Below are 115343 nucleotides of genomic sequence, written 5' to 3' on the forward strand. Positions count from 1 at the left end.
ACCGAGCGGCTCTCCGGAGCTGCATTTCGAAGTACGCAAGTCGGGCGCGGCGGTTGACCCGTTGCCCCTGCTTGGCGCAGGTGGTTGAAGAATGAAGGTTGAAAAATGAAGGTCGAAGGAGAGTGATGGTGAAGAAAGTCATGGGCGCGGCATGTGTCGCGCTGTCATTGCTTGCTGGCTGCGATCAGCAGCAAAGCGAGGATGGGTTGAACAAGCTCAAGGCAATTTTTAATGCCGTGAAGCCCGACAATCTGCTGCTGAAGGATTTGCAGCCTGGCGTCACGACCGAGGCGCAGATTCGCAGTCAGATGGGCGACCCGGAAATCGAACGGACTTTCACCGACGGTTCCAAGCGGCTCGAATATCCGCGCGGCCCGGCGGGAACGAACACCTATTTCGTCGATCTCGACGCCGACGGACTCTTCGTGTCGGTGACGCAGGTTCTGACCGCGGCGAATATCGCGAAGGTAAGGCCCGGCATGACGCAGGATGAAGTGCGCCGGTTGCTTGGCAAGCCGACCACCGTCGCGGAGTATCGACTGAAGCAGGAACGCGTGTGGAGTTGGCACTGGCTCGAAGATGGCGTGAATCGCGACGCCATGTTCAACGCGCATTTCGACCCGAACGGCATCGTGGTGACGACTTCGCGCTCGGAGGCGGAGGGCGGCGGACGTCATTGAGAGGTTGCAGAGGCAATGAACAATCAGAATAACGACAAGAGACGAAACGCCTTGATGAATGACGCCGCGCGCTATCGCGACCGTTATCTGCAAGACGCGAACGATGCGACGCTCACGCTCTGGGCTTGCGACCGTGGTCATCACTGGGACGACGCGGTAGATGCGGCTCAGAACATTCGTTGCATGAACTGCGCGTCGCACCGGCGCGAGGTCGAGATGCAGCGCTTGCATGGCATCGCGCAGATGCGCGGCGGTGCGCTGTTATCGCCGGGCCGTGCCGACATCAAGGCGCCGCCTTCCTGGCGATGCGCGTGGGGACACGTATGGGATGCGGATATCGAATCCGCGCAGCGTTCATGGTGTGCGGAGTGCGGCCGGACGGTGTTCTCGAAGTACCGCTGAGTCGCGCAAAAAAGAAAAGCCGGCGAGTGCCGGCTTTTGAGCTTCTTTGTCGGAGCGATGGCGTGGTTCGCCTGCTACTCGCCGGGCTGTTGGCAAAACCGTGCGCTCGTTATTCGTTACCTGCCTGGCGCGCCTGTGCCTTTACCCACAACTCGGTCGAATGCCGCCCATCTTCTTTGTGGTCCGTTTGCGCTTGAATCGACTTCCCCCGTGCGCAGACACAGTATCGAGGCAACGGTTTTGTATGAGTGTTCGTTCTCGAACACACGCAAGCAAGATGCGTGGCGGATAAACCCTTAACCGTCCGATCGGCTTTTCGACTAAGCCAGTTCTTCGTGTTTGGCCTCGTGACGCAAGTTTGCCGCGACGAGCGATTGCGTGACCATGCGTGCTTCGGCTTGCGCGATGTGTTCGAGCGTCGCGTCTTCGAGCTGGTCGGCATAGATGGCGAGTGCATCGCACAGGTTGGCGTGCGCCGCGTCGTCGAGCGTCCACTCGCCCGTGCCGGTGTGCCGCTCGTCCAGTTCGACGAGCGCTTCGTAGGCTGCGGTGATGTCGTCGGCGTGATCCGTCACGTGACCGAGCTGGCCGAGTTCTTCCGCGATCAGCAGATGCCGGCACAGCGCCATGAAGAGCGGCTTCGAGCCGTGTCCGCGCCGGAAGGCGTCGAGTGCGGCATAGGCTTGAAGCAGCATGGCGTTGGTCATCGGTTCGCGGGCGGCGCGGCTATAGGTCAGCGCGCGCAACAGCGGCGACATGGCAGGACGGCCGGACTTCGTATTCGTCGATTTTTTCTTCACGGAATTCTCCGGAACAGGTTCTTGCTCGCGCACCCGAACCGGCGGGCCGGGACGCTTCGTGCGATGAGCATGGAAACATCATCGCACTCGATAATTAGTGTTGTCTTAAGACGCGTCAGGCTTTGCAAAGGCGCGCCGTTCTCAAGCCGGGCTCAGCGATTCACCCGCCACGCGCACTCGCTCGCCGACCGCGACGCCGGGCGCGCTGTCGTAATTGAAGCTGCGCACGCTGCCATCGTTCATGCGGACTTGCACCTGATACGTCGTCGTCTTGTGGACGACATGTTCGATCTGATTGCCCGCGAGCCCGCCGCCAAGTGCGCCGATGATCGTCGCCGCCGTGCGTCCGCGACCGTTACCGATCTGCGTCCCCGCCAAACCGCCGACGACCGCGCCGCCTATTGCACCGAGACCCGTGGTGGGTTGCGCGGTCTGCACCGCGTTCACCGCCATGACCTGGCCGGCATACGGATCGTACGCCGGTTGGGCTTCGACCGCTGCGGGCGCCGCGACCGCCACGCTATGTGCCGTCGTCGACGCCGGTTTCAAGTGATGCCCGCGAACCGCACGCGGCAATCGATCCGCGTCGCTCCCAGTCAGAGCCGGCGCGCTTGCGGGCGACGCCTTGGCGACTTGCCCATCTACCAGCGGCGAAGCCGTCACGGCCGTCGCGGTGGCTTTCGATGACGGCAGAAGGCCGGTCATCGCGGCCACGCCTGTACCGCAAGCGAGGATCACCGAGACGGCCGCCGCCGCCATGAGCGGATGAATACGCGAGGGCTTTTGATCGAACTGGGGTACGGCGTTCATGGCAGCGTCTCCGTTGAGTGCTTGCAAGGCATTGATGCCTGCTTGCTATAACGCCGCGTTTGCTGCCCGGTGGACGCGTTCGGTGTGACATTTGTAAGCAAACATCTCCGCTTGATTCGAACGAGGAGGCGTTTGAGAAGCGTCGCGTCACTTCGCGGCGGGCAAGTCACGCGTGTCGAGTGTCATGGCGACGAGCGCGTAACCAACGAGATGCGGAAAGGCGCCGGTCATGCATGAAGACAAAAAAACGCTGGCATGCCGGGAAGCGCGCCGAAAGCAAAAAGCCGCTGATCCTTGCGGAACAGCGGCTTCTTTTGATGCTGGTGGCGAATCAGGGATTCGAACCCCGGACCTGCGGATTATGATTCCGTCGCTCTAACCGACTGAGCTAATTCGCCGAAAGAAGCGAGATTATGGCGATAGGTGAAACCGCTGTCAACCCCTGCCGCTCGGTTTATTCAAGCGGCAGGAAAGCGGCAGCAAAGCACCATCGTCATCAATCTTCGTCATAGACATTCGTCTTGCGCGTGTCCTTGACGAACAACATGCCGATCACGAACGTCGCCAGCGCAATCACAATCGGATACCACAAGCCCGAATAAATATCGCCTCTCGCGGCGACGATAGCGAAGGCCGTCGCAGGAAGAAATCCACCGAACCAGCCATTGCCGATGTGATACGGCAGCGACATCGACGTGTAGCGAATCCGCGCCGGGAACATCTCAACCAGCATTGCCGCGATCGGGCCGTAGACCATCGTCACGAAGATCACGAGGATGGTCAAAACGACGATCGCCATTGGCCAGTTGATGAGCGCCGGATCGGCCTTCGCCGGATAGCCCGCGCTCTTCAACGTGCCGGCGAGCGTCTTGTCGAAGGCCGCGCCTTGCGCCTTCGCGTCGGCCGCCTTGCCGTCGTAGGTGTTCACCACCGTTTCGCCCACCTTGATCTGCGCGAGCGTGCCCGCCGGTGCCGCGACGTTCTCGTAGTTGAGACCGGCCTTGGACAGCGCGCTCTTCGCGATATCGCACGACGACGTGAACTTCGACGTGCCCACCGGATTGAACTGGAACGAGCACTCGTCCGGATTGGAGATCACGACAATCGGCGACTTCTGCGTCGCGGCTTCGAGCGTCGGGTTGGTGTAGTGCGCGAGCGCCTTGAAGAGCGGGAAGAAGCTCAACGCGGCGATCAGGCAGCCCGCCATGATGATCGGCTTGCGGCCGATCCGGTCCGACAGCGACCCGAAGAACACGAAGAACGGCGTGCCGATCAAAAGCGCCACCGCGACCATGATATTCGCGCTGGTGCCATCGACCTTGAGGGTTTGCGTGAGAAAGAAGAGCGAGTAGAACTGCCCGGTGTACCACACGACCGCCTGACCCGCCGTCAAACCGAACAGCGCCAGCAACACGATCTTCAGGTTCTTCCATTCGCCGAACGCTTCGGTCAGCGGCGCCTTCGAAGTCTTGCCTTCGGACTTGATGCGCTCGAACACCGGCGATTCATGCAGCTTCATGCGAATCCACACCGACACCGCGAGCAGCAGGATCGACACGAGGAACGGAATGCGCCAGCCCCAGGCACCGAACTGTTCTTCGCCAACCATCGTGCGTACCGCCAAAATCACGATCAGCGAAATGAAAAGGCCAAGCGTCGCCGTGGTCTGGATCCACGCGGTCCATGCGCCGCGCTTGTTGGCCGGTGCGTGCTCCGCGACGTAGGTCGCCGCGCCGCCGTACTCGCCGCCGAGCGCGAGGCCCTGCAGCAAGCGCATCGCGATAAAGATGACCGGCGCCGCAATGCCTATGGTCGCGTAGCCGGGCAGGAAGCCGATCAGAAACGTCGACAAACCCATGATGACGATGGTCACGAGAAACGTGTATTTGCGCCCGACCATATCGCCGAGCCGCCCGAACACGATCGCGCCGAACGGACGCACCGCGAAACCCGCCGCGAAGCCGAGCAGCGTGAAGATGAAGCCAGCGGTCGGATTGACGCCCGAGAAGAACGTCTTGCTGATGTAGATGGCAAGCGAGCCCGCCAGATAAAAGTCGTACCACTCGAACACCGTGCCGAGCGACGAAGCGAAGATGACCTTCCTTTCCTCGCTCGTCATCGGTGCGTGGGAAATGCGCCCCTCAACCGTAGCCATGAATCGTCTCCTGATTTGAATTCGCGTACGTGTCGGAAACGCCCGAGGCGCTCCGGTGCAACGATTATTGGAACGAAAACTTACGGCGTTCTGACTCGCTCGGATGCGTGTTGAATCGGCGCATAAAGTACATCTTCGGCGAACCATCTGCTATTTTCTTTTTATCTCGTTCATTCTTGCGTCAATGCGCGTTTTATGTTGTTTGTCGAGGTGTTGGGCGCTGGGCGGGCTCAGGGTTTGTCCCGCATAGGAAAAACCCGCTGTAAGCTCACGCGAACCAGCGTTCCAGCCAGTCGCGGCGCTTCCTGATACACATGATCTTCGATGACGAGCGTGCCGCCGTGCATCGCCGTGATCTCCTTGACGATGGCGAGACCGAGGCCGCTGCCGTCGCCCTCGCGTCCGAGAATGCGATAGAAACGCTCGAGCACGCGCTCGCGTTCGGCGCTCGGAATGCCAAGTCCGGTGTCTTCCACTTCGAGATGAACGTGACCGAGATCGTGCTCGCCGGTCCGCACACGCACGGTCACGCGTCCGCTCGGAGGCGTGTAGCGGATGGCGTTATCGATCAGATTCGACAGCAATTCACGCAGCATCACCGCGTTGCCCTCTACTTCGACGGGATACGCGGGCTCCTCGTAACCGATATCGATACCCTTCGCGAGCGCCGCCTGCACCCAGTCGCGCACGGCGAGCCGCGCGAGATCGGTCAGTTCGACGTGCGAGAAAATCTGCCCCGTCGCGCGATTTTCCGCGCGCGCCAACGCGAGCAATTGCGTGACGAGCCGCGCCGCGTGCTCGGAACTCGTGGCGATCTGTTCGAGCGAGCGCTGCACTTCCGTCGATACCTCTTGGCGCAACGCAAACTCCGCCTGCATGCGCAGGCCGGCGAGCGGCGTTTTCATCTGATGCGCCGCATCGGCGATAAAGCGCTTCTGAAACTCCATGTTCTGTTCGAGCCGCACGAGCAAATCGTTGAACGACGCCACGAGCGGCGCGATCTCGGGCGGCGCGCGGGCCGCTTCGAGCGGCGAGAGGTCGTCCGGACGCCGCGCGCGAATGTTCGACTGCAGCGCGTGCAGCGGCGCGAGCCCGCGCGAGAGGCCGAACCACACGAGCACGATGGCGAGCGGCAGGATCACGAACTGCGGCAGGATCACGCCTTTGATGATGTCGTTGGCGAGCTGGCTGCGTTTGTCCAGCGTCTCGGCGACCTGCACGAGCACCGGCTGCGTCTCGGCGGGATCGCGTCCCGGTGCGAGACCGGGCACATCGACCGTCGTGTAGGCGACGCGAATGTCGTTGCCGCGCAGGGCGTCGTCGCGAAATTCGACGATGCCCGGCTGCGGACGATCGTCGTCATGCGGCAAGGGCATGTCACGGTCGCCGCCGACCAGTTCGCCGCGCGTGCCGAGCACTTGAAAGAACACGCTGTCGACGTTGTCGGCGCGCAGGAAATCGCGCGTGACATCGGGTAGACGCAGTTCGGCGACGCCGTTCACCGGCTGGATTTGGCGCGCGAGCATGTAGACGTCGGCTTCGAGCGCGCGGTCGAACGGACCGTTGGCAATCGACTTCGCGACCAGATACGTCACCGCGATGCTCATCGGCCAGAGCAGCAGAAGCGGCGCAAGCATCCAGTCGAGAATCTCGCCGAAGAGCGAGCGCGGATGCGTTTCGTTGTCGGGTTCGAGTTCGTCGGGAGGCGCGAACGGGTTGGCGTAGCGCGCGTCGCGCTTGGCGTCGGTGTCGCTTTCGGTGGCGGCGTGGTCGTGTCCGTGCCGGGCTTCGCTTGGTTCGGTGGAAACGGGCGACGCCATGCGCGGCTACTTGTATTGAGGGCTGGCGGGCAGGGAATCGCTCGCCGCGGGTTGGGCAACGGCGCCGTTGTCGACGGTGGCGACGGCTTTTTCCAGCGTGTAGCCGAGCCCGCGCACCGTGATGATGCGCGCGCCGCTCGCTTCGATTTTTTTGCGCAAGCGGTGCACGTACACCTCGATTGCGTTGTTGCTTACTTCTTCACCCCACTCGCACAGATGATTCACGAGCTGTTCCTTCGACACGAGCCGCCCGATGCGCTGGAGCAGCACTTCGAGCACGCCGAGTTCGCGCGCGGACAGGTCTACGACTTGCTCGCCGATATGCGCGACGCGTCCGACCTGGTCGAACGCCAGCGAACCATGCTTCACGACAGTCGGACCGCCACCCGCGCCGCGTCGCGTCAACGCTCGAACGCGCGCTTCGAGCTCGTTGAGCGCGAAGGGTTTGGCCATATAGTCATCGGCGCCGAGGTCGAGTCCCTTCACGCGTTCGTCGACACTGTCGGCCGCCGTCAGGATCAAAACCGGCATCTGCGAATTGCGTGCGCGCAGGCGGCGCAGCACCTCCAGACCGGGCATGAGCGGCAGGCCGAGATCGAGAATCAGGAGGTCGAAAGTTTGCAGCGAAAGGGCGGTATCTGCCTCGACGCCATGCTTCACATGGTCGACGGCGTATCCCGATTGGCGGAGTGATCGAATGAGACCGTCCGCGAGTATGCTGTCGTCTTCGGCAATGAGGATTCGCATCGTGTTGTGCGCCTTCGTGCGCGGCAAAGCGCAGTCATTGCCGACACCGCATTTCGCCCGGCGCGGCGGTCTCCAGGTGTTTTGCGGTTTTTGCGCGGTGCGCGCGGCGTGGAAAAAAGACTGCGTCGCGCGATCGGGCTTGCAAAAACTACTGTTTTTTTATACAGTGTCTGCGGGAGTGCTACAGACGGGCTCGAGTTCGTTTCGAGCTTGCCGGCACCCGCCTCAGACGCCGTTCATCATAGCAAAGGACGATTCATGGAAGAAAGCAAGAAAGGCCCGGCTGGCATGACTGCGGAGAAGGGCAAGGCATTGGCCGCCGCGCTCGCGCAGATCGAAAAGCAATTCGGCAAAGGGTCGATCATGCGGCTCGGCGCAGGCGAGGTGGTGGAAGACATTCAGGTGGTCTCGACAGGGTCGCTCGGTCTGGATATCGCGCTCGGCGTCGGCGGCTTGCCGCGCGGCCGTGTCGTGGAAATCTACGGGCCTGAGTCGTCGGGCAAGACCACACTCACGCTGCAGGTGATCGCCGAGATGCAAAAGGTCGGCGGCACGGCGGCGTTTATCGACGCGGAACACGCGCTCGACGTGCAATACGCGCAGAAGCTCGGCGTGAATGCGCAGGAACTGCTGATCTCGCAGCCGGACACGGGCGAGCAGGCACTGGAAATCGCGGATGCGCTGGTGCGCTCCGGCTCCATCGACATGATCGTCATCGACTCCGTCGCGGCGCTCGTGCCGAAGGCGGAAATCGAAGGCGAAATGGGCGACTCGCTGCCTGGTTTGCAAGCGCGCCTGATGTCGCAAGCGCTGCGCAAGCTAACTGGCACCATCAAGCGTACGAACTGCCTCGTGATCTTCATCAACCAGATCCGCATGAAGATCGGCGTGATGTTCGGCAACCCGGAAACCACCACGGGCGGCAACGCGCTGAAGTTCTATTCGTCGGTGCGCCTGGACATTCGCCGTATTGGTTCCATCAAGAAGAACGACGAAGTCATCGGCAACGAAACGCGCGTGAAGGTCGTGAAGAACAAGGTCTCGCCGCCGTTCCGCGAAGCCATTTTCGACATTCTTTATGGCGAAGGCATTTCGCGTCAGGGCGAGATCATCGACCTGGGCGTGCAGGCCAAGTTGGTCGACAAGGCGGGCGCCTGGTACAGCTATAACGGCGAGCGTATTGGTCAGGGCAAGGACAACGCGCGCGAATTCCTGCGCGAGAACCCGGACATCGCCCGCGAGATCGAGAACAAGATCCGCGAGTCGCTCGGCGTGGCGGCAATGGCTGACGCCGTGGCGCCGGGCGCCACGGTGGCGGACGAGTGAGTTGTCGCTTTATCGTCACATAGTCGTCGTCTCGTTGTTTAGATACTCACTTGGTCACTGACGATGTTGAAGCGCCGGTTCGGATCGAAGGCTGGCAGAACGGACGGAAGGTTCGGGCGGTCTGCTGGTTCTGATGATCCGAACGGCGCGAGTGATCCTCAGTCGCGTGACACTCAGTCGCGCGATTCGGCGAAGGCGTTGCGTGGTGGCTGGCGGCGAGAGTTGCCGGTGAATGCGCGTGATGCTGCTGAGTTGGACGCAAGGGCGGCCGATGTTGATGCTGCTGCTGTCCGGGAAAGTCAGACACCGTCGTCCGAAGATCGCCGGGCGCGTCTGGAGCAAGCCCGCGCGTTGCTGATGCAGGCAGCGTCCATTCGTGAGGGCAACGCACCGTCGAGAAACGCAACCTCCAAGCCGGCAGTGGAAAGGCCGACTCTGGCGACCAACCGTGCGCAGAACGCGTCACCCTTGGCAAGCCGGATTGCCAATCCAAACCAATCATCTGCAATCGACGCCTTCGAAGACGCCGATCCTTTCGAGCCCTTCGAGCAGTGCACGCCGGATGCAGGCGTCAACACAGCATCCGAATCGGTCTACAGCCGTTCAAGTCAACGCGCTCGCAAAACTTCCGCTGCCGAAGTCAAAGATTCCAAGCGTCCGCAACGTTCGCTTAAAGGACGCGCGCTCGCTTACCTGTCTCGTCGGGAATATAGCCGCGCGGAGTTATCGCGCAAGTTGCGTCCCTACGTCGAAGAAGCCGATTCGCTCGAAACACTGCTCGATAGCCTCGAACGCGACGGCTGGCTCTCGAACGAGCGCTTTGTCGAAAGCGTCGTGCATCGAAGAGCGGCGCGCATGGGCGGCAGCCGGATCATCCACGAATTGAAGCGTCATGCAGTGGGAGAGACGCTCATCGGCGAAACTGCCGACAAACTCGCGCAGACCGAAACCGCGCGAGCGCAGTCCGTATGGGAGAGGAAGTACGGCGTCGTACCGGAAACGCCCGCGGAGCGTGCGAAGCAAGCGCGCTTTCTCGCGGCGCGCGGCTTTTCCATGAGCACGATCAGCAAGGTGTTGAAGGGAAGCGACGAAGACTGGACCGACGAAGTCATCGACGATTGATGGCGAACGCCGTCTAGTTCAGTACGGGCGCATTCGAGCGCCATGTGATTGCCCGAGCGCCGCGTGCATACATTTCATGCTTACACGTGCTGGACTCATGGCGAAGCCGCATTCCATCACGACTCGGTTCAAAACCATTCACACGCGAAGCATTAGGTTAATTATTCCATGCTCCACGCGCTTGCCTCGTCGTGCTGGCGGATTTCGACCGCTGAGTAATTTCAGGTTTCGCGCGCATGCAAAGAGTTCGGGCTCATGTTTCCACATCCGCGCGTTGGGCTTCTAGTCCACCAAAGTAAGAAGTGATTTCAAACGACCGCGTGCATGCAAGCTCCGAGGCGGGAAGAAAATCCCGCACCGCGCCGAAGCGTTAATAAGCACAGGCTTCTCAAGCTTTCCCCGCGCACGTTTCTGGTGCCTGAGTCATCCCCGGCTTGAAATACCCAATATGCTAAAATTCCACGGTTTTCCCGTTCCGGCTTTGGTCCAGCATGCCTCTTTCCCCGCCCGTTTCCCGACAATTGCGCCATCGTCGCGCGATTCGGATTGAAGCGTTCGAGCGAGATGACGGCCTTTGGGACATCGAAGCCGTTCTAACCGACGAGAAGACGCGCGACTTTCAACTCGTGACGGGCGTACGGCCATACGGTCAGCCAATCCATGAACTCTGGCTACGCATCACCATCGACCGCGAACTCACTATCGTCGGCGCAGAAGCGTCCTCGGAGTGGGCGCCTTATGCTGGTCTCTGCGCCGAGTCCAATCCCGCTTATCGCTCGCTCATCGGGCTCAATCTCCTCAAGAATTTTCGCCGCGAAGTCAATCAGCGTATTGGCGGCGCGGCTGCTTGCACGCATCTCACCGAGTTGTGCGCCGTCCTGCCGACCGTCGCCATCCAGGGATTCGCGGGTCAGGTCTGGAATACCGAATCGGGTAATCCGTTCGATTCGAAGGACGCAAAGGCAGCATCGGACACACCGCCGTTTCAACTCGGGCGCTGTCACGCATTGCGCTTCGACGGCCCCGCGGTCGAGGAGTACTATCCGCGCTGGTTCGAGCGCGCAGGCACAAGCGACACCAAGCCGCGCGACACCTAGCGCGCACGCGGCGATCAGCATTCAAACAAGAATCGATGAAATCAGCGGTTCAGCAAATCGAAGTTCACTCCAACTCTCAGACTGAAGGAATCACGCATGAAGATTCACGAGTACCAGGGTAAGGAAATCCTGCGGAAATTCGGCGTCGCGGTCCCGCGCGGCAAACCCGTGTTCTCGGTGGATGATGCGGTCAAGGCCGCGGAAGAGCTGGGCGGCCCGGTATGGGTCGTCAAGGCGCAGATTCACGCTGGCGGCCGTGGTAAGGGCGGCGGCGTGAAGGTCGCGAAGTCAATCGATCAGGTCCGCGAATACGCGAACCAGATCCTCGGCATGCAGCTCGTCACGCACCAGACCGGTTCCGAGGGCCAGAAGGTGAACCGTCTTCTGATCGAAGAAGGCGCGGACATCAAGAAGGAACTTTACGTCGGCCTCGTGCTCGACCGCGTTTCGCAAAAGGTCGTCGTGATGGCGTCGAGCGAAGGCGGCATGGACATCGAGGAAGTCGCGGAAAAGACGCCCGAGTTGCTGCACAAGCTGCCGGTCGATCCCGCCACGGGCTTGAAGGACGCCGAAGCGGACGACCTCGCGCGCAAGATCGGCATTCCAGACGCATCGTTGCCGCAAGCACGCACCATTCTGCAGGGTCTCTACAAGGCGTTCTACGAGACGGATGCATCGCTCGCGGAAATCAACCCGCTGATCCTGACCGGCGACGGCAAGGTCATCGCGCTCGACGCCAAATTCAACTTCGACGCGAACGCGCTCTTCCGTCACCCGGAAATCGTCGCGTATCGCGATCTCGACGAAGAAGATCCGGCTGAAGTCGAAGCGTCGAAGTTCGACCTCGCGTACATCTCGCTCGACGGCAACATCGGCTGTCTCGTGAACGGCGCGGGTCTGGCCATGGCCACGATGGACACCATCAAGCTGTTCGGCGGCGAGCCGGCCAACTTCCTGGACGTCGGCGGCGGCGCCACGACCGAGAAGGTAACCGAAGCCTTCAAGCTGATGCTCAAGAATCCGAACCTGAAGGCGATCCTCGTCAACATCTTCGGCGGCATCATGCGCTGCGACGTGATCGCGGAAGGCGTGATGGTCGCGTCGAAGGCCGTGGACCTGAAGGTGCCGCTCGTCGTGCGCATGAAGGGCACGAACGAAGACCTCGGCAAGAAGATGCTCGCGGACTCCGGTCTGCCGATCATCTCCGCCGACAGCATGGAAGAAGCCGCGCAGAAGGTCGTCGCGGCGGCCGAAGGCAAGTAAGCGCGCCCGCTTCCTAGTCTGACAAGAGCGTTCCACCAGACACGAATGGCGGCGCGGGCTTTCCATATGAGAAAGCGTCGCGACGCCAAACGAACAGAGGTCACTACATGTCGATTCTGATCAACAAAGACACGAAGGTCATCACGCAGGGCATCACCGGCAAGACCGGTCAGTTCCATACGCGCGCCTGCCGCGAATACGCGAACGGCCGCGAAGCGTACGTTGCGGGCGTGAACCCGAAGAAGGCCGGCGAAGATTTCGAAGGCATCCCCATTTACGCGAGCGTGAAGGAAGCGAAGGCCGAAACGGGCGCAACCGTATCGGTGATCTACGTTCCGCCCGCGGGCGCCGCCGCCGCGATCTGGGAAGCCGTCGAGGCCGATCTCGATCTCGCCATCTGCATCACGGAAGGCATTCCGGTTCGCGACATGCTGGAAATCAAGGACCGCATGCGCCGCGAAAATCGCAAGACGCTGCTGCTCGGACCGAACTGCCCCGGCACGATCACGCCGGACGAACTGAAGATCGGCATCATGCCGGGTCACATCCACCGCAAGGGTCGCATCGGCGTGGTATCGCGCTCGGGCACGCTGACGTATGAAGCAGTGGGTCAGTTGACGGCGCTGGGTCTTGGCCAGTCGTCGGCAGTCGGTATTGGCGGCGATCCGATCAACGGTCTCAAGCACATCGACGTGATGAAGATGTTCAACGACGATCCGGAAACGGACGCCGTCATCATGATCGGCGAGATCGGCGGTCCGGACGAAGCGAACGCCGCTTACTGGATCAAGGACAACATGAAGAAGCCGGTGGTTGGCTTCATCGCGGGCGTCACGGCGCCTCCGGGCAAGCGCATGGGTCACGCAGGCGCGCTGATCTCGGGCGGCGCGGACACGGCCGATGCCAAGCTCGAAATCATGGACGCGTGCGGCATCAAGGTCACGAAGAACCCGTCGGAAATGGGTCGTCTGTTGAAGTCGGTGATCTAAGCGGGTTTATCGGCAGAACGGCCTGGGGTTTGGTACTCTTACCGAATCCTTTCGTAACCGCCGAATAGAAAGCGAGGGAGCGTTGGCTTCCTCGCTTTTTTTATTACTACATGCTCGATTTTTTTGCGACGCTCCATTGGGGCGCGGTGCTTCAGATCATTGTCATCGACATTCTGCTCGGTGGCGACAACGCGGTCGTGATCGCGCTCGCCTGTCGCGGTTTGCCCGACGGCCAGCGCACGCGTGGCATCTTGCTTGGCACGCTCGGCGCCATCGTGCTGCGCGTCGTGCTGATCGCGTTCGCGGTGTTTCTGCTCGATATCCCGTTCCTCAAGTTCGTCGGCGGCATCCTGCTGCTGTGGATCGGCGTGAAGCTGATGCAGCCCGACCACGACGCGCACGAGATCAACGCATCGGACAAGCTCTGGACAGCGGTCAAGACCATCGTCATCGCGGACGCCGTGATGAGCCTCGACAACGTCATCGCCATTGCGGGCGCGGCGGAGGCGGCGGACCCGCGGCATCGCTTCACGCTCGTCGTCTTCGGGCTGGTAGTGAGCATTCCGCTCATCGTGTGGGGCAGCACGCTGGTGCTGAAGCTGCTCGATCGCTTCCCAGTCATCGTGCTTTTTGGCGCGGCGTTGCTCGGGTGGATCGCGGGCGGCTTGATCATCGACGATCCCTTCATCGACCGATGGCCCGAGCTGAACACGGAGCTCGTCGGGTATACCGCGCGAGCGGTGGGCGCGATTTTCGTGGTCGCGGCGGGCGTGCTGATCAAGCGGCGCGCGCTCGCCAGTGCTAAACGGGCGCCGGGGTGAGGCTGTTCTATGCAGTGCGGTGACTGAGGCGCACTCCGCCCAATCGCGTTGACCGGGAACGCGCTCACGCTAAGGCCTTTACCGAAAGACGCTCACCCCAGGCCCCCACGTTAGCCATTCGGCCGACTGTCACCGCTAAAGCTCCCTGAATAAGATCGAAGCGTCTGGATTGCATCATGCATCCGGGCGCTTTTTGTCCTTTTGGGAGTACCGATGACAACGATCACCTGCAACACGAATTCGCCGCGTGCCTGGCGCGCGATGCACGGCTGGCTGCGCTCTGCCGGCGACGCGGCGACGCGAGGTTTCACCCTGATCGAACTGATGATCGTGTTGGCGATCGTCGGCGTGGTGGCCGCGTATGCGATTCCCGCGTATCAGGATTATCTGGCGCGCAGCCGGGTGGGCGAGGGCTTGTCGCTCGCGGCATCGGCGCGGCTTGCCGTGGCCGAGAACGCGGCGAGCGCGGCCGATCTCGCAAGCGGATATGCCTCGCCGCCGGGCACGCGCAACGTCGACTCGATCCACATCGACAGCGACAACGGCCAGATCACGATTGCCTATTCGACGCGCGTCGCACCAGCAGGATCGAACACGCTCGTGCTCGTGCCATCCACGCCCGACAACGCCGAGACTCCGACGGCCCGCGTGTCGCTCGCGCGCGGATCGGTGCAGGCAGGCACCTTGACGTGGGAATGCTTCGCGGGCGGCAAGGCGGCGTCGTCGTTGCCGGCGCCGGGCGCGGGACCGTCGCCCGCGGAGGCACCGAGCTTGCCCGCCAATCTCGCGCCGGCGGAATGCCGTGGCTGACGTGCATCGCTGACGACGGGCAGACGAGCGGTGCGTCGGCATCGCTCGTCTGCCATCGGCAAGAAGCGGTCAGGTGCGGGGATTTTTTGTTGGAAACGCGGGGATTTCGTCGCAAATCGGGCTGTGTACCGGACATGGGCAGCAAAGTTTTGTATAGTGCGCCGGTTGCCGACGTTCACAGCCCCTCATGCCTTCTCAATACGCGCGCTACCTTTGTTTTGCCGTTCTGTGCCTTGCGTTGACCTTGCCGTTTGGCGTCGTCAACCACACGTATCCGATTCCGACCTTCTACGCCGAATACAGCGCGCTGGCGCTTTACTTGGCGCTCGGGGCGACGGTCGCGCTGCTCGTGCGCGTGTCGGAGCCGCGCGTGTCGTTCGCCTCGCCGGTCGTTGCGCTCATGCCGCTTGCGTTCGGCGTGCTGCTCATCGCTCAGACGGTGTTGCTGCCGGTATCGCAGCCTTCGATGAACTGGCTCGGCGGCGCGTATCTGCTCGCCTCGTTCATCGCGGTGCATACCGGCTACGGGCTCGTGCGCGCGGGTTTGTCGGAGAAGGCGTTGCGCATCGGCGCGGCCGCGTTCATGGCGGGCGGTCTGTTCGCGGTCTTTTGCCAGATCGTGCAGTTGCTGCATCTGGAGGTGAAGTTCACGCCGTTTGTCGTCGCTTATAACGTGATGGCTGAGCGGCGGCCGTTCGGCAACATGGCGCAGGCGAATCACCTCGCAACGGTGATCGCCTTCGCGATGGCGGGCGCGCTGTACTTCGTGCAGACGCGGCGTTTGCCCGTTATCGTGTGGCTCGCGCTGACGGCGGTGTTTTCGCTAGGACATGCGCTGACCGTTTCGCGCGGACCCTGGTTGCAGATGGCGGTGATCGTCGTCGCCGGATTCTGGATGGCGTTCGTGCAGGGGCGGCCGGCAGTGGCGGAAGGTTTCGACGGACCCGGCCGCCGCGATCTTCGCGCGTGGCTCATGCCGGTGGTGCTCGCGCTCGTGTTCTTCGCGGTGAACGCGGCGGTGCGCTGGGCCAACGTGCGCTTCCACTTCGACCTCGCGCAATCGGCCGCCGAGCGCATGCAGGACGCCAATCAGATCGCGCCGCGCCTTGCGTTGTGGAAATACGGCTGGACGATGTTCCATACGCATCCCATCCTCGGCGTCGGCTGGGGCGAGTTTCCGCGCTATCAGTTCGACATGGTGCGCGAGCTGGGCGGCGTCGAGATCGCGAACAATGCGCATGACATCTTCATCGATTTGCTCGCGAAGACGGGCGCGCTGGGCCTCGGCATTCTGGTGCTGGGGTTCGTCTTCTGGCTGATTCGCGTGCTGCGCGCGCCGCAGACGCCCGCGCGCATTTTCGGGCTTTCGCTGCTTGGCGTTCTGCTGATGCATGCGTTGGTTGAGTATCCGCAGCAATACATGTTCTTTTTAATGCCGGCGATGCTCGTGATCGGCTTGCTGGAGACGCGGCCGTTGCGGCTGGTGGCGAAGCCGTTGTCGTTCGGCGTGTACGTGGTGCTCGTGGTGGGCGGGCTGGCGGCGTTGTATCCGGTGATGCTCGACTATCATCGGGCCGAGGTGCTTTACTACGGATCGCGGCCGGCGGAGCAGTATCGGGACGATCCTTCGTTTCTCTTCACCGCGTGGGGCGAATACGGCGCCGCCACGCTCGTGCCGATCAACGCGCAGAACCTCGAAGAGAAGCTCGCGATGCATCGCAAGGCGATTGCGTTACTGCCGGGCGAGACGGTGTTGCGGCGATATGCGGTGCTGCAGGCGCTTGCTGGTCAGCGCGACGAAGCGCTGGACACGATGGCGAAGCTCAAGATTTTCGCGACCCAACTGCATGACTGGCCGAAGCAACTGGCGTCGGTTTATCAGCTCATCGATGAGACGGGGAAGCCGCTGGCTTCGTTCAAGGCGGATCTGGTGAAGTTGTATGGAGAGCCGGGGGTGGGGGACGCCGCTGCCGATGATGACGACGATGATGAGTGAGGTCGGCGTCGGCTCCGGGCGCGAGGACTACGTCGCCACCCAATCCCCCGACTTCCCGCCATGCTTCTCCAGCACCTTCACATTGTTGATCGTCATGCCGCGATCCACCGCCTTGCACATGTCGTAGATCGTCAGCAAGCCGATCTGCACGGCGGTGAGCGCTTCCATTTCCACGCCGGTGCGCCCGACCGTTTCCACACGCACTTCGCAGTGCACGCCAGGTAGCGTTTCGTCGATGCTGAAATCCACCGCCACGCGCGTCAGCGCAAGCGGATGACACAGCGGAATCAGGTCGGCCGTGCGCTTCGCGCCCTGAATAGCGGCGATGCGCGCCACGCCCAGCACGTCGCCTTTTTTCGCGCGGCCTTCGCGGATCAGGGCCAGCGTGCCATCGAGCATGGCGATGGAACCGCGCGCGACGGCGATGCGGCGTGTCTCGCCCTTGTCGCCGACATCGACCATGTGCGCCTCGCCGGCGGCATCGAAATGTGTGAGTCCGGACATAGCCTCTCCTTCGAACGGGCGCTCATCATACCAGCGCGATACGGCGTCTTCGGTCCGATTCAATCCACCGCCGAGCGCCGAACACTTGATACGATAAGCCCGTTTTCGTCATCAAGCTGACCGGCTCGCCGACGCCGGTTTCGCGCCATGAATCTGACACGTTCGAGCCGTGCGCTCATTTTCGTGCTGTGCCTGAGTCTCGCCGTGCCGCCCGTTGCGATGGCGCAGGTTGGCGCGTCCGTGGCTCGCGCGGATGATTCGGCGAAGGCGGGCGCGAGGGGCGCTGCAAACGCGACCGCCGCGAACGTGACCGCGACCGCCGCAAACGCGACCGCCGCAAATGCGATTACCGCAAATGCGATTACCGCAAATGCGACCAACGCAAATGCGACCACCGCAAATGCGGCCACCGCAACCGCGCCCACCGCAACCGCAACCGCAGCAACCGCGACCACCACCACCGTCCCCGCCTCACCCCCCGCCAACCTGGCCGACGGCGTCTTCGGCGTCTACGGCGGCGCCGAAAGCCGCTTCGCCAATCGGCCTGGCGAAATGAGCGGCCTGCGTGCGCCCTTGTCCTCGGTGCAGCTTCCCGATCTCGGCGATGGCTCCGACGGCACGCTTTCACCGCAAGCCGAACGCACGCTCGGCGAACGGATGATGCGCGAAGTCCGCGCCGACCCCGACTATCTCGACGACTGGCTGATGCGCGATTACCTCGATTCCATCGCCACCAAGCTCTCCGCCGCCGCCGCGACGCAGTACCTCGGTGGCTATCGGCCGGACTTCGACCTGTTCGCCGTGCGCGATCCGCAAATCAACGCGTTCTCGATGCCCGGCGGTTTCATCGGCGTGAACACGGGGCTGATTTCCGCGACGCAGACCGAGTCGGAACTGGCGTCGGTCATCGGTCATGAGATGGGGCACGTGCTGCAGCGGCACATCGCGCGCATGATCGGCGCGCAGAAAAAGAGCGGCTATGCCGCGCTCGCTGCCATGCTCGCCGGCTTGCTCGCTGGCGTGATGGCGCGCAGCGGCGATCTCGGCATGGGTATCGCGATGGGCGGGCAGGCGTTCGCCGTCGACAATCAGCTCAAATTTTCGCGCGCGGCGGAACACGAGGCGGACCGCGTCGGCTTTCAGATGCTCGCCGCCGCCGGCTACGATCCCTACGCGATGACCGCGTTTTTCGCGCGTCTGGACCGCCTGACGATGTCCGATAACGGCGTGCCGCCTTATGCGCGCACGCATCCGCTGACCGTCGAGCGCATCGCCGATATGGAGGATCGTGCGCGGCGCGTGCCGTATCGGCAGCCGCGTCAGTCGCCCGAATACGCGTTCGTGCGGGCGCGCGCGCGGGTGTTGCAGGTCAATTATGCGAGTGATTATCGCGAGGTCGCGAGCCGGCTGAAGACCGAGATCAGCGATCAGACCGCGCTCAATCCGGCGGCGAACTGGTATGGCGTCGCGCTCGCGCAGTCGCTGCTCGGCGATTACGACGCCGCCAACGATGCGCTCGCGAAGTCGCGTCGTCTGTTCGAAGGCGAGGAGGCGAATGCGGCGGTGGCATCGGCGCAGGCGCGGCAGGAGTTGAAGAGTATCGGCGGCGCGGATGCGGCTAGCGGCGCACGGGGTTCGAAAGCGCAGCGTGGGGCGGCATCGTCGGCGAAGGCGGCTGCTTCCGTCGATGCCGGGTTGAATCTCGCTACCGACGGCGCGAGATCCGCACAGACGAGGCATGCGCCTGCCGTCACCGATGCAAGGACGAATGGCGTCGCGTTATCGGAAGGTATGTCTTCGCTGCTCGGCAGTAGTGCGCACGATGTGCTGAGCTTTTCGGGGAGCGGCAATCGCGCGAGTAATCCGAACAATCCGCTCAACGTCAAGAGCGCGGCCAACACAGGCGGCGCAACGCTGGCGAACGGCACTAACCGCGCAAACAACCCAAACAACCCAAACGCAAAAAGCCCGAAAACCGCAAACGTCTCAACCGCAGAGAAAGATTCGTCGAGCCACCAAAACAATCCATCCGAGACGAATCGCGCGGGCGCTGCGACAACCACCGATGCGAACAGCAACTCCCGCCACACGACCGCATCCAACACCCCAACCTCGAAGAACACGATCCCGCTTCCGCCAGTTCACGTCACGAGCACCTCGATCCCGCGCCAGAGCCCACAACCCGCCGCGCCACCGCAGCCGCCAGCGCCCGCAACGCCCCGCAGCACGCCTAGCCTCGACGTGCTAGCCGCCGATATCGCCCGCCGCGCCGGCCGTAACGACGACGCCATCCGCCTCGCGGAAATAGCGCAGAAGCGCTGGCCGGACTCGCACGCGGCGATCGATATCCATCTGCAAGCCTTGCTGTCGGCGCACCGCTACGCCGATGCCCAATCGCTCGCGCGCCAGGAAACGCGCGCCGACCCGTTACGCCCCGACTGGTGGCTCTATCTCGCGCAGGCGAGCGCGGGCCTCAACGACCCGCTGAGCCAGCATCAGGCGATGGCCGAGAAATTCGCGCTCGACGGCGCATGGCCATCCGCGATTCGGCAGCTAAAGGAAGCGCGCGACCTGAAAACCGCGAGTTTCTACGATCTCTCGACGATCTCCGCCCGTCTGCGCGATTTCGAAACGCGCTACAAGGAGGAGCGCGAGGAGGAGAAAAACAGCTGAACGGCGGCGGGCTACGGGTAGCTCTAAGCGAGCGCCCGACCTTGGCCACGACCGTACACGATCCGTGCGCCGATAACCTCTAACCCTGCACGCCAATAGCCCGCGCAGCCGGACTCGCGACAAAGCCAAAACGCGCCGCGACATCCGTCCGTCTGATCGTCTGCAAGGGAAGATCAATGCCGTCGCGCCAATGAAACACGCCACCGTGCTCGGGCGAAGCAGCCTCATCCAGCGAAGCATGATCCGCCAGCACCTCCAGATCATGATCGTGCAAAGCGGCCACGCGAGCCGGCGAGGAAGCATCGGCGAACAACACACCGCCTTCATCGTCGATCCACGCCTGTTCCGGCTCGAACGCCGCGCCCGTCTGATCGGTCAGCTGCAACGAACCATCCGCCGATACATCGAGCCGCACGATCCACGGCGTATAAGCCAACTCCACATACACGCGCTGCGGACCGTTCTGGAAGAACCACTGACCCTCGTCGTCGCGCTCGTAGTTGCGGTTGATGAAGCCGATCAGCGCCTCATGCCGGATGGGACTGCCGAGTTCGCCCGCGGCTTGCGCGGCATCGTCGCGCATGCGCCACTGGCCGCGTCGGTCGAGCAGAAGCCAGCCCGTGCAATGCGGCACGTTCGGCCATTTGGCAAGCGCCTGCCTGACGATGTCATCCATGAGCGACGAAGTTCTCCAGATAGCCGAACACACGCTGCGACAACCAGTCGATCCGCCCTGGAAACGGCCCCGTCATGAAGCCGACATGTCCGCCGTGGTTCGGCTGATCGAGCGTGACGCGCGACGACACTTCCGCCTGCGACGGCAACGCGAACTCGGGCAAGAACGGATCGTTACGCGCGTTGAGGATAAGCGCTGGCGCCGCGATGCGGTTCAGATGCGCGCGCGTGGTCGCGGTCGACCAATAGTGGTTGGTGTCGCGAAAGCCGTGCAGCGGCGCGGTCACGACGTTGTCGAACTCGTACAGCGTGCGCGCGGCGAGTACGGCGTCGCGGTCGTAAAGGCCGGGAAACTGTCCGAGCTTCGCAAGCGCCTTGCGCTTGAGCGACTTCAAAAAGCTGCGTGTGTAGATCATGCCGAAGCCTTGCGAGATCGCTGCGCCGCCCGCGTGAACATCGAGCGGAGCGGAGATGGCGGCCGCCGCGCTGATGATCGACGAAGCCTCGGTGCCGCGGTCGCACAGCCAGTGCAGCAGCACATTGCCGCCCAGCGAGACGCCCGCCGCCACGATCGGCCCCGCGTGATTGGCGCGCAGGCGTCGCAGAATCCAGTCGACTTCGGCGCTGTCGGCGAGATGGTAAAAGCGCGGCAGCAGATTGAGCGCTCCACTACACGTGCGAAAGTGCGGCACGACGCCGTGCCAGCCGCGCGCTTGAGCGGCGGCCATCATCGTGCGGGCGTAGTGGGAGTCCGAACTGCCTTCGAGGCCGTGAAACAGCACGAAGAGCGGGGCGTCGGCGGGTGCTTCGTCGGCTACCCAGTCGAGATCGATGAAGTCGCCATCCGGCGTGGTCCAGCGTTCGCGCCGGTATTGCACCGCCGGCTTGCGCCCGAAGAGCGCCGGCACGATGGTCTGCGCGTGGCTCGTCGGCAGCCAGCGCGGCGCGTTGTAGAGCCAGTCCGCAACCGGCGCGCCGAGCGTTCGCCCGGCTGCCTGCACGCTTTCCTTAAGCGCCGCTGCGGGCCCCGTATCCACGAATGACGAATCGTGTTTCAACAAAGGATCGCGCTTCATGGCCACTCCCCGACATACGTCTTCTTAGTGCTGCTCTGCAACCGGGCCGCGTTTTTTAGTGCAGCGGCCCCTGACCGTGGCGCATCTTGACCGCGAACTGGCCGGCTGTTTCCATCGGCATCTCGCTCGCGTGAATGTGCGCGATTTTCCATTCGCCGCGTTCGTGGACCATCACATAAGTCGTGAACACCATGCGCGGCGCCACCGTTCCGGCTGGCTGATGCGCCTCCGCGATCGCATACACGACGGTGCCGAGACTGTCGTACACGCGGATATCGAGCGGCTCGATGGTCACCGCCTGCGCTTCGAACTGCTTGCCGATCCCGGCGCGGATGCTCGGCAGACCATGCAGATGCGTGCCGTCCGCGCAGATGCACGTGGCGAATTCCTCGTCGATCCACAACGACATCACGCTGTCGATGCTGGCGTCCGCGACAGCCTGGTAATAAGCGTTGAGGGTGTCGGCTGCGGCTTCGAAGAGGCGGGCGAAACGTGGCATGGCTCGTGGGTCTCAGGCTTTCGTTACGGCGCGCGCCCGTAGTGCCGGACTAGCGCCGCATCGGTCATTGGTCAAAGCATGCCCCCGTTCGGAGGCATTCGCGTGTGAGCGCCCGCACACTTGGGTCGATGCCGTCGGAGAACCGCTAGCGGATGTCGCAGCGGATCAATCTTCGAGATATCAACGATGCGCGAGCAGCATGCCGCGCAAGTCGCCGAAAACCTGTTCGGCGGAAAGTTCGCGAAGGCAGTTCAGATGGCCGAGCGGACACTCGCGGGCAAAGCACGGACTGCATTCAAGATGCAGCCATTGTACCTTTGCGAGATCGGACAAGGGCGGCGTGTGGCGCGGGTCGGTCGAGCCGTACACCGCGACGAGCGGCCGTCGCATGGCCGCCGCGACGTGCATGAGGCCGGAATCGTTGGTGACCACCGCGCTCGCTCGCGCGATCAACGCGCATGCTTCGCCGAGCGATGTCTGGCCGCACAGGTTGCGCACATTCGGTGCGCGGGCGGCGATGGCATCGGCGACGGCGGAATCTTTATTCGATCCCAGCGCGATGATCCGCGCATACGGAAACGACTGCGCGACGAACTGCGCCAGCGACGCAAAATGCTCCGGCGGCCAGCGCTTGGCGGGACCATACTCCGCGCCGGGGCAAAACACGACGAGCGGCGTGCGCGTATCGAGATTGAAGCGCGCCGACACGCGCGCGGACTCGTTGGGATCGTTTTCCAGGCGCGGCACGGGCAGCGTTGGCGCGGGATTTTCGATGCCTTCGGGCTGCGGTTGCGCGAACTTGTCGACGAACGGCAGCTTCGCGCCCGGCGCATAAGCGAGCGCGGCGTAGTGCACGGTCATCGGCGGACGCTCGGTCTTCGGCGGATTGGCATGCCGCACGTTGAGCAGACCGTAACGGCTTTCGCCCTTGTAACCGATGCGCAGCCGGATGCCCGCCATCCAGGGCAGCAGCGCGGATTTCGCGGAATTGGGCAGCACGTAGGCGGCGTCGTAGCCGACATCGCGCAGGTCGCTCGCCAGTTGCCAGCGGCGCAGCAGTTGCAGCTTGCCGTGAGCGAGGTCGGTAGCGTAGACGTCGTGAATTTCCGGCATGCGTTCGAGCACGGGCGCGACCCACGAGGGCGCGACGGCATCGATCACGATGCGCGGATGCAGCTTTCTCAACAGCGTGAAAAGCGGCTGCGCCATGAGTGCGTCACCGATCCAGTTCGGTGCTATTACCAGCGCGCGGCGCATCAGTCGTTTTCCGATCTCAAAATATACGCGGCTCGCGGCTTATGGCGAGTCGTCGGTTGATGTGGGTGAGTGGCTTGAGCGCGCAATGTGTGATTGCGATTTCGCGCATTGGACGAAGGCCGAAGCGGGCACGAGGCGTGGCTTCGGCCTTCCGTAAGAGGGCGGCTGCTCAATGCCCCTTGATGACTTCGCCGTCTTTCAGCTTGTAGCGCGTGCCGCAATACGGGCAACGCGCTTCGCCGTGCGTGATGTCGATAAACACGCGCGGATGCGTGCTCCAGCGCTGCATCTTCGGATTCGGACAGAACGCGGGCAGGTCCTTGGCCGACAGTTCAACCAGCGGCATTTCCTTCAGGTCGCTCATTGCAATCTCTTTTGAATGACTTGTGTTGCGTGCGGGGACACGGCGGGACGCTTGAAACCTCGCCCGCCGCAGCTTGCATTAAACCTTGGCGAGCCAGCTTGCGTACTTCTCGTTCTTGCCGCCGACCACGTCGAAGAATGCGCTTTGCAGCTTCTCCGTGACGGGACCGCGCGCGCCCGAGCCAATGGTGCGGTTGTCGAGTTCGCGAATGGGCGTGACTTCGGCGGCCGTGCCGGTGAAGAACGCTTCGTCGCAGGTGTAAACCTCGTCGCGCGTGATGCGCTTTTCGATCACCGGAATGCCGAAGTCGCGCGCCAGCGTGATGACCGTGTCGCGCGTGATGCCGTCGAGGCACGAAGCCAGGTCCGGCGTGTACAGCTTGCCGTTGTTGACGAGGAAAAAGTTCTCGCCGGAGCCTTCGGAGACATAGCCGTCCACGTCGAGCAGAAGGGCTTCGTCGTAGCCGTCGGTGATGGCTTCCTGATTCGCGAGGATGGAGTTCACGTACCAGCCGGAGGCCTTGGCGCGCACCATCGACACGTTGACGTGATGGCGCGTGAACGACGAAGTCTTGACGCGAATACCCTTCGCGATGCCGTCTTCGCCCAAATACGCGCCCCACGGCCACGCAGCAATGGCCACGTGAATGGTGTTGCCCTTGGCCGACACGCCGAGCTTTTCCGAGCCGACCCAGATGATCGGGCGGATATAGCAGGATTCCAGCTTGTTCTCGCGCACGACTTCGAGCTGCGCGGCTTCGATGGTGGCCTGGTCGAACGGCACTTCCATCTGGAATATCTTGGCCGAATTGAAGAGACGCTTGGTGTGTTCCTTCAGGCGGAAAATGGCCGTGCCTTGTGACGTCTTGTATGCGCGCACGCCTTCGAACACGCCCATGCCGTAGTGCAAGGTATGGGTCAGAACGTGGATATTGGCGTCACGCCAGTCGACCAGCTTGCCATCCATCCAGATCTTGCCGTCGCGGTCGGCCATTGACATACGGTTCTCCTAGCTGTCTCGTTCAGTGAATGCGGGGCTTGGCGCCATAGTTCGGCATGAGTGCGGCGCTGGCCGAAAGGCGGCGAAAGACCGTTATTTTAGCGTGATTTCGCGACGGAACCGATCTCGAAGCGGCTTTCACGACGCTATAATTTCCCTTTCGCCGCCAAGTTGCCGGCAAAGTTTCCTTTCGTCGCGGTATTACGCGCCGGATTACGCGCGGGATCGGAACCAGCGTGGAGCCAGCGCCCGGCGCATCGGTTGGAAGCGGCCAAATACGCGTCATCATGGATTGGCCGCTAAAAGCATCCGGTGCTATCGGTTAAAATGCTGGTCTTTCCTGTTGCATCAAGCGAGGTCGAGAGTGTGTCCGGCAGTCACCGCGCAACGGTTCCCAAGCTCACCGCCTCAACGGAGCGCGCCCGGCATGTGCTTTTACTTGAGCGCCGCCGCCTGTCTGTTCCTTCGATCTCCTGCTTTCCCGGTTCCTCGCATTGCCTGTTTTGCCCGCGCGTTCGGCCCGCTCGCGCGGCCTTCGCCTCCGGCATGATCCGCGTGTCGTTGCCACGGCTAAAAGAAGTCCTCGAAGTCACGCGGCCACCCCACGAACCGGCCGGCACAAGCCGGTCTTCCTCGCCCGAACCGCTTTTCTACCTACGTTGACTCCCATGACGAAAGTATTGCGTTTCACCGACCTCATCTCCGAAGGCAAAGTCTCCGGCAAGCGTGTGTTCATCCGCGCGGATCTGAACGTGCCGCAAGACGATGCCGGCAACATCACCGAAGACACGCGCGTGCGCGCCTCGGTGCCGGCCATCGAGGCCGCGCTCGATGCAGGCGCTGCCGTAATGGTCACGTCCCATCTGGGCCGCCCGACCGAAGGCCAGTTCAAGCCGGAAGACTCGCTCGCGCCCGTCGCGAAGCGTCTGTCCGAATTGCTCGGCCGCGACGTGCCGCTCGTCGCGAACTGGGTCGATGGCGTCGAGGTTCAGCCGGGCAACGTCGTGCTGCTCGAAAATTGCCGCTGCAACAAGGGCGAGAAGAAGAACGACGACGGCCTCGCACAAAAGCTCGCGAAACTCTGCGACATCTATGTGAACGACGCCTTCGGCACCGCGCATCGCGCGGAAGCAACCACGCACGGCATCGCGAAGTACGCGCCGGTCGCGTGCGCGGGCCCGCTGCTCGCCGCCGAACTCGATGCGCTCGGCAAGGCGCTCGGCAACCCGAAGCGTCCGCTCGTCGCCATCGTCGCCGGGTCGAAGGTTTCGACCAAGCTGACCATTCTGAAGTCGCTGGCGGAGAAGGTGGATCAACTGATCGTCGGCGGCGGTATCGCCAACACGTTCATGCTGGCCTCGGGCCTGAAAATCGGCAAGTCGCTCGCCGAAGCCGATCTCGTCGACGAAGCGAAGGAAATCATCGATCAGGCGCGCACGCGCGGCGCATCGGTGCCTATTCCGAGCGATGTCGTCACCGCGAAGGAATTCGCCGCGACCGCGAAAGCCGAAACCAAGCCCGTCGCGGATGTGTCCGACGACGACCTGATCCTCGATATTGGTCCGGACACCGCGAAGGCGCTCGCCGCGCAACTGGAAACGGCGGGCACGATCGTATGGAACGGCCCCGTCGGCGTGTTCGAGTTCGACCAGTTCGGCAACGGCACGAAGACGCTCGCGCAGGCCATTGCCAGTTCGTCGGCATTCTCAATCGCGGGCGGCGGCGACACGCTCGCGGCCATCGCGAAGTACAACATTCACGACAAGGTGAGCTACATCTCGACCGGCGGCGGCGCGTTCCTCGAATTCCTGGAAGGCAAGACGCTGCCCGCGGTCGAAGTGCTCGAGTCGCGGGCTTAAGGTCTTGACGACCCGAGGAAATCCGGCGAAGGCAGGCAAGAAGGGCGCGCAGGAAGCCGGCGGCGCGCAAAAAGACGGAATCAGAAATGTAGTGGCGGGCGGGGCATCGGGCGACGAGCTCGACGCCGCCGCGCTCGCGGCGCGGGCCATTGCCGAAGCGGCTCAGAACACCGAGCCGTCGTCCGGCGAAGCCCGCGCGCAGAATCAGCAACCGAGGCAGAACGAAGACGCGGCATCGCCGGCACCAACGGCGGCGCCCGTCATCATCGGCGGCTTGCCCGCTCATGCAATCAAGCAAATCGATAAAGCGACGCCGGCACGATCCGGCGCGCGCGCGCAACCGGTGAGCAACACCTCACCGTCGGCGCAACGTGCTCGCAGCGTCACGGGCGGTCCTACAGAGACGAGGAATTCCATGCATCGCGCTACCAAAATTGTTGCCACCATCGGTCCGGCATCGAGCAGTCCCGAGATCCTGCTGCAGATGATGCAAGCGGGGCTCGACGTCGTTCGCTTCAACTTTTCGCACGGCACCGCCGACGATCATCGCCAGCGCGCCGAATGGGTGCGCGAGGCCGCGCGCCAGACGGGCCGCGAAGTCGCCATCATGGCCGACCTGCAAGGCCCGAAAATTCGCGTCGGCAAGTTCGAGAACAACAAGACGATGCTCGTCGCGGGCAACAGTTTCGTGCTCGACGCCAATTGCGAACTCGGCAACAACGAGCGCTGCGGACTCGACTACAAAGACCTGCCGCGCGATTTGCGCGCCGGCGACGTGCTCCTGCTGAACGACGGCCTGATTGTCCTCGACGTCACGCGCGTGATCGGCGAAGAGATTCACACGGTCGTGAAGGTCGGCGGCGAGTTGTCGAACAACAAGGGCATCAACCGGCAGGGCGGCGGACTCACGGCGCCGGCGCTGACCGAGAAGGACATGGAGGACATCAAGACGGCGATGTCGCTCGGCGCGGATTTCGTCGCGGTGTCGTTCCCGAAAAACGCGACGGACATGGAAATGGCGCGTCAACTCGCGAACATCGCGGGCGCGCCTTACGGCATCAAGCCGAAGATGATCGCGAAGATCGAGCGCGCCGAAGCCATTCCGGCGCTGCAAGGCATTCTGGATGCGTCGGACGGCATCATGGTCGCGCGCGGCGATCTCGCGGTGGAGGTGGGCAACGCGGCCGTGCCCGCGCTGCAAAAGCGCATGATCCGCATGGGGCGCGAGTCGAACAAGCTCGTCATCACCGCCACGCAGATGATGGAATCCATGATCCACGCGCCCGTGCCGACCCGCGCGGAAGTGTCGGACGTGGCCAACGCCGTGCTCGACGGCACCGACGCCGTGATGCTTTCGGCCGAAACCGCGGCGGGCAAGTATCCGGTGACGACCATCGAGACGATGGCCGCCATCTGCGTCGAAGCCGAGAAGTCGGAAGAGTCGCAACTGGACCGCGATTTCCTCGACCGCACGTTCACGCGCATCGACCAGTCCATCGCCATGGGCGCGCTGTTCACGGCATTCCATCTCGGCGCGAAGGCGGTCGTGGCGCTGACCGAATCCGGTTCGACCGCGCTGTGGATGTCGCGTCACTGGACGCATGTGCCGATCTTCGCGCTCACGCCGCGCGTGGCGAGCGAGCGCACGATGTCGCTGTATCGAAACGTCACGCCGTTGCATCTCGATACCAACATGGACCGCGACGACGCGCTCAATCAGGCGCTGGAAGTGGTCGTGTCGAAGGGATACGCGGCGCGCGGCGACATGGTCGTGCTCACCGTCGGTGAGCCGATGGGCGCGGCGGGCGGCACCAACACGCTGAAGATCGTGCGCGTCGGCGATCATTTCTGAGCGCGCGTAGAGCGAAAAAACGCTTTCGGATGAGCGCGAATTCAGCCTGATCCGAGCCAGGCGTTATTTGTACAGTAAAATCAACGGGTTCCGGCGACGGGACCCGTTCCCATTTCTTTTCGCTGCTCATGGCAACCTGAGCGGCGGTCAACATTTCTCCGTACCTCTTCGGACCATGACGATGTCCACGCTATACGAATCCACGATCAAATCGCTGCCGCTGCTCGGCCGCGGCAAGGTTCGCGACAACTATGCCGTCGGTCAGGACAAGCTCCTGATCGTTACGACCGACCGCCTCTCCGCATTCGACGTCGTCATGGGCGAGCCGATTCCGAACAAGGGCCGAGTGCTCAATCAGATGGCCGACTTCTGGTTCGAGAAGCTCGGTCATATCGTGCCGAATCACAATACGGGTATCGATCCGGCGAGCGTCGTCGCGCCGGACGAGGTGGCGCAGGTGACGGGCCGCGCGGTCGTGGTGAAGCGTCTCGAACCGATTTTGGTGGAAGCGGTCGTGCGCGGCTATCTCGCGGGCAGCGGCTGGAAGGACTATCAAGCGACGGGCGCGGTCTGCGGCGTGGAATTGCCGCCCGGCCTGCAAAACGCGCAGAAGTTGCCCGAGCCCATTTTCACGCCCGCCGCGAAGGCCGAAATGGGCCATCACGACGAGAACATCACGTACGACGACATGGAACGGCGCATCGGCACCGAACTGTCGGCCACCATCCGCCGCATTTCCATTCAGTTGTACAAGGAAGCGGCCGAGTATGCGGCGACGCGCGGCATCATCATCGCGGATACCAAGTTCGAGTTCGGCCTCGACAACAAGGGCGAGCTGTTTCTGATGGACGAAGTGCTCACCGCCGACTCCTCGCGCTTCTGGCCGGCCGACGGCTATCAGGTCGGCACGAACCCGCCGTCGTTCGACAAGCAGTTCGTGCGCGACTGGCTCGAAACGCAGCCGTGGAAGAAGGAACCGCCCGCGCCGAAGCTGCCCGACGAAGTCGTCGCCAAGACCGCCGAGAAGTATCAGGAAGCGTTGCAGCGCCTGACCGGGCAGACGCTCGCGTAACACCCGTATCGCGCGCGGTCATTTGGAAGAGATGACGGCGCGCCCAAACCAACGCCCAAGGAAAGCAGCTAAATGAGCGAAGTACAGACCGGAGCGCATTCGCACGATGCGCCGCTCGTCGGCGTGTTGATGGGTTCCAGCTCCGACTGGGACGTCATGAAGCACGCCGTCGCGATCTTGCAGGAATTCGGCGTGCCTTATGAAGCGAAGGTGGTGTCCGCGCATCGCATGCCGGACGAGATGTTCGGTTATGCCGAAAGCGCGCGCGCGCGCGGCGTGCAGGCGATCATCGCGGGCGCGGGCGGCGCGGCGCATCTGCCGGGCATGCTGGCCGCCAAGACCACGGTGCCGGTGCTCGGCGTGCCGGTGGCGAGCAAGTATCTGAAGGGCGTGGATTCGCTGCATTCCATCGTGCAGATGCCCAAGGGCGTGCCGGTTGCGACCTTCGCCATCGGCGAGGCGGGCGCGGCGAACGCGGCGCTCTTCGCGGTGTCCATTCTGAGCGTGACCAATGCGCGTTACGCCGAAGCGCTGGCCGCGTTCCGTGTGAAGCAAAACCAGGCCGCGCGCGATATGGCGCTGCCTCCGCTCTGAAGCGTTGAAACGTCGAAGCATTGAAGTGCGATGCCGCGCGCCCCTTTGCGCGGCGTCTGGAAATCAAACCAGCAAATCAGTCCCGGCAAGCCCCAGCCCACGATGAACCCAAACAAATCCCCGAACTCACCCATCCTGCCCGGCGCGTGGCTCGGCATGGTCGGCGGCGGCCAGCTCGGCCGCATGTTCTGCTTTGCCGCGCAGTCGATGGGCTATCGCGTCGCCGTGCTCGATCCCGACCAGACGAGTCCGGCGGGCGCGGTCGCTGATCGTCACATCCACGCCGGTTACGAAGACAAAGCCGCGCTCACCGAACTCGGCCGCTTGTGCGCGGCGGTTTCCACGGAGTTCGAGAACGTGCCGTCGGCAAGTCTCGAATTTCTCGCTTCGTGCACGTTCGTGAGCCCGGCGGCGAGTTGCGTGGCAATTGCGCAGGATCGCGTCGCGGAGAAGCGGTTCATCGCCGAGTCGGGCGTGCCGGTCGCGCCGCACGTGGTGATTGAATCGCCGGAAGCGCTCGCGGCGTTGTCGGACGAGAAGATCGCGGCGGTGCTGCCCGGCATTCTCAAGACCGCGCGCCTTGGCTATGACGGCAAGGGACAGGTGAGCGTGCGCAACGTGCAGGAAGTGCGGAACGCGTATGGCTCGCTTTCGGGCGTGCCGTGCGTGCTCGAAAAACGCATGCCGTTGAAGTACGAAGTGTCCGTGCTGATCGCGCGTGGCGGCGACGGCAAGTCGGCCGTGTTCCCGCTCGCGCAGAATTCGCATGTCGGCGGCATTCTGGCAAAGACCGTGGTGCCCGCGCCCGATGCGCCCGCCGCGCTCGTCGCGCAGGCGCAGGATTCGGCGTTGACCATCGCGGCGAAGCTGGGCTATGTCGGCGTGTTGTGCGTCGAATTCTTCGTGCTGGAAGACGGAACGCTCATCGCCAATGAAATGGCGCCGCGTCCGCACAATTCTGGCCATTACACGGTCGATGCCTGCGCCACGAGCCAGTTCGAACAGCAAGTCCGCGCGATGACCGGCATGCCGCTCGGCGATACGCGCCAGCATTCGCCCGCCGCAATGCTGAATCTGCTTGGCGATATCTGGTTCAACGGCGACAAGCAACGCGCTCCCGCCTGGACCGACGTCGTGGCAATGCCGGCTGCGCGCCTGCATCTGTACGGCAAGGAAGAAGCGCGCCATGGCCGCAAGATGGGCCACATCAACTTCACGGCGGCGACGCTGGAAGAGGCGCGCACGGCGGCGCGCGACTGTGCGCGCATGCTGCATATCGCGCTCGATTGAAAGACTTGAAGCAGTAAGGCAATGACCATCATCCATCCGAGCGCCGCGCAGATCGACGAAGCAGCGGCCCTGCTCGACGCAGGCGAACTTGTCGCGTTTCCGACTGAAACGGTCTACGGCCTCGGCGGCGATGCCGAGAATCCCGAAGCCATCGCGCGCATCTATGCCGCGAAGGGCAGGCCGGCGAATCATCCGGTGATCGTGCATCTTGCGCCCGAAGCCGATCCAGGCTATTGGGTAAGCGCGTTGCCGGCGGACGCACAAAAGCTCATCGACGCCTTCTGGCCCGGACCCTTGACGCTCATCCTCAAGCGCGCGGAGCGTATTCCGGCGGCGGTGAGCGGCGGGCAGGATTCGGTGGGCATTCGTTGCCCGTCGCATCCGGTGGCGCAGCGGCTGTTGTCGGCCTTTCACGTTTTACGCAGCGGAACGGGCAAGCAAGGCGGCGTGGCGGGGCCTTCGGCGAATCGCTTCGGACACGTAAGTCCGACGAGCGCACAACATGTTCGCGATGAATTCGGCGCGAGCGTTCATGTGCTCGATGGCGGGACGGCGCAAGTGGGAATCGAATCGACGATTCTGGATTTATCGCGCGGCTTTCCCGCTTTGTTGCGGCCGGGACACGTGAGTCCGCTGCAGATCGCGGATGTGATCGGCGTCGCGCCGAGATTGCCGGATGGAACGGATGCCACCGCGCCGCGCGCCTCGGGCACGCTGAAGGCGCATTACGCGCCGAGGACGCCGCTCGCGTTGCTGCCTTTCGCGGCGATCGAACCGATCCTCGTTGCGGCCCGTGCCAATGCGCGCGACAAGAAGATCGCGCTGGTGGCGCGTGCGTCGAGCGCAGGCGATTGGGCGCGCGATTCCGGCGTGCACTTCGTGGCTGCACCTGAAGACCCGCAGAGTTACGCGCGGGAGTTGTATGGCTTGCTGCGGGCGCTGGATCGGGCGAATGTCGAACGCATTCTCATCGAGAAGCTGCCGGAATCGGTCGAGTGGATCGCGGTGAATGACCGGCTGGGAAGAGCGGCGGCGGCATTCGAAGGGGAAGGCGCTTAGCTCGCTCATGTTCGCTTCGACAGCGACGCGAAGGATTGTCCACGGCAAAAAGAAACCGCCCGGAAGACCATCTCCGGGCGGCTCGCCGACTTCCAATAAACCGGACTACTTACCCAACCCCGCCGCCGCGACCTTTTGCTCCGCCGTCTGCGCATACAGCGCATGCAGATGCGTCGTCGGGTGCACGGTGTCCGCGTACATATAAAGTTGATCCGCGTTGGCCACCGTGTAGTTCTGCGGCGAGCAGAAAAGCGAAGTGGCGAACGCTTGCGGATTCGGCTCGCCGAAAGCCGCTGCTGCCGCGGCCATCGCCTGCAGATTGCACGCCGTGCCGGTATTCGACACCGTGAATCCGTACTGCCCGAAGTTGGCCGTGATATTGGCGAGCGCCGGCACGATATCCAGATAAATCACCTTCGACATCAGGCCCGATTGCGTCAACGCGGCGGCAAGCGCCTGATTGAAGCCAAGCGATGCCTGCGTCAGCAGCGCCTTGACGGCCGCGTTGCTCATCATGCCCTGCGGCGTGGTGCCGATATCCGGCACGTTCGACACCAGCACATGCGTTGCGCCATGCTGCAGCACCGAGCCGATGACGCCCGCCAGATCGATCGCCGATTGCACGATGGCGGTGGTCGCCTGCGCTGGCGTCATCTGTCCTGCCTGCACGGCCGTGAGGTTGTACAGAATATCGTTCGCGCCGCCATTGACGATGACGAGCTGATTCGAATTGAAGCTACCGTGCGACGCCAGATAGTTCGTCACCTGTTGCGCCACCGGCACCGTCAGCGCGCCCGTGTAATTGGCCGGATCGGTCGTCGCATGACTCACGCCAATAGGATTGGTCACGCGCGATCCGCCCTGCGCGTAGCCGAGCCCCGATTGCGCCTGGGGCGGCGTGCCGAAGCCACCGGTCATCGCGGGCGTGAGCGTGTCGCCGTAGTATTGCGCGACATCCTGAACCCACACCTGACCGGGATTCGTCGTGAAGCGGCCGCCGCCGAAGTTGGCCGCCGCCACCGGCGCGTAGGTGCCGACGTCGGAGAGGCTATCGCCGAAAGAGACGACTTGCAGTTTGACACCGCCCGGCGGCAACGAATTGTTGTTGTCGTCGCCACCGCCGCCGCACGCGGCAATCAGGGCGAAAGCGGCGCTCGCCGTGGCGATTCGGGCGTAGCGCACCAGGGCGGCGCGCGTCGAGAGTTGCTTCTTCATGGACCTCGTCTCCAATTTTCGGTGTTATCTGTTTGAATCCGCAGCGCGTGTGCCTTGTGCTGGCCCGCGTGTCTGTCTGCGTTTCGGCGTGCGCCTCGATACGCGCGTGCGCTCGAACGAATTGTGCATCACGAAGGTGGTCGAGTCATCCTTCCGTCATGCGTGCCCGACAGCGTACACGGCGCGCGTGCAGGCGCGGGCGGTCTTCGTAGAAGAAATCTTCGGTCCGCCTTGCCGGGCGCGGGTTTGGCTCAATTGCGTCGCGCCTGCCTCCTATGCTTGGCGCAACGCGCGTTCAGTCTTCGATGCCCGGCTTGCGCGCGCCTTCGTACACCCATTCGAGGAGCGCGTCGTGCGCGGCGCGTGCTGCCTCGGCGCGCGGATCGTTGATGAAGCTCACCACGACATAACTCTCTCCATTGGCCGCGCCGACGTAGCCCGCGATCGCCCGGACATCGCGCAAGGTGCCGGTCTTGATGTGCGCATTGCCGAACGCGCCCGCGTTGGTCAGGCGGTTGCGCATGGTGCCGTCCACGCCGGCAATGGGCAGCGATTCGACGAACACTTGCGCGACCGGACTGGCGTTGGCCGCTTGCAGAAGGTCGGCGAGCGAGAGCGCGGAGATGGTTTCGTCGCGCGAGAGTCCGGAGCCGTTGTCGAGCACGAGACCGGCCATTGGCAGGGCGCTTTTCTTGAGAAACGTCTGGATGGCCTGCGAGGATTTGGCGGTCGTCGCGGGCGGTTTCAGTTGCGCCGCGCCGATGGTCAGAAACAGATTTCGCGCCATCACGTTGTTACTGAACTTGTTGATGTCGCGCACGATATCCGACAGCACCGGGCTGCGATGCGTGCCGACGAGCCGCGCCGACGAAGGCGTCGGGCCTTCGCGCGTGGCGCCCTGAAACGTGCCGCCCGCCTGCTTCCACAGCGCGAGGAAGCCGCCTGCGAAGAACGTCGAATGGTCGAGCGCGGCGACGTTGATGGTGCGCGAGCCGCAGCGCAACGGATAGTCGCCGATGAAGGACGCCTGCACGAAGCCGCCCTGCGTCTGCGCCACGCTCGGCGATGCGGACGGCAACGTGCCCGCGCACGCGCCGCGCGTCACGCGCAATTCGTTGTCGATCTGCAGTTGCGCCAGTTGCGGCAATACGTCGATGGATACCTGCCCGTCCGGATTCGGCGTGAGCGTGAAGGTAAGCGACTTGAACGCGTAGAGCAGCGGATCGGGACCGACGTTGTAGGGCGCGGCATCGTCGTTATCGAACGCGGGCAGATCGCGCGTGGAGGCGTCGAAATAGCGCTTGTCGAGCACGAGCGCGCCATCGATTCCCGTGATGCCGTTCTTGCGTATCTGATCGACGAGATCGATCAATTCTTCCGGCACGAGCTTCGGGTCACCCGTGCCCTGAATGTAGAGATTGCCGTGCAGCACGCCTTGTGCGTCAACATCGCCATCGGCGTAGGCGGTGGTTTTCCAGCGATAGTCGGGGCCGAGCAGCGAGAGGCCCGAGTAAGTCGTGACGAGCTTCATCGTCGATGCGGGGAGCATTGGCCGGTCCGCGTTGATCGTGACGAGCGGCACGGGCGCGCCGATACGTTGCACGACTACGCTCATCGACGAAAGCGGGATGTGCGCGTGAGCGAGCGCCGCCATGACCGGCGCGGGCAGTGGCCCGGCGGGCACGCGTTCTCGTGCGGCGACGGCTTTCTCGGCTCTGGACGCCTTGCCTGCGTGTTTTGCCTTCGCGCCGCCATGCGCCGCGCGCTCGGGCACCTGCGCTTGCGATTCGGACTTCGAGCCGCCACGCGCTTGTGCTTCGGGCATGTGAGCGATGACGGCAAAGCCGATTGCGGCGGCGAGTGCAAACGACGAACAGCGAGAAACGAGCGAGACAAGCGGCATGGGCGTGCTTTTGGTGTTGTTAGGCGAAGCCCACACGGGCGAAAGGCTCATTGTAGACAAGCTGGCTTGCGAAAATCGTACGAATAGGGGTTTGTGGGCTGGCCAAGGGCGGCGAGCAAGCGCGCCCCTCGTCACATCGCGTGATCAAGCGTCATAGATTCCAGCACCCTGCAAGTTCCATCACATCCACCCATTAAGCCTTGCTTAAGCCTGCCCGCGCGCGGCGAAGCTAGAATGGCTAGGACTTTCAAAGCCGGTCTCCCCAACCACGAAGACGAGATGCCATGCGAATCCTGCTAGTCGAAGATGACCGGATGATCGCCGAAGGTGTGCGCAAGGCGCTGCGCGCGGACGGCTTCGCGGTCGACTGGGTGCAGGACGGCGAGGCCGCGCTGACGGCCGTCGGCGGCGAGCCCTACGACCTGATGCTGCTAGACCTCGGCTTGCCCAAGCGCGATGGCATCGACGTCCTCAGGACGCTGCGCGCACGTGCGAACGCATTGCCGGTGCTGATCGTGACGGCGCGCGACGCCATTGCCGATCGCGTGAAAGGACTCGATGCCGGCGCCGACGATTACCTCGTCAAGCCCTTCGATCTCGACGAACTCGGCGCACGCATGCGGGCGCTCATCCGTCGTCACGCTGGACGCGGCGAATCGCTCGTGCGCCATGGTCAACTCACGCTCGACCCGGTCGGTCATCAGGTGACGCTCGCGGGCGCGCCCGTCGCGCTCTCGGCGCGCGAATTCGCGTTGCTCGAAGCGTTGATGGCGCGTCCGGGCGCCGTGCTCTCGAAGAGTCAGCTCGAAGAGAAAATCTACGGCTGGGGTGAGGAAATCGGCAGCAATACGGTCGAGGTCTACATCCACTCGCTGCGCAAGAAGCTCGGCGCGGACCTCATTCGCAACGTGCGCGGCTTGGGCTACATGGTCGCGAAGGACGCCTGATGCGGTCCATCCGCCGGCAATTGCTCATCTGGCTGCTCGCGCTCGTGATTGTTGGCGTGGGCTTTGCCGGATGGCTCATCTACCGGCAGGCGCTCGCCGAAGCCAACGAACTCTTCGATTATCAATTGCAGCAGATCGCCGCGGCGCTGCCTTCGGAGCCGTTTTCGTCGGTGCTCACGTCGCGCAGCGAAAGCGACGAGGGCGTCGTCATCCAGATCTGGAATCGTAACGGCGTGCTGATGTACTACTCGCATCCGCGCGTGCCGCTCGCGCCGCACGCCGAACTCGGCTTCTCGACGGAAATGACGGCGCGCGGCGAGTGGCGCGTGTATAGCGCGATCGTCGGCGACAACGTCGTGCAACTTGCGCAGCCGCTTTCGATACGCAACCGCGTCGCGGCGGGCGTCGCGTGGCGCACGTTGTGGCCGCTGGTCCTGTTGCTGCCGCTGCTCGGGCTTGCGATCTGGGTGATCGTCGGACGCGGGCTTGCGCCCTTGCAGCGTGTGACGAGCGCGCTCGATACACGGCATCCCGAAGCACTCGATCCGCTTCCCAATCAACCCTTGCCGCAGGAAGTGCAGCCGGTCGTGCGGGCGCTGAATGCGCTGCTGGCGCGTTTGTCGACGGCGCTCGATACGCAAAAAGCCTTCGTCGCCGATGCCGCGCACGAGTTGCGCACGCCGCTTGCCGCCTTGCAGATTCAGGCGCAGCTCGTGGCGCGCGCGCAGGACGACGCGTCGCGGCGCGAGGCGTTGCTCGATTTGCACGAAGGCATCGCGCGCGCCACGCGGCTCGCGGAGCAGTTGCTTGCGCTCGCGCGCTCGGAGCCGGACGGCAAGGGCGTGGCGACGAAGGTCGATCTGGCCGCGTTGCTCGAAACGTGCGTGCGCGGTTACGTGCTCGTGGCACAGGAGCGCGGCGTGGACCTTGGCATCGAGGCAAGCGAGCCCGCCACCGTGACGGGCGACGCGGATTCATTGCGCGTGATGTTCAACAATCTCATCGATAACGCGACGAAATACACGCCGCGCGGCGGCCGCGTGGATGTCGGCCTAAAAATAAAAAATGGACATCCAGTAGTCGAAATCGCGGATTCCGGGCCGGGCATTCCAGAGAACGAACGAGAAAGAGTATTCGACCGGTTTTATCGCGTGGGCGAAAGCGTGGACCGCGTGCGTACGGATGTGGCGGGCAGCGGGCTTGGGCTTGCCATCGTGCGGCGGATTGCGGATCAGCATGGGGCGGCTGTTCACCTTGGAGCGTCCGTCGCAGGCGGACTTCGAGTCGTGGTCACGTTTTGAGTTTCACGCGCTGGTCCCTATCGGATCGTCATGCGCTGATGGGCGCATAGGGCGTTGGGCTGCGCTGGCAGGCCAAACAGCGTCCGCCTTTAGGCGCCGTCGTTGTTTAAAAAGAATTCCAAATTCCGATTCTTCTCCGGTTTGTTCAAACGCGATCGCCGGAATGAAGAACAACCAAGTTAGCGATTTGAAGGAAAGCTGTAATGCGGTAACACAGGATCTTTTCAAATCCACACAATTAATTACTCGTTTCAGACCTGATTTTCTATCGGTTAGACGTAAGTCTATTGACATCGGCAGACATTAGGAGCGCGCTTATGTCTCCTGACAACAAATTGCCGTAAATTTCGTCTCACTGCAGGCGAGCTAGTTTCGATTGATCGACGTGCTTCAAGGCAGTTAAATCAACGAGACCCCTAATGCTTGCAACTGTCAACGTCGGCTGCGCCTATTCGGTGACATTGCTCTCTTTGATTCGTTTTTAACTCGCGATCCTTTTTTGCTTTGAACGGATTCTCGTGCGAAGCAGTGTTTTATCGCATTCGATTTTTACTCTTAGGTTTATTCATGAACAAAGTTCTTCGTCCCTCGAAACTGCAATCGCGCCTGATCAAAAAAGTAATGCCCGCCGCTCTCGCTGCAGGCGCTGTTGCAATTGCATTGCCGATGACGGCGTCAGCTGTTACTGCACCATTGATCGTCAATGACATGGATTTTGGTACGCCTGATCCGGGCCAGTGTCAATTTCTGTCGGGTCAAGCCGTAACAACCGTTGGCATGGAAAATTGCGGCACGTCTGCCACTGCCGGTTACAACACGGTTACCCAAACGGGCTCAGTTTCGATCGCGAATGCTTCGATCTCTGTCGGGGGTTATCAGTTTATCAATGGCGCCGATTCTAATAACAACGCGCTGACCGTTTCGAAAACGGGCGCCAATATTCAACTCAACAATGGCAAGGTAACCAATCTTGCAGCTGGCACGGCGAATACGGATTCGGTGAATTTCGGGCAGTTGAAGAACACCGCACAAAGCACGGCAAAGGCGATTGGCGGCGGTTCTGCCCTGAATAGCGACGGCACGATTTCGGCTCCCAGCTTCGCGCTGACGAACGCAAACTCGATCAATGGTACGTCTGGCGCCGCTACCGACGTCGGCACGGCTTTCGGTACGGTCGATGCAGCGTTGGGCAAGCTCAACTCGAACGTGACGCAAAACACAGCCGACATCGCGAACCTCAACACCGGACTCACAAACGGCACACTCGGCTTGGTTCAGCAAGACCCGACGACACGCACTATCACCGTGGCAAAGTCCACGGACGGTACCGTTGTCGATATGACGGGCTCGCAGGGCGCTCGCACGGTCACGGGCGTTGCTCCTGGCGTCATTTCCGCATCGAGTCTAGATGCAATCAACGGCTCGCAGCTCTACGCTACGAACCAGAACGTGGCACAAAACACGTCCAACATTGCGCAGAACACGTCCGACATCGCGGCGCTGAACACGAACGTTGCTCAAAACACGTCTGATATCTCGTCGCTGAAAACCAACGTTGCGCAGAACTCGTCGGATATCGCGCAGAATACGAGCGACATCAGCAACATCAATCAACAGATCGCCAGCGGCAACGTCGGTCTGGTGCGTCAAGACGCAACGACGCAAAACATCACCGTTGCGAAGGACACGGGCGGCACGGTCGTCGACATGACGGGCACCGATGGCACGCGTACGGTGACCGGCGTATCCGCTGGCGCCTTGAGCGCCGACAGTACCGACGCAGTCAACGGCTCGCAGCTTTATCAAACGAACCAGAACGTTTCGAGTCTGGCGCAGCAATTGAGCAACGTCGAAGGCGCTGCTTCAACGGTCGCTTCGCAAAAGACCGACACCCCCGCTGTTGCGTCCGGCACCGACTCGACCGCCCTCGGAAATGGCTCGAAGGCAACGGGTAACAACTCCGTCGCGCTGGGTAGCGGTTCTGTCGCGGACGAAGACAACACCGTCTCGATCGGCTCGAAGGGCAACGAACGTCGCCTGACGAACGTCGCGCCGGGCATCAACGGTACCGACGGTGTCAACATGAACCAGTTGAACGCAGTTCAAAGCAACGTCGATACGGTAGCTCGTCAGGCATTTTCCGGCGTCGCCGCCGCGATGGCCATGCCGAACCTGACGCCGAGTCAGCCGGGCAAGACCGTGGTCGCAGCCGGTGTCGCGAACTACAAGGGCTACACGGCCATGGGCATTGGCGGCACCTACCGTTCGCGTGACAGCCGCTGGCTCGTCAACGCTGCAGCCTCGATCACGCCGCACGGCGACGCAGGCGTGCGCGGTCAAGTCGGCTACGAGTTCTAAGCACGCGGTTCGCGAGCGAGACCAAACCAGAAGCACGAAGCATCGATAAGGCAGTAAGCAGGGCGGCTATCCGAAAGGGTAGCCGCCTTTTTTGCATTTTTACGCACCTTAAGAAAGCTTTAAGCGACACCCCGTAATCTTCGTTCATCCAATGGCGCCTTCTCAAGCGCAACCCGTCAGGAGCACACACGATGAAAGCGAAGATTCTCACACGCAGCGCCGTCGCAGCAGCGGTCGCCGTTGCCTTGTCGGCGGGCTACGTGGCCGGACATAACAACGTGCCTGCGCCGCAGGTCATCGCGCCCGCGCAAGCCGCGCTGATGCCTGCCGAAGCCGCGGCGAAGACCGGCGTTCCCGATTTCTCCGGCCTCGTCGAAACGTATGGTCCGGCCGTGGTGAATATCAGCGCGAAGCATGTCGTGAAGCAAACGTCCGCCCGACGCGGCAACGCGAATCAAGTGCCGATGGACCCCGACGATCCGTTCTATCAGTTCTTCAAGCGCTTTTATGGCGGCGTGCCTGGCATGGGCGGCGGCGATGGCGCGGGTCCCGGCGCGGACCGTCCGAGCGAAGGGCTGGGTTCGGGTTTCATTGTCAGCAACGACGGCTACATTCTCACCAACGCGCACGTGGTCGATGGCGCGAATGTCGTCACCGTCAAGCTCACGGACAAGCGCGAATATCGGGCGAAGGTGGTTGGCGCGGACAAGCAATCGGACGTCGCGGTGCTGAAGATCGACGCGAAAGATTTGCCCACGGTGAAAATCGGCGACCCCAACGGCAGCAAGGTCGGTCAGTGGGTGGTTGCCATCGGTTCGCCGTATGGCTTCGACAACACGGTGACCTCCGGCATCATCAGCGCGAAGTCGCGCGCGCTGCCCAACGAGAATTACACGCCGTTCATCCAGACCGATGTACCGGTGAATCCGGGCAATTCGGGCGGGCCGCTCTTCAATCTGCAAGGCGAAGTCATCGGCATCAACTCGATGATCTATTCGCAGACGGGCGGTTTCCAGGGGCTTTCGTTCGCCATCCCGATCAACGAGGCGATCAAGGTAAAGGACGCGCTCATCAAAACGGGTCACGTCGATCGCGGCCGGCTCGGCGTAACGGTGCAAGGGCTGAATCAGACGCTCGCCAATTCGTTCGGCATGAAGTCGCCGCAAGGTGCGCTCGTGAGTTCGGTCGAGCCGGGCGGACCGGCAGCGAAGGCTGGCTTGCAACCTGGCGACGTGATTCTTTCGCTGAACGGCACGCAGGTGACGGATTCGACCTCGTTGCCGTCGCAAGTCGCGGGTCTTTCGCCGGGCACATCGGCGAAGGTGCAGGTGTGGCGCGACAAGAGCGCGAAGGATCTGACCGTGACGATCGGCGCGCTCAAGGACGCCAAGACCGCGAGCGCTGACGTGAAGGGCGACGACGATGGCGGCGCCGCCGCACAGGACGCGCGCCTTGGCGTCGCGGTGCGCCCGCTCACGCCGGAAGAGAAGCAGGAAAGCTCGGTGTCGCGCGGTTTGCTCGTGCAGCAATCGAACGGTGCGGCGGCGAATGCGGGTATTCAGGCAGGCGACGTGATTCTCGCGGTCAATGGCCAGCCCGTCACGACGGCGCAGCAGTTGAAGACAATGATCTCGCACGCGGGCGACAGCATCGCGCTGCTGATTCAGCGGGACAATGCGCAGATTTTTGTGCCGGTCGATCTTGGCTGATGGTGTACGTCGATGCGCGTCGTGCGGTTCGGAGTGGCGTGTTCGCGTCGCCCCGAACCGCGCTTGCGCATGCGGCATGAATGGCGCTTAGCGTCGCTGAGTCGTCCGGCGTGCTTTTCCGAACACGCAATGGATAGCACGTTCTGCAATGGCTTTCGGATCACTCCACCAAGCGCGTCCCACCGCACGATCAACAACCCCCCGCCCGAACGCGCAGGCACAAAGCATGCTCTACACCCCACTCGGTGCCCCATCGCGTGGAAAAGACGCATCGGGCGTGGCGTCGTCGGTGTGTTCGCATGCCGCGGCATCGAATAAAGGAGCCAACATAATGATGAGCAAGACCACGGGAAAACTGGCAACCGCGTTGCTGGTGACGGCGCTTTCGGCTGGAATGGCAGGCGGCGCATGGGCGCAGGCATCGAGCGCCGGCACGAGCGATACGTCGAGCGCGGGCAACGAAAACGGCGGCGGACTGCCGCAAATCGAACAGCAAGGCGACGTGTCCTACACGTCGGGCGGCGTCGGCCTCGACGAATCGCACGCCTTGCAGCGCGAACAAGCGCATTGGCCGCTATCGCTGCGCTTTACGGGTCCGACCGCGGATTACTTGTCGGGCGTGCACGTGCGGATCGTCGGCGGCAAAGGCGGCGAAGTGCTGAGCACCGATTCCATGGGACCTTACATGCTTGTCAAGCTGCCGGCGGGCAGCTACACGGTCTACGCCAAATACAAGGATCAGGAGAAGAAGCAGTCGGTCAATGTCTCCGGACCGGGCAAGGCAAAGGCGGCGTTTCACTGGAGCATCCAGTAACGATAATTCCCGCCGGTCCGGGCGAAATCCCGTCCACCCGGCGACTAGAGTTTGTCTCATAATGAAGCCACGGGCAGCACGCTCGTGGCTTTTTTTTAAGACGAGGCGTCCAACGCGCCTCGCAAATTCGGCAGAGGCCGGAGGGCCCACGATGAGCACGGATCTGAACGACGGGCATGAAGCGGCGCATCGGATCGAGATCGCGCCGAACGGACGGCGCTGCCGCGTGATTCACCAGGGCGTCACTTACGCCGACACGCACGAAGCCGTGACGCTTTCCGAAACGGGCGCCGACGACGTGCACTATTTCCCGCGCGCCGACGTCAACATGGCGCGCCTGCAACGCTCCATCCATACATCGGACTGTCCGTTCAAGGGGCAGGCCACGCACTACCATCTGATGACCGAGGAAGGTCCGGTCGAAAACGCCGCCTGGAGTTACGAGGCGCCGCTCGAAAGCGCGCGGCAGATCGGCGGATACCTCGCGTTTTATCCATCGCGCGTCGATCGTATCGACGTGACTTCCTAGGCAGGGCGTCGAATAAAAGCGCCGAACTCGAGGCGCGCGAGCCGAAACGCAATAGCCAGAACGCGGTCCTTGCCCGGAGAAGCGGATGGAAGTCACCGAAGCGTTGCGCGTTCCGCTCGATCCGGCGCATGTGAAGGCGGCGTTGAGCGATCTCACGCTGTTGCGCGCGAGTCTCGATAATTGCGAGTCCTTTACGCTCACGCCGAGCGGCGAGTACGTGTTGACGCTCGTCATGCCGATCGGCGCCTTGCGCGCGCGTTACGAAATTCGCGCGCACATTGCTCGTCGCAGGCGTCTGACGCAGGCCGACGAAAGCCAAGAAATCGACGACGACACCAGCACGCTCAGTTTCAAGGCGCGCGGCGAAGGCGTGGGTTCGTTGCGCGGTCAGATAGCCGTCGCGGTGAACGCGGAGGACGGTGGCGCGGACACGTGGATCGAATATACGGTCTGGGCGACGGTTTCGGGGCCGCTCGCCGCGTTGCCGCCACGGCAGATCGAAAACGCGCTGCACGAAGCAGCCGACGACTTTTTCGCCGAATTCTGCGAAGTCGTGCGGGCGAAATACGGTTTGCCATCGGCGCGTGCGGAACAGGAAGCCGTGCCGCGCCGGCATCTCTTCTTGCGACCGGGTTCGATGTCGGCGGCGTTCTCGCGTCGCGGCGGCGCGACCGCTCGCGCGATGGGCGGAACCTCCAGCGATGGCGCCGCGACCAATGTGCTGCGTCATCGTCTGGCCGCGCATGGCCTCGTGCGCCGTAGTCGCGATGGCGCGGGCGCACCGCGCGTGTTCGGTCTGCCCGCCTGGGCGTGGCTCGCGATGCTAGTTTGCGTCGGACTCTTTGTGTTCTTCGCAGAGTACGTTGGCCTGCAATGAGGCGGGCATCGAACGCTCGGGGTATCCGGCGTTCTTGAGCAAGGCCGGACTGCACCGCAAGGCGTCGAAGCAGGCATCGATAACGGCTTCGGAGTCGTGTTCCGGATCGACGCTTCCAGGCAGCATCAGCGAATCGTGCAGGATGCCGGTGAAAAGCCCGTGCAACAGCGTGGTGGCGCGTCGCGTGTCGAGCGCCGCCGGCAGTTGCTTCTTTTCGATGGCATTACGCAGCGCACGCTCGATGCGCTCCATGCCGTCGCGCATGTTGTTCTGATGGCGCTCGCGCACCGGTCCCATTTCCTCGACGAACTCGCACTTCAAAAACAGAATGTCGAAGACGCGGCGGCGCTGTTCATCGGCCGTGATGCTGCGCATGCACCAGATGAAGATTTCGCGGATGCGCGCAAGCGGGTCGGGCTCCTTGCCGTCGAGCGTTGCTTCCACGAGTTCGTCGAGCGGAAGAAGACTTCGGTCGAACATGGCGTTGAAGAGGTCGCCCTTGTTGGCGAAATGCCAGTAAATCGCGCCGCGCGTGACGCCCGCGGCGTGCGCGATATCCGCGAGCGTCGTTCGCGACACACCTTTCTCGTAAAAGACGCGCTCCGCCGCGTCGAGGATGCGGTTGCGTGTTTCCTGTGCTTCTTCCTTGGTTCGTCTGACCATATTCTGCGGCCGTTGGCCGTCTGCTCCTGCCTTGCTGTTCGACCGGGCGAAGGCCGGTTGTCGAAGGTTCGTCGAACGTAATCGATTCCGTCGAGGCGATTTCGCTACGCCTTGCCGACGGATCGCTGTCTCAGTTTTTTACATTCATTCGTGAATGTATATACAATACCACCCGTCGACCGATAGCCCAAGCTGGAGAGGGCGAGTACTATCCGACCAAGCTTTCATTTCGATTGCCCGTTCTGGCCGTCCTCTTGGCCATCGGCGGCGCTTGCATAGCGCCGCGCACGGGCAGGAATACAGGCAAGCGAGCCGGCCACTGGCCGGTCGTTGCGCTCACTGGTCTCACTGCTTGGTTATTGGTCAGCGTCTTGCGACGCTTGTGCGCGGCATCGCCCGGGGAAGGCCGTCGCGCACCCAACTTCACTCTCAGTCTTAGACAGAGGTCGCTCTATGCGCGTCGAACGGGTTCCATTCCGCTTAATCACCGCCGCGACGGCTGCCGTTTTCCTGGCTGCCTGCGGACAAAAACAGTCAGCACCTCCGCCGCAAACGCCCGAAGTGGGCATCGTCACCGTGCAGCCGACCAGCGTGCCGGTCATCGCCGAATTGCCGGGCCGCACGAACGCGTTCCTGGTCGCGCAAGTGCGCGCGCGGGTGGATGGAATCGTCCTGCGCCGTGAGTTCGTCGAAGGCGCGGAAGTCAAGCAAGGTCAGCGTCTGTACAAGATCGACCCGGCGCCGTATATCGCCGCACTGAACAACGCCAAGGCGACGCTCGCCAAGGCGCAGGCGAACGTCGCGTCGCAGAACGCCTTGACCGGGCGCTACAAGGTGCTGGTCGCGGCCAATGCGGTGAGCAAGCAGGACTACGACAACGCCGTGGCCGCGCAAGGCCAGGCCGTCGCCGATGTCGCCGCGGGCAAGGCCGCCGTCGATACCGCGCAGATCAACCTCGGCTACACCGACGTGGTCTCGCCGATCACCGGCCGCACGGGTCTGTCGCAAGTCACGCCGGGCGCGTATGTACAGGCGAGCGCGGCGACGCTGCTCACCACCGTGCAGCAGCTCGACCCGATCTACGTCGATCTGACGCAATCGAGCGTCGACGGCCTCAAGCTGCGTCGTCAGATTCAGGACGGGCGTTTGCAGACTCAGGGCATCCACGCGGCGAAGGTGTCGCTGGTGCTGGAAGACGGCCGCGTCTATCCGGAGCAGGGCAAGCTGCAATTCTCCGATGTGAGCGTCGACCAAAGCACGGGTTCGGTCACCGTGCGCGCGATCTTCGACAACAAGGATCGCGTGCTGCTGCCGGGCATGTTCGTGCGGGCGCGTATCGAGGAAGGCACGAACGACAAGGCGCTCGTCGTGCCGCAAATCGGCATCACGCATGACCAGAAGGGCCAGCCGACTGCGCTCGTCGTCAACAAGGACGACAAGGTCGAACTGCGTCAGCTCGTCACCGGTGGCACGTTCGGCAACAACTGGGTGGTCGACAGTGGCTTGAATCCGGGCGACCGCGTGATCGTGAACGGCGTGGAAAAGGCGAAGCCCGGTATGCAAGTGAAGCCGGTCGCGGCGCAACTGCCCGCACAGCCGGCCTCGGGCGCGGCGGCCGGTCAGGCGCCGGCGGCATCCGGCGCGGGCGCGACACCCGACAACGCCAACAGCGCGAGCGGCGCCACGGGCCCGAGCGCAGCCGCGCCGGGCGCAGCTTCGGGCAACGCATCCGGCGCGCAAGCGGCGCCGGCATCGGCCGCATCGGGCGCGTAATAACAGGGAGCCTGTTTCATGGCAAAGTTTTTTATCGATCGCCCGATTTTTGCGTGGGTGATCGCGATTATCTTGATGCTGGCGGGCATGGCGTCGATCTTCACGCTGCCTATCGCGCAGTATCCGACGATCGCGCCGCCTGCCATCCAGATCAGCGCGACGTATCCGGGCGCATCCGCGAGCACGGTCGAAAACACGGTGACGCAGGTGATCGAGCAGCAGATGAGCGGCCTCGATCACTTGTTGTATCTGTCCTCGACCAGTGACGACTCGGGTACGGCCACCATCACGCTGACGTTCGCGGCGGGCACGAATCCGGACATCGCGCAGGTGCAGGTGCAGAACAAGCTGCAGCTTGCGACGCCATTGCTGCCGCAGGTCGTGCAGCAGCTCGGTACGAAGGTCACGAAGTCGAGCAGCAGCTTCTTGCTGGTGCTTGCGTTCGTGTCGCAGGACGGAAGCATGAACAAGTACGACCTCGCGAATTACGTGGCGTCGAAAATTCAGGACCCGCTTTCGCGTATCGATGGTGTGGGTACGGTCACGCTGTTCGGCTCGCAGTACGCCATGCGTATCTGGCTCGATGCGACCAAGCTCACCAACTACAGTCTGACGCCGGTCGACGTGCAGACCGCCATCACCGCGCAGAACGTGCAGGTGGCGGCGGGCTCGCTCGGCGGCACTCCGGCTGTTCCGGGGCAGATGTTGCAGGCGACCATCACGCAAGCGACGCTTCTGCAAACACCCGAGCAGTTCGGCAACATTCTGCTGAAGGTGAATCAGGATGGCTCGCAGGTGCGCCTGAAGGACGTGGCGCGTATCGATCTGGGTGGCGAAAACTATAACTTCGACACCAAGTACAACGGTGCGCCGACGGCCGGTTTCGGTATCCAGCTCGCAACGGGCGCGAACGCGCTCAACACCGCGAAGCTCGTGCGCCAGAAGGTCGACGAACTGTCGAAGTACTTCCCGAACGGGCTGGTCGTGAAGTATCCGTACGACACCACGCCGTTCGTGCGGCTTTCGATCGAGGAAGTGGTCAAGACCCTGATCGAAGGTATCGTGCTGGTGTTCCTCGTGATGTATCTGTTCCTGCAGAACTTGCGGGCAACGCTCATCCCGACGATCGCCGTGCCGGTCGTGTTGCTCGGCACGTTCGCGATCATGTCGGCGGTCGGGTTCTCCATCAACGTGCTGTCGATGTTCGGCCTCGTGCTTGCCATCGGCTTGCTGGTGGACGATGCCATCGTGGTGGTGGAAAACGTCGAGCGGGTGATGTCCGAGGAGCACTTGTCTCCACGGGACGCAACCCGCAAGGCGATGGACCAGATCACGGGCGCGCTGGTGGGCGTGGCGCTCGTGCTGTCGGCGGTGTTCGTGCCGGTGGCGTTTTCGGGCGGTTCGGTCGGCGCCATTTACCGGCAGTTCTCGCTCACCATCGTGGCGGCCATGGTGCTGTCCGTGATGGTCGCGTTGGTGCTCACGCCGGCGCTGTGCGCGACGATTCTGAAGCCGCATCCGGAAGGGCATCAGCCCGAGAAGAAGGGTTTCTTCGGCTGGTTCAATCGCAACTTCAACAAGAGCCAGGACAAGTATCACAAGGGCGTGCAGCACGTGATCCGGCGCTCGGGGCGCTGGCTCATCATCTATCTGGTCGTGATCGTGGCAGTGGGCATGCTGTTCCTGCGCCTGCCAAAGTCGTTCCTTCCCGATGAAGACCAGGGCACGATGTTCGTGCTCGTGCAGGCGCCGTCCGGCTCGACGCAGGAATACACGGCCGGTGTGCTCGCCGACGTGCAGAACTATCTGCTGAACGACGAGAAGGCGATCGTCGAATCCGTCTTCACGGTGAACGGCTTTTCGTTCGCGGGTCGCGGCCAGAACTCCGGTCTCGTGTTCGTGCGGATGAAGGACTACGCGCAGCGTCAGGCGAGCAACGACAAGGTGCAGGCGCTGGTCGGCCGGATGTTCATGCACTTCGCGCCCTACAAGAACGCGATGATTTTCCCGGTCAATCCACCGTCGATTCCGGAACTCGGCACCGCGTCGGGCTTCGACTTCGAGCTGGAGGATCGCGCCGGCGTGGGGCACGCGAAGCTGATGGAAGCGCGCAACATGCTGCTCGGCATGGCGTCGAAAGACCCGGTGCTCGCGCAGGTGCGTCCGAACGGCCTGAACGACACGCCGCAGTTCAAGGTGAACATCGACCGCGAGAAGGCGAATGCGCTCGGCGTCTCCATCTCCGATATCGACCAGACTTTCTCGATCGCGTGGGCGTCGCAGTACGTGAACAACTTCCTCGACGTGGATAACCGGATCAAGAAGGTGTACGTGCAGTCCGAGCCGCGCTTCCGTATGTCGCCGGAAGACATCGGCAAGTGGTACGTGCGTAACACCTCGGGCACGATGGTGCCGTTCTCGGCCTTTGCGACCACCGACTGGATCTACGGTTCGCCGAAGCTCGAGCGCTACAACGGTATCTCGGCGGTGGAAATCCAGGGTGCGGCCGCGCCTGGCAAGTCGACCGGTCAGGCCATGACGGCCATCGAAGCCATCGCGGCGAAGTTGCCGGCGGGTATTGGCTACGAATGGACGGGGCTGTCGTATCAGGAACGTCAGTCGGGTTCGCAGGCGCCTATTCTGTACGGCATCTCGATTCTCGTCGTGTTCCTGTGTCTCGCGGCGCTGTACGAAAGCTGGTCGATTCCGTTCTCGGTCATCATGGTCGTGCCGCTCGGCGTGCTCGGCGCGCTGCTCGCGGCGACGCTGCGCGGTCTGGAAAACGACGTGTTCTTCCAGGTCGGCCTGTTGACTACGGTGGGTTTGTCCGCGAAGAACGCCATTCTGATCGTCGAGTTTGCGCGCGAGTTGCGCATGCAGGGCATGTCGACGGTGGAAGCCGCGATGGAAGCGGCGCGTCTGCGGCTGCGTCCGATTCTGATGACGTCGCTCGCGTTCATTCTCGGCGTGATGCCGCTTGCCATCAGTAACGGCGCGGGTTCGGCGAGCCAGCACGCAATCGGCACCGGCGTGATCGGCGGGATGCTGACCGCGACCTTCCTTGCGATCTTCATGATCCCGATGTTCTTCGTCGTGATCAGCAAGTTCAGCAAGAGCAAGGACATGCCGGCACCGGGTTCGTCCGGCGGCGATATCGAAGGTCCGCATGGCGGCGCGCCCGCGGGCTCTGGCAAGGAAGGACATTGAAATGCTAAAACTTTCGTTGATCGCAGCCGCCGTGGCTTTCGTGGCCACGGGCTGCACCTTCGAGCCGAAGTACGACCGGCCGGCCGCGCCCGTCACGCAGACGTTCCCGGAAGGCGGCGTGTACGCCACGCAGCCGACTGCCGAAGGCGCGGCAGACAAGAGCCGCAGCGCGAGCGGGCAGACCGCGCCGGATATCGGCTGGCGCGATTTCTTCGCCGATGCGCGTCTGCAGCGTATTGTCGAACTCGCGCTCAAGAACAATCGCGATCTGCGCGTGTCGATGCTCAACGTCGATGCGGCGCGCGCGCAGTATCAGATCACGCGCGCGGGCCTCTTCCCGACGCTCGATGCGGTTGGCTCGCAAAGCAAGCAGCGCACGCCGCGCAACCTGTCGTTCTTCGATCAGACCATCTCGAACACGTATTCGGTGGGCGTGAATGCGTCGTGGGAAATCGACTTCTTCGGGCGGATTCGCAGCCTGAAGGATCAGGCGCTCGCGCAGTATTTCTCGCTCGCGGAAACGCGCAAGGCGGCGGAAATCTCGCTGGTGTCTTCGGTGGCGGACCAGTATCTGACCATGCTTGCCTACGACGATCTGCTTACCGTCACGCAGAACACGCTGAAGACGGCGCAGGAGTCGTATCGCATCACCAAGCTGCAGTTCGACAACGGTACGGGTTCGGAACTCGATCTGCGTCAGTCCGAGGGCGTGGTGCAACAGGCGCAGGCGAATCTGCAGTCGCAGGCGCGTCTGCGTGCGCAAGCGGAAAACGGTCTCGTGCTTCTCGTGGGCGAACCGTTGCCGGACGATCTGCCGGGCGGCATGCCGCTGGATGCGCAGGACTTGCTCGCCGACATTCCGGCAGGTCTGCCTTCCGACCTTCTCACGCGCCGTCCCGATATCGCGGCGGCCGAGCAGAGCTTGCTTGCGGCCAATGCGAACATCGGCGCGGCGCGGGCCGCGTTCTTTCCGCGCATTTCGTTGACGGGCAGTTTCGGTACGCTCTCGCCCACGCTTGGCGGATTGTTCAAGCCGGGTTCGGCGGCGTGGTCGTTCGCACCGCAGATCAGCGTGCCGATCTTCGAGGGCGGCACGAACGTCGCCAATCTGGATCTGGCGAACGTGCAGAAGCGCATCGAGATTGCCAACTACGAGAAGGCCATTCAGACGGCGTTCCGCGAAGTGGCCGACGGTCTCGCCGCGCGCGGCACGTACGACGAGCAGATTCGCTCCCTGCAACGCTTCGTGAGTTCGCAGAGCCGGCGGCTGGAGTTGTCGGACCTGCGCTATCGCAATGGCGTGGACAGCTATCTCGCTGTTCTGACCGCGCAGACCTCGTTGTATGACGCGCAGCAGACGCTCATCAGCGCGCGTTTGAACCGCCTGACCAACCTCGTCGATCTGTATCAGTATCTCGGCGGCGGATGGATCGAGCATTCCGGCGATGCCCCGCGTCCGGCCGACACTCCCACGGATTTCGGCTCGGCTACTCCGCCGAAGGCGGCATCCGACGCGGCGAGTTGAGGTTCGCAAGTTGCGCTCGGTAGTCACTTTCGCAAGCTGTCCGTGATGGTTGATAGTGGGATGATGCAGTGAAGAGCCCGACCTCGTGTCGGGCTTTTTTTCGTCCATGGTCCACGTCGCGGCGTGACACTGAATGTACCGGGAAAACGCGTCGCGCGATGACAGGTCGTGCCAAATTTCAGCAAATTATTACCTTTGTTTAGCGTTACTGATCGACGCGCTAACTATAATCGGCATCCTCCAACGTGCCTGCGTGCTGAAGGCATGTCAGCTTTCCTGTGCAACTGCGTGCGTATCGGCATTAATCGACACGCAAATCAGTTGCGATTGCATGTGAATCGGCTGAGATTGGACTGCAAATGGGCTGCAATCGACGAAGCGCTTCCTGGCCACAGGCTTCATTCAATGGGGAAGATTAGGTATCCCGAAAAGACGATTGGCAACGACGTTCTTTCCGTCCGTTCTCGACCGAGGACGCGCGTATCTATTCATCTATTTATCCCGGTAACCACAGAGGTCGTCGCTCCATGCGTTTCGAACGGATTCCATACCGCCTCATCTGCGCTTTGTCGGTCGTCACGCTAGCGGCCGCATGCGGTGAAAAACATCCGGACATGCCGGCGCATGCGCCCGAAGTCGGCGTCGTCATGCTTGCGCCGGTCGCGGTGCCCGTCACGAGCGAACTGCCGGGCCGCACCAGCGCTTTCATCGATGCACAAGTGCGTGCGCGCGTCGATGGCATCGTGCTGCGCCGTGAATTCACCGAAGGCAGTCTCGTCAAGGCCGGTCAGCGGCTCTACAAGATCGACCCGGCGCCGTACATCGCCAAGCTGGACAGCGCGAAAGCGTCGCTTGCGAAGGCCGAGGCGAATCTCGCATCGACCAATGCGCAAGCCGAGCGCTACAAGGTACTGGTCGCCGCGAACGCGGTAAGCAAGCAGGACTATGACAACGCTGTTGCGTCGGCCGGTCAGGCCGCCGCCGACGTGGCACAGGCTCGCGCCTCCGTGCAGACCGCGCGAATCGACCTCGGCTATACCGATGTCACCTCGCCCGTGACCGGCCAGATCGGCATCTCGCAGGTCACGCCGGGCGCCTACGTGCAAGCGGCGCAAGCCACGCTCATGGCAACCGTGCAGCAGCTCGACCAGGTGTATGTCGATCTCACGCAATCCAGCCTCGACGGGCTCAAGCTGCGCCGCCAGATTCAGGAAGGGCGTCTTACCGCGTCGGGTCCGAACGCCGCGAAGGTTTCGCTGATTCTCGAAGACGGCCGCGTCTATCCCGAACAAGGCCGCCTGCAGTTTTCCGATGTAACCGTGGACCCGTCCACCGGCTCGGTAACCGTGCGCGCCGTGTTCGAGAACAAGGATCGCGTGTTGTTGCCCGGCATGTTCGTGCGAGCGCGTATCGAAGAGGGCGTGAATCCGCAGGCGCTGGTCGTGCCTGTCACGGGCGTCACGCATGACCAGAAGGGCACGCCAATCGCACTGATCGTCGATACCGACGGCAAGGTCGCGCTACGCGAGCTCGTGACCTCCGGCATGGTCGGGCAGAACTGGGTCGTCGACAGCGGCGTGAAGGCGGGCGACCGGGTGATCGTCGAGGGTATCGAGAAGGTGCGTCCCGGCATGCCGGTGAAAGCGGTGACGGTTCAGTCGCCCGGGCCTTCCACGCAGCCTTCTTCCGACAATCAGGCCGCCGCTCCCGCGAAGGCTGCTTCAGCCGTTGCTGGCGCGTAGGGACGGAGGATACGCCACATGGCCAAGTTTTTTATCGATCGCCCGATTTTCGCGTGGGTGCTTGCCATCATCCTGATGCTCGCGGGCCTCGCGTCGATCTCGACGCTGCCGGTCGCGCAATATCCGACGGTCGCGCCACCCAGCATCCAGATTACGGCGACGTATCCCGGTGCATCGGCGCAGACGGTCGAGAACACAGTCACGCAGGTGGTCGAGCAGCAGATGAACGGGCTCGACCATCTGCTCTACATTTCGTCCACCTCCGATGACTTCGGCACGGCCACCATCACGCTGACCTTCGCGGCGGGCACCAACCCCGACATCGCGCAGGTGCAGGTGCAAAACAAGCTGCAACTGGCGACACCGAACTTGCCGCAGATCGTGCAGCAACTCGGGTTGTCGGTTTCGAAGTCGAGCAACAGCTTCCTGCTCGTGCTCGCGTTCGTCTCTGAAGACGGCAGCATGAGCCGCAACGATCTCTCCAACTACGTCGCGTCGCATTTGCAGGACCCCATCAGCCGAGTCAACGGCGTGGGCACGGTGAGCCTGTTCGGCACGCAGTACGCCATGCGCGTCTGGCTAGATCCAAACAAACTCAGCAACTTCCAGCTCACACCGGTCGACGTGCAGAACGCGCTCAAGGCGCAGAACGTGCAAGTCTCGGGCGGCCAGCTAGGCGGCACGCCTGCGGTGCCCGGCCAATCAATGCAGGCCACGATCACCGAAGCTACTTTGCTGCGCACGCCCGACCAGTTCGGCAACGTGCTTCTGAAGGTGAATCAGGACGGCTCGCAGGTGCGGGTGAAGGACGTGGCGAAGGTGGGTCTCGGCGGCGAGAACTACAACTTCGAGACGCAGTACAACGGTTCTCCGGCGGCGGGCTTCGGTATCAATCTGGCGACTGGCGCGAACGCGCTGGCGACGGCGGACGCGGTGCGCGCGAAGGTGCAGGAGCTGTCGAAGTACTTCCCGCCCGGTCTCGTCGTAAAGTATCCGTATGACACGACGCCGTTCGTGCGCCAGTCGATCTCCGACGTGGTGAAGACGCTCATCGAGGCCATCGTGCTGGTGTTCCTCGTGATGTATCTGTTCTTGCAGAACATCCGCGCCACGCTCATTCCGACCATCGCGGTGCCTGTGGTGCTGCTCGGCACTTTCGGCGTGATGGCGGCGGTGGGTTTTTCCATCAACACGCTGTCGATGTTCGGCATCGTGCTCGCCATCGGCTTGCTGGTGGACGACGCGATCGTGGTCGTCGAGAACGTCGAGCGCGTGATGAGCGAGGAAGGGCTTTCGCCGAAGGAAGCCACGCGCAAGGCCATGGGCCAGATCACCGGCGCGCTGGTGGGCGTGGCGCTCGTGCTGTCGGCGATGTTCGTGCCGGTGGCGTTCTCGGGCGGCTCGGTCGGGGCGATCTATCGCCAGTTCTCGCTGACCATCGTCTCGGCAATGGTGCTCTCCGTGCTGACCGCGATGATCCTCACGCCGGCCTTGTGCGCGACCATCCTGAAGCCCTTGCCGCAAGGTCACGAGGAAAAGACCACGGGTTTCTTCGGCTGGTTCAATCGGACCTTCAACAAGGGCCGCGACAAGTATCAGGTCGGCGTTGCGCGTGTGATTCGGCGCTCGGGGCGCTTCCTCGTGTTATACCTCGCGGTCATCGCGGTGGTTGGCCTCTTGTTCACCAAGCTGCCGAAAGCGTTCCTGCCCGACGAAGATCAGGGCACGATGTTCGTGCTCGTGTCCACGCCCGCCGGTTCCACGCAGGAAATGACCCAGCGCGCGCTGAACGACGTGGCCAACTATCTTTTGAAGAAAGAAAGCGGGATCGTCGAGTCCGTCTTCACGGTCAACGGCTACAGCTTCGCGGGCCGTGGCCAGAACTCCGGCCTCGTGTTCGTGCGCATGAAGGACTTCGCCAAGCGCCAGAGCGCGGACGAAAAAGTGCAGGCGCTCGTCGGCCGAACTTTCGGACAGTTCGCGGGCTATCGCAATGCGCTCGTATTTCCGGTGAATCCGCCGTCGATTCCCGAACTCGGCACCGCGTCGGGCTTCGACTTCGAGCTGGAGGATCGCGGCGGCGTGGGCCACGAAAAGCTGATGGAAGCGCGCGGCATGCTGCTCGGTCTGGCCGCGAAAGATCCGTCGCTTGCGCAGGTGCGCCCGAACGGCTTGAACGATACGCCGCAGTTCAAGGTCGACATCGATCGGGAGAAGGCGCTTGCGCAGGGCGTGTCGGCGTCCGATATCGACCAGACGTTTTCGATCGCCTGGGCGTCTTCGTTCGTCAACAACTTCCTTGATGTCGACAGCCGGATCAAGAAGGTGTATCTGCAGGGCGACGCGCCGTTCCGCATGTCACCCGACAACATCAATAGCTGGTACGTGCGCAACAACGCCGGTTCGATGGTGCCGTTTTCGTCGTTCGCGACCGGCCGATGGAGTTTCGGCTCGCCAAAGCTCGAACGCTACAACGGCAATTCGTCAGTCGAAATCCAGGGCATGGCCGCGCCGGGTCGCTCCACGGGCCAAGCCATGCAGGCCATCGAAGCCATCGCCGCGAAGTTGCCGGCAGGCATTGGCTACGAATGGACGGGTTTGTCGTTCCAGCAAATTCAATCCGGTTCGCAGGCGCCGGTTCTGTACGGCATTTCGATCCTCGTGGTGTTCCTGTGTCTCGCGGCGCTCTATGAAAGCTGGTCGATCCCATTCTCCGTGATCATGGTCGTGCCGCTCGGCGTGGTCGGCGCGTTGCTTGCCGTCACCTTGCGTGGACTCGAAAACGACGTGTACTTCCAGGTCGGTCTTTTGACCACGGTGGGACTGTCGGCGAAGAACGCCATTCTGATCGTCGAGTTCGCGCGCGACTTGCAGATTTCCGAAAAGATCGGACCGATCGAGGCCGCGCTCGAAGCCGCGCGTCTGCGTCTGCGCCCCATCCTGATGACCTCGCTCGCCTTCATTCTCGGTACCTTGCCGCTCGCAATCAGCAATGGCGCGGGCTCGGCGAGTCAGCACGCCATTGGCACCGGTGTGATCGGCGGCATGGTGACCGCGACGTTCCTCGCCATCTTCATGGTCCCGATGTTCTTCGTCGTCGTGCGCGCGCGCTTCGGCGGCGACAAGGAAGACGCGGACGCGGCGATCGCGCACTACGAACGGCAACGTGCCAATGCCTCGCACGGCGAGGGAAAGGGCAACAGCAACAGCAACGGCACGGGCAAGCAGGGACATTGAGATGCGTAGAGTTTCTTTGATTGCAGCAGCCGTGTCCGTGATCGCGACCGGCTGTACGATGGCGCCGAAATACGAGCGCCCCTTGCCGCCAGTCGCAGCGAGCTTTCCGACAGGCGGTGTGTACGAGACGCAACCGCCGGGCGCGCACAATGCAAACGGCGTGGCCGCGGCCGACACTGGCTGGCGCAATTTCTTCGTCGATGCGCGTTTGCAGCAGCTTATCGATATCGCATTGAAGAACAATCGCGATCTGCGCGTCGCCGTGCTCAACGTGCAGGCGGCGCAAGCGCAGTACCGTGTCGTGCGTTCGGAACTGTTTCCGACTATCGGCGCGCAAGCGGGCCAGTCGAAGCAGCGCACGCCGAAAGATCTGTCGTTTCTCGATCAGACGATCTCGAATCAGTATTCGGTCGGGTTGAACGGCGCGTGGGAGATCGATCTGTTCGGCCGCGTGCAAAGTCTCAGGAATCAGGCGCTCGCGAAGTATCTTGCGACGGCGTACGCACGCAAGGCAGCGGAGTTATTGCTCGTGTCCCAGGTGGCGACGCAGTATCTGCAAGTGCTGCAGGCTGACGACCTGCTTCGAGTCACGCAACAGACGCTCAAGACCGCGCGCGATTCATACGGTATCAACAAGCTCAAGTTCGATAACGGTACGGCATCGGAACTGGAACTGAGTCAGTCGCAGACCGTGGTCGAAAGCGCGGCGGCCAATTTCCAGGCGCAGGAGCGCGCACGCGCGCAAGCCGTCAATGCGCTCGTGCTGTTGCTCGGCGAGCCGATGCCCGCCGAGATGACGGGCGGCATGCCGCTCGACGATCAGCACCTGTTGACCGATATTCCGGCGGGTGTGCCGTCGGATCTGCTGACGCGCCGTCCGGACATCATGGAGGCCGAGCAGAATTTATTGGCGGCGAACGCGAACATCGGCGCGGCGCGCGCGGCGTTCTTCCCGAGCATTTCGCTCACCGGCAGTTTCGGCACGCTGAGTCCGTCGCTCGGCGGGTTGTTCAAGCCGGGTTCGGCAGCATGGAGTTTCGCGCCGACCATCACGCTGCCGATCTTCGAAGGCGGTCAGAACATGGCCAATCTCGATCTGGCGAACGTGCAGAAGAAGATCGAGATTGCGCAGTACGAGAGGGCCATTCAGTCGGCCTTCCGCGAAGTCGCCGATGGGCTCGCGGCCCGCAGCACTTACGATCAGCAAATCGCGGCGCTCACGCGCGATGTGAGCGCGCAGCAGCGGCGTCTCGATCTTTCGACATTGCGCTACAAGCAGGGCGTCGATAGCTATCTCGGCGTGCTCGAAGCGCAGCAGGATCTGTATTCGACACAGCAGATGCTGATCACGGCGCGCACTGAGCGTTTGTCTAATCTGGTGAGCTTGTATCAGGCGCTCGGCGGCGGATGGATCGAGCATACGGGAGACATGCCGCGCGAGGCAGATGCGCCGGTTGCGGCATCGGCGGGTTGAGATCGTGCGAAACAGCGCCTGCTGTTCTTGCGCGACGTAAAAAAACGCCGCGGCTTACACCGCGGCGCTCAACGCAAGCACTACAGGAATCTGCTCTTACTGCGCTTCACGCGCATGAGCCGCGCCGTCGAACTCGTGTGCGGCCTCGCGAATCTCGCGGCGCGCATCGCGCTCCTTGCGCACGCCGTTGAACACGATATTCAGAATCACCGCCGACACCGAAGCCAGCAAGATGCCGCTGTGAAGAATCGGCTCCAGCGCATGCGGCAGTTGCGTGAAGAACTTCGGTGCGACCACCGGCACCATGCCCATACCCACGCTCACCGCGACGATGAACAGGTTGTGATGGTTCGTCGAGAAGTCCACGCGCGACAGCGTCTTGATGCCGTTCGCCGCGACCATGCCGAACATCACGATGCCCGCGCCGCCAAGCACGAACGGCGGCACCGATGCGACCACTTGCGCCATCTTCGGAAAGAGGCCGAGCACGACCAGAATCACGCCGCCGGTCGCGCAGACGAAGCGGCTCTTCACGCCCGTCACGCCGATCAGCCCGACGTTTTGCGAGAACGACGTATGCGGGAACGAGTTGAATACGCCGCCGATCAGCGTGCCGAGGCCATCGACACGCAGGCCGCGCACGAGCGCTTTCTGATCCACCGGACGATCGACGAGATCGCCGACCGCGAGAAACATGCCGGTCGATTCAATGAAGGTCACGAACATGACGATGACCATGGTCGCCACCGACAGCGCGTCGAAGTGCGGCAAGCCGAAGTGGAACGGCAGCACGACGCCGACCCACGGGGCGTGCGCGACGCCGTCCATGTTGACGCGGCCGAGCATGGCGGCGATCACGAAGCCCGCGACAATGCCGAGCAGCACCGAAATATTGGAGATGAAGCCGCGCGCGAACTTGTTTATGAGCAGAATCAGCGAAAGCACGACGAGCGACAGCAGCAGATAAACGGGATTGCCGTAGTCGGGATTGCCCACACCGCCCGCCGCCCAGTTGATGCCCACGCCCATCAGCGACAAGCCGATCACCGCGATCACCGTGCCGACCACGACTGGCGGGAAGAAACGCAGGAGTTTGCCGATCATCGGCGCGAGCACGATGCCGATCACGCCGGCCGCGATGGTCGAGCCGAACACATCGAGAATGCCGAGCGAAGGATTGGTGCCGATGGCGACCATCGGGCCGACGGCGGCGAAAGTACAACCCATGATGACCGGCAAGCGGATGCCAAAGATCCAGAGACCGAGCGTCTGGATCAGCGTGGCGACGCCGCATGAAAACAGATCGGCGCTGATGAGGAACGCGATCTGATCCTTGGACAGATTCATCGCGGCGCCGAGAATCAGCGGCACCGCAACCGCGCCCGCGTACATCACGAGAACGTGCTGGATGCCAAGTGTCAGTAACTGTCCTGTCGGCAAACGCTCGTCCACCGGATGCACCTTGTTCGAAGCCATGTCTCTCTCCTTGTATGCCTTGGCATTTGTGTGGCCTCCACGGTAAGTGCATCAAAATGCGCGAACAAGACCACGGGACGCTATACGCCGCGTTCGCACGCCGATATATATTTAGCGCGCCCGGATCGTTTGCGTTTCGCGGAAGTCCTTGCTACAAGGGGTTTGGCGGTTATCGAAGCAGAACCGTCGTGTGACGAAAGGCCGCCATCTTCGTGTGCTCGTTATGATGTTCATGGCGGCGCGCGTATAGTCCGTTTTTCATGCTCGTCGCGTATTGGCGGGGTTAACCCGCGATTTACGCGTTTTCCCTTACTCCTTCCGAAGCACGAAATCCCATGCGTTTCTTAGGCATCGATCTCGGTACGGGTTCGCTGAAACTGGCCATCATCGATGAACGCGGCCACGAGGTCGCCATGACGAGCCGTGCTTATTCGGTCACGAGCGCACATCCCGGCTGGGCTGAAACTTCCGTCGATACCTGGTACGCCGCGCTCGCCGATGCCGCCGCGCATCTTCCTGTCGACGAACGTCAGGCGGTGCGCGCGATCGGCTTCTCCGGTCAGATGCATGGCGTCGTTCCCGCCGATGCCAACGGCCGCGCGTTGCGCCCCGCGATGCTCTGGCCGGACACGCGCGCGAGCCATCTGCTCGATGCGTGGCCCGAGCCGCAGCAAAACCCCGTCGCGCCGGGCATGGCCGGTCCGCTGTTGCGCTGGCTCGTCGCGCATGAAAGCACGCTTGTCCCGCAGATGCGCTGGGCGTTGCAGCCGAAGGACTGGCTGCGCGCGCGTCTGGGCGGCGCGTTCGTGACGGATGCATCGGATGCATGCGCCACGGCGCTCGCCGCGCCATCGGGCGAATGGGACGATGCGCTCATCGACAAGCTGGGTTTGCAGCGCGCGTGGTTCGCACCGCTCGCGGCATCGCATGCAACGGCGGGCACGTTGTCGGCGGCAGCGGCGGCGGAACTGGGCCTGCGCGCGGGCATTCCGCTCGCCGTCGGCGCAGGCGATACGCCATGCGCCGCGCTCGGCAGCGGCCTCACCGCCGACGGCGACGCGCTTCTCACCACGGGCACCGGCGGCCAGATCATCGTGATGTGCGACGCCGCGCCCGCACCCGTGCACGGACTGCATACGTATCGCGCGGCGAGCGGCGCGTGGTATCGCATGGCGGCCATGCAAAACGTGGGCGTCGCGCTCGAAGCGGTGCGCGGCTGGCTTGGTTATGCATCGTGGCCGGCCGCTTACGACGACGCTTTCGCCGCCGACCCGAGCGCCTCCGTCACCTTCCTGCCGTACTTGAGCGGCGAGCGCTCGCCGTGGATGAACCCGGCAGCGCGCGGCGGCTGGCTCGGCCTCGGTCTCAACGATTCGCGCGGCACGTTGATGCGCGCCGCCTTCGAAGGCGTGACGTTCGCATTGCGTGCGGGACTCGATGCCATCAGACAGCACGGCACGCCGCTGACTTCGTTGCGGCTTGCGGGCGGCGGTTCCATCGATGCACGCTGGCGTCAATTGCTCGCGGATTCCCTGCAAGCCGAACTCCATGCCGTCGATTGCCCGAACGCGGCAACGCGCGGTGCGGCGATGCTCGGCGGCATCGCGGCGGGGCACTTTCGTATCGACGAGATTCACGCGCTCACGCCATCCGCGACACGGGTCGCGATTCCGCAAACGAACCCCGCACTCGATACGCGGTATGCGCGCTTCATCGATCTGTACCAGCGCGCGCATGACTGGTTTTGAGCGTGGGCGCTCGCGGCATCGGCTACGCAAAGTGCCATGTCTAGAGCGAGCCCACGCCGACCCCGCGCCGCGTTTTTCTTTTACCGCTTAAACTTTGCGCTCGACCGAAGTTCGCGCCGTCCGGTTCATGAAGAACCGCTTCATATGAGCTGCCCCTGACCACATCGAAATCAGCCATGTCCGCATCCGCACCGTCGCAACCCGCTTTCCGCTCGCGCGAATTCCTGCTCGATCACGCGCTGCACACGATGATCTTCTATCATCCGCACTGTCTCGATCCGAACGGCGGGTTCTATCACTACTACAAGAACAACGGCACGATCTACGACCGCAAGTCGCGGCATCTCGTGTCGAGCACGCGCTTCGTCTTCAACTACGCGATGGCGCACAAGCACTTCGGCCTCGACGAATATCGCGGCGGCGTGAAGCACGGCATCGACTATCTGCGCGAGTTTCACTACAACCCGCAAACGGGCGGCTACGCGTGGACGCTCTCCGGCCGCGACGTCACCGATGCGACGAATCATTGTTATGGCCTTGCGTTCGTCGTGCTTGCGTATGCGAAGGCGATCGAAGCGGGTTTCGACGAAGCACGCGCCTATCTCGACGAAACCTGGCAACTGATGGAGACGCACTTTTGGGACGCCGCCCACGGCTTGTACAAGGACGAAGCGAGCGCCGACTGGAAGGTGTCGGACTATCGCGGCCAGAACGCCAACATGCACACGTGCGAAGCGTTTCTCGCCGCCTTCGAGGCGACCGGCGAAGCGCGCTATCTCGACCGCGCGGCGCTCCTCGCCGACAACATGGTGAACCGTCAGGCAGCGCTTGCGGGCGGGCTCGTGTGGGAGCACTACAAGCCGGACTGGTCTGTCGACTGGGATTACAACAAGGGCGATCGCAGCAACATCTTCAGGCCTTGGGGTTTTCAGCCGGGACATCAGACCGAATGGGCGAAGCTGCTGATGATTCTCGACCGGCATCGTCCGGAAGCGTGGCATGTCGCGCGTGCGCGTGAGCTTTTCGATCGCGCGATGGAACTGTCATGGGACGACGAGCACGGCGGCATGGTCTACGGCTTCGACCCCGACGGCAAGTTCTATGACGAGGACAAGTACTTCTGGGTGCAGGCGGAATCGTTCGCGGCCGCGGCCTTGCTCGCGGATCGCGCCGAACGCGATGGCGTCAGCGCCGCCGCGACGCGCTACTGGAACGATTACGACCGTTTGTGGACCTATAGCTGGGCGCATTTCGTCGATCACAAGTACGGCGCGTGGTATCGCATCCTCACGCGCGATAACCGCCAGTACAACGACGAGAAAAGCCCCGCCGGCAAGACCGACTATCACACGATGGGCGCATGCTACGAAGCGCTGAACGTGATCCGCTAATTCCTATCAAACGACATCAGGAGCCTTGAACGATGAAGACCAAAGCAGCAATCGCATGGGAAGCAGGCAAGCCGCTCACCATCGAGGAAGTCGATCTCGAAGGCCCGCGCGCGGGCGAAGTGCTGATCGAAGTGAAAGCGACGGGCATTTGCCACACCGACTACTACACGCTCTCGGGCGCCGACCCCGAAGGCCTGTTCCCGGCGATTCTCGGCCACGAAGGCGCAGGCGTGATCGTGGATGTCGGGCCGGGCGTCGGCACGCTGAAGAAGGGCGACCACGTCATTCCGCTCTATACGCCGGAATGCCGTCAGTGCAAATTCTGCCTCTCGCGCAAGACCAATCTTTGTCAGGCAATTCGCGCGACGCAGGGCAAGGGCTTGATGCCCGATGCGACCTCGCGCTTTTCCATCGACGGCAAGCCGCTCTTTCACTACATGGGCACGTCGACGTTTTCGAACTACATCGTGGTGCCGGAGATCGCCGTCGCAAAGGTGCGTGAGGACGCGCCTTTTGACAAGATTTGCTACATCGGCTGCGGCGTGACGACGGGCGTGGGCGCGGTCGTGTATTCGGCGAAGGTCGAAGCGGGCGCGAACGTCGTCGTGTTCGGGCTGGGCGGCATCGGCCTGAACGTGATCCAGGGCGCGAAGATGGTGGGCGCGGACAAGATTATCGGTGTCGATATCAATCCGGGGCGCGTGGAGCTTGCGAAGAAGTTCGGCATGACCCACTTCATCAACCCGAACGAAGTGGAGAACGTGGTCGACCATATCGTGCAACTCACCGATGGCGGCGCGGACTATTCCTTCGAATGCGTGGGCAATGTGAAGCTGATGCGTCAGGCGCTCGAATGCACGCACAAGGGCTGGGGACAGTCGTTCATCATCGGCGTGGCGGCGGCGGGGCAGGAGATCAGCACGCGGCCGTTCCAGCTCGTGACCGGGCGCGAATGGAAGGGCTCGGCATTCGGCGGCGCGCGTGGACGCACGGATGTGCCGAAGATCGTCGATTGGTACATGGAAGGCAAGATCAATATCGACGATCTGATTACGCACCATTTGCCGCTTGAACGTATTAACGAAGGCTTCGACCTGATGAAGAAGGGCGAATCCATTCGTTCCGTCGTGATCTATTGAGAGAGGATGCAGCCATGCTCGAACTCGTCGAAGAACACCGTTGTTTCGATGGCGTGCAGCGTATTTACCGGCATCAGTCGGACGTGATTGGCCTGCCGATGCGCTTTTCGGTTTTCCTGCCCGCGCAGGCTGCCCATTCGCGCGTGCCGGCGTTGTTTTATCTTGCCGGCCTGACTTGTACCGAAGAGACGTTTCCCATCAAGGGCGGTGCGCAACGTTACGCCGCCGAGCATGGCATTGCATTGATTTCGCCGGATACGAGCCCGCGAGGAGCGGGTATTCCGGGCGAATCCGATGCGTGGGATTTTGGCGTTGGCGCGGGTTTTTATGTCGATGCGACGGTGGCGCCATGGGCCGAGCGGTATCGGATGTATTCGTATGTGACGCAGGAGTTGCGTGAGCTGGTTTTGCGAGAGCTGCTGTTGCGCGAGGACCGGATTGGCATCTTCGGGCATTCGATGGGTGGGCATGGTGCGCTCGTGCTCGCGTTGCGTAATCCTGATCTTTATCGCTCGGTGTCGGCGTTTGCGCCAATTGCCGCGCCGTCTTTGTGTCCCTGGGGCGTTAAGGCTTTCTCCGGATATCTTGGTGATAATCGCGAAGCGTGGAAGCTATACGATGCCAGCGAACTCGTTATTGGCGATGCGGCTTCGCGTTTCGATGGCGGGATCTTGATCGATCAAGGACTTGCGGATCAGTTTCTCGACGGGCAGCTTTTTCCGGATGTTTTCGAGCGCAATGCTCGGGAGGCGGGGCATCGAGGGGTCGTCTTGCGTAAGCACGATGGGTACGATCATGGGTACTTTTTTATTTCCACGTTCGTGGGGGAGCATGTTGCGCATCATGCGCGGGTTTTGTGTAAGTGATTTTTTTGGGTTTCGGCTGGCTTTGGTTTTTGTATCTGGTTAGGGCGCTTTTTTTCTTCGGGGAAGTTGCTCTGGTTTCTTGCGGTTCTTTGCAGTAGCCGCCTGCCCGGCGGAGGGGTTACTTTCTTTGCTGCTGCAAAGAAAGTAACCAAAGAAAGCAGCTTTGGAACCGGCTTCTGAAGCACAACTGGTTCCTCGCTATTTCCCACAAACCCTTTGAGCACTTCCCATTGTTCGCGCTTGTGGTTAACCAATTATTAGGTATGCGGCGTTTTTGACTGCGCTGTGTAGTGGTCTAATGAATCCGGACGCTGATTTAGGCGAGAATGGTCGCCATGACGAGGTGTCTGATGAGCAAGCAACGACGTACGTTTTCCCCGGAGTTCAAACAGCAAGCCGCCGGTCTGGTGTGGTGCGGACCAATATCGGTAAGCGTGGCCCAGGCATCGAATGTCGCATCGGACAAGTCCGAATGTTGACCTGAACCGTTCCAGCACACACGCATATAACTTCTTGAATCTGCGGAATATTCAGCGGTTCCGACAGAATCCCGCTCAGTTCATTGCCTAATGGCAGCGATTTATTGCGTCACAATGGCCCGTGGTCGAAAATATAATTTCGTCGTCCTTTCGAACACGAGGCAACGCAAGACATGGCTGCAACCGATTTTCTGACGGCGATCAAAGATCGCAACGCATGGCTTTCCCAGCACCTCTCATTGACTGTCGCAGGACTTAAGGTCCCGGTCCGTCCGCTGGAATACACCATCACGGAAGCGATGAACGAGTTGTTCGAACTCAATATCCTCATCTATTCCGACGATCAGACGCTCGATGGCGTCCACTTTCTCGGCAAGAACGTGTCCTTCGTCGTCGAGGAGCGCGCGGCGCTGAAGTACCTCGACACCGCATCGCGTCACGCGCGGACCTTGCACGGCGTAGTCCGTGAATTCACGCACCAGAGTTCAAGCAACGATGGTGCGCAATTCCGTCTGAAGATCGCGCCACGTGTGTCCTTACTCGATCTGACGAAGACGTCAAACGTCTTTTTACAGAAGACGCTCAAGGACATTTTCTACGAGCTATTGGTCGATCGTGAACATCTCTTTCCGCATGATATCGAGTTGAATTTTGAGGGCGTCGATCAGCGCTACGATCAACTGCTGATGCACGAGGAAAGTGTTCTTGAATTTTTCCGACGTCAGTGCTTACGGCATGGGCTGTATTGGTACTTCAGGCACGCTCCGCTCGACAGTAAAACCCATCGCGATACGCTCGTGGTGGATAACCGTGCGAACGGTTACATGCGTTCGATCGACGTGCCCTACATCCGTCCCAATGGTCTGGACGGCGAGTTTCACGAAGCGCTGCTGAGCATCAAGCGCAGGCAGACGCTGCTGCCTGAAAGCGTCGAGTTGCGCGATCACAACTATCGGACGCCCAATGCGCCGGTGTCCGCGATCGCGTATGTGGATCGAGGCGACAAAACGCTCCATGGCCAAATCGATCGGAGCAGCGAGCATTTCCATACTCCGGAAGAGGCGCAGGCGCTCACCAAAGTTCGTGCGCAGGACATTGCTTCGAAGCAGGTCATCCACACTGGCACGACGAACATCGCCGGGCTGTATCCGGGCTGGGTGCTGACGACCACCAACCACAAGTTGCCGAAAGCGCCTTATGGTCTGGTGATCGTCAAGCTCAAGACGACGGGTTCGCTCTCCAAGCCGGTTCTGAACGAATTCGAAGCCACGCCTGCGGACAAGATATGGCGGCCCGAGTACGTCCCCGAGCGCGACTGGAAATGGATGAACGGCTCGATCATCGCGACGATCGAATCGAGCGCCGAGGGTAGCCCGTACCCGGATTTAGACCAGCATGGTCGATATCTTGTCCGGTTCCACTTCCATCATGGCGCGGGCAAGTCGGGATCGAACAGCATGCGGCTACGGCTGATGACGCCGTCGGCCTCGCGCGAAGGCGGGTTTCATGCGCCCTTGCTACCCGGAACGGAAGTCAGAATTTTTTTCACAAATTCTGATATCGACAGGCCCTATATAGGATTCGCCGCCTTCGACTATTCACACACGAATCACGTTCACGGGCTTGAGGGCTGGAACTCGCGTTCGGTGTGGCGCTCGGCGCTGCTCGCCAACAAGGTGCGCTTCGAGGACTTCAAAGGCCGCGAAGGCGTGAAGCTGGCGACGATCTATCAGAAGTCGTCGGTGAGCATGGGCTATCTGGTGGACAACCAGAAGCAGCTTCGCGGTGAAGGCGTCGAAATTCACACGCAGGGCCACGCGACCATTCACGGATCGAAGGGGCTGTTCTTTTCTGCCGACGCGTTGTCGAGTCCGAATGCGCCGCATCTGGAGATGAACGCCGCGCTGAAGGAACTGCAATCGGCGTTGACGCGCGTGACGTCGCTGGTTCGGGCGACGACGCAGGCGAAGGCCGAGCCTGCTGATCGTGATACGCAGGCAAGCTTGATGGACACGCTCGATCAACTCAAAAGCGCTGGCCTGCTCGCGAGCGCGCCGGGCGGCATGGCCTTCGTGACGCCGCGCTCGGTGCAGCAGGCGGCGGGCGACAACGTGATCGTCAATGCGGGCAAGCACGTCGATATCAGTGCGGTGAGGCGCTTCACGGTCGCTGCGGGCGAATTGATTTCGCTGTGCGCGCAGAAGCTGGGCATGAAGCTGTTCGCAAAAGGCCCGGTGGATATTCAGGCTCACGACAGCACGCTGAACCTTTATGCCGACCAGCAATTGCACGTCTCCAGCGCCAACGCGAATGTGCTCGTCAACGGCAAAACCCGCGCCGTCCTCGCCTGCGGCGGCGCGGCGATCAAGATCGAGAACGGCAGCATCGAATTGGTCTGTCCGGGGGATTTCAAGATCAAGGCGGCGTCGTTCACGTTTGAGGGGCCGCAGAGCCTGAATCCGCCGCTGCCGAATTTACCCAAGAGCGATTTCAAGCTCGCAGAAACTTATATTCAATCTCGCTAAAACATGATTATCAGCCCCCCGTTCCTTCCGGCTGAAGGCCTCACCGTGCCCGCCGAGAAGTGGAAAACCGATCCGATGATGGATGTGGTGGATAAGTTCGAGCTGACCTATAGCGGTGTCTTTCCGATTGCCTCGGATCGTCGCTGGCATTGCGGCATGCATCTGGTGCCTGATTGCGGACTTGGCCAGAAAGAGCCGGTGCGCGCGATTGCTGATGGCGAGGTCGTGGCGTATCGCGTGGCGCAGAATGCAGTATCGGATGGGCAGAAGAAGTCCGATGGCACCAATGCGCTGAACAGCAATACGAGTTTCGTGCTGCTCAAACATACGACCGACACGGGCGAAGGTCGCACGATCACGTTTTATTCGCTGTACATGCACCTGCTCGACCTCGTGAGCATGCAGGGGCTTGTGCCGCAGCTGCAGCCAAGCCAGGCTCCGCAAAACAGTTCGCCTAACGCGCTACCTGCGTGGCTGCTCGCCGAGACCGAAGGCGTTCAACCCGGCGGGAGCAAAAAGGTGTATCGCAAGGATCAGCTCGGCTATGTCGGGAAGTATCACAACGAGACGCATCTGCACTTCGAGATCTTCATGACCGAGGCGGATTTCACGGCGTGGTTTGAGCAGAATGGTCATAAGGTGGCACTGGGAGAGTCGCACCCGGAGACGCCAGTGTCAAAGGACTATTGGGGGCATACGTACTTCGTCATCCCTGAGAAATCCGCATTCGTCAGCGTGCCTCCGGGAATGGCAAGCCTGAACACTGGAGGACACACCCCAAAGCCATTTTTTCCGGCGCTGAATGAGGGCGTCTTGGGCGATGGCAATACGCTGTATGTCCAGACGTATTTCAGTCGCGGCGAGCGGTTCATGCGCGCGTGGATCGATCGGGGCGATGGTACGCTGGTCGCGCTTACGCCGGATGAGCCGATCAAGGATAAGTTCGACGAATACGAGTATCAGTTATACGAACGTGCCACGAAGCTTTACGGAACGTGTCCGAGCGATGGCTACGAGATGCTGCGCTTCGGGCGGATTCTGAGTACGGATACGCCCTCGCTGTCGGCAGAGGCGCAGGCGACGTGGCTGGCTGTGCCGTTCGATCAGGGCAAGGTCGGATATATCGATGTGAATCAGCAGATGGTCAAGAAACTGTCGGATGCGAATTTCCCGTTCTTTATGGATTGGCAGAAGATCGAGGACGGCAATACGCCGTTTGACCAAGCTGGTCTGTGCGGATATGACGAACTATGCCGGATCACCGGCGTGACCGATCTACAGTCGGCTGATGCGGCTACGCTTCAGGAATTCAGTAAAGAGGAAAGCCTGAAATCGTACGTACAGGGACAGGCGGCGGTGCGTGCCAAGCTAAAGGGCTTTATTTGCCATGCGAAGAGCGAGTGGGACGCGAGTAACAATGAAGCTCGATACGGCGGCTTAAAAGAGCCGGAGGGGTTTTTTGGAAAGCGCAAGGATGTCGATCCTGACGGGTACACGCGTTTCATCGAGTTTGTGGAGCAGTCGCAATTCATGGGGCAAGTGCAGGTGCAGTCGGGTGAGGACAACAAGCTTTGGTTCTTCCATCCGCTTGCGTTTATTCGGCACTTTAGGAAGTGTGGGTGGTTGAGTGCGAATGAATTCAAACGGATTTATTCCGACAACCATTATCCGAGAAATGTCCGCCCCAGCGGAGAAGAGTTGCGGTCTACATATCTAACGCCGCTAAACCTCGCGACAAGGAAGTTTGTCCTTGCAACCCCCTCGCGATTAGCACATTTTTTGGGGCAAGGTGCTGTCGAGAGTGCATGGCTGATGTCAATGCAAGAAACAAGCATGCTAGGAACTGTCACCGCGGGCGCGCTTCACGGTGCCGCAATTAATCCAGCCTCGAAAATATCAGAATCCGATCTCGGGCATTGGTACGGACAAGTGCCGTCAGAAGAAGATCTCTGGTTTAAATCTGAGAAATTCAATAGCCACGGTGGCAGGGTAGCGGGTAGCTACGACTGGAAAAATGGAAACTGTGACAAGGATGATGCTCAAAAATTTCGCGGGCGTGGATTTAAGCAACTTACAGGCAGGAGCAATTACGCAAGTTACTGGCTGTTTCGGGGCTGGATTACGCGTTCTTCATTTACGGATTCATGGTGGAATGATGCAGCATTCAGGCGGCATGATCGAAACGGCATGACAAAAACTCCAGCGAATATTGAGGACCCACATAGAGTCGCCTTTATCGAAAATTGCATCGATAGCGGAGCATTCTATATACGTGTTGAGCGGCCAAAAGTGGTGCAAGAAATTGATCGCGAGACTTTGCGTGCTGCGAGTAACGATCAAGAAAGAAATAGTGAACGAGAGATTTCTAGAGCAGTCACCTATGCGATCAATGGTGGCTACATTGATGACGCGCGTAGATTAGAATATACGCATGCAGCAAAGGAGATTATTTGTGACTAGGAAGTATATTCTTTTATTGTTAATCGGATTCTTGTCGCTAAGTTCGGGTTCGATAATGGCGGAAGGCCAGTATGAGGTTCAAGGCGACGCCATTCGATTATTCAATCACGCTACGACTACTCAGTTGTGTAAATTGGACGCACCAGCTATTTATGCAACAGAAACTTACGACGAGGCTGCAATCATTGTCTCCGGTCGCGGATATGTAGAAAAAAAAGATCTTGAAGATTGCTCCGATAATAAAAAAATACATGTACATAATATTCCGGGACATGTTGGTGTTCTAACAGATGTCAATGTTGAGCAAAAGCTCTACGTTGCGCTGGATTTTGTGACAGTGCAGCCCTATACATGGCTGGCGACCATTGCTAAGCTTGGTACGTCAAAAAATTTAGTCTCTCTCCGTGGCGCTTATATTCCCAGGCAGTCGCTTTCCAATATGAAGAAGTTTTCATTTGGAGGCAGTGGTGATGCCGGTAGTTCTATCATTTCCTTAGATGGTAAATTTGTTGCACCGAACGGAGAAGTTGGTTGCGAGGAAAACTCTTACCCAGGTGTTTGGGACATATTAAAAAATGAGCGGGTTGTCACTGACAGTAGTGCATGTAGTTCATTATTTGGCAAATAACCTAAATGAGGTATACGTCGTCCTTCAACGAAAGGTGAACAAAAAGCAAGAGGATTCGGCGATGCTTGAGTAATTTTCGTCAGCAGCACATATATCGATTGATGAATCTTGTTGATGGACTTAGTCAAAATAGAAGTGCTTGCCTCAACAGCGTAGAGATTATTCAGCGGATAACGTAGGTTTCGTCAATCGACTTGTCAACGGTGGCCCGAATGGTTACAACGAAAGACAGGCTTATACAGTGTTTATGCTGAACCAATTATGGGATGCGATGCCTGACTTCTTCCCTGAGTTGCTGACGCCCGCTCACCGCTCGGCAATAAAGCCGGATCTGACTCGCATAGAGAACTAAATTGAAAATATTAAAACTTTTTATGTTTGTTCTATGGTTTTTTTTGACCGGACCAACTGTCGCAGCGGACCAGTACAAGAATTTTCGTGTGGCTCCTTCTGTGACGACGTCCATTTATCGTGTCGATAGCTCAGTAAAAGTTAAGATTTCGGAGGTAGGTAAAAAAGAACGGTATCAAGTATTGACTTTTGATACCGAAAGCACGCTGCATCTGGCTGTAGCGGACTATGCTTTTAACGGGACGAAGGGCTTTTCCGTGTGGTACCTGGACGAAGGAATGGGTAAAGACACGATCTCAATGGTGTTTCTATTCTCATTGAAACAACATCGATTCGTCGAAATTCGGCCCGCTTGTGGGGACGACTTTGTTAACCTTCAAATTGACAACGTCAGACGTGAATTGGTTAGCACGTATTACGAAAGAAACGAAGCCGTGCTGTGTCGAACAAAGTCTAAAACGCTCAGCCCACAATGAAATCCCCGATCCGCTACGGCGACAGAATCGAACACAGCGGCGAAGTCACGAGCGACTCGCGTCCAAAAACAATTAAAGACACGTTATTTTTTGCGGCTCTGCTTGCTTGCTTGCTCAGCTTCTGTTTTCTCAGCGAGCCCAAACAGTAGCGGCGATGCTTTTTCGCAATGTATGGCTCGCACAAGTAACGATAGGCTAACCTGTGGTTCTGGATGCGGAATGATTTTGCATCAGTGCTACGAGGAGGGGGTATCCGAATTGAATCGGAATTCCGAAAAAATTGTTTTGCAGATAAATAATGTCAGTTCCTCATGCGTAACGGTTGCGGAGGATTATCTGAGTATATTTTCGCAAGCATCCGAACGTATTAAAAAGGAAGCAGCGGATCAACCAGGTTGGTTGGAAGATAAGCTAGATTTACATTTCGCAAAACAACAGCTAGCCACACTTAAGCTGCTCTTGAAAGAGTGTAGATAAGAATCATGCGTTGTCCCCCTTCCTTACGGCCGAAGGCCTTACCATGCCTGCTGAGAAGTGGAAAACCGATCCGATATCAGATACTTCTCACGGGCGATCGTACTTCGGGTACAAATTCCTCACGGACAATTTTTTAGGGGCGCGCTGGTGGGAGTTGGTGCGTCGTACTTACGTCACCGCCTGTTGCCAGTCTCTCTCCGGTGAGCCAACGTAGTGTGACTGCAAACCCAATACGATGGAAAACATAGACGCAGGCATCACCTGGCTATCCGGAAACTCACGTAATCTATGTTTGGAGTCAAGCGAGTCACATTTATAAGCCATCGCAATGCTATTTAGTATTAGGTGGAAAGAGACAAAAATATTAGTTGCTCAAACGCGTATAGATGACTGCGTATCGACTAGGAACGGCAGGGTTGGAGCTGTTTAATTTACGTAAACGCAAAGACGGAGCCTCGGTCCTCCGGATCGAGCCGAGTGAAAAATAAGTTATGATATTAAAACTGATAAAGGTGCTTTCCCTTCTATCGCTTTTCATCCCGATGGTAGCCCATTGCGATGCACTTGCGGATGTTTATTGCTTCTCATCAGACACTAAGGGCATTGAAGACTTCGAATTTCGCATGCTCTTCGATCAGTCAACTAAATTTTCAAGTGGGTTTGTCCGATATCAGAATTCGAAATCTGTAATTCCGCTGGTGCTGAAATCTGCTGACGAACAGACGTTGAGTGCAGGTAGGCCGGACGAATTAACCTCGACGTGGCTTGAAGTTAATCGCGGAAAGATTACCGGTGAATACGAAATGGTAAGTCAAGGAGCCAACATTTATTCAATGGTATATACAAATTATGGTACACGGAAAAAGTCAAGCTTTACTCTTGATCCAAACGTCACCCCTAGCCTTGAGAAGGGTTGTCAGTGGTAGCTTTCTGTAATGCGTGTCCTCAAGTTGGGCATGCAAATAAAAAGGTTTGCAAATGAAATCCCCCATCCGCTGCGGCGACAAACTCGAGCACGGCGGCGAAGTCACAAGCGGCTCGCCATTCAGCACGTTCATGGGCCGCGCACTCGCGCGCCGCGACGACAGCGCCCAATGCGACCTCCACGGTCAAACCACGATTGCCGAGGGCGACGAACGGTTCCCCGATCGCGACGGCAAGCCCTACGCGATGCAGGATCATCGCTGCGCGTGCAGCTGTCGCCTTATCTCATCCTTGCAGAACGTGAACTTCGCGTAAAACATGCCGGTTGATCTGTCCGACATCGGTGAGCCTTATCCGTATCCGGCACATGGCCCGCGCCTGCTGCCGTGGCTCGGTATTTGGCTTACGTGCTGCGCGGTGGGCGCGCCGCTTATCCTGCTGATATGGCCATCGAGTGAATCCGCGAGCGGCGCTGCGTTCTGGGTCGCTGTGATTGGCGGCCCGCATGCGGTGTTTCTCGGCCTGTTGTGCTTCGCGCGCATCGCATATGAAGCGACGTGGCACTACGCGCACAACTGCAACACAGCGCGCGCCGCGCGGCTCGCTGCGCGTCTGCGCATCGCGCAAAAGCCCTTGCAGGTATTGGGCGTGGGTTACTGCGTGCCATCCGTGACGTCCAAGTTGAGCGCAATCGTTACCATGACGACGCCGCTGTTCAAATCGCAAATGCCACGCAGCGGAGCGGGGCTCGTCGTTCACAACCGCTTCGACGATGAAGCGTGGTCTGAAGAGCCGCAGCCCGAGCCCGAGGACAATGAGGACCAGGCGAACGAAGAGCATGATCAAGCATGCGAAGCCGTACCTAAAATCGCCACCGTCGTACTGAAGCTCGTCGATGCACTCGCGCCGCTGATTCCGGCGCTGCAAGCGCTCGCGCAATATGGTCCGCAATACGCACCGCTCGCGCGCGTGCTGGCGCATCCCGACGAAATGGACCTGCGCACACAGCAAGCGCGCGATGCGTTGCGCATCGCAGGCGCGCCCGCACTCGAATGCGCGGCTGAGCCAGCGCCGCACAATCTGATGCTGGCCGACGCTTGGCTCGACTCGCGCGAGCGTCGCGCGTTGTTGATTCTGGCCTTCGCCTGGCATGACGCCGATCCGCCCGCCAACAGCAGCGAAGCGGCTGTTGCGGTGCTGCTGAGTCCGGGCTTCTATCAACTTCCCGAGCCGATACGTGTGCTTGCGACCTTACACCGCCCGGTCGAGGAACTGGCCGGCGTCGAGTCGCTGCGCGATCTCATTTGCAACACAACGATATGGGGCAAGGCCGAACCTCAGACCATCACACGTGCGTGGCTCACGCGTCTCGAGCGCAATCACGACAGCACGCTACTCGATACGCTCAAACAAGCCTCTTTCACCGGCATCGCCACCCGCGAATCGCATGGCCGTCTGGATCGCGTATTGGGCGATGCAGGCGCAGCAAACGCATGGCTTTCCATCGCAGCCGCGATCGAATCGCGTTTGGCAGGCCCACACCTGATTGTCGATCGCTTGCAGTCTGCCATTCTCTACGTCAACACGAATCCTTTGCATGACCACACCGAGTACGCCGGGCAACAACCTGAAAGCGCTTGAATCGAAAGCTTCCACATCACTATCGTCTGGTTTCCTTATCATTTGGGGCGTCGCGCTGGGCGCTTTCCTGATCGCTGCGCTGTTGGGCGCGCTCGCATGGTGGGGACGTGCCGACATCACCGGTCTCACGTCGCTGGAAATGCGCATTTCTGCGTTGCTCAGGATCGTTCTTGTGCTTGCGGTCGTGTTAGTTGTGCACGCGGGGGCGCTGTGGCTCGGTCTGTACAGGAAGTTCGCGCGATGGATCGGCGATATCGGTGAAAGTGGCGAAGCGACGCGTTCCGCGAAAGCGCAGAAGCGCGATCCTCGTCTGCAATTGCTGTGCGACGAACTGCGCGTCTCGATCGGATGGCGCTGGCAAAGCGCGATGCCGTGGCTCATGCTCACGGGCGAAGACGCGCTCGTCGATGAAGTCGCGCCCGGTCTCAAGCAATCGGCCGTACTGCGGGTGGGCGATACGATCCTCGTGCATGCCGCGCCCGATGGCATCGACCCTGAAACGTGGCGCACTCAGCTTCGCCGTTTGCGCCGCGCGCGCCCGGTAGATGCCGTCATTCCCGTGATGCAGGCCAGCGAAGCGCTGCCGGTGAATGAGGAGCGGCCCCGTGCGCTCTCGAATCTGGCGCGTGAGTTGGGCTGGGCAGCCCCGGTGACGTTGCTGCACACGGTGAGCGTACGCGGCGAGCGCCCTGACGAATTTCATGCGCTGGGCGCATTCATTCCGACGCCGTTGAACGCGGATACGCAAGCATCGACCAACTTGTTGACTCACGAACTGAGCGTGATCGAAAAGGCGGCAGCGGACGTTGGCGTGGCGCTATTGGGCAACGCGAAGCCGGTTTGGTATCTGGCCGAAATATCGCAGTATCTCGATGTGCGGCGCGAGCAAATCGTGAGCGCATGGCAAACGTTATGTGCATCGAAGTGGCGTCGTGCATCGCTCGCGGGCGTTATGTTTGCGCCGGTCTATGCGACGCCCGCCGTTCCGACGCCAATTCCTGCACACGAGGAAGATGTTGCGCAGGAAGTGGCCGAACGGATTGCGAACAAGACGACAGTGCCGCGTGAGCAACCGCGCGCGCTGCTGCCAATCTGGCGTGAAATCGGCGCACGCGTCGATCCGCGCAAAGGACGGCGTATCGGCTTTTATTGGCCGAACGCGCTGGCGGCTCTGGTGATGATCGGCGCCATCGCCTGGTGCGCGGCGATGACGATCTCGTTCATCGGCAACCGCTCCCTCGTTCAGGATGCGCGCAGTACGGTCGATGCGGCGCTCGCCGTTCAACCGAACACCTCTGCCGCTTTACGCAGGCAACTCGACCTTCAACAGCAAATCGAGAAGCTCGAATACCGCCAGCAGCACGGTGCACCGTGGTATCTGCGCGCGGGCCTGAATCGCAATGACGAATTGTTGGCCGCACTCTGGCAACCGTATTCGACGATCGCCGCACGAAACCTGCGCGATCCGATTGGACGTCACCTCGAAGCATCGCTCACGCAGTTATCGCAAGCCCGCGCCGACGCTTTGCCTAACGCCGACGAGCAACAACGCGATTACGACGCGCTTAAAGCCTATCTGATGCTCGCTGACCCGAAGCACGCCGATGCCGCGTTCCTGTCCAGGCAACTCCCAAGCGCATGGCCCGCGAACCCAGACATGCGCACCGGCGAGTGGCTCGATCTCTCGCAGCGCCTCGCCTCCTTCTATGCCAATCATCTCCGCGCGCATCCCGAATGGCGTCTCAGCGGATCAAGCGATCTCGTCGGCATGGCGCGTAACACGCTGGTCAACCAGATCGGTCTGCAAAACTCCGATGACACGCTCTATCAATCCGTGATCGCGCAGGTGAAAGGCAAGTACGCGGATATGACCTTGCCGACACTGCTCAACGGCGCGGACGCGCGCGGCCTGTTCGCATCGGCGCAGACGGTTCCCGGCGTCTATACGCGCGCCGCGTGGGACGGGATCGTGAGCGATGCCATCGACAAGGCCGCGAAGGAAGGCCGCGTCAGCGCCGATTGGGTGCTCGCCGATGCACGCGCCGCACGTGTGCCCGGTGCGGCGCTCGAAGCGCAGCAGGACATGGAGGAAGTGCGCCTGCGCCTGCGGGCGCGCTACTTCTCCGAATACGCCGCCGCGTGGCAGTCGATGCTAAACAGCATCCAGTGGCAGCCTGCCACGAACTTGAGTGCAGCGATCAGCCAGCTTACGCGCCTGACCGATGCGCAGACATCACCGTTAATCGCGCTGATGAAGTCGGTCGAATATCAGGCCGGAGCGGGCCGTCCGTCGCAGGCGCTGACCGACACGCTGGTGCGCAAGGCTCAGGACACGATCGGTACAAAGACGAACAATCCGAGCGAACCGATCGTCAATCCACTCGACAAACCCTTCGGCCCGCTGCTCGCGCTGATGGGCGATGACGTGATGACAGGCGCCAAAGCCAACAGCAGATCCGGCAGCAAAAACGCAGCCGACTTCAGCGGCGTCAGCCTCGCGCACTTTCTGACAGTCGCCACCACCATGCGCCTAAAGCTGCAACAGATCGCCACCGGCGCGGATGCGCAGGCGATGGCGCGTCAAATGGCGCAGGCCGTGTTTCAGGGCAAGCTCTCCGAACTCACGCAGGCGCGGGACGATGCCGCACTCACCGCCGCGAGCCTCGGCTCGCAATGGTCGGGCTTCGGTGACGCGCTGTTCGCTCGTCCGCTCGATGTGGCATGGTAAACGATTCTGCAACCCGCCGCGGCCAGTCTGAACGACCTGTGGCGCTCGGCAGTGGCCGCACCGTTCGCCAGTTCATTCGACGGCCATTACCCGTTCGCCGACACGGACGCCGACGCGTCCTTCGTCGAACTTGGCCGCTACATCAAGCCCGATACGGGGCTGATCTCGCGCTTCGTGACGACGCAACTCGCCGGTATCTTGCAGCAGCAAGGCAACGCATGGGTCCCGAACGACCTCGCCCCGCAAGCGCTGCAGTTCGATCCCGAGTTCCTGTCGGCGCTGCGCCAGTTATCGACGCTGGGCGCGCAACTCTACACGCAGGGCGATGCGAACTATCGGTTTCAGCTTATGCCGCATCCGACGCCTGAGGTAACGCGCAATGTGCTGACGATCGATGGCACGAAGATCGAGTACTTCAACCAGTTGGAGCAGTACACGTCGATCGTGTGGCCGAGCAACGGTCAGAATGGGCGCACGACGCTGACGTGGGAATCGGATACGGCGGGCACGCGCATCGCGTTCCAGGCGAATGGTGACTGGGCGCTGTTGCGTCTGCTTGGCACCGCCAAAGTAAAGCCGCTCGACAGCACAAGCTACGCGTTGACCTTCAATCAGGACAGCGGCTTTCCGCTGCACTACGACCTGAAGGCACAGGTTGGCGCGGGACCGCTCGATCTGCTCAAGCTGCGCGGTTTCAAGATGCCGCAGCGCGTGTTTATCGTCGGCAAGGGCGGCGTGGTCGCAGGAACGCCCGTGCTGCCGCCGCTGCCACCCGAGTTGCAGTAACCCGTTTGAACAGAATGAAGCACGACACCACCAGCGGCATCGAACCCGACTTCCCGCCATCTCGCCAGGATCAGGACCCAGTTCTGCGCTACTACGAAGCCGAGATGCGCTATCTGCGCGAGTCGGGCCGCGAGTTCGCGCGCGCTCATCCCGACCGCGCCCGCATGCTCAATCTCGATCGCGTCGGTGACCGCGATCCGTACGTCGAACGCTTATACGAAGGCTTCGCGTTCCTCACCGGCCGCTTGCAGCAGAAACTCGACGACGAACTCCCCGAACTGACCGAAGGACTCGTGAGCCTGCTATGGCCGCATTACCTGCGCATGATCCCGTCGCTGTCGATCGTCGAATTGATCCCGCGTATGGAGAAACACGAGCGCACCGAACAAGTGCCCGCAGGCGTAACGGTCCGATCCAAACCGATTCCGGTGACCCGAGACGCATCGGACGGTATTACGCAGAAGAACGTCCAATGCCTGTATCGCACGACGCAGCCGGTGGACTTGCACCCCGTGCGTCTGGAGCAGGCGGGACCGGGCGTGCGTCACGATGGCCGCTCGATCATCCGGCTTGCCTTCAGACTCGATGCCGCCGCCAAGCGCAACGAAACCGACCTCTCGCGCCTGCGCCTGCACCTGAGCGCCGATCAGCCTGTCGCGTTCGCCATGCACCTCGCGCTCACGCGACACGTGCATGCGATCGACTGGCGTATCCCTGAAGTGCGCGATGGCGAAGCTCTACCGCTCGATGGCGTGACGATCGAACCGGCTGGCTTCTCGCCCGAAGAACGCCTTTGGCCCAAGTCCGACGCGGCGTTCGCGGGCTATCAACTGCTGCTCGAATACTTCACGTTCCGCGAAAAATTCCTGTTCGTCGATATCTGCGGTCTCGACGTGAACGAGCTGCCGGAACGCTCCACGCATTTCGAACTGGAAATCGTGCTGAAAGAAACCTATCCGTACGACATGCGCTTCAGCAAAGACAACGTGCGGCTGTTCTGCACGCCGGTCATCAATCTGTTCGAACTGGACGCCGAACCGCTCGTGATCGACCATCATGAAACGGAATATTGCGTAATTCCGGCGAGCCATCAGGGCGAGCACATCGAAACCTATTCCGTCGATGGCGTGGTCGGCTTTGATCACGTCACAGCGCAAAGTTTCGAATACGTGCCGTTCTCGACCTTCCGTCATCGCGGCGGCATGATGCGGCACGAGTCGCCCGAGCGCTATTTCCATACGCGCGTGCGCCCCGGCATGGACGGCCTGCATGAGACGTGGCTGATCTTCGGCGGCAACGCATGGGAGTCGATGGAGGACTTGCCGGAAGAAAGCGTGTCACTGCGCGTGACCGGCACGAATGGCCTGTTGCCGCGCAAGGGCCTGCGTGAAGCACGCATCGACGAAATGGTGGGCGGCGCAGCAGAGCTTGTCGGCGTGAGAAACCTCGTCGCGCCGACGATGCCGCTGTACCCGCCGACCGGCGATCGCTTCCAGTGGCGCGTGCTGTCACACCTCGCGCCCAACTTCCTGTCGATGATGAATGCCGAAGTGTTGCGCGGTGCGCTGGCGCTTTACGACTGGACCAATGACGAACTCAATCGCAGGCGGCTGGCGGGCATTCTGTGGGTATCGGAGACGCTGCTCGAAGAGGTGTCGGGCGGGGCCGTAGAGCGTGGCGTGTTGATCGAAGTGACGATCGATTCGCAGGCGTTCTCGGGTGACGGCGATGTGATGTTGTTCGGCGAACTGCTGCATCGGTTCTTCGAGCTTTACGCGGAGATCAACCTGTTCACGAAGCTCGAGGTCATCAGTCTGCCGACGCAGAAGCGCGTCGAATGGCCGCGCGGCAAGACGTGGCGCTCGCCACTATGAAACCGCGCGATCTGCCCGATATGCAACAGTCGATCGAACCGCTTATCGCGGCTTTGCTCGCACATGCGCCGGCGATGAGCTTCACGCAACTGTGCCGATCGCTTGAGGCAAGCCACCCCGAGATGGCAAACGGCTTTGGCTTTGGCGAGCGAGACACGCACGAGCATGAGCCGGTGCGCTTTGGCTTGCATCCCCGCATGGGTTTCCCTGCGGGCGAGATCGCGCGTGTCGAACTCGATGACTCTAGCGATGGCCCGTACGCTGTTCCATTGCCGCCCGTCGTTCGCACGACTTTCATGGGTCTGTACGGTGTCGATGCCGCGATGCCGAGCCATTACCTCGACGATATCGCGCAACGCGAAGAAGGACACGAAGCGGTCGAAGCGTTCCTCGATCAGTTCCATCAGCGATTCGTGACGCTGCTGTATCGCACATGGAAGAAGTATCGCTATACCGAAACCTTCCGTTACGGCGGAGCCGATACCCATTCGCAAAACCTGCTCTGTCTTGCCGGTTTCGGTTGGGGCAACAAGCCCGCGCGCGCCGGTGAGCGACGGTGTTGGACGGAAAAAGCCGGACTTTCCTTGTAAATCCCTATCCATGAGGGGTTCAGCCTCAAACCCGTCTTTGCTTTGCAAAGAAAGTAACCCCCTCCGCCGGGCAGGCGGCTACTGAACAAAAACGCAAGAGAGCGGCCCAACTTCTCAACCGCGCCGAATAAAGAATGCAACCCGCTAAGCGGATGGAAGCTGCTTTCCTTGGTAACTTTTTTGCAGCCGCAAAGAAAGCTACCCCCGACCGGAGACGGCTACTAAACCAAAACGTAAGACAACGACAAAACCCCAACCCACCGCGCCCGCAAAAGCAGCAAAAAACCTTCTCAACCCTTCCTCAACAAACTAACCCCATAAACCAAAGCCGCGAGCATCGTAATCCAGAAACTGGTAGGCCAATCCGTGTAATAGGCAAGCGTCAACCCCACCCAAGCCTGCGCGAGCGCAAAAAGACCAGCCAACACCAACCCGGACGACAACCGCGTCGTCAAATTCTGCGCAGCGGCAGCCGGCCCGACCATCAACGCAAAAACGAGCAATACTCCGACGATCTGCGTACAAGCCGCCACCGCCAACGCGGTAATCGCAAGAAACAACGTCGACACGAGCCGCAGCGAAACCCCTTTCGCCTCCGCCAGCTCCGGCTGCAGCGAAGCAAACAACAGCGGCCGCATGATCACCGCCAACGCGCCCAGACTCACGACCGCAAGCCCCGCCAGCACGATCAACACGCTATGACTCACGCCCAGCACATTGCCGAACAAGAGAGCCGTAGCCTGCGTCGCATAAGCCGTGAAGAAGTGCAGAAACAACAAACCGAAGCCAAGCGATAGCGACAAAATCACGCCAATCGCCACGTCACGTCCCGCGAGCTTCTCGCCGAGCGCGCCCATGCCGACGCCCGCCGCAAGCGTGACGCCAATCATCCCCCAAAGCGGCGGCAGGCCGATCAACACGGCGCCCGTTGCGCCCGTGAAGCCGACGTGCGACAACGCGTGACCCGCGAACGTCTGCCCGCGCAGCACCAGAAAATAGCCGACGATCCCCGACAGCACCGCGACGATCCCCGACGCCGCGAATGCGTTGACCATGAAGTCGTATTCAAACATTGTGCGTATGCTTTCCCTTCGTGTCGTGACCGTGCGCATGCGCGTGGCCATGACCGTGATCGTGCTCATGCTCGTGCCCATGAGCATGTTCGTCGCCTTCTTCGTGCGCGTGATCGAGCTTGTCGATCTCCACATCGCCCGACATCACGAAGATGCGGCCGTTCACGCGCATCACGTCGATCGGCGAGCCATACAGCTTCGACAACACCGGCTTCGAGATGACTTCATCGACCGTGCCGAGCGCCGCGCGTCCATTGCCGAGATACAGCACGCGGTCGAGCGAGTTGAGCAGCGGATTGAGTTCATGCGCCGAGAACAACACGGTGATGTTCAATTCGCGCTGCACACGCCGCACGAGTTCGACCACGCTCGTCTGATGCCGCGGGTCCAGACTGATGAGCGGTTCATCGAGCAAGAGAAGGCGCGGATCGCCGAGCAGACATTGCGCAAGCAGCAAGCGCTGCCGCTCGCCTCCCGACAACTCGGACAGCGGCCGCCCGGCGAGCTGCACCGCGCCGACGAGATCGAGCACGCGCTCGACATCCGCGCGAATGCGGGCATTGCGATGCGGCACGCCCCAGTGATGTCCGTCCGCCGCCATCGCGACGAAATCGCGGCCCAACACTCGCCGGCCCGCAAGCCCGCTGCGAATCTGCGGCATATAGCCAATGGTCGGATTGCCGCGCACCACCGCCGCGCCGTTCACGCGAATCGATCCGCCGGCGAGCGGCACGAGGCCGAGCAGCGCGCGCATGAGCGTGGTCTTGCCCGCGCCGTTCGGCCCGAGCACGCCGATGAATTCGCCCGTGTGGACGGTAAAGCTCGCGTCGTCGAGGATCGTGCGGCCGCCGAGTTCCAGCGTCACGCGATCGACTTCGAGCGCGGGTCCCGAGTGAACGCTCATCTTTGCCATCCTTGCAAGGCGCCCGATAACGAATCGAGCTGACTCAGCATCCATTGCTGATAGGTCTTGTTGGCAGGCAACGTCTCCGTCACGCTGACGCTAGGCAAATGCGCGTCCTTCGCCACGTTGAGCAGGCGTTTCGTGAGCGCGCCCGTCGCCTGGCTGTTGTAGATGAGCACGTGCACGCGCCGCTCGCTCAGGTCTTTTTCGAAAGCGGCGATATCGGCGGGACTCGGCTCGGTCTCGTTCATCTCGGCCATCTGGAAGCGCTGATTGCGCATCTCGAAGCCGATGGCATCGGCCATATAGCCGAACACCGGCTCGGTGGCCGTCACCGGCACGCCCTTGAAGTGTGCGCGCAATTGCGCGACGCTGGCATCGATCGGCTTGAGCGAATTCAGGAAGGTCGCGAGGCGCGCGTCGTAATCGCTCTTGTGGGACGGGTCCGCGCTTACGAGATACTGGCTCACCGCTTTTGCGACGGCGGGCATGGTCGCCGGGTCGTACCAGAGATGCGGATTGTCGCCGGACTTCTTGCCGACGAGCTGCGCCGCGACGATTATCGTGCGCGTGTCGTTCTTTCTCGATGCCGCGAGCAGTTTGTCCATCCATGGATCGTAGTCCGCGCCGTTGTAGACGACCAGCGCCGCGTGCTGAAGCGCACGCGCGGTCTTCGGGCTGGCTTCGAAGAGATGCGGATCTTCATCCGGATTGCTGAGGATGCTCGTCACCTGCACGTGATCGCCGCCGAGCTGGCGGATCACATCGCCATAGAAGTTTTCAGCCGCCACGACGGGCACGCGCGTGGCTTGCGCGAAAGCTCCCTGGCAAAAGCCGAATGCGGCGACGAGGCAGGTGAGGACATGCGCGAGTTTCATCGGGTTCCTTGAGTCGTTGAAGGGCGTGCCGGCGCGGTGCGGCAGGGTAAGGTTCGTGGCTCGAACGACGTGCGCTCAGGCGTGGCGGTGCTTCTTCTGGCAATCGCTGCACAGTCCGCTCAATTCGACGACCTGATGCCGTACTTCGAAGCCATGCGCGGGCGGCGTGGCCGAAAGCGACGAAGCCAGATCGCGGCCCTGTATTTCGAGCGTGTTGCCGCAGTCATCGCAGATGAGGAATTGGCTTTCGTGCGGCTTGCCGGCATCGCAGCAGGCGACGAACGCGTTCTTCGATTCGATGCGATGCACGAAGCCGTTCTCGACCAGGAAGTCGAGCGCGCGATAGACAGTGGTGGGCGGCACGCGCGCGCCGCGCTTCGGCTCCATCGCGTCGATGAGGTCGTAGGCGCCGATCGGCTTGTGCGCCTTCAGCACGAGTTCGTACACGTGCCGGCGCAAGGGTGTGAGCGCGACGCCGCGCTCGATGGCCAGCGCTTCCGCGCGAGCGAGCATGGTTTCGACGGATGCGGTCATGTTGAGGCTCGGTGTCCGGGTTTGATGCATGACACGGCGTTCATGTCGAATGCCGAATCGGAGAATTCCGAGATGATATAACGTATCAGCGTCGAGTGCACCTTTAGGAACGACCGTTGCTCGGAGCAGCGACTGGCGCGGCTTTCCGCCGCGGACGCAATTGCGCGTCGCACCATCGAAACTGGTTTTCCCGCCTTGACACTTCTGCACACAACGCCGATCATTCGACCACGCAAAGAGCAATTGATCGGAGCCAGAGCGTTCGCTCACTTCGAACCAAACAAAAATCTCGGAGATCTCGGTGAGACTGAGCGACAGGGTGGAGATCATCACGGGCGCCGCGAGCGGTATCGGCGAAGCGGTGGCGCGGTCTTTTCTTGAAGAAGGCGCGAAGCTCGTGGTCGAAGACGAGAGCGAACTCCGTCGGCGCTCCGAAGACGCTGGCGAACGCGTACATGTGTTCGAGCGCATCGTCGCCAAGACCGTCGAGCGTTCCGGCGGTATCGACATTCCCTTCAGTCACGCGGCGCTCATCGACTTGCACCCAATCCTCGGCAAATCGCGGGATATCCACGGCCATGTCTTCGCGGTCAACGACATCATGGCCCGCAAGCTCAGCGTCGAAAAGCGGCAAGCGGACGAGTTGACGGCCCTTGCAGCGCGAGGCGCACCGTCTATAGTGAAACGGCACGATAAGCACGCAAGGGTAGGGCGCAAGACCAGAGAAGGCAGCGAAAGGTAAGAGGCGATACCGCAGCGAAGATTCAAAAGAAAACCCGAAGCAAAACCGGAATCCACGCGATATCCATCGCGCATCCCTGAGGCAGCAGGCAGCGGCACACCGGCGCTTGCGAGACAGGCACCGACGGCATCGAAGACATCGCCGCACGGCCTGTTTCCCGCATGGCGCCCATGCCAACAAAAAAGGAGACGCACCACAATGAAACGCATCCACACTATCGTTCGGACAGAGCCGCGTGCACAGCTTGCCGTGACCGGCGTCGTCGCATCGCTCATCGCGGCAAGCGCGGCCTTCGTGCCGCCTGCGCAAGCAGCGACCACCATCACGGTGGCCACGCTCAACAACCCGGACATGATCGAGCTGAAGAAGCTCTCGCCCGCGTTCGAGAAGGCTAATCCGGACATCCAGCTGAAGTGGGTGATTCTCGAGGAAAACGTGCTGCGTCAGCGCGCCACCACCGACATCACGACCAACAGCGGCCAGTTCGACGTGCTCACCATCGGCACGTACGAAGCGCCGCAGTGGGGCAAGCGTGGCTGGCTCACGCCGATGGCCAATCTGCCCGCGAACTACGATCTCGACGACGTGGTGAAAACCGCCCGCGACGGTCTCTCGTACAACGGCCAGCTCTATGCGCTGCCGTTCTACGTCGAAAGCTCGATGACCTATTACCGTAAGGATCTGTTCGACGCGGCCGGCCTCAAGATGCCCGATCAGCCGACCTACGATCAGATCAAGCAATTCGCCGACAAGCTGACCGACAAGGCCAAGGGCCAATACGGCATCTGCCTGCGCGGCAAGGCAGGCTGGGGCGAGAACATGGCCTTCGTTTCGACGGTGGTGAATACCTTCGGCGGCCGCTGGTTCGACGAACAATGGAAGGCGCAGCTCGATTCGCCCGAATGGCACAAGGCCGTGTCGTTCTATGCGGACTTGCTCAAGGCCGACGGCCCTCCGGGAGCGAGCTCCAACGGCTTCAACGAAAACCTCACGCTGATGTCCTCGGGCAAGTGCGCGATGTGGATCGACGCGACGGTTGCCGCCGGCATGCTTTACAACAAGGCGCAGTCGCAGGTCTCGGACAAGATCGGCTTTGCCGCCGCGCCGATCGCCGTGACGCCGAAGGGCTCGCACTGGCTGTGGTCGTGGTCGCTCGCGATCCCGAAGACGTCGAAGCAGCAGGACGCCGCGAAGAAGTTCGCCGCGTGGGCCACGTCGAAGGAATATATCGAAATGGTCGGCAAGGACGAGGGCTGGGCCTCGGTGCCGCCGGGCACGCGCAAGTCCACCTACGCGCGCCCCGAGTACAAACAGGCCGCGCCGTTCGGCGACTTCGTGCTGGCGGCGATCGAAAGCGCCAATCCGAACGATGCGTCGCTCAAGAAGGTGCCGTATAGCGGCATCCAGTTCGTGGGCATCCCCGAGTTCCAGTCGTTCGGCACGGTGGTCGGTCAGTCGATCGCCGGCGTCGTCGCGAATCAGGGCAGCGTCGATAGCGCGCTCAAGGCCGCCAACGCGGCAGCCGATCGCGCAGTGAAACAGGCGGGCTATCAGAAGTAAGTCACGTAGTTCGCAGGCCGCGCGTCTTCGCCCTCCGAAGATGCGCGGCCGGTCAATCATCGAGAGGTGTCACGATGAGTCAACTGAATCCCCCTATCTCCGACCACTACCAGGAGTCCGCGGCCGAGCGCGACAAGAAGCGCGCGAAGTCGGTACGCTGGCTGATCACGCCCTCGACCGGTCTCCTGTTCTTGTGGATGGCGATCCCGCTCGCGATGACGATCTGGTTTTCGTTCTCGCGCTACAACCTGCTCAATCCCGATGTAAAGGGTTTCGCGGGCTTCGATAACTACGAGTTCCTCGCCACCGACCCGGCGTTCGGCCCGTCCATTGGCCATACGCTAACCCTGATCGGCTCGACGCTCGGCATCACGGTGATCGGCGGCGTGCTGCTTGCCGTGCTGTTCGACCGCAAGTTCATCGGGCAGGGCATTGCGCGGCTTCTGGTGATTGCGCCGTTCTTCGTCATGCCGACGGTGTCCGCGCTGATCTGGAAGAACATGATCCTGCACCCGGTGTATGGCCTGGTCGCCTCGCTGATGCGTTCCATGGGCATGCAGCCGATCGACTGGTTCGCCGACTACCCGCTCTTCGCGGTCATCATGATCGTGTCGTGGCAATGGCTGCCGTTCGCGTTCCTGATTCTCTTCACGGCGATCCAGTCGCTCGATCAGGAGCAGAAGGAAGCGGCGCGCATCGACGGCGCGGGTCCGTTCGCCATGTTCTTCTTCATCACGCTGCCGCACTTGCGTCGCGCAATCGCCGTCGTCGTGATGATGGAAACCATCTTCCTGCTGTCGATCTTCGCTGAAATCTATACGACCACCGGCGGCGGTCCGGGCACCGCGACCACCAACCTGTCGTATCTCATCTATGCGCTCGGTCTGCAGCAGTTCGATGTCGGTCTCGCATCGGCGGGCGGCATCCTCGCGGTGATCCTCGCGAACGTGGTTGCGTTCTTCCTCGTGAGAATGCTTGCGAAGAACCTCAAAGGGGAGTACGAGTCATGAGCACTCAACCGGTTTCCACCAGGCCGCCCGTGCCCGTGTTCGAACATGTGAAGCGCATCGTGCCTGGCATCGTTGCGTGGATCGTTTCGATCCTGTTGTTCTTCCCCATCTTCTGGATGACGATCACCGCGTTCAAGACCGAGCAGCAGGCATACTCGTCGTCGCTTTTCTTCACGCCGACGCTCGACAGCTTCCGCGAGGTCTTCGCGCGCAGCAACTACTGGGGCTTCGCGCTCAACTCGGTGCTGATCTCGCTGGGCGTCACGGTGATCTGTCTGTTGCTCGCCGTGCCCTGCGCCTACGCGATGGCCTTCTTCCCCACGAAGAAGACGCAGAAAGTGCTGCTGTGGATGCTCTCCACGAAGATGATGCCGTCGGTCGGCGTGCTGGTGCCGATCTATCTGTTGTGGAAGAACACGGGCCTGCTCGATACGGTGTCGGGTCTCATCATCGTCTACACGCTGATCAATTTGCCGATTGCCGTGTGGATGGCGTTCACTTACTTCAACGAAGTGCCGCGCGACATTCTCGAAGCGGGACGCATAGACGGCGCGACGACGTGGCAGGAGATCGTCTATCTGCTCATGCCGATGTCGCTGCCGGGACTGGCATCGACCGGTCTCCTGCTCGTGATCCTCTCTTGGAACGAGGCGTTCTGGAGCATCAACCTGTCGAGCTCGAACGCGGCGCCGCTTACCGTGTTCATCGCGTCGTATTCGAGTCCGGAAGGCTTGTTCTGGGCCAAGCTTTCGGCGGCGTCGCTGCTTGCCGTCGCGCCGATTCTCATCGTCGGCTGGCTCTCGCAGAAGCAACTGGTGCGCGGCCTGACCTTCGGCGCGGTGAAGTGAGGCGTACCCAGTGAACCTGACACCTTCCAGAGAAGCCGCGCTCGCAGATCGACTGATGATCTGCGACTGCGACGGCGTGCTCATCGACAGCGAAGCCGTGGCGGCGCGCATGCTCGTCACGGAATTGCAGACGCTGTGGCCAGGCGTCGATATCGAACCCGTGGTGATGCCGCTGCTCGGCTTGCGCATCGAAGCCGTGCTCGCGAGCGCGGCGGACACCGTGAACCGCACGCTCACGCAGGATCAGATCATGTCGATCCGCCGCGCGGTCGAAGCGGCGGCGGTAGAAGCGCCGCCGGTCGCGGGCATCGCCGAGGCGCTTGCCGCCGTGCCGCTCACCAAGGCATGCGCGAGCAACAGCTTCGCGGCTTACGTGGATACCGTCCTGAATCGCACGGGCCTCGTGCAGTTTTTCGGCGACAGGCGCTTCACGGCGGACATGGTGGCGAACCCGAAGCCTGCGCCCGACGTGTATTTAGCGGCGGCGCGCGCGTTGAAGGTCGACCCGTTGCGCTGCCTCGTGGTGGAGGACAGCGTGACCGGCGTGACGGCGGCGCGCGCGGCGGGCATGCAGGTGCTGGGGTTCATCGGCGGAGGACATGCGACGGAAGGACAGATCGGCGCGTTGAAGCGCGCGGGCGCGAAAGTCGTCTTCGACGACATGGCGCGCTTGCCCGCACTCGTCGAACAATGGCTGCAGCATGCGACCTTCGAGACGCCTTGAAAAGAGGCTCGGCTAAGCGTCGCAAACAAAGAAACATGGAGACGGATCATGGCTAGTCTGACACTGCGTAACATCAACAAGCGATATGAAGACACCGAGGTGATGAAGAGCGTCAACCTCGATATCAACGACGGCGAGTTCGTCGTGTTCGTCGGACCGTCGGGCTGTGGCAAGTCCACGCTGATGCGCATGATCGCGGGGCTGGAGGAGATCAGCGGCGGCGATCTGTCGATCGACGGCGTGCGCGTGAACGAGTTGCCGCCCGCGAAGCGCGGCATTGCGATGGTGTTTCAGTCGTACGCGCTCTATCCGCACATGACGCTCTACGACAACATGGCGTTCGGACTCAAGCTCGCGGGCGAGAAGAAGCCCGCGATCGATGCGGCCGTGAAGAACGCCGCGAAGATCTTGCATATCGATCACTTGCTGGACCGCAAGCCGAAGCAGTTGTCGGGCGGGCAGCGCCAGCGCGTGGCGATTGGCCGCGCGATCACGCGCAAGCCGAAAGTGTTTCTCTTCGACGAACCGCTTTCCAACCTTGACGCCGCGTTGCGCGTGAAGATGCGCCTGGAATTCGCGCGCCTGCACGACGATCTCAAGACGACGATGATCTACGTGACCCACGATCAGGTCGAAGCAATGACGCTGGCGGACAAGATCGTGGTGCTCTCGGCGGGCAATATCGAGCAGGTCGGCACGCCCAACACGCTGTATCACGCGCCGGCCAACAAGTTCGTGGCGGGTTTTATCGGCTCGCCGAAGATGAACTTTCTCTCGGGCACGGTCGAGCGCATTCAGGACGATGGCGTGCTCGTGAAGTATTCCACCGGCGAGACGCAACTGGCCGGCGTGCTGCCAGGCAATGCCAAGCCCGGCGATGCGGTGACTATCGGCATTCGTCCGGAAGCGTTACAGCCGAACGTTTCGGAATACGGCGTGTCCGCTTCGACGATGACCGTGGAAACGCTCGGCGACGCGGCTTATCTGTACGCGGAGACATCGGTGGCGCCGGACGGCTTGATCTCGCGGATTCCGCCCTTGGAGAAGCACACGCGGGGCGAGAAGCTGAAGGTGGGCGCGTCGCCGGAACACTGCCATTTGTTCAACGCCGACGGCATCGCGTTCAGGCGGCACGTGGTGGAAGCTTATCTCGTGGAGCATCCGGAATTGGCTGTGCCGAGCGTGGCGCGGGCTTGATTTCCGCAGTGGCGCCGGTGTCTCGCGTGGACGCCGGCGTCATGGGACGAGCGATTCAAGCCGCCAGCGCCGCGCGCGCGCAAAGCTCATCTGTCACCAATCCAGACAACCACTTCCCCTTCAACGCCGCGACCAGCGCCGCGCGCTTGCGCTCGCCGCCGGCAAAGCCGATGGTCGGCCGTTTCGGCGGCGAATCGATCCGGAGGCTCGTCGCGCGCGCGCCTGTTCTCGAATCGACGCGCGCTCCGTTCGCATCGATCGGCAGGCCGAGCAGTTCCGCCACCGCGCCCGCTTTCATCAACTCGTGGACTTCGGCGTTCGAGATGAACCCGTCCTCGTGCAGCGGACAATTGATGCCCACATTGCCGATGCCGACAAAAGCCACGTCCGCTTTCTGCGCGAGCGCATCCACGATCCGATAAAGACGGTGATTGCACCATTGCGCGCGCTCGGCTTCGCTATCGGCCATGAGCGGCGCGGGCAGCATGAAGTGCTTGCCGCCGGTCTTTTCGGAGAGCTGCTGCGCGACGTCGTAGCGATTGGACGAACCATCGTGCGCAATCGCGCCGACGAGCGACACCAGCCGATGCTGCGGCCGCTCCAGTTGCCCGATCTGCGCGACCACCGCCTTGAGCGTGCGCCCGCTGCTGATGGAGACGACGAGCGGTTTCTCATCGACGAGATAGCGTTCCATCACCTGCGCGCCTGCTACCGCGAGCTTGCGGTCCACTTGCTCGTTGCTGTCGCCGTCGATGGGCACCACTTCGCACATCGCGAGTCCGTAGCGGTCGCTGAGTTGCTTCGCAAGCGAAAGGCAATCGGCGATCTGATGATCGACTCGCACGCGAATCAGGTTCTTTTCGACCGCGAAGGCGACGAGCCGCTGCGCGACAGGTCGCGAGATTTGCAGTTTTTCGGCGATCTCATTCTGAGTATTGCCCGCGACGTAGTAGAGCCACGCGGCGCGCGTCGCCAGATCGAGTTTTTCGTTGGGCTTGGGCACGGTCGTTGAATTGAGTCTGCTTCAGTTGTAGTTCTTTTTATAGCGCGCGGCGCGGTTTATCGTCGGAAACCATCGCCGAATATTTACCCGCACGACCGAAACGCTGCATTCAGGCCAAGCAAGGCGGCCAATGAATGCCGTTTGAAAAACGAAACAGCCGGCTGCCCGCTTAACGGCAACAGCCGGCTTTCGAACGTCTCTCGGCGTCAGGCTAGTCGCGGACGCGCCGGATCGAACAACGGCCGCACGTGCTGATACAGCTCGCGATAGCCCTTGAGCCGCTGGCGCAACGCCGCGTGGCGCTCGGCATTCGGCGTGAACTCCTGTTTGATGGCAGGTTTAGTCAGCACCGTCGCCGGATCGCCGCCCGCCGCGAGCCAGCCGAGCCGCGCCGCGCCGAGCGCCGCGCCCGTCTCGCCGCCGCCGTGCGTGCGCGTGGGCGTATCGAGCGCATCGGCGAACATTTGGCCCCAGTACGCACTGCGCGCGCCGCCGCCAAGCAGCGACAAGGCATGCGCTTCCGTGCCCGCGGATTGCAAGGCGTCGAGACCATCGGTCAGGGCGAGCGTCACGCCTTCCAGCACCGAATAGCCGAGCAAGGCGCGATCGGTGGCGTGCGTCATGCCGAAGAACACGCCCTGCGCGTAAGGGTCGTTGTGCGGCGTGCGCTCGCCGCTCAGATACGGCAGGAACAAAGGCGCGGTCGATAAGGCATCGGCGGGCAGCGCCTCGATTTCCGCAAGCAGCGTGGGCTCGTCGGTGGACGTGAGCTTGCATACCCAGCGCAGGCAACTCGCCGCCGACAACACCACGCTCATCTGATGCCAGCGATCCGGAATGGCGTGACAAAACGCATGCACCGCCGATGCCGGATTGGGCCTGAAGCGATCGCCCACCACGCACAACACGCCCGACGTGCCGAGCGAGAGGAAGCCATCGCCGGGTTCGGTTGCGCCGATTCCCACCGCGCTCGCCGCATTGTCGCCGCCGCCTGCCGCAACGATGACGCCATCGGGCAAGCCGAGTTCACGCGCGAGTTCCGGACGCAAGGTGCCCGAAGGCTCGCTGCCTTCGGCGAGCTTCGGCATCTGCTGCCGCGTCATGCTGCACGCGGCGAGCAGTTCGTCCGACCAGTCGCGTCGCGCGACATCGAGCCAAAGCGTGCCGGCGGCATCGGATGGATCGGACACCTTCGTGCCCGTGAGATGCATGCGCAGATAATCCTTCGGCAACAGCACGCAAGCCGTCTGCCGGAAGATTTCCGGCTCGTTGTGCGCGACCCAGAGCAGCTTGGGCGCGGTGAAACCGGGCATCGCCAGATTACCGGCGATCTCGTGCAGATTCGGCGCGCGCTCGTAAAGCTCGGCGCACTCCTTGTCGCTGCGCATGTCGTTCCAGAGGATGGCCGGGCGCAGCACGCGATCGCTCGAATCGAGCAGCACCGCGCCATGCATCTGCCCGGACAGGCCGATGCCGCGCACTTGCGCGAACTCTTTCGGAAACTTGTCGCGCAAGGCGAAGAGGGCGGCGCGCGTGCCTGCCCACCAGTCGAGCGGATTTTGTTCGGACCAGCGCGGTTTCGGGCGCGACACCGTAAAAGGCGTGCCCGCCGTGCCGATTACACTGCCGTCGCTTGCGAGCAGCAGCACTTTCACTTCGGAGGTGCCGAGGTCGATACCTAAATACATGAACGGACCTTTGTCGAAGCCAGGCGCGAAGCCCGGCAGAAAACCGGAGGCGCTAATGTAACGCCGTGCGCCTCAATGCGCCATGAGCACAACACCCAAGCGAGCCAATCAAGGCCGGTTCTTGAGCCACGCATCGACGCGCCCGATTGCCGCGCGCAGCACGCGCTCCAGGCTCTCGGTCTGCGCCATGCTGCCCCAGAGCAGCTTGTCGCCGGCGAAGGCCTTGATCGGATCGTCGGCCGTGAAATAGCCATGCGCGACGGCGGGGTCCATCACGCCATCCTGATAGGTATAAGGCAGCTTGCCTTCGTGCCAGCGTTCGAGGAAGCGAAAGAAGAGCGCGGGCAGAATCGCGGTCGAGTCGGGATCGACGTCGCGCTCGAAACATTCCGCGAGCGTCGGCGCGATAAAGCCCGGCAGCTTCGAGAAGCCATCGGCGGCGACGCGCTGATTCGTGTCCTTGATATACGGATTGCTGAAGCGGTCGAGCACGACATCGCGATACTTCGCCAGATCGATCGGGCTAGGCGTGAGGCACGGGATGACGTCGTCGGTGACATAGGCTTCGGCGAGGGCGCGAATCTCCAGGTCCTGCGTGCCTTCGTGAATGTACTGCAGGCCGACGAGCGTTCCCGCCCACGCAATGCAGCTATGACTCGCGTTGAGAATGCGGATCTTCGCCTCTTCGTAAGGCAGCACGGACTCGACCATCTCCGCGCCCACCTTCTCCCAAGCGGGCCTTCCCGCGATGAAGTGATCCTCGATCACCCACTGAATGAACTTCTCGCCCATGATCGGCGCGCGGTCGTCGAAACCCGTCGCGGCTTTCACGCGCTCCGCGACATCGGGTGTCGGACGCGGCGTGATGCGGTCGACCATCGCGTTCGGGCACGAGGTGTTGGCGATCATCCAGTCGCGCAATTTCGTTTCGCCGCGCAGTTCGAGGAATTCGAGCATGCCCGCCTTGAAGCGGTCGCCGTTGCTGCGCAGGTTGTCGCAGTTCTGCAGCGACAGCTTGCCCGCGTCGTTCTTCATGCGGGCGTCGAGAATGGCGGCAATGGCACCGTAGATGGTGGTCTTCGCGCCTTTCAGGTCGGCGGCGAGATCGACGTTGCCGGTTTCGAGCTTGTCGTGTTCGTCGAGGTAATAGCCGCCTTCGGTGACGGTGAACGATACGATCTTGCATTCGGGCGCGCTGCCCGCCGCGATGAGCCCGTCGAGATCGGCGGTCCAGGGAATCACGCGGCGGATGGAGCGCACCGTTTCGTAGTCGCGCTCGCCTTGCGGCGTGACGGTTTCGAGCGTGTACTCGCCGTTTTGCGCGGCGAGCGCATCGAGCACGGCGTTCATGTCGCCGCGAATGTTGCCCACGGCGAGCGACCAGCTCGCATCGCCCGATTCGATCAGCCGGCTCAAGTACCACGCCTGATGCGCGCGATGAAAAGACCCCGCGCCGATGTGCAGGATCACATTGTTTTCGCTCGTCATGTCTCGCTTCCTTTGATTGGATGTGCGCCCGTTCTTCGCGGACGACCGTTTGCGTTTGCGACGCCTTGCGCTCACAATTTACGCAGCCGTGGTGAGCATTTGCTCTTTGGTTGATCGAATGATCGTATTGGGCATCGCGAAAGTCAAGGCGCGGTGCCGCATGCGGCCGCGCGCGGCAGCGGCGCTTAAGCGCCGGACGTAGCCCAGCGCGCCGTTACAGGACGAATCGGGAATAACCCGGATAGTCAGCATGGCCGGCGTTGAACGAAGGTCTGCATCAACCATAGGCAATGACGCGGCAAACCACACAGAAAGATACGAGTCGGAGACAAAGCATGGATTACGTGATCGGCATAGACATCGGCACGCAGAGCACGAAGGCGCTTCTCGTCGATACGACTGGCGCAATCATCGCGCAACATTCGAGCGCCTATCATCCGGATACACCGAAGCCGCTCTGGGCGGAACAATGGCCGTCCGTCTGGTTCGATGCCGTGACCGAAGCCTTGAGCGGCTGCGTCGCGAAAGCGCGCGCGAAGGGCGTCGCGGCCGATCAGATCAAGTCGGTCTGCGTGAGCAGTCTCTACGGCGGCTCGGGCATTCCCGTCGACGACGACATGGAAGCGCTTTACCCGTGCCTCATCTGGATGGATCGCCGCGCGACCGCGCAAGTCGAATGGGTGCGGCAGAACGTGGATATGGCGCGCATCGAGGCGATCACCGGCAACGGCGTCGACAGCTACTACGGCTTCACGAAAATTCTGTGGATGCGCGAGCAGCAGCCGGAAGTCTGGAAGAAGACGCGCTATTTCCTGCCGCCGAATGCGTTCATCATCCAGCGCCTCACGGGCGAACTCGCGATCGATCACAGCTCGGCGGGCAATATCGGCGGCGTGTACGACATCGGCCGCCGCGCGTGGTCGGAAGAAGCGCTCGACATGCTCGGCATTCCCGTGTCGATGATGCCCGCGCGGCTCGTCGAGTCGTCGGAGATCGTGGGCGGGCTGTTGCCGCAGTGGGCGGACAAGCTCGGGCTTGCGGCGGGCACACCGATCGTCGCGGGCGGCGTCGATGCGGCCGTCGCCACTTTCGCGGCGGGCGTGACGCGCGCGGGTCACCATGTCGCGATGATCGGCACGAGCATGTGCTGGGGCTACATCAACCAGAGCGTCGATGCGCAACACGGTCTCGTCTCCATGCCGCACGTCTACAACGGCAAGCGCGATCTCTACGTGTTCGGTGGCGCCAGCACGGCCGGCGCGTGCGTCGCGTGGTATCGCGATCAGTTCTGTCAGGCCGAGATCGCGGCAGCCAAGCAAATACCCGATGGCGATCCGCATCGGCTGCTCGAAGATGCGGCGGCCAAGGTCGCGGCGGGTTCGGACGGCGTCGTGTTCCTGCCTTATCTGATGGGCGAGCGCAGCCCCGTCTGGGATGCCCACGCGAGCGGCACGTTCGTGGGCTTGAATCTCTTTCACACGCGCGCGACGCTCTATCGCGCGGTGCTCGAAGGCGTCGCGTTTGCGTTGAAGCACAACATGGAAGCAGGGCGGCGCGGCGCGCAATCGCTGGATGACAAGCTGATCGTGGTCGGCGGCGCGGCGCATTCTGACCTGTGGATGCGGATCATCGCGGATGTAACGGGTTATCCCGTGCAATCCATCGAACAGGAAGTCGAAGCGGCGATGGGCGCGGCCTTGCTCGCGGCGCTCGGTGCCAATCTCATTTCACGCGAAACGGCGGAAGGCGGCTGGGTCACGCTCGTGGATCGCGCAGAGCCGGACGAAGCACGGCAACGCGTTTATAGAGACCGCTTCGGCGTCTATCTCGATCTGTATCCGGCGCTGAAGCCGCTGATGCATCGCCTGCGCAGCGACAGCTAACGCAATTCTCCGGGATGCGCGTCGAACACCGGCCCTTGCACGAAGTGCACGTCGTATTGTTCGAGCGCATTGAACTGCGCGGCATCGGCGACATTGCTGAAGATGAGCGGAATGCGCAGCCTGTGCGCATACGCCACCAGATGCTTGACCACGGAATCGCGCAAGGCGGCGCGCGCATCCATCTTGATGAAGTCGAGCCGCGCCATGTCCGATACCGCCATGATCTGCCCGGCATTGGGCAGATTGCCCGCTACCTTGAAACCGTAGCGCTGATAGCTTTTGATGAGGTAGCCGAGAAACGTCTTGTGCGCGACGGCCGCCGCCGGCAATTCGATCACGATGCGTCCGGGATTCACGCCGAACTCCAGCAACACCGACGAGAAGTGCAGACCGTGGTCGTACTTCACGCTCTTCAATAACCGCTCATGCACGCGCAAAAACAGCAGACCGGGCTTTTGCGCGCCGAAGAAATTGAACGCATGCAGCGCGCGCGATAACCGGTCGAGCGCGACGAGTTCGCGGTCGTTGTCCAGCTGGCCAAAGGGATCGTGCGGAGTATCGCCTTCGATCAGCGTCTGCGCCTGCACGCCGAGTTCGTCGCCGAAACGCTCCGCGCTTTCGGGCGACGCGCTCAACACCTGCGGAAAGCTATGCGTGCCGACATCGAAGATCGGCTCATACGCGCTTGCAATACGCAACTCGCCATAGTTCGCGACCGCTTGTCCCGCGTGCTCGCCTTCGCCCAGCACGATATGCGCGCCGAGAAACGGATGCGCCTTGGCGCGGTTGACGAGTTCTGTCACGGACGGGGTGATCATGGCGCGTTCGGCGTTAAGGCTTCCAATGTGGGACGAATTCCGTCGATGGTACCAGCGCATGGCGCCGTGGCTTGCGCCAAATTCACATATTCATATGCGGGTGGGATAAGCCACGCTCAGGGTTTACGACAAATTTCACTAAACGTAATTGGTTTTACCATTCGTAAATACCATGCGATGGCACTCATCGAGGATCACGACCATGCCGACGTTCGACACGCATACCGGCGCCAGCGCGCACTATCAGTCGGGTTTCGACAACGACTTCGCGACCGAAGCGTTGCCGGGTGCGCTGCCCATCGGCCGCAACTCGCCGCAGCGCGCGGCCTACGGTCTTTATGCGGAGCAGCTTTCCGGCACGGCTTTTACCGCGCCGCGCGCGCATAACCGGCGCTCGTGGCTGTACCGCATCCGGCCGGCGGCAGTGCATCGGCCGTTCGTGCAACTGACTGGCGATGCCTCGCGCGCGCGGCTCGTCGCCAATTTCGCCGATGTGCCGCCCACGCCGCCGAACCAGTTGCGTTGGGACCCGCTGCCGATGCCTGCCGCGCCGACCGATTTCATCGACGGCTGGGTGACGATGGCCGGCAACGGCGCCGCCGAATCCATGAGCGGCTGCGCGATTCATCTGTACGCGGCGAACCGTTCGATGCACGAGCGCTTCTTCTACAGCGCGGACGGCGAATTGCTGATCGTGCCGCAAGCAGGGCGGCTCGCGATCTGGACCGAACTCGGCAAGCTCGATATCGCGCCGTTCGAGATCGCGGTGATTCCGCGCGGCGTGCGCTTTGCCGTGGCGCTGCCGGATGGCGAAGCGCGCGGCTATATCTGCGAAAACTTCGGCGCGTTGCTGCAGCTGCCCGATCTCGGGCCTATCGGTTCGAACGGGCTCGCCAATCCGCGTGATTTCCTCACGCCGCACGCGGCTTATGAGGACCGCGAAGGCGCGTTCGAACTCATCGCCAAGATGAATGGCGTGCTGTGGCGCGCGGATATCGGCCATTCGCCGCTCGACGTGGTCGCATGGCACGGCAATTACGCGCCGTACAAATACGACCTGCGCCACTTCAACGCCATCGGTTCGATCAGCTTCGATCATCCCGATCCGTCCATCTTTCTCGTGCTGCAATCGCCGAGCGATACGCCGGGCGTCGATAGCATCGACTTCGTGATTTTTCCGCCGCGCTGGCTCGCCGCCGAGGACACGTTCCGGCCGCCCTGGTTCCATCGCAATGTGGCGAGCGAATTCATGGGCCTCGTGCATGGTGTCTACGACGCGAAGGCCGAGGGCTTCCTGCCGGGCGGCGCGAGTCTGCACAACTGCATGTCGGGACACGGGCCGGACGCGGATACCTTCGAAAAGGCATCGAGAAGCGATACCTCGAAGCCCGCGAAGGTCGGCGACACACTCGCCTTCATGTTCGAGACGCGCACGCTCATCAAGCCGACGCAGTTCGCGCTCGAAACCGCGCAATTGCAGGCGCATTACTACGAGTGCTGGCAGGGGCTCACGAAACACTTCAACCCGGAGCAACGATGAACGACGCGCTTCCCGCGACGCGTGCGCCGCAACTCAGAAGCTGGCTCGACTCCGCCAATGATCCGGCGAGCGACTTTCCGATCCAGAACCTGCCGTTTGGCATCTTCAGCGACCCGGTGAATCCGCGGCCGCGCGCGGGTGTGGCTATCGGCGACTGGATCGTGGACCTGGCGGCGCTCGAAGAAGCGCGTCTCGTCGATGGTCACGGCACCTTCAACGCGCCGCGTCTGAACGACTTCATCGCGCTCGGACGCGATACGTGGCGCGCGGTGCGCAGCGCGCTCGGCGGCCTGCTGCAAGAGGGCGCATCCACGCTACGCGACGATTCCGCATTGCGCCGCCGCACGCTCGTTCCGCGCGCCGATGCAACGCTCCATCTGCCCGTCGAGATTCCCGGCTACACGGACTTCTATTCCTCGAAGGAACACGCGACCAACGTCGGCTCGATGTTCCGCGATCCGAAGAATGCGCTGCTGCCGAACTGGTCCGAGATGCCGATCGGCTATAACGGACGCGCGTCGTCGGTGGTGGTGAGCGGCACGCCGGTGCGCCGCCCGAACGGCCAGTTGAAAGCGCCCAACGAAGAGCGGCCGGTGTTCGGCGCATGCCGCAAGCTGGATATCGAGCTGGAGACGGGTTTCATCATCGGGCGCGGTAATGCGCTCGGCGAACCGATTGCCTGCGCGGATGCGGAGTCGCATATCTTCGGCATGGTGCTGCTCAACGACTGGAGCGCGCGCGACATCCAGCAATGGGAATACGTGCCGCTCGGACCGTTCAATGCGAAAGGGTTCGCGACCACCATTTCGCCGTGGATCGTCACGCTCGACGCGCTCGAACCCTTCCGCACCGCGACGCCCGTGCAGGAGCCGCAACCGCTCGCGTATCTGCGGCATGAGGGCGAGCACGCGTTCGACATCGACCTGGAAGTGACGCTGAGGCCGGAAGGCGCGAGCCGCGCCACGACCATCTCGCGCACCAATTTCAGGCTGATGTACTGGTCGATGGCGCAGCAGCTTACGCATCACACGGCATCGGGCTGCAATACGCGCGTGGGTGACCTCATGGGCTCCGGCACCATCAGTGGCGCGACGCCGCAATCGTGCGGCAGTTTGCTCGAAAGCACGTGGAACGGACAACGGCCGTTGAGCCTCGTCGAAGGCGGCGAGCGCGCGTTCCTTCAGGACGGCGATGAGGTCACCTTGCGCGGATGGTGTCAGGGCGAGGGTTATCGCATTGGTTTCGGCGAGTGCGCGGGGCGCATCCTCGCGGCGCGCAACTAACTTCAAGGATTGAACATGGCGAATGCGGTCGATGTGGAGAGCGCGCTTGGCCAGGCGCACCGGCCCGGCTTTCAGGCGATGCTGCTCGTGTTGTGCGGACTATGCCTCGTGATCGATGGCTTCGACGCGCAAGCGATGGGTTACGTCGCGCCGGCCGTCATCGCGGACTGGCACGTGTCGAAGGCGGCGCTCGGGCCGGTTTTCAGCGCGAGTCTTTTCGGCATGCTGCTTGGCGCGCTCGGCTTGTCGGTGCTGGCGGATCGCATCGGGCGCAGGCCGGTGTTGATCGGCTCGACGTTTTTCTTCGCGTTCTCGATGATCGCAACCGCGAGCACCGACAGCTTGCCGGTGCTCGCGGCCTTGCGTTTCGTGACGGGTCTTGGCCTCGGCTGCATCATGCCGAACGCAATGGCGCTCGTCGGCGAGTTCTCGACGGCCGAGCATCGCGTCAAGCGGATGATGCTCGTCTCGTGCGGCTTCACGCTCGGCGCGGCGCTGGGCGGCTTCGTGAGCGCGGCGCTGATCCCTGCTTTCGGCTGGCGTTCGGTGTTCTGGGTCGGCGGCCTGGTGCCTTTGTTGCTCGCGGTTTGGATGGTCATCGCGCTGCCTGAATCGCTGCAATTTCTCGTGTTGAAGGGCCGCGAGGCGCGCGCCCGCGACTGGCTCGCGAAGTTCGATCCGTCGCTTGCCATCGATGCCTCGACGCGGCTCGTCGTCCGCGAAAAAGCGAGTTCGGGCGCGCCGGTCGCCGAACTGTTCCGCGCGGGCCGCGGGCCGGTCACGCTGATCTTGTGGGCGATCAGCTTCATGAATCTCATCGATCTGTACTTCCTGTCGAACTGGCTGCCGACCGTGATGCGCGATGCGGGATACTCGCCGGGCATGGCCGTGCTGGTCGGCACGCTGTTGCAGACGGGCGGCGTGGTGGGCACGCTCATGCTTGGCTGGTTCATCGAACGATTCGGCTTCGTGCGTGTGTTGCTGGCCTGCTTTCTCGTGGGCGCGGTGAGCGTGGGGATGATCGGCGGCGTGGCGCACGTGCAGTTCTGGCTATTCGTCGCGGTGTTTGCCGGCGGGTTCTGCATCGTCGGTGGACAGCCTGCGGTGAATGCGCTCGCGGGGCATTTTTATCCGACCTCGCTGCGGTCTACGGGCATCGGCTGGAGTCTGGGCATCGGACGCGTGGGGTCGGTGATCGGGCCGCTCGTCGGCGGACAGATGATCGCGCTCGGATGGAGCAATGCGTCGCTCTTTCATGCGGCGGCGTTGCCGGTGTTCTGCTCGGCGTTGCTGGTTGGCGTGCTGGCTTTCGTGCGGCGGGAGCAAAGTGGGGCGGCGCAGACGGCTTGATGTGATGGAGACTTGATTCTTCAGGCGAAGCCGGCGCCGGCGCATGATGTCGCGCCACGCCGCCGCGTGGCCTTCGGTCGGCACGATCCAGATGTGCAACGAAGGCCCACGCGTAACGGCGTGTGCGCCATGCCTGCGAGGGCGACCCATCCGGTGGCGCGCTCGCAGCCGGCTCCGACAGAAAGACGGCGCGCTGGACGTTCAGGAAACGCAATCAGCGTCATCTGTCGAAGCGCGCTTCTCCCAAGCCGCCGCGCCCAGAAACGCCGCCGCCGCGACCACCAGCACGCCAATCAGCGCATCCGGACTCACGCGATCCATCAATGTCCCCGCGATGATCGGCCCGCCGAAACTCGCCACGCTCCACGAAGCGCCGACGATAGCCGTCGCCGACACCAGCGCCGTGCCGCGAAAGCGCTCGCCGCACGCAACGATAGACAGCGTATAGACGCTGCCCGCCGCCGCGCCGGTCACGAACAGGAGCGGCCAGCACAACCACGGATACTCGACCGCCCACGGCAGCAGCGGCAGCAGCAGCGTGACCACCACGCCCGCGCCGACATGCACCTTCGTGCGCCCGATACGGTCCGCCAGCCAGCCGATGGGAAACTGCATCAAGGTATCGCCGAACAGGATGGCGGAGGCGAACAGCACGCCCACGTCCGCGCCGACGCCGTGCGAGATCGCGAAGAGCGGCATCAGCGAAAGCGCGAGCGTGTCGAAGAGCGCGAAGAAACCCGTGCCGATCACGAGCGCGGGCATGCGCGGCAACACATGCCGCCAGTCGCCAGCGGTAGCGTGTTCGTCGTGCGATGCAAGCGTGTGCGGCGTGCCGCGAATCGAGGCGAGCGCGGGCAGCGCCAGCAGAAAGATCGCGCCGCAGACGGCGAAGCGCGCCGAAGTCCAGCCGCCGATGGCGCTGACGAGCACCGGCCCCGTCATCTGAAACAGGGTGAAGTTGGTCGCGTAAATGGCGACGACGCGCCCGCGCGTGGAGTCGTCGGCGAGCTGCGTGACCCATGCTTCGCCAATGGTGAATAGCAGCATCAGCGCCGCGCCGCATAGAAAGCGCAGCACGGCCCATAGCCACAGATTCACGGTGAACTGCATTGCGATGGTCGCGAACGCTGCGACGATCACCGCCCCGACAATCGTCCCGCGTGCGCCCAGCCGACTCGCAACGCGGCTTGCGAAAGGCGCGACGGCCAGCCCGCCGCCTGCCTGCATCGCCGTCATCAGGCCGACGATGCCCGTGCCGAACCCGGCTTGCGTGAGTGCAAGCGCGGTGAGCGGAATGGTCGCGCCTAGCCCGAGGCCGACCACCGCGACACTCAGGATGAGCGCGAGAAAGTCGCGAGAAAGAATGCCCTTCATATACCGCCGTGCCGCTCGCTTCGCCGAGAACCCGTGAGGATCGGCAGCAGCCTCAAGCGGCCTGCCCGAACGCAACGCGCCGCGCACGCTTGTCGAGCGTCGCGGAAAGCAGCGTGAGCGCAAAGGCGCAGCACGCCATCAGCACGCCGACCCACGGCAGCGAAGTCAGCGGCGCGCCTGCGCTGATGACGCAGCCGCCCAGCCACGCGCCCGTGGCGTTGCCCAGATTGAACGCGCCCTGGTTGAGCGTGGAGGCGAGATTGGGCGCATCGCTCGCGCGGTTCACTATCAGGATCTGCAGAGGCGGCACGATCGCGAACGCGAGCACGCCCCACAGGAAGATGGTGATCATCGCCGAGACCGGTTCGTGCATGGTGCCCGCGAAAATCGTGAGGATCACGACGATCGACAGGAGAAACGTCAGCAGCGAGCGCAGCAGCTTCCAGTCGGCGAGCTTGCCGCCAAGCGTGCTGCCGACCGTGAGGCCGAGGCCGAACAACAGCAGCACGTAAGTCACGGCGTGCGGCGTGAAACCGGTGACATCCTCGAGAATCGGCGTGATGTAGGTAAAGACCGAGAACAGGCTCGCCGAAGCCAGCACGCTGATGCCGAGCACCATCAGCACCTGCGGGTTCTTGAGCACGTCGAATTCGCGCAGGATGCTGGTCTCGCGCATCTCGATGTGCTTCGGCAGGCAAACCGCGAGCGCGCCCGCCGCGGCGAGGCCGATCAAGGTCACGACCCAGAAGGTCGCGCGCCAGCCGGCCGCTTGGCCGAGCGCGGTGCCGAGCGGCACGCCGAGCACGTTGGCGAGCGTGAGGCCGGTGAACATCAGCGCAATGGCCTGCGCGCGGCGGTTCGGCGCGACCAGATCGGCGGCGACCACCGAGCCGATGCCAAAGAAAGCGCCATGACAGAACGCGGTGACGATACGCGCGCCCATCAGCACCCAGTAATTCGGCGCGAGCGCGCAAAGCGTATTGCCGACGATAAACACGCCGATCAGCCCCATGAGCGCCTTCTTGCGTGGCATCTTCGCCGTGACGACGGCAAGAATCGGCGCGCCGATGGTCACGCCGAGCGCATAGCCCGAAACGAGCATGCCTGCCGCCGGAATCGATACCGCGAGATCGCGCGCGACGTTGGGCAGCAGGCCCATGATGACGAATTCTGTCGTGCCGATGCCGAACGCGGCGATGGCGAGAGCGAGAAGGGGCAGAGGCATGGCGGAGGGTGCGAGTGCGGTGTGTCGCGCGGTGCGCGTCGTCGGAATGAGCGGCGCGAGAGTCGGCGAGTGAAGGCTCGGATTCTACCGAAAGGTCATTTTTGATGCTGGTGGAAACCCTTAGTCTGCTCGGCCCGGACAATGCACTCCCGCGAACGGATATTTTGACGAATGCCGCCTCGTCGACGGAGTTTTACCCGCGCGGCCGCTAGTTGACGTCAGATGTTTCTAGTAATGTTCTGACAGGACGCCATTGCTTGCGCGAGCGAAGTTCTGGGCGAGTGTTGGAAAAACGCAGCATCCACTGATTGACATGTCCCAACTCAAAAGTTTTTTCGGCGCCGCCTTTGCTGCCGCGCTGCTCGTCTCGGTTCACGCGCAGGCGCAAAGCAGCGCCACCGGACCCATTGCCACGTCGGCGGGCGCGCTCAATTTTCTGCGCGACGAATCGGGCTTCGCCGCCGTGCTCGGAACCGATACCTTCGACCGCTTCGACGCCAAGCGCGTCGTGCATTTCGACCAGACGGGCGCATCCGACACGCTCACGCGCTCGCTCGTGCAGACCGACGTCGGTCCCGTGCTTTACGACTTTCGTCACAAGCCGCCGCTCGTGCAGCGCATCGGCAAGAGGCTCGTCGTCAAACGCGTGTTCTGGCAAGGCGAGGAAGTCGTCATGCAGACGTCGTCCGGCTGGTACGGCTATCAGCGCGGGACATTGACCAAGCTGCAATCGTCGACGTCGACGTATCACTGACTCAGTTGCGCACGTTGAAGACGCGTTCGCCCGCCACGACATAAACCGCTTCGCCGCGCACGTCGCCGTTGACCTCGAAACCGCCAGTGAACGCGCCGAACGCGGGCAGCACGCCCGAGCGTTGGCCGAAGCGAAAGCACGGCAGCCGCACGCTGTCGGCACGCGTCGCGAGCCGGTAAACAGGGTGTTCATGTCCGGCGAGCGCGTAGGCATCGTCCACGGTTTGCGGATGATGACAAAGCGCCCACGGTCCCAGCCGATACGGCTCCTTCACGAGTTCCACGCCGAACGCTTCGGGCAGCGCGCCCGCGTGCTTGTCGTGATTGCCTTCGACCAGCACGAGCCGCATTTGCCGATGCCGCATGCGCCACGCATGTAGCGCCGTGAGCGTTTCATCGGCATGCGACTCGCGCGCATGGAGCAGATCGCCGAGAAACACGATCGCTTCAGGTTTATGCGTGGCGACGAGCGTATCGAGCCGCATCAGGCTTTCCGCCGTCGTGCCGACTGGCACTGGAATGCCGCGCGCGCGAAACACGGCGTCCTTGCCGAAGTGGGCGTCGGCGATGAAAAGCGTCATCAGAATGGGATCGAAGGCCGCGCGCTCCGCCGAAAGCAGGAGCGCGTGACCGTTCACATCGACCGTCAGTGCTTCAATTGCCATTTGCATCCTATGCTTGCGCTGCTTTTTCCAGATCGGCAAGCATACGCTCCACGCGGTCCGACAGCTTTTCGGTACTCACCTTTTCACGCAGACGCGCGATGATCAGCGGAAACGCAAAGGGCGTCGGCTTCTTCGGATGCGTGAGCGCGAGACGGCTTTCGCTCATGCGTTGCAGCGCGGCGCGGATGCGGCCGAGTTCGAGTTCCTGCAACATGACTTCCTGATCGGCTTGCGTGAGCAGCAGATTGCCGCTGTCGTGCTTGCGGAACACTTCGTAGAAAAGCCCGCTCGACGCCTGCAATTGCCGCGCGCTTTTCTGCTGCCCCGGATGCCCTTGATAAATCAGCCCCGACACGCGCGCAATTTCCCGGAAGCGCCTTGCCGACAATTCCGAGGCATTGAGGCTCGCGAGAATGTCGTGCTCGAGATTTTCCGCCGAGAAAAGCCCTTCCTCGATGAGCGTCTCCCAGTCGAACGGCCGCGCCGACAGCAGTTCGAAGCCGTAATCGTTCATCGAAATGGAAAAGGTGCTGGGCTGATCGCGCGCGACGCGCCAGCCGATGAGCGAGCCCAGGCCGATGTGCGCCATGCGCCCGGCGAATGGATAACAAAAGAAATGATGTCCTTCGCGCGACCGCACGCTTTCGACGACCAGCACGCCCGGTCCCGGCAGTGCGGACCATTTCGCCTGCAAGTCGAGCAGCGGTTGCACGGCGCGCATTTCGGGTTCGTCGTAGATGCCGTCGTTGGCGCGCGCGAGCATGACGAGCGCGGCCTCGGAGAGTTCGGACGAGAGCGGCATCTTGCTGCCGGCCCATTGCGGCATCGCGCCGCGCGAGGAGGTCGCGCGTTTCACGTAGGCGGTCATGTCGCGCACGCGCACGAGTTCGAGCGCGCGGCCGCCGAAGGTGAAGACATCGCCCGGTTTCAGGCGCGAGATGAACGATTCTTCCATCGCGCCGATCCGTCCGCCGGTCATGTAGGCCACGCTGATGGTCGCATTGGCGACGATGGTCCCGACATTGTTCCGATGCCTGCGCACGAGGTCCTCGCGCGGCACGCGATACACGCCGTCGTCGCCATGAACGACGCGGTGATAATCCGGATACGCCGACAGCGAAGTGCCGCCGCGTTCGACGAAGGCGAGCGCCCAGTCGAATTCGGCCTGCGTGAGATCGCGATACGCATACGCCGTGCGTACTTCGTCGAACATGTCGGCGGGCGTGAAGCCGCCGCCTATCGCCACGGTCACGAGATGCTGCACGAGGACATCGAGCGGCTTGAGCGGCATGTCCCGTCCTTCGATACGCCGCTCGCCGATGGCCCAGCGCGCCGCGGCCGCCTCCACGAGTTCGAGCGCATGCGTCGGCACGATGGTCACGCGCGACACACGCCCCGGCGCGTGTCCCGAACGTCCGGCGCGCTGCATGAGACGCGCGACGCCTTTGGGCGAGCCGATCTGAAACACGCGATCCACCGGCAGAAAATCGACGCCGAGATCGAGACTCGACGTGCATACGACGGCTTTCAGTTGCCCGTTCTTCAGACCGAGTTCGACCCAGTCGCGCACTTCCTTGTCGAGCGAACCGTGATGCAGCGCGATGAGTCCGGCCCACTCCGGCTTCAACTCCAGAAGCGCGCGATACCAGATCTCGGATTGCGAGCGGGTATTGGTGAAGACGAGCGAACTTTGCGCGTGCTCGATTTCATCGGCGACGGGTCCGACCTGGCGCACGCCGAGATGGCCGCCCCACGGAAAGCGCTCGATGGTCTCGGGAATCAGCGTGTCGACGACGAGCGATTTCGGCTGCGCGCCGCGCACGATGACGCGTGGCGTGCGCACGGGATGCAGCAGCGCGTCGTGCGCGAGCGCGAGATTGCCGAGCGTGGCGGAGAGACCCCAGATCTGCACCTCGGGACGCCAGCGCGCGAGGCGGGCGAACGCGAGTTGCGTCTGCGTACCGCGTTTGTTGCCGAGCAGTTCATGCCATTCGTCGACCACGACGAGCCGCACGTGCGCGAGTTCTTCGCGCGCGTTGGCGCGCGTGAGCATGAGCGTGAGGCTTTCCGGCGTGGTGACGAGCGCGGAAGGCATGCGGCGGTTCTGACGCGAGCGTTCCGTGGATGACGTATCGCCCGTGCGCAGGCCGACGGTCCACGGCACCGAGAGCGCCGTCACCGCCGTTTGCAAGGCGCGGGCGGTATCGGCGGCGAGGGCGCGCATCGGCGTGATCCACAGCACGGTGAGCGGCGCGGGGAGGGGCGTTTTGTCAGTGATGGTGGCAACGCGGTCGGCGGTCTTTGCGGTGGATTGCGCGCTGTCCTCAGGGTCCGCAACGGCAAGCGCGCGGCCTTTCTCGTCGAGCCGGGAATTGCCGGCGGTTTTGCCTTTACGCTTCGCGCCCGCTTTGGGCTTCGGCGGTCCCGCGTACGCCGCAAGCGCCCCGAGCCACACGGCCCATGTTTTGCCCGCGCCCGTGGTCGCATGCAATAAGCCGCTCGCGCCTCGTTCGATCTCACGCCAGACTTCCCGCTGAAACTCGAACGGCTGCCAGCCGCGCGAATCGAACCAGCGCGTGATGCGTTCGTCCATCGGCTTCGCGGCTTCCTGCGCGTCGTATTCAAACGGCGCGGGTTTGAATAGCTCGGCGGCGGCATCGAGCTTGGCCTGCGCCGCCTGCGTGCGCGGCACGCGACGCGGACGCGGCGCACGGCGCCTGGATCGCGCCGACGTGTCGGGCGTGTCGGGCGTGTCGGGCGTGTCGATACCGTCCGCATCGTCGAGTTCACTCATGCCGATGCTCCGCGCGAGCTTCTCATGCCACCGCCTCGTTCAAAAACCCCTTGAGCATGTCGAGCGTATCGGCGTCCTCGATAGTCTTGTCGGTCCGCCAGCGCAGCATGCGCGGAAAGCGCACCGCGATGCCCGATTTGTGGCGTGGACTCGCCTGAATGCCCTCGAAGCCGATCTCGAACACGAGCGTCGGCGTGACGCTGCGCACCGGACCGAATTTTTCGATGGTCGTCTTGCGCACGATTGCATCGACCTTGCGCATTTCCTCGTCGGTCAAGCCGGAATAGGCCTTGGCGAACGGCACCAGCGTGCGCACGCCGTCCGCTTCGTCCCAGACCGCGAAGGTGAAATCCGTGTAGAGGCTCGCGCGCCGGCCATGGCCGCGCTGGGCGTAGAGCAGGACGGCGTCGATGGCGTAGGGATCGATCTTCCACTTCCACCAGGTGCCCGACGCCTTGGTGCGGCCGACGCCATACATCGACATGCGCTCTTTCAGCATGAGCCCTTCGACACCGCGCGCGCGGCTTTCGTCGCGCAAGCCAGCGAGCGTCTCCCAATTGGGCGCCACCACGAGCGGCGACACGCGCAAGACATCCACCGCGAGCGATGCCGCCAGCGCATCCAGCTTCGCACGACGCGTTTCCAAAGGCTCGGTGCGCAGGTCGCGGCCATCGGCTTCGAGCAGATCGTAGGCGAGCATCGCGGCGGGAGAATCAGCGAGCACTTTCTTCGTCAGCGACTTGCGCGTGATGCGCGGCTGCAGACGCGCGAACGGCAGCGGTGCGTCCGCGCCCGGTTCCCACGCGAGAATCTCGCCGTCGATCACGGCGCCGTCGGGCAGTGCGGCGCCGAGCGCGGCAAGCTCCGGAAACCGCTCCGTGACGAGATCCTCGCCGCGCGACCAGATCCACACGCGGCCCGCGCGCTTGACGATCTGCGCGCGAATGCCGTCCCACTTCCATTCGGCGATCCAGTCCGATGGCGCGCCGAGCGTCGCCGGATCGATCTGCAACGGATGCGCGAGAAAGAAGGGAAACGGCAAGCCGATATCGCTTTCGTGCGGGGTATCGACGTCATCGCCTTCGGCTGTCGGCGCGATCAGCCGAAGATAACGCGCCGCGCTCGGGCTTTGGCGCGAGTCGGTCCAGCCGACCATGCGTTGCGCGATGCGCTTGTGATCGACGCCCGCCACTTGCGCGAGCGCGCGCACGACGAGTTGCCGCGCGACGCCCACACGAAAACCGCCGCCGATCAGCTTGGTGAGCAGGAAGCGCTCGCCCCAGTTGAGTTCGTCCCAGTAACCGAGCAGCCGCTCACGCAACTCCGCCGGCGACACGCCACGCAAGGTCAGCACGCGCTCCTCGATCCATTGAGCAAGCCCGAGTTCCGATTCGCGCGAGGCGGGCGGGAGCACGTGCGCAATCGTCTCCGCGAGATCGCCGACGGCCTGATACGACTCCTCGAAGAGCCAATCCGGCAGACCCGCGCGTTCGCGGGCGAGTTCGGTCAAAAGGCGCGTCGGCACCGACTGGCGCGGCTTGCCGCCTGCAAGGAAGTACGACGCCCACGCCGCGTCTTCGGCCGCGGCGCCCGAGAAGTAGGCGATCAGCGCTTCGAGCTTTTCGTTCGTCGATGTGGTGGCGTCGAGCGCCGTATAAAGCGTCGCGAAGCGTTTCATTGCGGCGCCGTCTCGGCTGACGCGTCGGTCGCGGCTGGCGCAGAGACTTCGGCGGGCGCATCGGCGGCATCGGCTTCGATGGCGTCGTCGCCGTATTCGGTCGTGAACGCGCCTGCTTCGAGACCTTGCTCGGTGAGCCAGCGCACCATCGGCTCGATCTGTCCGTGCGTGACGATCACGCGTTCCGCGCCCGTCGCGCCTATCGCGAGTTGCAGGCCCGGCCAGTCCGCATGGTCGGACAACACGAAGCCGCGGTCCACGCCCTTGCGCCGCCGCGTGCCGCGCAGACGCATCCAGCCGGACGCGAAGGCATCGCTGTAATCGCCGAAGCGGCGCATCCACGTGCTGCCTTGCGCGGATGGTGGCGCGACGATCAGCGCGCCCTTGAACTCGGCCTTGTCGCGCGCGGCGATTTCACTGACGAGGCGCGTCGGCGGCAGGTCGACACCCGCATCGCGATAGGCGCGATTCAGCGGCTCGACCGCGCCATGACAGAAGATCGGCCCGATACTCCTGTCGATGCCCGCGAGCACATGCTGCGCCTTGCCGAACGAATAGCAGAAGAGCACGGAAGCGCGGCCTTCGGCGGCGTTATGCCGCCACCATGCATCGACGCCATCGAACACGGCCTTGGACGGTTCCCATCGATAGATCGGCAAGCCGAAGGTCGATTCCGTGATGAAGGTATCGCAGCGCACGGGCTCGAAGGGCGCGCAAGTCGGATCGGGCTCGACCTTGTAGTCGCCGGATGCGACCCACACGCGGCCGCCGTGCTCCACGCGCACTTGCGCCGAGCCGAGCACATGTCCGGCGGGATGCAGCGAGACCGTCACGCCATTCACGTCGATTCTCTCGCCATAAGGCAGACCTTGAACGTCGATGCCCGGAAGGCGCGACTGCAACACGCCCAGCCCCGCTTCGGCGGTGAGATAGTGCGCATGTCCGAAGCGTGCGTGGTCCGCATGCGCGTGCGTGATCACGGCGCGTTCGACCGGTCGCCACGGGTCGATATAGAAGCCGCCCGGCGGGCAAAACAGCCCTTCGGGCCGCGCGACGATCAGGTCGGAAGAGGTGTCCACGAGACGTTGAGGCATGCAGCTTGCCATTAGTGTTCGATTCCGACCACAAAAGCACGCCACGTGCCCGTCATGGTGCTTTCACGATTAACCGCTAGGGTGTAAAAGTTTAACTGACTCATCTATCGCCGCTTCATCTCGCGATACGCGCGCACGGGGCGCGCGCCGCTCGTCTTTTTGGTGCCGAACATGGATACGATCGTAGCGCCGACCGCCGCAGAAGCGGTCTGGATCGTCAGGCTGCAAGGCCATCCTCAGTACGACTTCGTGCGCCTGAAACGGGTCTTCAACGACCCGGGTTCCCGCCATCAGGTCGTACTCGTCGATGTCAGGAAACTGCTCGAATGCGCCAATCGCGACGACACCGACTACGTGCTCAAGGCCGTCACCGACTGGCACGCGGGCAAGGTGCGCGGGATCCGCGAGTTTCTCGACCCGGACAATCCGCGTGTGCCGGAGATGCCTTACGTGACCATCAGCGTGCGCCGCTCGTCGGGTTTTCTAGGCTTGCTGGGCGTGCATCGTGAGGGTGTGATCGCGTTTCGCAACGGGCAGCATCGCGCGCGCTATCTGGCTCATGCGGGCGCGCTTTGCATGCCGGTGGAAGTGCACGAGCGCGAAGCGGCCATGCTGCTTGCCATGTGCGCCGCGCCCGGCGAAGCGAGCGCGGAATACGGCGATATGTGATTGCGCCGGTCAGGCGGCGGGGGCATCGACCAGATTACGCGGCGTGCCGTTCGCCCATGCGATGAGGTTGCCGAGCGTGGTCGATGCAATCTCGATCAACGCCTCGCGCGTAAAAAACGCCTGATGCGCGGTAATGATGACGTTCGGAAACGTGAGAAGACGCGCGAGCACGTCGTCCTGAAGCAAGTGGTCCGAATGGTCTTCGAAGAAAAGACCGCCTTCTTCCTCGTAGACATCCAGTCCGAGATGCCCTAACTGGCCGCTCTTCAGCGCGCCGATCAACGCATTGCTTTCCACGAGCCCGCCGCGTCCGGTATTGATGAGCATGGCGCCGCGCTTCATGCTTGCGAGCGCGCGTTCGTCGATCATGTGATAGGTCGCGGGCAGGAGCGGACAGTGCAGCGAGACGACATCGGAGTTCGCGAGCAGTTCGTCCAGAGCGACATAGCGCGCGCCGCGTTCGAGCAGGTCCGTGGCGGGCGGTCCTGGATCGTAGGCGAGCACCTGCATGCCGAAGCCCGCCATGATCTTGCCGAACGTGCGCCCGATGATACCCGTGCCGACCACGCCGACGGTCTTGCCATACAGATCGAAGCCGAGCAGGCCGTTGAGCGAGAAATCGCCTTCGCGCGTGCGCGCCACCGCGCGATGCAGCCGGCGATTGAGCGTGAGGATCATGCCGGCCGCGTGTTCCGCCACCGCATGCGGCGAGTACGCGGGAACGCGCGTGACGGCGATGCCAAGGCGCTTGGCCGCATGCAGATCGACATGATTGAAGCCCGCCGAGCGCAATGCGACCAGACGCGTGCCGCCTGCGTGGAGCTTTTCGAGTACGGCGGCGTCGACGAGATCGTTGACGAACGGGCAGACGGCCGTGAAACCTTGCGCAAGGATGGCCGTCTGCGCGTCGAGATGAGTTTCGCGAAAATCGAGCTCGACGCCGAACGATTCGTTAGCCTGACAAAACGTATCGGCGTCGTACTGACGGCTGCTAAAGAGAATGAGGCGATGGGAATGGGCGCTCGACATGTTTCGTCACAGGCAAGAATCGACGCGTACCGGCCTGTGAGATAAGCCGCACGCCTTTGGGGTTAGTGGTGGGTCGCCGAGGTGACGGCAGGCGTCACGCCTGCGCCCGGTGCGGGCTTAAAGGCGGGGGGCGTCGGCCGGTAGATTTCATCTGGCTTGGACGATGCCGAGGTCACTTCCTGAGTGAGCCTTTCAAGCGCGTAGTCGATGAAAAAGCGCGTCTTGGCAGGCAGATATTGACGTCCCGGATACACGATCGACACTTTCATCTCCGGGTCGTCGATGGTGTACTCGGGCAAGAGCCGCACGAGCGTGCCGTCTGCGATATCCCGGTTGACGATGCCTTCGGGCAGGATCGAAAAGCCCATGTCACGCATCGTCGCAAGGCGCACCATCAGCGCACTGTTGACCGAGTAGACGGGAGCGAGGGCAACTTGGTCCGCTGCTCCATGGCGGTGCCGGAAATGCCAGGAAGAGCTTCGTATCTCGCTGGGTAGCCCAACGGACGGCATGGACTGTAGATCGGTTGGCGTGGCGGGCGTGCCGTGTTCAGCGAGATACGCGGGCGTGGCAACGGGCACGAGCGCGTTATTGCCGACGGGACGTTCCACGAGCGCGGTGCTCGACACCATGAACGCGGTGACGATTCCCACGTCATAGCCGTCTTCGACGAGATCGACGTGACGTTCGGCGAGCGTCAGGCGCACATTGACTTTCGGATAAAGCTTTCTGAATCCGTCGATTAACGGAGTAAGGGTTAGGAGTGAAAGCGCGCTCGATGCCACCACGCGCAAAGTGCCGCTAGGTTCGCCTTCGGTATGGGTAACTGCCGACTCAAGATGATCCAATTCTTCCAGCAGAGCCCGACAGCCTTCGAGATAGCGTGTGCCGGCTTCCGTGAGAGAAAGATTTCGCGTGGTCCGGTTAATCAAACGCGTTCGCAAATGCGCTTCGAGCATGGCAATTGCCCGCGTCACCAAGGCATTTGAGACGTCTAGTTGCTGGGCGGCTCGTCTGAAGCTTTCGGTATCGGCTACCCGAACGAAAACTCGCATTGCATGGATCTGATTCATTGTGCAGCCCTCAGGTTGTACAGCGATGGAGTGAGTTAGGCGCATCCAAAGATACGGCCGTTCACTTTTGTTGACCCTCGTTTTGTTCTTTAAACGGATAATATTGACAGGACGAAAGAAATGCAATATTTAATTTTTTAAGGTAAATAGAGTAATTGCGCACGTGACGGGTTTTATTTCGGTTTTTCGTAGATGCACGGACTTGATGGTTGATTTTTATACGAATCTACTCCTGAAGGTGCGATATCGCACGGAACCGCGCTTATGCCTGCCGGCAAAGCCATAACGAAGTCGTATGAAGTATTGTGTGGATACTAAAAAGCAGCATTTTAATTAACCGTGAGATTAGTAGCGGGTTTATGTTAGGAAACGTATCTCCGCTTTGCTGAATTGGATAAAATCCAATCGGGATTTTCCCGGCTTGAGAGCTAATAAATAAGCCCGAGGTTTTGTCGACAATCAACCGGATCTACACCAACCATGCTGTGGACTCTGTTAAAGGCGCAACCGGAAATAGCTCTCTTCGCGAGTCTCGCGATCGGTTTTTTTATTGGGTCTTTCAAACTCGGGCCGATTCAGCTGGGCGGCGTTTGCGGCACGCTCATCGTCGCATTGATTCTCGGGCAAAGCGGCGCGCGAATTTCCCCCGATCTGAAAAATATCGCTTTCGCGCTTTTTATCTTTGCGCTCGGATTCACGGGCGGCCCGCAGTTTTTCGCGAATGTCGGACGCGGCTGGCGCTACGGCATCCTCTCACTCGTGGAAGTCGTGGTGGTGGTGGCGCTCGTGCTCCTGAGCGTGCGCCTGCTCAGGCTCGATCCAGGCACGGCGGCGGGACTTCTGGCCGGCGGCGCCACCGAATCGGCCGTGATCGGCACGGCGTCCGAGGCCATCGGGCGGCTTGGGCTTCCGGCCGCGGAAATCGCGCGCTTGCAGGCGAATATCGTGACCGCGTACAGCGTGAGCTACCTGTTCGGGCTCGTCACGATCGTGCTCTTTTCGAGCCAGTTCGCGCCGCTCATCCTGCGCGTTAATCTGCGCGATGAAGCCGAGCGCGTGTGGCGCAAGCTCGGTGGCGACGGCGCGCTGTCCGAAGGGCAGACGCTTGCCGCGCCGCCTCTCGCCGGACGCGAACTGAAAGTGACGGCGGGCGCGGGCCAGTCCATCGGCGATCTTGAAAAGCGCTTCGGCAACAACATCAGCGTGCAGCGCGTGTTGCGCGACCGCTCGGTCATCAAGGCGCAGCCGTCGGTCATCCTGAAGGCGAACGACCGCGTGATGGTCGGCGGCCGCCGCGAGGCGATCGTCGAGGCACTGCCCGCTATCGGCGAGGAAGTGTTCGGCGGCGGCGTCTCGGATGTCTACGTCGAGAAAGTCGATGTCATGCTCACAGCGCGCGCGCTGCACGGCCTCACGCTTGCCCAGGCGCGCGCCCGCGCCGCGCCGGGCGAAGGGCGCGGCGTCTTCGTCGCGGCCGTGACGCGACTGGACAGCACCATTCCCGCGTTGCCCGGCACGCAACTGCATCGCGGCGATGTGCTTACGCTCGTCGGCAACAAGGAAGATGTCGCGCGCGGCGCGTCGAAGCTCGGCTACATCATCCGCGCGACCCAAAAAACCGACTTCGTGTATCTCGGGCTCGGCGTGATCGCGGGCATCGCGATCGGGCGGTTTTCGGCGCGTGTCGGCGGCATCGACATCACGCTCGGCACGGGCGGCGGTTGTCTTCTCTCAGGTCTTCTGTTCGGCTGGATTCGTTCGCGCTATCCGGTGATCGGCTCGTTGCCATCCGCTGCCGCGCAGATTCTCAAGGACTTCGGACTGTGCACCTTCATCGCGGCGGTGGGCTTGTCGGCGGGCGCGGACGCGCTGCGGCTGATTCGCGAATTCGGTATCGCGCTGCCGCTTGCGGGCATCGTCATCACGCTGGGGCCCGCGCTCGCGTCGCTTTTTATCGGCAGGATGCTGCTCAAGCTCGAAGTGCCGATGCTGCTCGGCGCGATCGCCGGCCAGCAGTGCAGC

At 62.1% G+C, this 115343-nt stretch carries 90 protein-coding genes, 1 tRNA gene and 2 pseudogenes (2 of these 93 running past the window's edge); 59 read left to right on the plus strand and 34 right to left on the minus strand.

The annotated features are described in order from the left end of the window. The 3 genes in view from P9250_RS20970 to P9250_RS20980 are tightly spaced (at most 37 nt apart) and all read left to right on the plus strand, a layout consistent with a single transcriptional unit that may run on beyond the window. Positions 1 to 88, plus strand: partial view of a peptidoglycan DD-metalloendopeptidase family protein gene (locus P9250_RS20970; protein ID WP_310394961.1) — the 3' end only. Its footprint begins 803 nt before the window's first position; the window shows 88 of its 891 coding nt (coding positions 804–891); its start codon lies off the left edge, out of view; the stop codon is at positions 86 to 88. 37 nt (positions 89 to 125) lie between these two features. Beyond that, positions 126 to 680, plus strand: coding sequence for an outer membrane protein assembly factor BamE (gene bamE, locus P9250_RS20975; protein WP_244827089.1), 555 nt, complete (start codon positions 126 to 128; stop codon positions 678 to 680). A gap of 15 nt (positions 681 to 695) precedes the next feature. Continuing rightward, positions 696 to 1082 carry a hypothetical protein gene (locus P9250_RS20980; RefSeq protein ID WP_309841481.1) on the plus strand — a complete coding sequence of 129 codons (387 nt, stop codon included), beginning with the start codon at positions 696 to 698 and terminating at the stop codon, positions 1080 to 1082. 320 nt (positions 1083 to 1402) lie between these two features. On the opposite strand, the gene P9250_RS20985 is transcribed toward P9250_RS20980, so the two are convergent. The 6 genes from P9250_RS20985 to P9250_RS21010 all read right to left on the minus strand — a co-directional run bounded on the left by P9250_RS20985 (position 1403) and on the right by P9250_RS21010 (position 7414). After that, positions 1403 to 1882 (minus strand): hypothetical protein, encoded by a 480-nt coding sequence (locus P9250_RS20985; protein ID WP_310394963.1) that lies wholly within the window; start codon positions 1880 to 1882, stop codon positions 1403 to 1405. A gap of 141 nt (positions 1883 to 2023) precedes the next feature. Next, the gene (locus P9250_RS20990; RefSeq protein ID WP_310394965.1) at positions 2024 to 2692 is read right to left on the minus strand and encodes a glycine zipper 2TM domain-containing protein; all 669 of its coding nucleotides are present in this window, start codon (positions 2690 to 2692) and stop codon (positions 2024 to 2026) included. A 321-nt stretch (positions 2693 to 3013) separates the two neighbouring features. After that, positions 3014 to 3090: transfer RNA gene (locus P9250_RS20995), tRNA-Met, on the minus strand. A gap of 98 nt (positions 3091 to 3188) precedes the next feature. Then, the gene (locus P9250_RS21000; RefSeq protein WP_244827131.1) at positions 3189 to 4847 is read right to left on the minus strand and encodes an MFS transporter; all 1659 of its coding nucleotides are present in this window, start codon (positions 4845 to 4847) and stop codon (positions 3189 to 3191) included. A gap of 230 nt (positions 4848 to 5077) precedes the next feature. After that, positions 5078 to 6667: a sensor histidine kinase N-terminal domain-containing protein gene (locus P9250_RS21005; RefSeq protein WP_310394967.1), complete on the minus strand. Its 1590-nt coding sequence runs from the start codon at positions 6665 to 6667 to the stop codon at positions 5078 to 5080. A 6-nt stretch (positions 6668 to 6673) separates the two neighbouring features. Beyond that, positions 6674 to 7414, minus strand: coding sequence for a response regulator transcription factor (locus P9250_RS21010; protein WP_244827133.1), 741 nt, complete (start codon positions 7412 to 7414; stop codon positions 6674 to 6676). A gap of 258 nt (positions 7415 to 7672) precedes the next feature. Here P9250_RS21010 and recA point away from each other — a divergent pair, with 258 nt between their 5' ends. The 8 genes from recA (at position 7673) to P9250_RS21050 (ending at position 16838) form a co-directional block, all read left to right on the plus strand. Further along, positions 7673 to 8740 (plus strand): recombinase RecA, encoded by a 1068-nt coding sequence (gene recA / locus P9250_RS21015; RefSeq protein ID WP_284502972.1) that lies wholly within the window; start codon positions 7673 to 7675, stop codon positions 8738 to 8740. A 357-nt stretch (positions 8741 to 9097) separates the two neighbouring features. Then, positions 9098 to 9862, plus strand: a complete 765-nt coding sequence (gene recX / locus P9250_RS21020; protein WP_409014919.1) for a recombination regulator RecX — start codon at positions 9098 to 9100, stop codon at positions 9860 to 9862. A gap of 491 nt (positions 9863 to 10353) precedes the next feature. Then, entirely contained in the window at positions 10354 to 10959 is a 606-nt protein-coding gene (locus P9250_RS21025; RefSeq protein WP_310394974.1) for a DUF2889 domain-containing protein, read from the plus strand. A 96-nt stretch (positions 10960 to 11055) separates the two neighbouring features. Beyond that, on the plus strand, positions 11056 to 12222 hold the full coding sequence (gene sucC, locus P9250_RS21030; protein WP_244827136.1) for an ADP-forming succinate--CoA ligase subunit beta: 1167 nt from the start codon (positions 11056 to 11058) through the stop codon (positions 12220 to 12222). A gap of 107 nt (positions 12223 to 12329) precedes the next feature. After that, the gene (gene sucD, locus P9250_RS21035; protein WP_159835338.1) at positions 12330 to 13211 is read left to right on the plus strand and encodes a succinate--CoA ligase subunit alpha; all 882 of its coding nucleotides are present in this window, start codon (positions 12330 to 12332) and stop codon (positions 13209 to 13211) included. Between the two features lie 110 nt (positions 13212 to 13321). Further along, positions 13322 to 14032 (plus strand): TerC family protein, encoded by a 711-nt coding sequence (locus P9250_RS21040; protein WP_310394976.1) that lies wholly within the window; start codon positions 13322 to 13324, stop codon positions 14030 to 14032. Positions 14033 to 14293: 261 nt separating this feature from the next. After that, positions 14294 to 14842: a pilin gene (locus P9250_RS21045; RefSeq protein WP_244827965.1), complete on the plus strand. Its 549-nt coding sequence runs from the start codon at positions 14294 to 14296 to the stop codon at positions 14840 to 14842. Positions 14843 to 15029: 187 nt separating this feature from the next. Beyond that, positions 15030 to 16838 carry a Wzy polymerase domain-containing protein gene (locus P9250_RS21050; RefSeq protein WP_310394978.1) on the plus strand — a complete coding sequence of 603 codons (1809 nt, stop codon included), beginning with the start codon at positions 15030 to 15032 and terminating at the stop codon, positions 16836 to 16838. 27 nt (positions 16839 to 16865) lie between these two features. On the opposite strand, the gene moaC is transcribed toward P9250_RS21050, so the two are convergent. Then, entirely contained in the window at positions 16866 to 17342 is a 477-nt protein-coding gene (moaC, locus tag P9250_RS21055) for a cyclic pyranopterin monophosphate synthase MoaC (RefSeq protein WP_244827139.1), read from the minus strand. A gap of 219 nt (positions 17343 to 17561) precedes the next feature. Here moaC and P9250_RS21060 point away from each other — a divergent pair. Together P9250_RS21060 and P9250_RS21065 are read left to right on the plus strand one after the other, a co-directional pair. After that, positions 17562 to 19121: pseudogene (locus P9250_RS21060) on the plus strand (M48 family metalloprotease); the annotation flags it as partial. 441 nt (positions 19122 to 19562) lie between these two features. Further along, positions 19563 to 20015, plus strand: a pseudogene (locus P9250_RS21065) (tetratricopeptide repeat protein); the annotation flags it as partial. A gap of 79 nt (positions 20016 to 20094) precedes the next feature. On the opposite strand, the gene P9250_RS21070 reads toward P9250_RS21065, so the two are convergent. From P9250_RS21070 to P9250_RS21095, 6 genes are all read right to left on the minus strand, one after another. Beyond that, a complete protein-coding gene (locus P9250_RS21070) occupies positions 20095 to 20691 on the minus strand; it encodes a DUF2946 family protein (protein WP_310394980.1) in 597 nt (198 codons plus the stop codon). Beyond that, positions 20684 to 21766 (minus strand): alpha/beta fold hydrolase, encoded by a 1083-nt coding sequence (locus tag P9250_RS21075; protein WP_310394982.1) that lies wholly within the window; start codon positions 21764 to 21766, stop codon positions 20684 to 20686. The genes P9250_RS21070 and P9250_RS21075 overlap by 8 nt, the downstream gene beginning before the upstream one ends. Positions 21767 to 21821: 55 nt before the next feature. Next, the gene (locus P9250_RS21080; RefSeq protein WP_244827142.1) at positions 21822 to 22265 is read right to left on the minus strand and encodes a nuclear transport factor 2 family protein; all 444 of its coding nucleotides are present in this window, start codon (positions 22263 to 22265) and stop codon (positions 21822 to 21824) included. 180 nt (positions 22266 to 22445) lie between these two features. Beyond that, positions 22446 to 23522, minus strand: a complete 1077-nt coding sequence (waaF, locus tag P9250_RS21085) for a lipopolysaccharide heptosyltransferase II (RefSeq protein WP_244827143.1) — start codon at positions 23520 to 23522, stop codon at positions 22446 to 22448. Between the two features lie 169 nt (positions 23523 to 23691). Beyond that, positions 23692 to 23886, minus strand: a complete 195-nt coding sequence (locus P9250_RS21090) for a zinc-finger domain-containing protein (RefSeq protein WP_244827144.1) — start codon at positions 23884 to 23886, stop codon at positions 23692 to 23694. Between the two features lie 78 nt (positions 23887 to 23964). Continuing rightward, entirely contained in the window at positions 23965 to 24885 is a 921-nt protein-coding gene (locus P9250_RS21095) for a branched-chain amino acid transaminase (RefSeq protein WP_244827145.1), read from the minus strand. Between the two features lie 668 nt (positions 24886 to 25553). On the opposite strand from P9250_RS21095, the gene P9250_RS21100 reads away from it, so the two are divergent. The 6 genes from P9250_RS21100 to P9250_RS21125 all read left to right on the plus strand — a co-directional run bounded on the left by P9250_RS21100 (position 25554) and on the right by P9250_RS21125 (position 32611). Then, entirely contained in the window at positions 25554 to 26744 is a 1191-nt protein-coding gene (locus P9250_RS21100; protein WP_250525435.1) for a phosphoglycerate kinase, read from the plus strand. 343 nt (positions 26745 to 27087) lie between these two features. Continuing rightward, positions 27088 to 28596, plus strand: a complete 1509-nt coding sequence (gene pyk, locus P9250_RS21105; protein WP_370652122.1) for a pyruvate kinase — start codon at positions 27088 to 27090, stop codon at positions 28594 to 28596. A gap of 181 nt (positions 28597 to 28777) precedes the next feature. Next, positions 28778 to 29668: a phosphoribosylaminoimidazolesuccinocarboxamide synthase gene (locus P9250_RS21110; RefSeq protein WP_244827147.1), complete on the plus strand. Its 891-nt coding sequence runs from the start codon at positions 28778 to 28780 to the stop codon at positions 29666 to 29668. Between the two features lie 72 nt (positions 29669 to 29740). Continuing rightward, positions 29741 to 30262 (plus strand): 5-(carboxyamino)imidazole ribonucleotide mutase, encoded by a 522-nt coding sequence (gene purE, locus P9250_RS21115; protein ID WP_244827148.1) that lies wholly within the window; start codon positions 29741 to 29743, stop codon positions 30260 to 30262. Positions 30263 to 30364: 102 nt separating this feature from the next. Continuing rightward, on the plus strand, positions 30365 to 31552 hold the full coding sequence (locus P9250_RS21120; protein WP_310394986.1) for a 5-(carboxyamino)imidazole ribonucleotide synthase: 1188 nt from the start codon (positions 30365 to 30367) through the stop codon (positions 31550 to 31552). A 21-nt stretch (positions 31553 to 31573) separates the two neighbouring features. Further along, positions 31574 to 32611, plus strand: coding sequence for an L-threonylcarbamoyladenylate synthase (locus P9250_RS21125; protein WP_310394988.1), 1038 nt, complete (start codon positions 31574 to 31576; stop codon positions 32609 to 32611). A gap of 105 nt (positions 32612 to 32716) precedes the next feature. On the opposite strand, the gene P9250_RS21130 is transcribed toward P9250_RS21125, so the two are convergent. After that, complete coding sequence (locus P9250_RS21130) at positions 32717 to 33826, minus strand: SGNH/GDSL hydrolase family protein (protein ID WP_309961455.1); 1110 nt, start codon at positions 33824 to 33826, stop codon at positions 32717 to 32719. 295 nt (positions 33827 to 34121) lie between these two features. Continuing rightward, positions 34122 to 35729, minus strand: coding sequence for a D-alanyl-D-alanine carboxypeptidase/D-alanyl-D-alanine-endopeptidase (dacB, locus tag P9250_RS21135; protein ID WP_310396826.1), 1608 nt, complete (start codon positions 35727 to 35729; stop codon positions 34122 to 34124). 284 nt (positions 35730 to 36013) lie between these two features. Here dacB and P9250_RS21140 point away from each other — a divergent pair, with 284 nt between their 5' ends. The 7 genes from P9250_RS21140 (at position 36014) to P9250_RS21170 (ending at position 44264) form a co-directional block, all read left to right on the plus strand. After that, on the plus strand, positions 36014 to 36676 hold the full coding sequence (locus P9250_RS21140; RefSeq protein ID WP_244827152.1) for a response regulator: 663 nt from the start codon (positions 36014 to 36016) through the stop codon (positions 36674 to 36676). Further along, positions 36676 to 37977: an ATP-binding protein gene (locus tag P9250_RS21145; RefSeq protein WP_310394991.1), complete on the plus strand. Its 1302-nt coding sequence runs from the start codon at positions 36676 to 36678 to the stop codon at positions 37975 to 37977. The genes P9250_RS21140 and P9250_RS21145 overlap by 1 nt, the downstream gene beginning before the upstream one ends. 567 nt (positions 37978 to 38544) lie before the next feature. Further along, positions 38545 to 40335, plus strand: a complete 1791-nt coding sequence (locus tag P9250_RS21150) for a YadA-like family protein (RefSeq protein WP_310394993.1) — start codon at positions 38545 to 38547, stop codon at positions 40333 to 40335. 191 nt (positions 40336 to 40526) lie between these two features. Next, complete coding sequence (locus P9250_RS21155; protein WP_244827155.1) at positions 40527 to 42044, plus strand: DegQ family serine endoprotease; 1518 nt, start codon at positions 40527 to 40529, stop codon at positions 42042 to 42044. A 331-nt stretch (positions 42045 to 42375) separates the two neighbouring features. Continuing rightward, positions 42376 to 42858 (plus strand): carboxypeptidase regulatory-like domain-containing protein, encoded by a 483-nt coding sequence (locus P9250_RS21160; protein ID WP_244827156.1) that lies wholly within the window; start codon positions 42376 to 42378, stop codon positions 42856 to 42858. A 151-nt stretch (positions 42859 to 43009) separates the two neighbouring features. Then, positions 43010 to 43387: a DUF427 domain-containing protein gene (locus P9250_RS21165; RefSeq protein ID WP_250491846.1), complete on the plus strand. Its 378-nt coding sequence runs from the start codon at positions 43010 to 43012 to the stop codon at positions 43385 to 43387. 85 nt (positions 43388 to 43472) lie between these two features. Beyond that, the gene (locus P9250_RS21170; protein ID WP_310394995.1) at positions 43473 to 44264 is read left to right on the plus strand and encodes an SRPBCC domain-containing protein; all 792 of its coding nucleotides are present in this window, start codon (positions 43473 to 43475) and stop codon (positions 44262 to 44264) included. On the opposite strand, the gene P9250_RS21175 is transcribed toward P9250_RS21170, so the two are convergent. Continuing rightward, positions 44211 to 44927 carry a TetR family transcriptional regulator gene (locus P9250_RS21175; protein WP_244827159.1) on the minus strand — a complete coding sequence of 239 codons (717 nt, stop codon included), beginning with the start codon at positions 44925 to 44927 and terminating at the stop codon, positions 44211 to 44213. The genes P9250_RS21170 and P9250_RS21175 overlap by 54 nt on opposite strands. A 453-nt stretch (positions 44928 to 45380) precedes the next feature. On the opposite strand from P9250_RS21175, the gene P9250_RS21180 reads away from it, so the two are divergent. The 6 genes from P9250_RS21180 to P9250_RS21205 all read left to right on the plus strand — a co-directional run bounded on the left by P9250_RS21180 (position 45381) and on the right by P9250_RS21205 (position 57885). Further along, positions 45381 to 46700, plus strand: coding sequence for an efflux RND transporter periplasmic adaptor subunit (locus P9250_RS21180; RefSeq protein ID WP_244827160.1), 1320 nt, complete (start codon positions 45381 to 45383; stop codon positions 46698 to 46700). 18 nt (positions 46701 to 46718) lie between these two features. Beyond that, complete coding sequence (locus P9250_RS21185) at positions 46719 to 49907, plus strand: efflux RND transporter permease subunit (RefSeq protein ID WP_244827161.1); 3189 nt, start codon at positions 46719 to 46721, stop codon at positions 49905 to 49907. Between the two features lies 1 nt (position 49908). After that, a complete protein-coding gene (locus tag P9250_RS21190) occupies positions 49909 to 51432 on the plus strand; it encodes an efflux transporter outer membrane subunit (RefSeq protein ID WP_250463344.1) in 1524 nt (507 codons plus the stop codon). Positions 51433 to 51959: 527 nt separating this feature from the next. Beyond that, positions 51960 to 53174 (plus strand): efflux RND transporter periplasmic adaptor subunit, encoded by a 1215-nt coding sequence (locus P9250_RS21195; RefSeq protein ID WP_250491849.1) that lies wholly within the window; start codon positions 51960 to 51962, stop codon positions 53172 to 53174. An 18-nt stretch (positions 53175 to 53192) separates the two neighbouring features. After that, positions 53193 to 56411 carry an efflux RND transporter permease subunit gene (locus tag P9250_RS21200; protein ID WP_310394999.1) on the plus strand — a complete coding sequence of 1073 codons (3219 nt, stop codon included), beginning with the start codon at positions 53193 to 53195 and terminating at the stop codon, positions 56409 to 56411. Between the two features lies 1 nt (position 56412). Next, complete coding sequence (locus P9250_RS21205; RefSeq protein WP_310395001.1) at positions 56413 to 57885, plus strand: efflux transporter outer membrane subunit; 1473 nt, start codon at positions 56413 to 56415, stop codon at positions 57883 to 57885. Positions 57886 to 57981: 96 nt separating this feature from the next. On the opposite strand, the gene P9250_RS21210 is transcribed toward P9250_RS21205, so the two are convergent. Next, entirely contained in the window at positions 57982 to 59361 is a 1380-nt protein-coding gene (locus P9250_RS21210) for a nucleobase:cation symporter-2 family protein (RefSeq protein ID WP_310395002.1), read from the minus strand. A gap of 335 nt (positions 59362 to 59696) precedes the next feature. Here P9250_RS21210 and P9250_RS21215 point away from each other — a divergent pair, with 335 nt between their 5' ends. The 14 genes from P9250_RS21215 to P9250_RS21280 all read left to right on the plus strand — a co-directional run bounded on the left by P9250_RS21215 (position 59697) and on the right by P9250_RS21280 (position 80444). Then, entirely contained in the window at positions 59697 to 61109 is a 1413-nt protein-coding gene (locus P9250_RS21215; protein WP_310395004.1) for an FGGY family carbohydrate kinase, read from the plus strand. 176 nt (positions 61110 to 61285) lie between these two features. Beyond that, entirely contained in the window at positions 61286 to 62500 is a 1215-nt protein-coding gene (locus tag P9250_RS21220; protein ID WP_310395006.1) for an AGE family epimerase/isomerase, read from the plus strand. Between the two features lie 32 nt (positions 62501 to 62532). Further along, the gene (locus tag P9250_RS21225; RefSeq protein ID WP_244827166.1) at positions 62533 to 63639 is read left to right on the plus strand and encodes an S-(hydroxymethyl)glutathione dehydrogenase/class III alcohol dehydrogenase; all 1107 of its coding nucleotides are present in this window, start codon (positions 62533 to 62535) and stop codon (positions 63637 to 63639) included. A 14-nt stretch (positions 63640 to 63653) separates the two neighbouring features. Next, positions 63654 to 64505 (plus strand): S-formylglutathione hydrolase, encoded by an 852-nt coding sequence (gene fghA, locus P9250_RS21230; RefSeq protein ID WP_310395008.1) that lies wholly within the window; start codon positions 63654 to 63656, stop codon positions 64503 to 64505. A 652-nt stretch (positions 64506 to 65157) separates the two neighbouring features. Continuing rightward, complete coding sequence (locus P9250_RS21235) at positions 65158 to 67509, plus strand: type VI secretion system tip protein VgrG (protein ID WP_310395010.1); 2352 nt, start codon at positions 65158 to 65160, stop codon at positions 67507 to 67509. 3 nt (positions 67510 to 67512) lie between these two features. Then, on the plus strand, positions 67513 to 69969 hold the full coding sequence (locus P9250_RS21240) for a hypothetical protein (RefSeq protein WP_310395012.1): 2457 nt from the start codon (positions 67513 to 67515) through the stop codon (positions 69967 to 69969). Next, a complete protein-coding gene (locus P9250_RS21245; RefSeq protein WP_310395014.1) occupies positions 69962 to 70597 on the plus strand; it encodes a hypothetical protein in 636 nt (211 codons plus the stop codon). Before P9250_RS21240 ends, P9250_RS21245 begins: the two co-directional genes overlap by 8 nt. 353 nt (positions 70598 to 70950) lie before the next feature. Continuing rightward, the gene (locus P9250_RS21250) at positions 70951 to 71424 is read left to right on the plus strand and encodes a hypothetical protein (RefSeq protein WP_310395016.1); all 474 of its coding nucleotides are present in this window, start codon (positions 70951 to 70953) and stop codon (positions 71422 to 71424) included. A gap of 1455 nt (positions 71425 to 72879) precedes the next feature. Continuing rightward, positions 72880 to 73140: a PAAR domain-containing protein gene (locus P9250_RS21255; protein ID WP_310395017.1), complete on the plus strand. Its 261-nt coding sequence runs from the start codon at positions 72880 to 72882 to the stop codon at positions 73138 to 73140. 3 nt (positions 73141 to 73143) lie between these two features. After that, positions 73144 to 74466: a hypothetical protein gene (locus P9250_RS21260; protein ID WP_310395019.1), complete on the plus strand. Its 1323-nt coding sequence runs from the start codon at positions 73144 to 73146 to the stop codon at positions 74464 to 74466. Continuing rightward, positions 74423 to 77194, plus strand: coding sequence for an ImcF-related family protein (locus P9250_RS21265; protein WP_310395020.1), 2772 nt, complete (start codon positions 74423 to 74425; stop codon positions 77192 to 77194). The genes P9250_RS21260 and P9250_RS21265 overlap by 44 nt, the downstream gene beginning before the upstream one ends. Before the next feature lie 6 nt (positions 77195 to 77200). Then, positions 77201 to 77980, plus strand: a complete 780-nt coding sequence (locus P9250_RS21270) for a type VI secretion IcmF C-terminal domain-containing protein (protein WP_409014970.1) — start codon at positions 77201 to 77203, stop codon at positions 77978 to 77980. A gap of 14 nt (positions 77981 to 77994) precedes the next feature. After that, positions 77995 to 79854 carry a type VI secretion system baseplate subunit TssF gene (gene tssF / locus P9250_RS21275; RefSeq protein WP_310395024.1) on the plus strand — a complete coding sequence of 620 codons (1860 nt, stop codon included), beginning with the start codon at positions 77995 to 77997 and terminating at the stop codon, positions 79852 to 79854. Next, positions 79851 to 80444, plus strand: a complete 594-nt coding sequence (locus tag P9250_RS21280; RefSeq protein WP_409014921.1) for a type VI secretion system baseplate subunit TssG — start codon at positions 79851 to 79853, stop codon at positions 80442 to 80444. The genes tssF and P9250_RS21280 overlap by 4 nt, the downstream gene beginning before the upstream one ends. Positions 80445 to 80734: 290 nt before the next feature. Here the strand turns inward: P9250_RS21280 and P9250_RS21285 are convergent, their stop codons facing one another. The 4 genes from P9250_RS21285 to P9250_RS21300 form a co-directional block, all read right to left on the minus strand. Further along, a complete protein-coding gene (locus tag P9250_RS21285) occupies positions 80735 to 81517 on the minus strand; it encodes a metal ABC transporter permease (protein WP_244827172.1) in 783 nt (260 codons plus the stop codon). Continuing rightward, positions 81510 to 82421, minus strand: a complete 912-nt coding sequence (locus tag P9250_RS21290) for a metal ABC transporter ATP-binding protein (protein ID WP_250508622.1) — start codon at positions 82419 to 82421, stop codon at positions 81510 to 81512. Before P9250_RS21290 ends, P9250_RS21285 begins: the two co-directional genes overlap by 8 nt. Next, positions 82418 to 83299: a metal ABC transporter solute-binding protein gene (locus P9250_RS21295; RefSeq protein ID WP_244827968.1), complete on the minus strand. Its 882-nt coding sequence runs from the start codon at positions 83297 to 83299 to the stop codon at positions 82418 to 82420. Before P9250_RS21295 ends, P9250_RS21290 begins: the two co-directional genes overlap by 4 nt. Positions 83300 to 83374: 75 nt before the next feature. Beyond that, positions 83375 to 83833: a Fur family transcriptional regulator gene (locus P9250_RS21300; RefSeq protein WP_244827174.1), complete on the minus strand. Its 459-nt coding sequence runs from the start codon at positions 83831 to 83833 to the stop codon at positions 83375 to 83377. A 301-nt stretch (positions 83834 to 84134) separates the two neighbouring features. On the opposite strand from P9250_RS21300, the gene P9250_RS21305 reads away from it, so the two are divergent. From P9250_RS21305 to P9250_RS21330, 6 genes are all read left to right on the plus strand, one after another. Further along, positions 84135 to 84575, plus strand: coding sequence for an SDR family NAD(P)-dependent oxidoreductase (locus P9250_RS21305; RefSeq protein WP_310395027.1), 441 nt, complete (start codon positions 84135 to 84137; stop codon positions 84573 to 84575). A 198-nt stretch (positions 84576 to 84773) separates the two neighbouring features. After that, on the plus strand, positions 84774 to 86135 hold the full coding sequence (locus tag P9250_RS21310) for a sugar ABC transporter substrate-binding protein (RefSeq protein ID WP_244827176.1): 1362 nt from the start codon (positions 84774 to 84776) through the stop codon (positions 86133 to 86135). Between the two features lie 74 nt (positions 86136 to 86209). Further along, the gene (locus P9250_RS21315; protein ID WP_244827177.1) at positions 86210 to 87145 is read left to right on the plus strand and encodes a carbohydrate ABC transporter permease; all 936 of its coding nucleotides are present in this window, start codon (positions 86210 to 86212) and stop codon (positions 87143 to 87145) included. Next, positions 87142 to 87993 carry a carbohydrate ABC transporter permease gene (locus tag P9250_RS21320; protein ID WP_244827178.1) on the plus strand — a complete coding sequence of 284 codons (852 nt, stop codon included), beginning with the start codon at positions 87142 to 87144 and terminating at the stop codon, positions 87991 to 87993. The genes P9250_RS21315 and P9250_RS21320 overlap by 4 nt, the downstream gene beginning before the upstream one ends. A gap of 55 nt (positions 87994 to 88048) precedes the next feature. Continuing rightward, on the plus strand, positions 88049 to 88717 hold the full coding sequence (locus tag P9250_RS21325) for an HAD-IA family hydrolase (protein ID WP_310396828.1): 669 nt from the start codon (positions 88049 to 88051) through the stop codon (positions 88715 to 88717). A gap of 48 nt (positions 88718 to 88765) precedes the next feature. After that, positions 88766 to 89914 (plus strand): ABC transporter ATP-binding protein, encoded by a 1149-nt coding sequence (locus tag P9250_RS21330; RefSeq protein ID WP_244827179.1) that lies wholly within the window; start codon positions 88766 to 88768, stop codon positions 89912 to 89914. Positions 89915 to 89969: 55 nt separating this feature from the next. Here P9250_RS21330 and P9250_RS21335 read toward each other — a convergent pair whose 3' ends face one another. The 4 genes from P9250_RS21335 to P9250_RS21350 form a co-directional block, all read right to left on the minus strand. Continuing rightward, a complete protein-coding gene (locus P9250_RS21335; RefSeq protein WP_310395030.1) occupies positions 89970 to 90917 on the minus strand; it encodes a sugar-binding transcriptional regulator in 948 nt (315 codons plus the stop codon). A 206-nt stretch (positions 90918 to 91123) separates the two neighbouring features. Next, the gene (gene xylB, locus P9250_RS21340) at positions 91124 to 92605 is read right to left on the minus strand and encodes a xylulokinase (RefSeq protein ID WP_250491870.1); all 1482 of its coding nucleotides are present in this window, start codon (positions 92603 to 92605) and stop codon (positions 91124 to 91126) included. 108 nt (positions 92606 to 92713) lie between these two features. Continuing rightward, complete coding sequence (gene dalD, locus P9250_RS21345) at positions 92714 to 94093, minus strand: D-arabinitol 4-dehydrogenase (protein WP_250508625.1); 1380 nt, start codon at positions 94091 to 94093, stop codon at positions 92714 to 92716. 78 nt (positions 94094 to 94171) lie between these two features. Then, positions 94172 to 94378, minus strand: a complete 207-nt coding sequence (locus tag P9250_RS21350) for a hypothetical protein (RefSeq protein WP_309841612.1) — start codon at positions 94376 to 94378, stop codon at positions 94172 to 94174. 50 nt (positions 94379 to 94428) lie between these two features. Here P9250_RS21350 and P9250_RS21355 point away from each other — a divergent pair, with 50 nt between their 5' ends. Next, complete coding sequence (locus P9250_RS21355) at positions 94429 to 95976, plus strand: FGGY-family carbohydrate kinase (protein WP_310395033.1); 1548 nt, start codon at positions 94429 to 94431, stop codon at positions 95974 to 95976. Here P9250_RS21355 and P9250_RS21360 read toward each other — a convergent pair. Then, positions 95973 to 96794, minus strand: coding sequence for an EAL domain-containing protein (locus tag P9250_RS21360; RefSeq protein ID WP_244827185.1), 822 nt, complete (start codon positions 96792 to 96794; stop codon positions 95973 to 95975). The genes P9250_RS21355 and P9250_RS21360 overlap by 4 nt on opposite strands. Before the next feature lie 202 nt (positions 96795 to 96996). Between P9250_RS21360 and hmgA the strand changes: the two genes are divergently transcribed. Genes hmgA through P9250_RS21375 form a run of 3 tightly spaced genes read left to right on the plus strand, consistent with a single transcriptional unit; the run spans position 96997 to position 100967 of the window. Then, complete coding sequence (hmgA, locus tag P9250_RS21365; RefSeq protein ID WP_310395035.1) at positions 96997 to 98334, plus strand: homogentisate 1,2-dioxygenase; 1338 nt, start codon at positions 96997 to 96999, stop codon at positions 98332 to 98334. After that, positions 98331 to 99617, plus strand: coding sequence for a fumarylacetoacetase (gene fahA, locus P9250_RS21370; protein ID WP_310395037.1), 1287 nt, complete (start codon positions 98331 to 98333; stop codon positions 99615 to 99617). Before hmgA ends, fahA begins: the two co-directional genes overlap by 4 nt. Positions 99618 to 99632: 15 nt before the next feature. After that, positions 99633 to 100967, plus strand: a complete 1335-nt coding sequence (locus P9250_RS21375) for an MFS transporter (protein ID WP_310395041.1) — start codon at positions 99633 to 99635, stop codon at positions 100965 to 100967. Between the two features lie 201 nt (positions 100968 to 101168). Here P9250_RS21375 and P9250_RS21380 read toward each other — a convergent pair whose 3' ends face one another. Both P9250_RS21380 and P9250_RS21385 read right to left on the minus strand, forming a co-directional pair. Further along, positions 101169 to 102428: an MFS transporter gene (locus P9250_RS21380; RefSeq protein WP_350029497.1), complete on the minus strand. Its 1260-nt coding sequence runs from the start codon at positions 102426 to 102428 to the stop codon at positions 101169 to 101171. Next, complete coding sequence (locus P9250_RS21385; protein ID WP_244827189.1) at positions 102394 to 103566, minus strand: MFS transporter; 1173 nt, start codon at positions 103564 to 103566, stop codon at positions 102394 to 102396. Before P9250_RS21385 ends, P9250_RS21380 begins: the two co-directional genes overlap by 35 nt. Before the next feature lie 313 nt (positions 103567 to 103879). Between P9250_RS21385 and P9250_RS21390 the strand changes: the two genes are divergently transcribed. Then, complete coding sequence (locus P9250_RS21390) at positions 103880 to 104320, plus strand: hypothetical protein (RefSeq protein ID WP_250463406.1); 441 nt, start codon at positions 103880 to 103882, stop codon at positions 104318 to 104320. A gap of 1 nt (position 104321) precedes the next feature. On the opposite strand, the gene pdeM is transcribed toward P9250_RS21390, so the two are convergent. From pdeM to P9250_RS21410, 4 genes are read right to left on the minus strand one after another with little or no spacing between them, the layout of a single operon-like run. Continuing rightward, the gene (gene pdeM, locus P9250_RS21395) at positions 104322 to 104984 is read right to left on the minus strand and encodes a ligase-associated DNA damage response endonuclease PdeM (RefSeq protein ID WP_244827191.1); all 663 of its coding nucleotides are present in this window, start codon (positions 104982 to 104984) and stop codon (positions 104322 to 104324) included. Between the two features lie 7 nt (positions 104985 to 104991). Next, positions 104992 to 107778, minus strand: a complete 2787-nt coding sequence (locus P9250_RS21400) for a ligase-associated DNA damage response DEXH box helicase (protein ID WP_310395046.1) — start codon at positions 107776 to 107778, stop codon at positions 104992 to 104994. A 22-nt stretch (positions 107779 to 107800) separates the two neighbouring features. Next, positions 107801 to 109456, minus strand: coding sequence for an ATP-dependent DNA ligase (locus P9250_RS21405; RefSeq protein WP_310395048.1), 1656 nt, complete (start codon positions 109454 to 109456; stop codon positions 107801 to 107803). After that, entirely contained in the window at positions 109453 to 110550 is a 1098-nt protein-coding gene (locus tag P9250_RS21410; RefSeq protein WP_284509306.1) for a ligase-associated DNA damage response exonuclease, read from the minus strand. The genes P9250_RS21405 and P9250_RS21410 overlap by 4 nt, the downstream gene beginning before the upstream one ends. A gap of 171 nt (positions 110551 to 110721) precedes the next feature. On the opposite strand from P9250_RS21410, the gene P9250_RS21415 reads away from it, so the two are divergent. After that, complete coding sequence (locus tag P9250_RS21415) at positions 110722 to 111219, plus strand: plasmid fertility inhibition factor family protein (protein WP_244827195.1); 498 nt, start codon at positions 110722 to 110724, stop codon at positions 111217 to 111219. A gap of 9 nt (positions 111220 to 111228) precedes the next feature. Here P9250_RS21415 and P9250_RS21420 read toward each other — a convergent pair whose 3' ends face one another. Both P9250_RS21420 and P9250_RS21425 read right to left on the minus strand, forming a co-directional pair. Then, positions 111229 to 112248, minus strand: coding sequence for a 2-hydroxyacid dehydrogenase (locus P9250_RS21420; RefSeq protein WP_310395051.1), 1020 nt, complete (start codon positions 112246 to 112248; stop codon positions 111229 to 111231). A 62-nt stretch (positions 112249 to 112310) separates the two neighbouring features. Next, positions 112311 to 113321 carry a LysR family transcriptional regulator gene (locus tag P9250_RS21425; RefSeq protein WP_250491978.1) on the minus strand — a complete coding sequence of 337 codons (1011 nt, stop codon included), beginning with the start codon at positions 113319 to 113321 and terminating at the stop codon, positions 112311 to 112313. A gap of 480 nt (positions 113322 to 113801) precedes the next feature. Between P9250_RS21425 and aspT the strand changes: the two genes are divergently transcribed. Next, positions 113802 to 115343 carry the 5' portion of an aspartate-alanine antiporter gene (gene aspT / locus P9250_RS21430; protein WP_310395058.1) on the plus strand. It continues 141 nt past the right edge of the window, so 1542 of the gene's 1683 nt are visible here — the first part of the coding sequence; the start codon lies at positions 113802 to 113804; the stop codon falls past the right edge of the window.

Origin of the sequence: Caballeronia sp. LP006, assembly GCF_031450995.1 — a bacterium.
Lineage (GTDB): Bacteria > Pseudomonadota > Gammaproteobacteria > Burkholderiales > Burkholderiaceae > Caballeronia.

Bases quoted from the DNA above. Each gene is read 5' to 3' on its own strand.
- fahA (WP_310395037.1), top strand. From the start codon at position 98,331: ATGAACGACGCGCTTCCCGCGACGCGTGCGCCGCAACTCAGAAGCTGG.
- tssF (WP_310395024.1), top strand. From the start codon at position 77,995: ATGAAGCACGACACCACCAGCGGCATCGAACCCGACTTCCCGCCATCT.
- P9250_RS21045 (WP_244827965.1), top strand. From the start codon at position 14,294: ATGCACGGCTGGCTGCGCTCTGCCGGCGACGCGGCGACGCGAGGTTTC.
- P9250_RS21025 (WP_310394974.1), top strand. From the start codon at position 10,354: ATGCCTCTTTCCCCGCCCGTTTCCCGACAATTGCGCCATCGTCGCGCG.
- P9250_RS21185 (WP_244827161.1), top strand. From the start codon at position 46,719: ATGGCAAAGTTTTTTATCGATCGCCCGATTTTTGCGTGGGTGATCGCG.
- P9250_RS20980 (WP_309841481.1), top strand. From the start codon at position 696: ATGAACAATCAGAATAACGACAAGAGACGAAACGCCTTGATGAATGAC.
- P9250_RS21405 (WP_310395048.1), bottom strand. From the start codon at position 109,456: ATGAAACGCTTCGCGACGCTTTATACGGCGCTCGACGCCACCACATCG.
- sucD (WP_159835338.1), top strand. From the start codon at position 12,330: ATGTCGATTCTGATCAACAAAGACACGAAGGTCATCACGCAGGGCATC.
- recA (WP_284502972.1), top strand. From the start codon at position 7,673: ATGGAAGAAAGCAAGAAAGGCCCGGCTGGCATGACTGCGGAGAAGGGC.
- P9250_RS21420 (WP_310395051.1), bottom strand. From the start codon at position 112,248: ATGTCGAGCGCCCATTCCCATCGCCTCATTCTCTTTAGCAGCCGTCAG.
- dacB (WP_310396826.1), bottom strand. From the start codon at position 35,729: ATGCCGCTTGTCTCGCTCGTTTCTCGCTGTTCGTCGTTTGCACTCGCC.
- P9250_RS21375 (WP_310395041.1), top strand. From the start codon at position 99,633: ATGGCGAATGCGGTCGATGTGGAGAGCGCGCTTGGCCAGGCGCACCGG.
- P9250_RS21125 (WP_310394988.1), top strand. From the start codon at position 31,574: ATGACCATCATCCATCCGAGCGCCGCGCAGATCGACGAAGCAGCGGCC.
- P9250_RS21150 (WP_310394993.1), top strand. From the start codon at position 38,545: ATGAACAAAGTTCTTCGTCCCTCGAAACTGCAATCGCGCCTGATCAAA.
- P9250_RS21300 (WP_244827174.1), bottom strand. From the start codon at position 83,833: ATGACCGCATCCGTCGAAACCATGCTCGCTCGCGCGGAAGCGCTGGCC.
- P9250_RS21320 (WP_244827178.1), top strand. From the start codon at position 87,142: ATGAGCACTCAACCGGTTTCCACCAGGCCGCCCGTGCCCGTGTTCGAA.
- P9250_RS21350 (WP_309841612.1), bottom strand. From the start codon at position 94,378: ATGGTTGATGCAGACCTTCGTTCAACGCCGGCCATGCTGACTATCCGG.
- P9250_RS21080 (WP_244827142.1), bottom strand. From the start codon at position 22,265: ATGCCACGTTTCGCCCGCCTCTTCGAAGCCGCAGCCGACACCCTCAAC.
- hmgA (WP_310395035.1), top strand. From the start codon at position 96,997: ATGCCGACGTTCGACACGCATACCGGCGCCAGCGCGCACTATCAGTCG.
- P9250_RS21075 (WP_310394982.1), bottom strand. From the start codon at position 21,766: ATGAAGCGCGATCCTTTGTTGAAACACGATTCGTCATTCGTGGATACG.
- P9250_RS21265 (WP_310395020.1), top strand. From the start codon at position 74,423: ATGACCACACCGAGTACGCCGGGCAACAACCTGAAAGCGCTTGAATCG.
- P9250_RS21315 (WP_244827177.1), top strand. From the start codon at position 86,210: ATGAGTCAACTGAATCCCCCTATCTCCGACCACTACCAGGAGTCCGCG.
- P9250_RS21145 (WP_310394991.1), top strand. From the start codon at position 36,676: ATGCGGTCCATCCGCCGGCAATTGCTCATCTGGCTGCTCGCGCTCGTG.
- P9250_RS21095 (WP_244827145.1), bottom strand. From the start codon at position 24,885: ATGTCAATGGCCGACCGCGACGGCAAGATCTGGATGGATGGCAAGCTG.
- P9250_RS21090 (WP_244827144.1), bottom strand. From the start codon at position 23,886: ATGAGCGACCTGAAGGAAATGCCGCTGGTTGAACTGTCGGCCAAGGAC.
- P9250_RS21285 (WP_244827172.1), bottom strand. From the start codon at position 81,517: ATGTTTGAATACGACTTCATGGTCAACGCATTCGCGGCGTCGGGGATC.
- P9250_RS21160 (WP_244827156.1), top strand. From the start codon at position 42,376: ATGATGAGCAAGACCACGGGAAAACTGGCAACCGCGTTGCTGGTGACG.
- P9250_RS21220 (WP_310395006.1), top strand. From the start codon at position 61,286: ATGTCCGCATCCGCACCGTCGCAACCCGCTTTCCGCTCGCGCGAATTC.
- P9250_RS21385 (WP_244827189.1), bottom strand. From the start codon at position 103,566: ATGCCTCTGCCCCTTCTCGCTCTCGCCATCGCCGCGTTCGGCATCGGC.
- P9250_RS21070 (WP_310394980.1), bottom strand. From the start codon at position 20,691: ATGGATGACATCGTCAGGCAGGCGCTTGCCAAATGGCCGAACGTGCCG.
- bamE (WP_244827089.1), top strand. From the start codon at position 126: ATGGTGAAGAAAGTCATGGGCGCGGCATGTGTCGCGCTGTCATTGCTT.
- P9250_RS21295 (WP_244827968.1), bottom strand. From the start codon at position 83,299: ATGAAACTCGCGCATGTCCTCACCTGCCTCGTCGCCGCATTCGGCTTT.
- P9250_RS21140 (WP_244827152.1), top strand. From the start codon at position 36,014: ATGCGAATCCTGCTAGTCGAAGATGACCGGATGATCGCCGAAGGTGTG.
- P9250_RS21360 (WP_244827185.1), bottom strand. From the start codon at position 96,794: ATGATCACCCCGTCCGTGACAGAACTCGTCAACCGCGCCAAGGCGCAT.
- purE (WP_244827148.1), top strand. From the start codon at position 29,741: ATGAGCGAAGTACAGACCGGAGCGCATTCGCACGATGCGCCGCTCGTC.
- P9250_RS21050 (WP_310394978.1), top strand. From the start codon at position 15,030: ATGCCTTCTCAATACGCGCGCTACCTTTGTTTTGCCGTTCTGTGCCTT.
- P9250_RS21110 (WP_244827147.1), top strand. From the start codon at position 28,778: ATGTCCACGCTATACGAATCCACGATCAAATCGCTGCCGCTGCTCGGC.
- waaF (WP_244827143.1), bottom strand. From the start codon at position 23,522: ATGCGCCGCGCGCTGGTAATAGCACCGAACTGGATCGGTGACGCACTC.
- P9250_RS20990 (WP_310394965.1), bottom strand. From the start codon at position 2,692: ATGAACGCCGTACCCCAGTTCGATCAAAAGCCCTCGCGTATTCATCCG.
- P9250_RS21410 (WP_284509306.1), bottom strand. From the start codon at position 110,550: ATGCCTCAACGTCTCGTGGACACCTCTTCCGACCTGATCGTCGCGCGG.
- P9250_RS21425 (WP_250491978.1), bottom strand. From the start codon at position 113,321: ATGAATCAGATCCATGCAATGCGAGTTTTCGTTCGGGTAGCCGATACC.
- P9250_RS21190 (WP_250463344.1), top strand. From the start codon at position 49,909: ATGCTAAAACTTTCGTTGATCGCAGCCGCCGTGGCTTTCGTGGCCACG.
- P9250_RS21310 (WP_244827176.1), top strand. From the start codon at position 84,774: ATGAAACGCATCCACACTATCGTTCGGACAGAGCCGCGTGCACAGCTT.
- P9250_RS21355 (WP_310395033.1), top strand. From the start codon at position 94,429: ATGGATTACGTGATCGGCATAGACATCGGCACGCAGAGCACGAAGGCG.
- pdeM (WP_244827191.1), bottom strand. From the start codon at position 104,984: ATGGCAATTGAAGCACTGACGGTCGATGTGAACGGTCACGCGCTCCTG.
- P9250_RS21210 (WP_310395002.1), bottom strand. From the start codon at position 59,361: ATGGCTTCGAACAAGGTGCATCCGGTGGACGAGCGTTTGCCGACAGGA.
- P9250_RS21005 (WP_310394967.1), bottom strand. From the start codon at position 6,667: ATGGCGTCGCCCGTTTCCACCGAACCAAGCGAAGCCCGGCACGGACAC.
- P9250_RS21200 (WP_310394999.1), top strand. From the start codon at position 53,193: ATGGCCAAGTTTTTTATCGATCGCCCGATTTTCGCGTGGGTGCTTGCC.
- P9250_RS21330 (WP_244827179.1), top strand. From the start codon at position 88,766: ATGGCTAGTCTGACACTGCGTAACATCAACAAGCGATATGAAGACACC.
- P9250_RS21175 (WP_244827159.1), bottom strand. From the start codon at position 44,927: ATGGTCAGACGAACCAAGGAAGAAGCACAGGAAACACGCAACCGCATC.
- P9250_RS21180 (WP_244827160.1), top strand. From the start codon at position 45,381: ATGCGCGTCGAACGGGTTCCATTCCGCTTAATCACCGCCGCGACGGCT.
- fghA (WP_310395008.1), top strand. From the start codon at position 63,654: ATGCTCGAACTCGTCGAAGAACACCGTTGTTTCGATGGCGTGCAGCGT.
- P9250_RS21280 (WP_409014921.1), top strand. From the start codon at position 79,851: ATGAAACCGCGCGATCTGCCCGATATGCAACAGTCGATCGAACCGCTT.
- P9250_RS21000 (WP_244827131.1), bottom strand. From the start codon at position 4,847: ATGGCTACGGTTGAGGGGCGCATTTCCCACGCACCGATGACGAGCGAG.
- P9250_RS21325 (WP_310396828.1), top strand. From the start codon at position 88,049: ATGATCTGCGACTGCGACGGCGTGCTCATCGACAGCGAAGCCGTGGCG.
- xylB (WP_250491870.1), bottom strand. From the start codon at position 92,605: ATGTATTTAGGTATCGACCTCGGCACCTCCGAAGTGAAAGTGCTGCTG.
- P9250_RS21165 (WP_250491846.1), top strand. From the start codon at position 43,010: ATGAGCACGGATCTGAACGACGGGCATGAAGCGGCGCATCGGATCGAG.
- P9250_RS21120 (WP_310394986.1), top strand. From the start codon at position 30,365: ATGAACCCAAACAAATCCCCGAACTCACCCATCCTGCCCGGCGCGTGG.
- dalD (WP_250508625.1), bottom strand. From the start codon at position 94,093: ATGACGAGCGAAAACAATGTGATCCTGCACATCGGCGCGGGGTCTTTT.
- P9250_RS21290 (WP_250508622.1), bottom strand. From the start codon at position 82,421: ATGAGCGTTCACTCGGGACCCGCGCTCGAAGTCGATCGCGTGACGCTG.
- P9250_RS21240 (WP_310395012.1), top strand. From the start codon at position 67,513: ATGATTATCAGCCCCCCGTTCCTTCCGGCTGAAGGCCTCACCGTGCCC.
- P9250_RS21255 (WP_310395017.1), top strand. From the start codon at position 72,880: ATGAAATCCCCCATCCGCTGCGGCGACAAACTCGAGCACGGCGGCGAA.
- P9250_RS21235 (WP_310395010.1), top strand. From the start codon at position 65,158: ATGGCTGCAACCGATTTTCTGACGGCGATCAAAGATCGCAACGCATGG.
- P9250_RS21260 (WP_310395019.1), top strand. From the start codon at position 73,144: ATGCCGGTTGATCTGTCCGACATCGGTGAGCCTTATCCGTATCCGGCA.
- moaC (WP_244827139.1), bottom strand. From the start codon at position 17,342: ATGTCCGGACTCACACATTTCGATGCCGCCGGCGAGGCGCACATGGTC.
- P9250_RS21100 (WP_250525435.1), top strand. From the start codon at position 25,554: ATGACGAAAGTATTGCGTTTCACCGACCTCATCTCCGAAGGCAAAGTC.
- P9250_RS21390 (WP_250463406.1), top strand. From the start codon at position 103,880: ATGTCCCAACTCAAAAGTTTTTTCGGCGCCGCCTTTGCTGCCGCGCTG.
- P9250_RS21040 (WP_310394976.1), top strand. From the start codon at position 13,322: ATGCTCGATTTTTTTGCGACGCTCCATTGGGGCGCGGTGCTTCAGATC.
- P9250_RS21130 (WP_309961455.1), bottom strand. From the start codon at position 33,826: ATGAAGAAGCAACTCTCGACGCGCGCCGCCCTGGTGCGCTACGCCCGA.
- P9250_RS21205 (WP_310395001.1), top strand. From the start codon at position 56,413: ATGCGTAGAGTTTCTTTGATTGCAGCAGCCGTGTCCGTGATCGCGACC.
- recX (WP_409014919.1), top strand. From the start codon at position 9,098: ATGCAGGCAGCGTCCATTCGTGAGGGCAACGCACCGTCGAGAAACGCA.
- P9250_RS21010 (WP_244827133.1), bottom strand. From the start codon at position 7,414: ATGCGAATCCTCATTGCCGAAGACGACAGCATACTCGCGGACGGTCTC.
- P9250_RS21415 (WP_244827195.1), top strand. From the start codon at position 110,722: ATGGATACGATCGTAGCGCCGACCGCCGCAGAAGCGGTCTGGATCGTC.
- P9250_RS21400 (WP_310395046.1), bottom strand. From the start codon at position 107,778: ATGAGTGAACTCGACGATGCGGACGGTATCGACACGCCCGACACGCCC.
- P9250_RS21170 (WP_310394995.1), top strand. From the start codon at position 43,473: ATGGAAGTCACCGAAGCGTTGCGCGTTCCGCTCGATCCGGCGCATGTG.
- sucC (WP_244827136.1), top strand. From the start codon at position 11,056: ATGAAGATTCACGAGTACCAGGGTAAGGAAATCCTGCGGAAATTCGGC.
- P9250_RS21195 (WP_250491849.1), top strand. From the start codon at position 51,960: ATGCGTTTCGAACGGATTCCATACCGCCTCATCTGCGCTTTGTCGGTC.
- P9250_RS21155 (WP_244827155.1), top strand. From the start codon at position 40,527: ATGAAAGCGAAGATTCTCACACGCAGCGCCGTCGCAGCAGCGGTCGCC.
- P9250_RS21215 (WP_310395004.1), top strand. From the start codon at position 59,697: ATGCGTTTCTTAGGCATCGATCTCGGTACGGGTTCGCTGAAACTGGCC.
- P9250_RS21225 (WP_244827166.1), top strand. From the start codon at position 62,533: ATGAAGACCAAAGCAGCAATCGCATGGGAAGCAGGCAAGCCGCTCACC.